General features: G+C 70.1%; 109 protein-coding genes and 1 tRNA gene (1 of these 110 only partly in view). 56 read left to right on the forward strand and 54 right to left on the reverse strand.

Going from position 1 to position 110,775, the window contains the following annotated elements; genetic code table 11:
* Positions 1-522: ISAs1 family transposase (locus tag MFF40_RS09590; RefSeq protein WP_238260247.1), on the forward strand; the 522-nt coding region annotated here is incomplete at its 5' end.
* 35 nt (positions 523-557) lie between these two features.
* Here MFF40_RS09590 and hemH read toward each other — a convergent pair.
* Positions 558-1,640, reverse strand: a complete 1,083-nt coding sequence (gene hemH / locus MFF40_RS09595) for a ferrochelatase (protein WP_147896306.1) — start codon at positions 1,638-1,640, stop codon at positions 558-560.
* A 224-nt stretch (positions 1,641-1,864) separates the two neighbouring features.
* Between hemH and MFF40_RS09600 the strand changes: the two genes are divergently transcribed.
* Positions 1,865-2,554: a uracil-DNA glycosylase gene (locus MFF40_RS09600; RefSeq protein WP_147896305.1), complete on the forward strand. Its 690-nt coding sequence runs from the start codon at positions 1,865-1,867 to the stop codon at positions 2,552-2,554.
* A 4-nt stretch (positions 2,555-2,558) separates the two neighbouring features.
* Here MFF40_RS09600 and MFF40_RS09605 read toward each other — a convergent pair whose 3' ends face one another.
* Positions 2,559-3,032: a hypothetical protein gene (locus MFF40_RS09605; protein WP_147896304.1), complete on the reverse strand. Its 474-nt coding sequence runs from the start codon at positions 3,030-3,032 to the stop codon at positions 2,559-2,561.
* Between the two features lie 272 nt (positions 3,033-3,304).
* Between MFF40_RS09605 and MFF40_RS09610 the strand changes: the two genes are divergently transcribed.
* On the forward strand, positions 3,305-3,787 hold the full coding sequence (locus MFF40_RS09610) for an AMP-dependent synthetase (RefSeq protein WP_147896303.1): 483 nt from the start codon (positions 3,305-3,307) through the stop codon (positions 3,785-3,787).
* Positions 3,788-3,877: 90 nt separating this feature from the next.
* Here the strand turns inward: MFF40_RS09610 and MFF40_RS09615 are convergent, their stop codons facing one another.
* Positions 3,878-4,453 carry a disulfide bond formation protein B gene (locus MFF40_RS09615; protein WP_238260249.1) on the reverse strand — a complete coding sequence of 192 codons (576 nt, stop codon included), beginning with the start codon at positions 4,451-4,453 and terminating at the stop codon, positions 3,878-3,880.
* 12 nt (positions 4,454-4,465) lie between these two features.
* Entirely contained in the window at positions 4,466-4,621 is a 156-nt protein-coding gene (locus MFF40_RS09620; protein ID WP_187278022.1) for a DUF5993 family protein, read from the reverse strand.
* A gap of 197 nt (positions 4,622-4,818) precedes the next feature.
* Here MFF40_RS09620 and MFF40_RS09625 point away from each other — a divergent pair, with 197 nt between their 5' ends.
* The 3 genes from MFF40_RS09625 (at position 4,819) to MFF40_RS09635 (ending at position 7,575) form a co-directional block, all read left to right on the forward strand.
* Complete coding sequence (locus MFF40_RS09625) at positions 4,819-5,637, forward strand: enoyl-CoA hydratase (protein ID WP_238260251.1); 819 nt, start codon at positions 4,819-4,821, stop codon at positions 5,635-5,637.
* A 120-nt stretch (positions 5,638-5,757) separates the two neighbouring features.
* The gene (locus MFF40_RS09630) at positions 5,758-6,072 is read left to right on the forward strand and encodes a hypothetical protein (protein WP_238260253.1); all 315 of its coding nucleotides are present in this window, start codon (positions 5,758-5,760) and stop codon (positions 6,070-6,072) included.
* Between the two features lie 66 nt (positions 6,073-6,138).
* On the forward strand, positions 6,139-7,575 hold the full coding sequence (locus MFF40_RS09635) for a phospholipase D-like domain-containing protein (RefSeq protein ID WP_238260255.1): 1,437 nt from the start codon (positions 6,139-6,141) through the stop codon (positions 7,573-7,575).
* Here the strand turns inward: MFF40_RS09635 and MFF40_RS09640 are convergent.
* A complete protein-coding gene (locus tag MFF40_RS09640; RefSeq protein ID WP_238260325.1) occupies positions 7,493-8,272 on the reverse strand; it encodes an endonuclease/exonuclease/phosphatase family protein in 780 nt (259 codons plus the stop codon). The two genes, MFF40_RS09635 and MFF40_RS09640, sit on opposite strands and share 83 nt — an antisense overlap.
* Before the next feature lie 436 nt (positions 8,273-8,708).
* Here MFF40_RS09640 and katG point away from each other — a divergent pair, with 436 nt between their 5' ends.
* From katG to MFF40_RS09660, 4 genes are all read left to right on the forward strand, one after another.
* Entirely contained in the window at positions 8,709-11,030 is a 2,322-nt protein-coding gene (katG, locus tag MFF40_RS09645; RefSeq protein WP_238260256.1) for a catalase/peroxidase HPI, read from the forward strand.
* Between the two features lie 633 nt (positions 11,031-11,663).
* Complete coding sequence (locus tag MFF40_RS09650; RefSeq protein ID WP_238260259.1) at positions 11,664-12,683, forward strand: helix-turn-helix domain-containing protein; 1,020 nt, start codon at positions 11,664-11,666, stop codon at positions 12,681-12,683.
* Positions 12,684-12,991: 308 nt separating this feature from the next.
* Positions 12,992-14,230, forward strand: coding sequence for a metallophosphoesterase family protein (locus tag MFF40_RS09655; protein ID WP_147896296.1), 1,239 nt, complete (start codon positions 12,992-12,994; stop codon positions 14,228-14,230).
* Between the two features lie 9 nt (positions 14,231-14,239).
* Positions 14,240-17,716 (forward strand): YhaN family protein, encoded by a 3,477-nt coding sequence (locus tag MFF40_RS09660; protein WP_147896295.1) that lies wholly within the window; start codon positions 14,240-14,242, stop codon positions 17,714-17,716.
* A gap of 341 nt (positions 17,717-18,057) precedes the next feature.
* Here MFF40_RS09660 and MFF40_RS09665 read toward each other — a convergent pair whose 3' ends face one another.
* From MFF40_RS09665 to MFF40_RS09685, 5 genes are all read right to left on the reverse strand, one after another.
* Positions 18,058-19,548: a carboxypeptidase M32 gene (locus tag MFF40_RS09665; RefSeq protein ID WP_238260261.1), complete on the reverse strand. Its 1,491-nt coding sequence runs from the start codon at positions 19,546-19,548 to the stop codon at positions 18,058-18,060.
* 103 nt (positions 19,549-19,651) lie between these two features.
* Positions 19,652-21,454, reverse strand: a complete 1,803-nt coding sequence (locus tag MFF40_RS09670; RefSeq protein WP_147896293.1) for an ATP-binding cassette domain-containing protein — start codon at positions 21,452-21,454, stop codon at positions 19,652-19,654.
* Between the two features lie 71 nt (positions 21,455-21,525).
* Positions 21,526-21,762 (reverse strand): hypothetical protein, encoded by a 237-nt coding sequence (locus MFF40_RS09675; protein ID WP_147854970.1) that lies wholly within the window; start codon positions 21,760-21,762, stop codon positions 21,526-21,528.
* Positions 21,763-21,842: 80 nt separating this feature from the next.
* The gene (locus MFF40_RS09680) at positions 21,843-22,157 is read right to left on the reverse strand and encodes a polyhydroxyalkanoic acid system family protein (RefSeq protein ID WP_147854969.1); all 315 of its coding nucleotides are present in this window, start codon (positions 22,155-22,157) and stop codon (positions 21,843-21,845) included.
* Between the two features lie 119 nt (positions 22,158-22,276).
* Entirely contained in the window at positions 22,277-22,627 is a 351-nt protein-coding gene (locus tag MFF40_RS09685; RefSeq protein WP_147896292.1) for a septal ring lytic transglycosylase RlpA family protein, read from the reverse strand.
* A 574-nt stretch (positions 22,628-23,201) separates the two neighbouring features.
* Here MFF40_RS09685 and MFF40_RS09690 point away from each other — a divergent pair.
* Positions 23,202-24,392 (forward strand): site-specific DNA-methyltransferase, encoded by a 1,191-nt coding sequence (locus MFF40_RS09690; RefSeq protein ID WP_283206097.1) that lies wholly within the window; start codon positions 23,202-23,204, stop codon positions 24,390-24,392.
* Positions 24,393-24,520: 128 nt separating this feature from the next.
* Here the strand turns inward: MFF40_RS09690 and mutY are convergent, their stop codons facing one another.
* Entirely contained in the window at positions 24,521-25,861 is a 1,341-nt protein-coding gene (mutY, locus tag MFF40_RS09695; protein ID WP_147896290.1) for an A/G-specific adenine glycosylase, read from the reverse strand.
* Between the two features lie 127 nt (positions 25,862-25,988).
* On the opposite strand from mutY, the gene MFF40_RS09700 reads away from it, so the two are divergent.
* From MFF40_RS09700 to MFF40_RS09730, 7 genes are all read left to right on the forward strand, one after another.
* A complete protein-coding gene (locus MFF40_RS09700) occupies positions 25,989-26,471 on the forward strand; it encodes a DUF721 domain-containing protein (RefSeq protein ID WP_147896289.1) in 483 nt (160 codons plus the stop codon).
* A gap of 116 nt (positions 26,472-26,587) precedes the next feature.
* Positions 26,588-27,232: a DsbA family protein gene (locus MFF40_RS09705; RefSeq protein ID WP_147852913.1), complete on the forward strand. Its 645-nt coding sequence runs from the start codon at positions 26,588-26,590 to the stop codon at positions 27,230-27,232.
* A gap of 188 nt (positions 27,233-27,420) precedes the next feature.
* Complete coding sequence (locus MFF40_RS09710; RefSeq protein ID WP_147852912.1) at positions 27,421-27,795, forward strand: AtpZ/AtpI family protein; 375 nt, start codon at positions 27,421-27,423, stop codon at positions 27,793-27,795.
* Positions 27,796-27,868: 73 nt separating this feature from the next.
* Entirely contained in the window at positions 27,869-28,624 is a 756-nt protein-coding gene (locus MFF40_RS09715; RefSeq protein WP_147852911.1) for a F0F1 ATP synthase subunit A, read from the forward strand.
* Between the two features lie 107 nt (positions 28,625-28,731).
* The gene (locus MFF40_RS09720) at positions 28,732-28,959 is read left to right on the forward strand and encodes a F0F1 ATP synthase subunit C (protein WP_007566773.1); all 228 of its coding nucleotides are present in this window, start codon (positions 28,732-28,734) and stop codon (positions 28,957-28,959) included.
* A 149-nt stretch (positions 28,960-29,108) separates the two neighbouring features.
* Positions 29,109-29,687, forward strand: coding sequence for a F0F1 ATP synthase subunit B family protein (locus MFF40_RS09725; protein ID WP_147852910.1), 579 nt, complete (start codon positions 29,109-29,111; stop codon positions 29,685-29,687).
* Between the two features lie 16 nt (positions 29,688-29,703).
* Positions 29,704-30,189, forward strand: a complete 486-nt coding sequence (locus tag MFF40_RS09730; protein ID WP_187277584.1) for a F0F1 ATP synthase subunit B family protein — start codon at positions 29,704-29,706, stop codon at positions 30,187-30,189.
* Positions 30,190-30,306: 117 nt separating this feature from the next.
* Here the strand turns inward: MFF40_RS09730 and MFF40_RS09735 are convergent, their stop codons facing one another.
* On the reverse strand, positions 30,307-30,630 hold the full coding sequence (locus MFF40_RS09735; protein ID WP_147852908.1) for a hypothetical protein: 324 nt from the start codon (positions 30,628-30,630) through the stop codon (positions 30,307-30,309).
* A 23-nt stretch (positions 30,631-30,653) separates the two neighbouring features.
* Positions 30,654-32,609, reverse strand: a complete 1,956-nt coding sequence (locus MFF40_RS09740) for a Hint domain-containing protein (RefSeq protein WP_238260263.1) — start codon at positions 32,607-32,609, stop codon at positions 30,654-30,656.
* Positions 32,610-32,975: 366 nt separating this feature from the next.
* On the opposite strand from MFF40_RS09740, the gene MFF40_RS09745 reads away from it, so the two are divergent.
* Positions 32,976-34,256, forward strand: a complete 1,281-nt coding sequence (locus MFF40_RS09745) for an NAD(P)/FAD-dependent oxidoreductase (protein WP_238260264.1) — start codon at positions 32,976-32,978, stop codon at positions 34,254-34,256.
* A 48-nt stretch (positions 34,257-34,304) separates the two neighbouring features.
* Here the strand turns inward: MFF40_RS09745 and MFF40_RS09750 are convergent, their stop codons facing one another.
* Together MFF40_RS09750 and MFF40_RS09755 are read right to left on the reverse strand one after the other, a co-directional pair.
* Positions 34,305-35,174 (reverse strand): formate/nitrite transporter family protein, encoded by an 870-nt coding sequence (locus tag MFF40_RS09750; protein WP_238260265.1) that lies wholly within the window; start codon positions 35,172-35,174, stop codon positions 34,305-34,307.
* A gap of 41 nt (positions 35,175-35,215) precedes the next feature.
* Positions 35,216-35,956: a competence/damage-inducible protein A gene (locus MFF40_RS09755; RefSeq protein ID WP_147896286.1), complete on the reverse strand. Its 741-nt coding sequence runs from the start codon at positions 35,954-35,956 to the stop codon at positions 35,216-35,218.
* 164 nt (positions 35,957-36,120) lie between these two features.
* On the opposite strand from MFF40_RS09755, the gene sfsA reads away from it, so the two are divergent.
* On the forward strand, positions 36,121-36,834 hold the full coding sequence (sfsA, locus tag MFF40_RS09760) for a DNA/RNA nuclease SfsA (protein ID WP_147896285.1): 714 nt from the start codon (positions 36,121-36,123) through the stop codon (positions 36,832-36,834).
* On the opposite strand, the gene MFF40_RS09765 is transcribed toward sfsA, so the two are convergent.
* A complete protein-coding gene (locus MFF40_RS09765) occupies positions 36,821-37,666 on the reverse strand; it encodes an FkbM family methyltransferase (RefSeq protein ID WP_147896284.1) in 846 nt (281 codons plus the stop codon). The two genes, sfsA and MFF40_RS09765, sit on opposite strands and share 14 nt — an antisense overlap.
* A 116-nt stretch (positions 37,667-37,782) precedes the next feature.
* Between MFF40_RS09765 and MFF40_RS09770 the strand changes: the two genes are divergently transcribed.
* Complete coding sequence (locus MFF40_RS09770) at positions 37,783-38,547, forward strand: alpha/beta fold hydrolase (RefSeq protein WP_238260266.1); 765 nt, start codon at positions 37,783-37,785, stop codon at positions 38,545-38,547.
* Positions 38,548-38,549: 2 nt separating this feature from the next.
* On the opposite strand, the gene MFF40_RS09775 is transcribed toward MFF40_RS09770, so the two are convergent.
* From MFF40_RS09775 to MFF40_RS09825, 11 genes are all read right to left on the reverse strand, one after another.
* The gene (locus tag MFF40_RS09775; RefSeq protein WP_147852915.1) at positions 38,550-39,311 is read right to left on the reverse strand and encodes an ABC transporter permease; all 762 of its coding nucleotides are present in this window, start codon (positions 39,309-39,311) and stop codon (positions 38,550-38,552) included.
* A gap of 14 nt (positions 39,312-39,325) precedes the next feature.
* Complete coding sequence (locus tag MFF40_RS09780; RefSeq protein ID WP_238260267.1) at positions 39,326-40,258, reverse strand: ABC transporter ATP-binding protein; 933 nt, start codon at positions 40,256-40,258, stop codon at positions 39,326-39,328.
* 197 nt (positions 40,259-40,455) lie between these two features.
* On the reverse strand, positions 40,456-40,710 hold the full coding sequence (locus MFF40_RS09785; RefSeq protein WP_147852899.1) for a hypothetical protein: 255 nt from the start codon (positions 40,708-40,710) through the stop codon (positions 40,456-40,458).
* 356 nt (positions 40,711-41,066) lie between these two features.
* Complete coding sequence (locus tag MFF40_RS09790; protein ID WP_147852898.1) at positions 41,067-41,378, reverse strand: hypothetical protein; 312 nt, start codon at positions 41,376-41,378, stop codon at positions 41,067-41,069.
* Positions 41,379-42,033: 655 nt separating this feature from the next.
* On the reverse strand, positions 42,034-42,213 hold the full coding sequence (locus tag MFF40_RS09795; RefSeq protein WP_147896281.1) for a hypothetical protein: 180 nt from the start codon (positions 42,211-42,213) through the stop codon (positions 42,034-42,036).
* Between the two features lie 209 nt (positions 42,214-42,422).
* Positions 42,423-42,806 (reverse strand): SUF system Fe-S cluster assembly protein, encoded by a 384-nt coding sequence (locus tag MFF40_RS09800; protein WP_147852895.1) that lies wholly within the window; start codon positions 42,804-42,806, stop codon positions 42,423-42,425.
* A 92-nt stretch (positions 42,807-42,898) separates the two neighbouring features.
* Positions 42,899-44,143 carry a cysteine desulfurase gene (locus MFF40_RS09805; RefSeq protein ID WP_238260268.1) on the reverse strand — a complete coding sequence of 415 codons (1,245 nt, stop codon included), beginning with the start codon at positions 44,141-44,143 and terminating at the stop codon, positions 42,899-42,901.
* Between the two features lie 179 nt (positions 44,144-44,322).
* The gene (locus MFF40_RS09810) at positions 44,323-45,645 is read right to left on the reverse strand and encodes a SufB/SufD family protein (RefSeq protein ID WP_147852893.1); all 1,323 of its coding nucleotides are present in this window, start codon (positions 45,643-45,645) and stop codon (positions 44,323-44,325) included.
* Positions 45,646-45,649: 4 nt separating this feature from the next.
* Positions 45,650-46,402, reverse strand: coding sequence for a Fe-S cluster assembly ATPase SufC (gene sufC / locus MFF40_RS09815; RefSeq protein ID WP_238260270.1), 753 nt, complete (start codon positions 46,400-46,402; stop codon positions 45,650-45,652).
* 194 nt (positions 46,403-46,596) lie between these two features.
* Positions 46,597-48,066 (reverse strand): Fe-S cluster assembly protein SufB, encoded by a 1,470-nt coding sequence (sufB, locus tag MFF40_RS09820; RefSeq protein ID WP_147852891.1) that lies wholly within the window; start codon positions 48,064-48,066, stop codon positions 46,597-46,599.
* Positions 48,067-48,136: 70 nt separating this feature from the next.
* Entirely contained in the window at positions 48,137-49,306 is a 1,170-nt protein-coding gene (locus tag MFF40_RS09825) for a cysteine desulfurase family protein (RefSeq protein WP_147896278.1), read from the reverse strand.
* 274 nt (positions 49,307-49,580) lie between these two features.
* Here MFF40_RS09825 and MFF40_RS09830 point away from each other — a divergent pair, with 274 nt between their 5' ends.
* From MFF40_RS09830 to MFF40_RS09840, 3 genes are all read left to right on the forward strand, one after another.
* Positions 49,581-50,237: an alpha/beta hydrolase gene (locus tag MFF40_RS09830; RefSeq protein ID WP_092045953.1), complete on the forward strand. Its 657-nt coding sequence runs from the start codon at positions 49,581-49,583 to the stop codon at positions 50,235-50,237.
* 86 nt (positions 50,238-50,323) lie between these two features.
* On the forward strand, positions 50,324-50,710 hold the full coding sequence (locus tag MFF40_RS09835; RefSeq protein WP_147852889.1) for a response regulator: 387 nt from the start codon (positions 50,324-50,326) through the stop codon (positions 50,708-50,710).
* A 58-nt stretch (positions 50,711-50,768) separates the two neighbouring features.
* Positions 50,769-52,061, forward strand: coding sequence for an O-acetylhomoserine aminocarboxypropyltransferase/cysteine synthase family protein (locus tag MFF40_RS09840; protein WP_147852888.1), 1,293 nt, complete (start codon positions 50,769-50,771; stop codon positions 52,059-52,061).
* A 282-nt stretch (positions 52,062-52,343) separates the two neighbouring features.
* Here MFF40_RS09840 and MFF40_RS09845 read toward each other — a convergent pair whose 3' ends face one another.
* The 6 genes from MFF40_RS09845 to MFF40_RS09870 form a co-directional block, all read right to left on the reverse strand.
* Positions 52,344-53,513, reverse strand: coding sequence for an acetyl-CoA acetyltransferase (locus MFF40_RS09845; RefSeq protein WP_238260272.1), 1,170 nt, complete (start codon positions 53,511-53,513; stop codon positions 52,344-52,346).
* A gap of 67 nt (positions 53,514-53,580) precedes the next feature.
* A complete protein-coding gene (locus MFF40_RS09850; protein ID WP_238260274.1) occupies positions 53,581-55,299 on the reverse strand; it encodes an IlvD/Edd family dehydratase in 1,719 nt (572 codons plus the stop codon).
* Between the two features lie 114 nt (positions 55,300-55,413).
* Positions 55,414-55,983, reverse strand: a complete 570-nt coding sequence (locus tag MFF40_RS09855; RefSeq protein ID WP_238260277.1) for an NUDIX domain-containing protein — start codon at positions 55,981-55,983, stop codon at positions 55,414-55,416.
* A 178-nt stretch (positions 55,984-56,161) separates the two neighbouring features.
* A tRNA-Thr gene (locus MFF40_RS09860) sits at positions 56,162-56,236 on the reverse strand.
* A 148-nt stretch (positions 56,237-56,384) separates the two neighbouring features.
* Positions 56,385-57,530 (reverse strand): 3-dehydroquinate synthase, encoded by a 1,146-nt coding sequence (gene aroB, locus MFF40_RS09865; protein WP_238260278.1) that lies wholly within the window; start codon positions 57,528-57,530, stop codon positions 56,385-56,387.
* Positions 57,531-57,549: 19 nt separating this feature from the next.
* Positions 57,550-58,149 carry a shikimate kinase gene (locus MFF40_RS09870; RefSeq protein WP_238260280.1) on the reverse strand — a complete coding sequence of 200 codons (600 nt, stop codon included), beginning with the start codon at positions 58,147-58,149 and terminating at the stop codon, positions 57,550-57,552.
* Between the two features lie 256 nt (positions 58,150-58,405).
* Here MFF40_RS09870 and MFF40_RS09875 point away from each other — a divergent pair, with 256 nt between their 5' ends.
* The 3 genes from MFF40_RS09875 to MFF40_RS09885 all read left to right on the forward strand — a co-directional run bounded on the left by MFF40_RS09875 (position 58,406) and on the right by MFF40_RS09885 (position 60,142).
* Positions 58,406-58,558: a histidine kinase gene (locus tag MFF40_RS09875; RefSeq protein ID WP_147896272.1), complete on the forward strand. Its 153-nt coding sequence runs from the start codon at positions 58,406-58,408 to the stop codon at positions 58,556-58,558.
* Positions 58,555-59,496, forward strand: a complete 942-nt coding sequence (locus tag MFF40_RS09880; protein ID WP_283206098.1) for a site-specific tyrosine recombinase XerD — start codon at positions 58,555-58,557, stop codon at positions 59,494-59,496. The genes MFF40_RS09875 and MFF40_RS09880 overlap by 4 nt, the downstream gene beginning before the upstream one ends.
* 124 nt (positions 59,497-59,620) lie before the next feature.
* Complete coding sequence (locus MFF40_RS09885) at positions 59,621-60,142, forward strand: MarR family winged helix-turn-helix transcriptional regulator (RefSeq protein ID WP_187277583.1); 522 nt, start codon at positions 59,621-59,623, stop codon at positions 60,140-60,142.
* Between the two features lie 109 nt (positions 60,143-60,251).
* Here MFF40_RS09885 and MFF40_RS09890 read toward each other — a convergent pair whose 3' ends face one another.
* Complete coding sequence (locus tag MFF40_RS09890; protein ID WP_147852879.1) at positions 60,252-60,617, reverse strand: c-type cytochrome; 366 nt, start codon at positions 60,615-60,617, stop codon at positions 60,252-60,254.
* 317 nt (positions 60,618-60,934) lie between these two features.
* On the opposite strand from MFF40_RS09890, the gene MFF40_RS09895 reads away from it, so the two are divergent.
* Positions 60,935-61,156 (forward strand): hypothetical protein, encoded by a 222-nt coding sequence (locus tag MFF40_RS09895; protein ID WP_187278021.1) that lies wholly within the window; start codon positions 60,935-60,937, stop codon positions 61,154-61,156.
* Between the two features lie 16 nt (positions 61,157-61,172).
* Here MFF40_RS09895 and MFF40_RS09900 read toward each other — a convergent pair whose 3' ends face one another.
* Positions 61,173-62,189, reverse strand: a complete 1,017-nt coding sequence (locus MFF40_RS09900; RefSeq protein WP_147896270.1) for an NAD-dependent epimerase — start codon at positions 62,187-62,189, stop codon at positions 61,173-61,175.
* Positions 62,190-62,724: 535 nt separating this feature from the next.
* Between MFF40_RS09900 and MFF40_RS09905 the strand changes: the two genes are divergently transcribed.
* The 6 genes from MFF40_RS09905 (at position 62,725) to xseA (ending at position 68,221) form a co-directional block, all read left to right on the forward strand.
* On the forward strand, positions 62,725-62,988 hold the full coding sequence (locus MFF40_RS09905; RefSeq protein WP_147896326.1) for a hypothetical protein: 264 nt from the start codon (positions 62,725-62,727) through the stop codon (positions 62,986-62,988).
* Positions 62,989-63,070: 82 nt separating this feature from the next.
* Entirely contained in the window at positions 63,071-63,328 is a 258-nt protein-coding gene (locus tag MFF40_RS09910) for a DUF6894 family protein (RefSeq protein WP_147852874.1), read from the forward strand.
* A 58-nt stretch (positions 63,329-63,386) separates the two neighbouring features.
* On the forward strand, positions 63,387-63,596 hold the full coding sequence (locus MFF40_RS09915; RefSeq protein WP_147852873.1) for an Rmf/CrpP family protein: 210 nt from the start codon (positions 63,387-63,389) through the stop codon (positions 63,594-63,596).
* Positions 63,596-64,915, forward strand: a complete 1,320-nt coding sequence (locus MFF40_RS09920; RefSeq protein WP_147852872.1) for an MFS transporter — start codon at positions 63,596-63,598, stop codon at positions 64,913-64,915. The genes MFF40_RS09915 and MFF40_RS09920 overlap by 1 nt, the downstream gene beginning before the upstream one ends.
* A 97-nt stretch (positions 64,916-65,012) precedes the next feature.
* Entirely contained in the window at positions 65,013-66,485 is a 1,473-nt protein-coding gene (locus tag MFF40_RS09925) for an MDR family MFS transporter (RefSeq protein WP_147896269.1), read from the forward strand.
* 50 nt (positions 66,486-66,535) lie between these two features.
* Complete coding sequence (xseA, locus tag MFF40_RS09930) at positions 66,536-68,221, forward strand: exodeoxyribonuclease VII large subunit (protein ID WP_147896268.1); 1,686 nt, start codon at positions 66,536-66,538, stop codon at positions 68,219-68,221.
* 7 nt (positions 68,222-68,228) lie between these two features.
* Here the strand turns inward: xseA and MFF40_RS09935 are convergent, their stop codons facing one another.
* The gene (locus tag MFF40_RS09935) at positions 68,229-68,981 is read right to left on the reverse strand and encodes a GNAT family N-acetyltransferase (protein ID WP_147896267.1); all 753 of its coding nucleotides are present in this window, start codon (positions 68,979-68,981) and stop codon (positions 68,229-68,231) included.
* A 120-nt stretch (positions 68,982-69,101) separates the two neighbouring features.
* Here MFF40_RS09935 and MFF40_RS09940 point away from each other — a divergent pair, with 120 nt between their 5' ends.
* Positions 69,102-70,526 carry an alpha/beta hydrolase gene (locus MFF40_RS09940; RefSeq protein ID WP_147896266.1) on the forward strand — a complete coding sequence of 475 codons (1,425 nt, stop codon included), beginning with the start codon at positions 69,102-69,104 and terminating at the stop codon, positions 70,524-70,526.
* The gene (locus MFF40_RS09945; protein ID WP_147896265.1) at positions 70,523-72,070 is read left to right on the forward strand and encodes a GMC family oxidoreductase; all 1,548 of its coding nucleotides are present in this window, start codon (positions 70,523-70,525) and stop codon (positions 72,068-72,070) included. The genes MFF40_RS09940 and MFF40_RS09945 overlap by 4 nt, the downstream gene beginning before the upstream one ends.
* 2 nt (positions 72,071-72,072) lie before the next feature.
* On the opposite strand, the gene MFF40_RS09950 is transcribed toward MFF40_RS09945, so the two are convergent.
* Together MFF40_RS09950 and MFF40_RS09955 are read right to left on the reverse strand one after the other, a co-directional pair.
* Entirely contained in the window at positions 72,073-72,789 is a 717-nt protein-coding gene (locus MFF40_RS09950) for a GNAT family N-acetyltransferase (protein WP_147896264.1), read from the reverse strand.
* The gene (locus MFF40_RS09955; protein WP_147896263.1) at positions 72,786-73,412 is read right to left on the reverse strand and encodes an FMN-binding negative transcriptional regulator; all 627 of its coding nucleotides are present in this window, start codon (positions 73,410-73,412) and stop codon (positions 72,786-72,788) included. The genes MFF40_RS09950 and MFF40_RS09955 overlap by 4 nt, the downstream gene beginning before the upstream one ends.
* A 93-nt stretch (positions 73,413-73,505) precedes the next feature.
* Here MFF40_RS09955 and pdxR point away from each other — a divergent pair, with 93 nt between their 5' ends.
* Positions 73,506-74,987: a MocR-like pyridoxine biosynthesis transcription factor PdxR gene (pdxR, locus tag MFF40_RS09960; protein WP_147896262.1), complete on the forward strand. Its 1,482-nt coding sequence runs from the start codon at positions 73,506-73,508 to the stop codon at positions 74,985-74,987.
* 235 nt (positions 74,988-75,222) lie between these two features.
* Here pdxR and MFF40_RS09965 read toward each other — a convergent pair whose 3' ends face one another.
* From MFF40_RS09965 to MFF40_RS10015, 11 genes are all read right to left on the reverse strand, one after another.
* Positions 75,223-75,852, reverse strand: coding sequence for a hypothetical protein (locus MFF40_RS09965; protein WP_147896261.1), 630 nt, complete (start codon positions 75,850-75,852; stop codon positions 75,223-75,225).
* 14 nt (positions 75,853-75,866) lie between these two features.
* A complete protein-coding gene (locus MFF40_RS09970) occupies positions 75,867-77,114 on the reverse strand; it encodes a hypothetical protein (RefSeq protein ID WP_147896260.1) in 1,248 nt (415 codons plus the stop codon).
* 96 nt (positions 77,115-77,210) lie between these two features.
* Positions 77,211-78,236 carry an ABC transporter ATP-binding protein gene (locus MFF40_RS09975; RefSeq protein ID WP_187278020.1) on the reverse strand — a complete coding sequence of 342 codons (1,026 nt, stop codon included), beginning with the start codon at positions 78,234-78,236 and terminating at the stop codon, positions 77,211-77,213.
* An 8-nt stretch (positions 78,237-78,244) separates the two neighbouring features.
* Positions 78,245-79,300 carry an ABC transporter ATP-binding protein gene (locus MFF40_RS09980; RefSeq protein WP_238260282.1) on the reverse strand — a complete coding sequence of 352 codons (1,056 nt, stop codon included), beginning with the start codon at positions 79,298-79,300 and terminating at the stop codon, positions 78,245-78,247.
* Positions 79,297-80,226, reverse strand: coding sequence for an ABC transporter permease (locus MFF40_RS09985; protein WP_147854883.1), 930 nt, complete (start codon positions 80,224-80,226; stop codon positions 79,297-79,299). Before MFF40_RS09985 ends, MFF40_RS09980 begins: the two co-directional genes overlap by 4 nt.
* Positions 80,227-80,240: 14 nt before the next feature.
* Complete coding sequence (locus MFF40_RS09990; RefSeq protein ID WP_147854882.1) at positions 80,241-81,194, reverse strand: ABC transporter permease; 954 nt, start codon at positions 81,192-81,194, stop codon at positions 80,241-80,243.
* Between the two features lie 200 nt (positions 81,195-81,394).
* Positions 81,395-83,017, reverse strand: coding sequence for an ABC transporter substrate-binding protein (locus MFF40_RS09995; RefSeq protein WP_147896257.1), 1,623 nt, complete (start codon positions 83,015-83,017; stop codon positions 81,395-81,397).
* A 107-nt stretch (positions 83,018-83,124) separates the two neighbouring features.
* The gene (gene hpxZ, locus MFF40_RS10000; protein ID WP_147854880.1) at positions 83,125-83,508 is read right to left on the reverse strand and encodes an oxalurate catabolism protein HpxZ; all 384 of its coding nucleotides are present in this window, start codon (positions 83,506-83,508) and stop codon (positions 83,125-83,127) included.
* On the reverse strand, positions 83,508-84,905 hold the full coding sequence (locus tag MFF40_RS10005) for an AtzE family amidohydrolase (RefSeq protein ID WP_147896256.1): 1,398 nt from the start codon (positions 84,903-84,905) through the stop codon (positions 83,508-83,510). Before MFF40_RS10005 ends, hpxZ begins: the two co-directional genes overlap by 1 nt.
* Positions 84,902-85,096 (reverse strand): DUF4089 domain-containing protein, encoded by a 195-nt coding sequence (locus tag MFF40_RS10010; protein WP_147855342.1) that lies wholly within the window; start codon positions 85,094-85,096, stop codon positions 84,902-84,904. The genes MFF40_RS10005 and MFF40_RS10010 overlap by 4 nt, the downstream gene beginning before the upstream one ends.
* Positions 85,097-85,268: 172 nt before the next feature.
* Positions 85,269-85,739, reverse strand: a complete 471-nt coding sequence (locus MFF40_RS10015; RefSeq protein ID WP_238260284.1) for an ureidoglycolate lyase — start codon at positions 85,737-85,739, stop codon at positions 85,269-85,271.
* 611 nt (positions 85,740-86,350) lie between these two features.
* Between MFF40_RS10015 and MFF40_RS10020 the strand changes: the two genes are divergently transcribed.
* The 3 genes from MFF40_RS10020 to MFF40_RS10030 all read left to right on the forward strand — a co-directional run bounded on the left by MFF40_RS10020 (position 86,351) and on the right by MFF40_RS10030 (position 87,744).
* Positions 86,351-86,725: a DUF6481 family protein gene (locus tag MFF40_RS10020; protein ID WP_147896254.1), complete on the forward strand. Its 375-nt coding sequence runs from the start codon at positions 86,351-86,353 to the stop codon at positions 86,723-86,725.
* Positions 86,726-87,026: 301 nt separating this feature from the next.
* On the forward strand, positions 87,027-87,308 hold the full coding sequence (locus tag MFF40_RS10025; protein WP_147855345.1) for a hypothetical protein: 282 nt from the start codon (positions 87,027-87,029) through the stop codon (positions 87,306-87,308).
* Positions 87,309-87,471: 163 nt separating this feature from the next.
* Complete coding sequence (locus MFF40_RS10030) at positions 87,472-87,744, forward strand: hypothetical protein (protein ID WP_238260286.1); 273 nt, start codon at positions 87,472-87,474, stop codon at positions 87,742-87,744.
* Between the two features lie 15 nt (positions 87,745-87,759).
* On the opposite strand, the gene MFF40_RS10035 is transcribed toward MFF40_RS10030, so the two are convergent.
* The 4 genes from MFF40_RS10035 to MFF40_RS10050 form a co-directional block, all read right to left on the reverse strand.
* A complete protein-coding gene (locus MFF40_RS10035) occupies positions 87,760-87,966 on the reverse strand; it encodes a hypothetical protein (RefSeq protein WP_147855347.1) in 207 nt (68 codons plus the stop codon).
* Positions 87,967-88,156: 190 nt separating this feature from the next.
* On the reverse strand, positions 88,157-88,822 hold the full coding sequence (locus MFF40_RS10040; RefSeq protein ID WP_147855348.1) for an HAD family hydrolase: 666 nt from the start codon (positions 88,820-88,822) through the stop codon (positions 88,157-88,159).
* A gap of 157 nt (positions 88,823-88,979) precedes the next feature.
* On the reverse strand, positions 88,980-89,381 hold the full coding sequence (locus tag MFF40_RS10045) for a DUF2934 domain-containing protein (protein ID WP_238260288.1): 402 nt from the start codon (positions 89,379-89,381) through the stop codon (positions 88,980-88,982).
* Positions 89,382-89,466: 85 nt separating this feature from the next.
* Complete coding sequence (locus MFF40_RS10050; protein WP_147896250.1) at positions 89,467-89,946, reverse strand: atp-dependent helicase; 480 nt, start codon at positions 89,944-89,946, stop codon at positions 89,467-89,469.
* 158 nt (positions 89,947-90,104) lie between these two features.
* Here MFF40_RS10050 and MFF40_RS10055 point away from each other — a divergent pair, with 158 nt between their 5' ends.
* The 13 genes from MFF40_RS10055 (at position 90,105) to MFF40_RS10115 (ending at position 104,995) form a co-directional block, all read left to right on the forward strand.
* Positions 90,105-90,671 carry a NifU family protein gene (locus MFF40_RS10055; protein ID WP_238260290.1) on the forward strand — a complete coding sequence of 189 codons (567 nt, stop codon included), beginning with the start codon at positions 90,105-90,107 and terminating at the stop codon, positions 90,669-90,671.
* A 425-nt stretch (positions 90,672-91,096) separates the two neighbouring features.
* On the forward strand, positions 91,097-92,788 hold the full coding sequence (locus MFF40_RS10060; protein WP_238260292.1) for a methyl-accepting chemotaxis protein: 1,692 nt from the start codon (positions 91,097-91,099) through the stop codon (positions 92,786-92,788).
* A 275-nt stretch (positions 92,789-93,063) separates the two neighbouring features.
* Positions 93,064-93,738, forward strand: coding sequence for a tRNA (adenosine(37)-N6)-threonylcarbamoyltransferase complex dimerization subunit type 1 TsaB (tsaB, locus tag MFF40_RS10065; protein WP_238260294.1), 675 nt, complete (start codon positions 93,064-93,066; stop codon positions 93,736-93,738).
* Positions 93,735-94,250: a GNAT family N-acetyltransferase gene (locus MFF40_RS10070; protein ID WP_238260295.1), complete on the forward strand. Its 516-nt coding sequence runs from the start codon at positions 93,735-93,737 to the stop codon at positions 94,248-94,250. Before tsaB ends, MFF40_RS10070 begins: the two co-directional genes overlap by 4 nt.
* 4 nt (positions 94,251-94,254) lie before the next feature.
* A complete protein-coding gene (locus tag MFF40_RS10075; protein ID WP_147898847.1) occupies positions 94,255-95,124 on the forward strand; it encodes a lysophospholipid acyltransferase family protein in 870 nt (289 codons plus the stop codon).
* A gap of 204 nt (positions 95,125-95,328) precedes the next feature.
* Positions 95,329-97,062: an L-lactate permease gene (locus MFF40_RS10080; RefSeq protein WP_147898848.1), complete on the forward strand. Its 1,734-nt coding sequence runs from the start codon at positions 95,329-95,331 to the stop codon at positions 97,060-97,062.
* A 208-nt stretch (positions 97,063-97,270) separates the two neighbouring features.
* A complete protein-coding gene (gene miaB / locus MFF40_RS10085) occupies positions 97,271-98,608 on the forward strand; it encodes a tRNA (N6-isopentenyl adenosine(37)-C2)-methylthiotransferase MiaB (protein WP_147898856.1) in 1,338 nt (445 codons plus the stop codon).
* A 37-nt stretch (positions 98,609-98,645) separates the two neighbouring features.
* Positions 98,646-99,752 carry a PhoH family protein gene (locus MFF40_RS10090; RefSeq protein ID WP_147898849.1) on the forward strand — a complete coding sequence of 369 codons (1,107 nt, stop codon included), beginning with the start codon at positions 98,646-98,648 and terminating at the stop codon, positions 99,750-99,752.
* Positions 99,749-100,234 (forward strand): rRNA maturation RNase YbeY, encoded by a 486-nt coding sequence (gene ybeY / locus MFF40_RS10095; RefSeq protein ID WP_147856007.1) that lies wholly within the window; start codon positions 99,749-99,751, stop codon positions 100,232-100,234. The genes MFF40_RS10090 and ybeY overlap by 4 nt, the downstream gene beginning before the upstream one ends.
* Positions 100,235-100,270: 36 nt before the next feature.
* Complete coding sequence (locus MFF40_RS10100) at positions 100,271-101,413, forward strand: hemolysin family protein (RefSeq protein WP_147898850.1); 1,143 nt, start codon at positions 100,271-100,273, stop codon at positions 101,411-101,413.
* 78 nt (positions 101,414-101,491) lie between these two features.
* Positions 101,492-103,108: an apolipoprotein N-acyltransferase gene (gene lnt, locus MFF40_RS10105; RefSeq protein ID WP_147898851.1), complete on the forward strand. Its 1,617-nt coding sequence runs from the start codon at positions 101,492-101,494 to the stop codon at positions 103,106-103,108.
* Entirely contained in the window at positions 103,105-104,349 is a 1,245-nt protein-coding gene (locus MFF40_RS10110; protein WP_238260296.1) for an MFS transporter, read from the forward strand. The genes lnt and MFF40_RS10110 overlap by 4 nt, the downstream gene beginning before the upstream one ends.
* 112 nt (positions 104,350-104,461) lie before the next feature.
* The gene (locus MFF40_RS10115; RefSeq protein ID WP_238260297.1) at positions 104,462-104,995 is read left to right on the forward strand and encodes a BA14K family protein; all 534 of its coding nucleotides are present in this window, start codon (positions 104,462-104,464) and stop codon (positions 104,993-104,995) included.
* A gap of 101 nt (positions 104,996-105,096) precedes the next feature.
* On the opposite strand, the gene MFF40_RS10120 is transcribed toward MFF40_RS10115, so the two are convergent.
* Positions 105,097-106,686 carry a catalase gene (locus MFF40_RS10120; RefSeq protein ID WP_147854334.1) on the reverse strand — a complete coding sequence of 530 codons (1,590 nt, stop codon included), beginning with the start codon at positions 106,684-106,686 and terminating at the stop codon, positions 105,097-105,099.
* 137 nt (positions 106,687-106,823) lie between these two features.
* Here MFF40_RS10120 and MFF40_RS10125 point away from each other — a divergent pair, with 137 nt between their 5' ends.
* The 3 genes from MFF40_RS10125 to MFF40_RS10135 all read left to right on the forward strand — a co-directional run.
* Positions 106,824-107,753 carry a LysR substrate-binding domain-containing protein gene (locus MFF40_RS10125; protein ID WP_238260298.1) on the forward strand — a complete coding sequence of 310 codons (930 nt, stop codon included), beginning with the start codon at positions 106,824-106,826 and terminating at the stop codon, positions 107,751-107,753.
* A 320-nt stretch (positions 107,754-108,073) separates the two neighbouring features.
* Complete coding sequence (locus tag MFF40_RS10130; RefSeq protein WP_147854336.1) at positions 108,074-109,564, forward strand: argininosuccinate lyase; 1,491 nt, start codon at positions 108,074-108,076, stop codon at positions 109,562-109,564.
* Positions 109,565-109,920: 356 nt separating this feature from the next.
* Positions 109,921-110,775, forward strand: partial view of an AbrB family transcriptional regulator gene (locus MFF40_RS10135; protein WP_147854337.1) — the 5' portion only. The gene runs 204 nt beyond the window's last position; only the first 855 of its 1,059 coding nucleotides appear in the window; its start codon is at positions 109,921-109,923; its stop codon lies off the right edge, out of view.

Raw genomic sequence — 110,775 nt, forward strand, 5'->3', positions numbered from 1 at the left:
CTCGCCGAGGACGTGCGCCTGTTCTTCGCAGACCCCGGGCAGGCCCGCCTCGACAGCCACGAGACCATCGATCTCGGCCACGGCCGCAGCGAGATCCGCCGCCATGTCGTCTGCCACGACGTCGCTTGGCTCACCGCGGATCGCCGCTATCCCGGCGCGCCGCGCTTCCCCGGCCTCGAGGCCATCGCCATGGTCGAGGCAACGGTCGGACGCGGCGACACGACTTCGGTCGAGCGGCGCTACTTCCTGTCCTCGCTCCCCCTCGACGCCAAGCTGTTCGCCCGTGCCGTGCGCGCTCACTGGGGCATCGAGAACCGGCTCCACTGGGTGCTCGATGTCGTCTTCCATGACGATCTCATGCGCCTGCGCACCGCCAACGGGCCTCACAACATGGCCACCATCAAGCACATGGCCATGAACCTCATCCGCACCGCATCCGACACGGACAGCCTCAAGACCCGCAGAAAAGCCGCCGCTTGGAACCACGACTACCTCAGAGCCATCGTCACTCAGACCGCCTGATCCCCTTCAAGCGATCGCCCTGGGCTGCTTTCGCGTCAGAGCCAGCCTTGAAGCTCGCGACGCACCACGTGCTCGATGACCTTCATGCCCAGATCCGAGTCGTTCAGGCATGGAATGTAGGCGAAGCGCTCACCGCCGTTGCCCTCGAAATAGTGGCGGTTCTCGCCGTCGAGCTCTTCCAGCGTCTCCAGGCAATCGGCCGTGAAGCCCGGGGCGACGATGGCCATCCGCTTCACGCCGGACTTCGCCAGCTCCGTCACGGTCTCGTCGGTGTAGGGCTTCAGCCACTCCTCGTTGCCGAAGCGCGACTGGAACGTCACCCGCATGCGCTCGGGCGACATCCCCAGGGCTTCCCGGATCAGGCGCCCGGTCTTGTGGCACTGGCAATGGTAGGGATCGCCTTTGAGCAGGTAGCTGCGCGGGACGCCGTGGAACGAGGTCAGGATCACCTCGGGCTCGAAGTCGAGCTTGGCCAGGCCCTCGCGGATCGAATCGGCCATCGCGGCGATGTAGACCGGATCGTCGTGATAGGGCGGCGACACCCGCACGGTCGGCTGCCAGCGCATGTCCATCAGGGCGCGGAACGCCTGGTCGCAGGCGGTGGCCGAGGTCGCGGCGGCGTATTGCGGGTAGAGCGGCACCAGCAGGATCCGGTCGCAGCCCTGGTCGAGCAGCGACTGGAGCCGGTCGGCCACCTCCGGCTTGCCGTAGCGCATCGCCCAGTCGACCACGACGGAATCCCCCATCGCGGCCTGCAGGCGCTCGCTCTGGCCGCGGGTGGTCGTCTTGAGCGGCCCCTCGTTGCGGGTGTTGTTCCAGACGCTGGCGTAGTCGCGGCCCTTCGGCCCCGGGCGCTTGGTCAGGATGATCAGGTTGAGCAGCGGCCACCAGATCAGCCGGGGCACCTCGATGACCCGCCGGTCCGACAGGAACTCCTTGAGGTAGCGCCGCATCGGCCAGTAGCTGGTGCCCTCGGGGGTGCCGAGGTTCATCAGCAGGACGCCGACGCGGCCCCATGCGACCTTCGGGTGGTCGGCCGGGAAGCCGCCCGCGGCGGGGACCGATGTGGCGAGGGGCCGGCCTTCCGCCAGCGCGGCGGGTTCGACGCGTTCGTTCATGGCAGCGTTCCGGCGCCGCGCGCCGAGTCCTTCTTCTGGCTTCAGATACCCGGCAGCCGGCGCACGCGCTTGGGCCGGAGGCTTCCCGGTGTCAGGTGCGATCCCATGTAGGGTGCCGCGCCGCCGAGCGAAGGCCGGCTGCGACATGCTGCACCGGACGTGCCATGCATGGTCGTCCGTTCCTCCCTAGCCACCGCCGTCCCGGCCCGCAACCGCGAGACCCGATGTCCGACACCCCCGTGGCCGCCGCGCTGGCTGCTTTCCGCGCCTCCGGGTCTCCGTGGCTGGCGCTGCCGTTCTTCGCCGGCGACGCGGCCGACTCCGTCGCGGCCCGGGTCGATGCCCGGATCGCCGCGGGCGCGCGGGTCCTGCCGGCCCCGGCCGACATCTTCCGGGCGCTCGCCGAGACGCCGCTGCCGGCGGTCCGCGCGGTCATCCTCGGGCAGGATCCCTACCCGACACCGGGCGATGCCAACGGCCTCGCCTTCTCGTACGTGGGCTCCGGCCGCCTGCCGGCCTCGCTGCGGGTGATCCTGGCCGAGGCCGGCTCCGAACGGTCCGCCGGCGGCGACCTGACGCCCTGGGCCCGGCAGGGCGTACTGCTCCTTAACAGCGCGCTCACCGTCGAGGCCGGCAAGGCCGGTGCGCATCTGCGTTATGGCTGGTCGGCGCTGACCGACGAGGCCGTCGCGGCGGTCTCGGCGCGTCCGGAGCCGGCGGTCTTTCTGCTCTGGGGCGCTCAGGCCCGCGCCCGGGTGCCGCTGATCGATGCGGCGCGCCACGGCGTGTTCGAGAGCGGGCACCCCTCGCCGCTCAACCGAGCCCGGGATTTCCCGGGCTCGGACCCGTTCGGCCGGGCCAACGGCTGGCTGGCCGAACGCGGGGTGACGCCGATCGACTGGCGCCTCGGCTGACCGGTCACTGCGCCGGCTTGACGGGCTCCACCGGCTTGGCGGGCTCTGCGGGCTTGACGGCCTCCGCCGGAGCCGGCGCGTCGGCGGCCTGACCGGCCGGCAACAGGACGTTCTTGGTGATGGAGCCCTCGGGCCCGTACTCGCCGGCCACCGCGATGCAGGCCTGATCGCGGTTCTGGGCCATCTGGTTCGACATCAGCGTGAACATGGTCTGGACGCGGTTGCCGAACGGGCCGCGCGGCTGGACGTCGTCCACCCGAACGTTCTGCTTCGCCAGCAGACCCTCAAAAGCCGCGTTGCCGATGCGGTAGCCGCAGACGTTCGAGGCGGCGAAGATGTAGGCGGCGAATTCGAGCGCGCGCGGCGACGGGGCGTTCCGGATCTGCGCCCGCGCCGGCAGGGCGGCGAACGTCGCGGCGGCGAGCGTCAGGGTGAGGGCTGTGGCGTAGGGGGCGACCCGGCGCGTGGGGCGGTTCATGGGACGTGTTCCTCGGTCCGGGGCGACCTCTTCCGGGCCGCCCGCGCGGAGCCGGACATAGGCCGGACCGAGCACATCGCCAATGCGACCGAATTCGCATTCAAATTGCGGTCGGCCGTTCATCATCGATTCGGCATAGGCGCAGTCGCAGGCGCCTGCGGCCCGGAAAACAGCCCAGTGTTCCGATGATCTGCGATCGTGAGACAGAGTGTTAACCGGCGCGCGTCACGCCAAGGTCCACCGTTTATCCAGATCCAGGCGGTTCGCAGCGTATGTTTGGCGTGAACTCCACTGTCGCAGATGTCCCGGTCCCGACGCCGGTCTCCAATCCGGCCACCCGTGATCCCGACCGGCGCCTCCGCTCCGGCGGCGCTTCCGGGGAGAGGCGTCCGCCCCATCTGCAGGCCGCCCCGGCGATCTGCCCCAACCGGGTCGCGCATTGGGCCTACGGCGAAGGCCTCCGGGCCGGCTCGACCGTCGCGCTCCTGGTCCGCGACCTCGGCCAGTCCGAGGCGATGCGGCTCGGCCTGGCCCGGCTCGGGATCCGGGTCGCCGCCATCGACGGCAGCCGGCGCGGCGAGGCCCTGGCCGACAGCCTGGCCCTCTCGGCCGCCACGCTGGTGATCGTCGATACCGTCCTGGCGGAGGCCTACGCCGGCGTGATGGGGCGGCTGCCCGCCTACCCCTCCGTGTGGTGGAACGGCCCCGGTGCGGACTTCGCCAGCCTGGATCTCGCCCTGGCCGAGCAGGATTGACGGGCGCTAACGGACCGAGGGGAATCAACCGCGCCGCGTGACCGCTGTTCCCCCCGGAAGGCCGTTCGGGCCACGGCCTCGGTCGCCTCCTCAACGCGACCTGAACCGCGCCAGCCAGTCGTCGAGCGCCTCGTATCGGGACGGATCGTCCGGACACAGGCCGGCACCGCATTCCGCCACCGTGGACACGGCGTTGGCGAGGATCACGCTAAGGAACAGCAGCAGGCAAGCCGTCCCGAAGGCGCCGACCTCTTCAACTCGGTCCTGCGAGACCCGGTCGGCGGCCCCATTGCCCAAAAGCAGCACGCCGACGCCGACGATCATGGCCGCGAAGGCAATGAGGGCGAGCGTGTAGAAATGCAGACCGAACAGCGTCGAACCATAACCGCCGGTCCCGGGGACGACGTGCAGGGCGACCTGCCGGGCGGAGATGCCGGCGCCGGTGACCGCGCTCAGGATCACCACGCCGTAATGGGATGTTCGCGGGCCGAAGCGGACGCTGAGCGCGAAGCCGATCCCTGCCGCCGCGAAGGCAGACCGTTGCAGCAGGCACAGCGGGCACGGCAACTCGCCGAGGCGGAACTGGTACCCGAACGCGACGATCAGGATGGCGCAGCAGCCGAGCAACCCGAGGGCGTTGAGGGTTCGGACCTGGTGGGCGGTCATGGCGAGGCCCGTTCAGAAGTCGAGTTGAAGCGTCGAGGTGGCATGGGCGCCGAACAGCGCGATGGTGCCGGCCAGCGACACCAGCCACAGGCCGAGGGCGATCCTGCGCCGCCCCGCCAGGATGGCGGCCGCGCTTCCCGCGAACCCAATGAACGGCAGCACCATCATGGGCATCGACTCCGCGCAAGGACGCCGCGCACCGTCGCGGCCTCGGCGTCACCATACGAGCCTGCCTGGGTAACGGTCGAACCTTTCGTGAAGCCGCCTTGCCGGCCGGGTGCCATCGCGAAACCGCGTGCGGCCTGCTACCCTCCGGCCAAGCGACCGGCCCAGAGCGCAAGGGCGGCCGGCACCGGGAGACGTCGATGACCGCAGCCGTGACCTTAGCACCGTCCGACGCGACAGTCCCGGACGCCCCCGTCCTGCTGCGCCACGATGCCGACGGCGTCGCGACCCTCACGCTGAACCGCCCCCAGGCGCGCAACGCCCTGTCGATGGCCCTGATGGGCGCCCTTCAGGAGCAACTCGACGCGATCCGGGAGGATGCCGGGGTGCGCGTGGTGATCCTGCGCGGCGCCGGCCCGGCCTTCTGCGCCGGCCACGACCTCAAGGAGATGCGCGCCGATCCTTCGCTGGCTGCGACCGAGGCGGTGTTCCGCACCTGCGCCCGCCTGATGCTGAGCCTCACGCGCCTGCCGCAACCGGTGATCGCCCAGGTCCACGGCATCGCCACCGCGGCCGGCTGCCAGCTCGTCGCCACCTGCGACCTCGCGATCTGCACCGAAGGGGCCCGGTTCGCCACGCCGGGGGTCCAGATCGGCCTATTCTGCTCGACCCCGATGGTCGCGCTCTCGCGGGCGGTGTCGCGCAAGGCCGCCCTGGAGATGCTGCTGGTAGGCGAGCCGATCGACGCGCAGGAGGCCTACAGGATCGGCCTCGTCAACCGCGCCGTGCCGGCCGCGGAACTGGACGGCGCGGTGGCCGCCATGGCCGAAAAAATCGCCGGGAAGGCCCGACGGGTGCTCGCGGTCGGCAAGGAGGCGTTCGGCCGCCAGATCGAGATGGGCCTGGAAGAGGCCTACGGCTACACCGCCGAGGTCATGACCCGGAACATGATGATGGCCGACGCCCAGGAGGGCATCGACGCGTTCCTGACCAAGCGGACGCCGCGCTGGGAGCCCTGAGCCCGGCGCGATACGACGCAGGCCCCGTGCCGCGCGACGCGTAGGCTCCGGCCGTGCCCTGCCCTAGGATGAGGGCACACCCTGTCCTGCCGGTCTCGGCACGTCCTCGCGGAACGGCTGATGAGCACCCTCGACCTGTTCGGACTGACGCTCGCCTTCGTCGGCGCCATGCCGCCGCCCCGGCCGCCGCGTCCGCGGCCGGATCGTGCGACCTGGGCCGCGGCCCTGCTGTTCGGCGGCGTCTGCCTGGGCACCGTCGGGCCGATGATCACGATCTGGAGCTTCCACCGGCCCTATGCCGAGGCCAAGGCGCGCTGCATCGCGGATGGCGGCCGGATCCTGTACGCGGCGCTGGACGGCAGCGGCCCCTACCGGTGTGCCCGGCCCCTCGGCACCGCCGATAACGGCGCGCTGCCGCCCCTGCGCGCCTATTAAATCCGCTCGCGCTCGTTTCCTTCGGCTATATCCGGCGGCGTCTGACACGAACCGGATGCCGAGACCTTGGAAGACGCGCTGTATCGATGGCTGCAATCCACCGCCCTGTTGCGGGCGGATGTCGCGGCGCTCATCGGCATTGCCCTGGCGCTCGGCGTCACCCTGCACGCCCTGCTGCGCAAGCGCCGGGTCAGCGTCGCGGTCGGGTGGATCGGGCTCGCCTGGCTCTCGCCGATCTTCGGCACCGCCCTCTACCTGACCTTCGGCATCAACCGCGTCTCCCGGCGGGCCCGGAAGCTGCGCACCAAGCCCTCCGACGCGACGAACCTCCCGGACACCGACGATGCCGTGGTGCCGGAGACGCTCTGGCCCCTCGACCGGGCGATCCGGCGCATCACCGGCCTGCCGGCCTTCTCGGGCAACCACGTCGAGATGTTCCGCAATGGCGACGCCGGATACCCGGCCATGCTGGCGGAGATCCGCGCGGCGAAGGCCAGCATCGGGTTGTCGAGCTACATCTTCCGCGACGATCCCGTCGGCCGGGAATTCTGCACGGCGCTGGCGGAGGCGCAGGCCCGCGGCGTCAAGGTCCGGGTGATCATCGACGGGATCGGCGGCGGCTACTTCCGGGCGCCGGTCTATCATCGCCTGACCAGCCTCGGGGTGCCGGCGGCCCTGTTCATGCACTCCGCCCTGCCCTGGCGGATGCCGTTCCTCAACCTGCGCTCGCACAAGAAGCTGCTGATCATCGACGGGCGCATCGCCTTCACGGGCGGGCTGAACATCTCACAGCCGAACCGCGTGGCGTTGAAGCCGGAGCACCCGATCCGCGACACGCATTACCGGCTCCGGGGGCCGGTGGTCGAGCAACTCGCCGTGGCGTTCGCGGCCGACTGGGCCTTCGTGGACGGCGAGATCCTCGATTCCGAGCCCTGGGTCGCCGACCTGGCGCCGGTCGGGACCAGCGTCGCCCGGGTCGTCACCTCGGGGCCGGATGCCGACGTCGAGAAGATCGAGCAAGTGATCCTCCAGGCGCTCGCCTGCGCCCGCCGGACCGTCCGGTTCGTCACCCCGTACTTCCTGCCCGACGAGCTGGTGACCGGCGCCCTCGCCCAGGCCGCGACCCGGGGCATCACCGTGGACCTGATCATCCCGCGGGTGAGCGACCATCCGTTCATCGACTGGGCGACCCGGGCGCATCTCGACCCCCTGCTCCGGGCTGGCGTGCGGGTCTGGCTCGACGAGCCGCCGTTCGATCACTCCAAGGCGATGGTCGTCGACGACGTCTGGTGCTTCATCGGCAGCGCCAACTGGGACATGCGCAGCTTCCGGCTCAACTTCGAGCTGAACGTCGAGATCATCGATGCCGACCTCGCGGCCCAGCTCGACACCTTCATGCGCGGCAAGATGGAGGCACGCCTCAGCCGTGAGGCTCTCGCCGCCCGCGCCCTGCCGACCCGTCTGCGCGACGCAGGCGTGCGACTGCTGCTGCCATACCTTTGAAGCGCGCGGGGGCGTGCGCCTCCGGCGCCGGCCCTAGATGGACCACGATCGGCTTGTGGTCCGAGGGCCCGCGCGGCAGCACCGCGTGCTCGTGGCAGATCAGGCCGCGGGCGAGGCAGCGGTCGAGCCGCAACGGCAGCACGTCGACCATCGCGTGGGTCGGCCTCCGCGGGCCGACGTCGCGAAAGCCCGGGATCAGCGCCGGCCCGACGATGTTGTAATCGCCCAGCACCGCGGCCCGCGGCGGCAATTCGCCGACGATCCGGCGCAGCTGGCGGCGGTTGAGCATCTGCCCATGCGACAGGTGGACGTTGGCGACGCCGAACTCGCCGAGATCGAGCACTTGGCAGACCCGGTGCACCAGGGCGCCGGCCGGGAGCTCGATCACCCGGGGCGGCGTCGCGAACGGCTTCGGGCTCCACATGGCGAGCCCATGGATCCGCCCCGGAAGCGGCGCCCAGGCGTAATGGCCGCCGATCCGGTCGCGCAGGAAGCCGATCGCCCGGGTCGCCTCCTGCATCAGCAGCAGGTCCGGCTGCTCCTGGGCGACCAGGGCGGCCACGTCGTCCACCGCCGCGCCGGTGCGCCGGAGCAGATTCCAGCTCACGATCTTGAACGGCCTGCGGCTGCGCTCGGCCGGCCGGATCGGGAGGGCCGAGGCGAGGCCGGAGCGGTCCGGATGGGCGAAGCTGTTCATCGGGCCGGACTCGTACCTCACCGGGGGGCTCCGTCGCCACCGCCGCGCTTCAACGCGCCGGAGGCTCGGGCGTTCGCTCGGGTCCGAGGCCAATCGGCTTTTGCCTCGGGCAGCTGCGCGGCGTCATGACCGTCGCCACGCCCGTCGTCCGGCCGGTCGGCAACGGCGATCGGCCGAATGGCGGCCGACGCTTCGATTGCGCGCCATCGACTCGCGCGATCGTGAGGCGCGTCTTCCTAGGCGTGCGGTCCGCCGGCGTGCCCGTATGGGTGACGCCGGCACCTTGATTTTCGGGGCGGGCGACTGATGTCGCCTGCAGTGCAGCATCGTTCCTGCGCGGCCGGTCGTGAGAGCGGCACGCCGATCGCTGCTGTCGGCGACAGCCCGGCGGACCGAGGGGTCCAGTGACGCCGGTCCTGCGCCAAGGGGGATCTTGATGAACACGACGACGATCGACAAAACCAATACCGAATCGTACCCGATGGCGGGTCAATGCCCGTTCGGCGGCGACCGCGTCGGCGGGGCCTTCGGCAGCCGTCCCGCCTTGGAGAACTGGTATCCGCACCGGCTCAGGGTCGAGCTCCTGCACCAGAACGGGCTCGCGGCCGATCCGCTGGGGCCGGATTTCGACTACGCCGACGCCTTCCGGACGATCGACCTGGATGCGCTCAAGAGCGACATCAAGCAGTTCCTGACGTCGTCGGTGGCATGGTGGCCGTCCGATTACGGCAATTACGGCCCGCAGATGATCCGCATGGCCTGGCACTCGGCCGGAACCTACCGCATCGCGGACGGGCGGGGCGGAGCCGGCACCGGGATGCAGCGGTTCGCGCCGATCTCGAGTTGGTGGGACAACGGCAACACCGACAAGTCGCGCCGCCTCCTGCAGCCGCTCAAGCACAAGTACGGCAACGCCCTGTCCTGGGCCGACCTGATGGTGCTCACCGGCAATTGCGCCCTGGAGATCATGGGCCTGCCGACCTACGGGTTCGCCGGCGGACGTCTCGACGCCTGGGAGGCGGACGACGCCACCTACTGGGGTCCCGAAGTCGTCGAGATGGGCGCGGTGTCGAGCTTCGACGAGATGGTCAACCGCGACCAGCGCTGGCGCGGCAAGAACGGAGACCCCGACTACGACCTGGAGAACCCGCTGGCCGCCTCTCACCAGGCGCTGATCTACGTCAACCCCGAGGGGCCCTACGCGAACGGGGATCCGCAGGGCTCGGCCAACGACATCCGGGTGACGTTCACCCGCATGGCCATGAACGACGAGGAGACGGTGGCGCTGATCGCCGGCGGCCACGCCTTCGGCAAGAGCCACGGCATGACCCCCGCCAAGGAGATCGGACCGCCGCCGGAGATGGCGCCGATGGAGGCGATGGGGCTCGGCTGGCACAACCCGAAGGGCACGGGTGCCGGCAAGGACACGATGACCAACGGCATCGAGGGCAGCTGGACCCCCGATCCCACCAAGTGGGACAACGCCTACCTGGAGAACCTCTTCAAGTTCGAGTGGGAGCAGACCAAGAGCCCGGCCGGCGCCCTGCAATGGACCCCGAAGGACCCGGATGCGCCCAAAACCCCCGACGCCCACGTCGCGGGTCAGATGCACCCGCTCATGATGATGACCTCCGACATCGCCCTCAAGGTCGACCCGGAGTACCGCAAGGTCTGCGAGAAGTTCCTCACCGACTTCGATGCCTTCACGCAGGCCTTCTCGAAGGCTTGGTACAAGCTCACCCACCGCGACATGGGCCCCAAGCACCGCTACCTCGGTCCGGAGGTGACGATCGAGGACGGCCTGCTGTGGCAGGACCCGATTCCCGATGCCGCCTACACCCCGGTGGGGGAGGCCGAGATCGCCGACCTGAAGCAAGCGATCCTGGCCACGGGCGTCTCGGTCTCTGACCTCGCCTTCACCGCCTTCTCGGCGGCGTCGACCTATCGCGACAGCGACAAGCGCGGCGGCGCCAACGGCGGCCGTCTGGCCCTCGCTCCGCAGAAGGACTGGGCCGTCAACCGCCGGGCCGCACCCGTGGTCGAGGCGCTGCGCGGCGTCATGGCCACGTTCAACGGCGGGCGCGGCGACGGCAAGCAGGTTTCGCTGGCCGACCTCATCGTGCTCGCCGGCTGTACCGCCGTCGAGAAGGCTGCCCGGGACGCGGGCGTCGAGACGCGCGTGCCGTTCACGCCCGGCCGGGTCGACACCACGCAGGACCTCACCGACATCGAGATGTTCGAGTGGCTGAGGCCCCTCGTCGACGGCTTCCGCAACTACGTCGACGGCGGGTTCAGGGACATGGCACCGCGCCTGTCGCCGGAGGAGATGTTCCTCGACAAGGCCAACCTGCTGACTCTGACCGCGCCGGAATGGGTGGTGCTGACGGGCGGCCTACGGGCCCTCAACGCCAACCACGACGGATCGAACCAGGGCATCTTCACCGACCGGGTGGGCGTGCTGACGACGGACTTCTTCCGGACCCTGACCGACACGAACCTGGTCTGGGAGAAGGTCGATTCGGACGGGACGTCTTTCGTCCTCAAGGACCGCGAGACCGGGCAGGCCCGGTTCGAGGCGACGCGCAACGACCTCGTCTTCGGGGCGAACGCGCAGCTGCGCAACATCGCCGACGCCTATGCCGGCCGCGACGGCCAGCAGCGGTTCGTGGCGGACTTCGTGCGGGTCTGGGACAAGGTGATGATGCTCGATCGCTACGACGTGAAGGGTCACCGCCGTTACGGGTCCATGGCGGCCTGATCGACGCGGCCCAGCATCGCGTGCCCCCGTCGCACCATTCGGTGGGACGGGGGCAACACCCCACGGGTGACGGCGAAGCCGGTGGGACGGCACCGTTGCCTCGTCCGTGCGAACGGACGGGACACGTCTGCATCATCGTTTCAGGCCAGGATCGGGCTAGTCGAAGGGGCGGATCCCGGGACGGCGCTTCCGTTTCCGGATCGGCAAACGACTGGCCATCGCTTGCCGGCTACGGGTCGCACAGGTTGGAAACTCGATCTCTTCTCAGGAGGGCGGCTCAGTCTTCTTCAATTGAACAACCGTCCCGTGCTGACACGCACGGTCATCCCGGGCTCGCCTGCGGCGCCCCGGGATGACGGCGCGGGTTGTCGCGAATCGGGGATGGACTCACGGGAAATGGATCTACCGACCTGTACGACCGGTCGCTGACCGGGGGAGATCCGCAGCGGGCGCACCGGACCCAACCCGATCCTGCCGTCGATGCAGACTTGGATGCCGCCGCTAGCGGTCATCCGCCCTGCTTGCGACACTTTCGACCTCCGCGGAGCACACACGCGCATTTAGGTTGCCCCACCAGGGGCCGAATGCTCAATCTCTCCCGTCGCACGGGTCGGATGGCGATGGATCTGTCCCTTGAGTGCAGACGACACGACGGCTGAGCCGGGTCTGCCGCACTTCCTCCTGACAACCACGGGCTTGCCACCCGGGGAAGCCTTCGAGCGATGGCGGACCCTCCTGGCGCCGATGTACGCGGTCAGTCCTGCCACGCCATCCGCTCCGCTGCCGTTCGGCAGCAACATCGCGTACCCGATCGACGACCTCGTGGCGCATCGCACGCGGCTCTCGACCCAGCGGCTCCAGCGGGACCGCCGACGCGTCGAGGCCGGTCCCGACCACTACATCGTCCAGCTCTACCGGTCCGGCCGCTTCCAGGGCACGGTCGGCGGCAAACCGGTCTCGGCCTCGGCCGGCACCGTGACCCTGATCGGCCGCCGTCATCTGCTCGACGGCATGCTCGACCGAGCCGACGCGATCGGCATCGCCGTACCCAGCACGCGACTCCACGGTCTGCCGCTCGAGGCGCACGGCCTGCTCTTCGATGCAGCCCGCAACCGGCTGCTGGCCGCCCGCATCTCGGACATCTACCGGCGGTTGCCGACCACGCGCGCCAACGAGGCCCCGGCGCTCGCCGACGAGTTCGTGGCCTTCCTGCACCGGCTCCTCGATCCCTCGCCGGCCGCGGACGTGCTGGACGGGCGCGAACTCAACGGCGCGCTCCTCGCCCTCGCCAGGACGATCGTGCAGGAAAACCTGTCGCGGCCGATGCTATCGCCCGAATTCATCGCCGGGCAGATGCAGGTCTCGCGGTCCACGCTCTACCGGCTGTTCGAGCCCGAGGGCGGCGTAATGCATTTCGTGCAGGGCGAGCGCTTGGCGGCGGTGCGTGATGCCCTGGCCGACCCGATGGAGCGGCGCACCATCAGCCGGCTGGCCGAGGTGTTCGCGTTCAACACCATCTCGCAGCTCAGCCGCAGCTTCCGCAACCGCTACGGCGCCCCACCGCAGGCCTGGCGTGGCGAGCGCCGGGTGGCCCAACGGATCGGCGGTCAGGGGACGGCACAACACGTCTGGAAGTGGCTGCGCGAAACGTGATGCCCGCACGGAGGCGGGCCGGATGGATCGACGCCGTGAGGCGGCGGCCGCCTCTCGCAGGTGCTGTTCCGGCCCCCCGCCCAGGGGCCGGCGGAGGCCCCGGACGATCTCCGAAGGCGTTTCTTGCCCAGCGGCGGACGGGCGGACATCCCCCGTCTCGGACATCAACAAGGTCAGAGGCTGATCGCGGTCAGCTCTTGAGACCGTCGCATGCGCCCCGTGCCTGTGCAGCAATCGGAGCACCGCGCTTGAGGCCGCACGCCCCGGCGGCCTAAGACCCCCGCTCACCGATTGCTCCACGGAGACCGATGTCGGGCTTCAGCTTCATCCACGCGGCGGACCTGCACCTCGGCAGCCCGCTCTCGGGCCTCGCGACCCGCGACGCGGAACTCGCCCGGCGCCTCGCCACGGCCGGGCGGCAGGCCTTCGAGGATCTGGTCACCCAGGCGATCGAGCGGCGGGTCGCCTTCGTGGTGGTGGCCGGGGACATCTACGACGGCGATTGGGCCGACAACACGATCGGGCTGTTCTTCGCCCGCCAAGTCGCCCGCCTCGACCGGGCCGGCATCCCGACCCTGCTGGTCCGCGGCAACCACGACGCCGAGAGCGTGATCACCCGCTCGATCACCCTGCCGCCCTCGGTCCACGTGTTCCCGGCGGCCCGGGCGGAGACGCTGCGCCTCGAGGCCGTGCGGGTCGCCGTGCATGGCCGCAGCTTCCAGGCCCGGGCCGTGGAGGAGAACCTGTCGCTGACCTACCCGGCCGCCCTGCCCGGCTGGTTCAACCTCGGGATCCTCCACACCTCCTGCACCGGCCACGCCGCCCACGAGACCTACGCGCCCTGCTCGATCGCCGACCTCACCGCCCGGGGCTACGAGTACTGGGCGCTCGGCCACATCCACGAGTACGCCGAGCTGTCCCGGGATCCCTGGATCGTGTTCCCCGGCAACATCCAGGGCCGCAGCGTGCGCGAATGCGGCGCGAAGGGTGCGGTCCTGGTCGAGGTCGCGGACGGGCGGGTCACCGGCCTCAGCCGCCTCCCCCTCGATCGGGCGCGGTTCGAGCAGGTCACCGTCGACCTGGGCGCGGCCGCCGACACGAGCACAGCCCTCGCGATCGTGGAATCCGCCCTGCGGCCGCTGGCGGAGGTGGCGGCCCGGCGCCTCGTGCTGGTGCGGGTCCACCTCGCCGGCACGACCCCGGCCCACAACGCGCTGTCGGCCGACCGCGAGGGCGTCACCGCCGAGATCCAGGCCGCCGCCCACCGGCTGCACGAGGACATCTGGCTGGAGCGCCTGAAGATCGAGACCCGCCGGCCCCGCGCGACCGTGGACGCCTCCGGGGCGGCGATCGACCCGGCGGCACTTCTGGCCGACCTCGACCGCGACCCGGATTTCCGCATCCGCGCCAAGGCGGCGCTTGCCGAGATCGGCGCCCGGATGCCCGCCACCGCGGCGGCCGAGGCCGACCTGGAGGCCGAGTTCGACGCGCTCTGCGCCGAGGCCGAGGCGCTGATCCTGGGCCGCCTCGGCGGCCGGCACTGCTGAGGGCGCATCATGCGGCTGATCCGCCTCGCCCTGGAGCGCTACGGCGCCTTCACCGACCGGACCGTGACCTTCCGGCCCGACGCCCGCCTGCACGTGGTGCTGGGCGCCAACGAGGCCGGCAAGAGCACGGCGCTGGCGGCGGTGACCGACCTCCTGTTCGGCTTCGAGAAGACCACCCGGTACGCCTTCCTGCACGACATGCCCCTGCTGCGGCTCGGCGCCAAGGTCGAGGCAGCGGACGGGCGCTGCCTGGCGTTCCGCCGCCGCAAGGGCAACACCCGGACCCTGATCGACGCCGACGAGGCGCCCCTGCCCGACGATTCCCTGGCGCCGTTCCTCGGCGGCATCTCCCGCACCGTGTTCTGCCGCGCGTTCGGGCTGGATGCCGGCAGCCTGCGGGCGGGCGGGCGCGAGATGGTCGATGTCGAGGGCGAGGTCGGCGCCAGCCTGTTCGCGGCCGGTTCCGGCCTGCGCGGCCTCACCGAGCTCCAATCCGCCCTGGACGCCGAGGCCGAGGGCATCTTCGCGCCCCGGCAGGCCAAGCACCGGACCTTCTACCAGGCCCTGGAGCGGCACGAGACCGCCCGCAAGGCGATCCGCGAGAAGGGCCTGCGGTCCGGGGACTGGCGCGCGCTCAACGACGAGATCGCCGCCGCCGCAGAGAAGCTCGACGCGCTCCGGGCCGGGACGCAGCGCATCGCCACCGAGCGCGCCCGGCTGGAGCGCCTGAAGCGCGCCCGGCCGATCGTCGCCGAGATCGACGTGTTGGACCACCGGATCGCCGCCGATTCCGACCTGGCCGAGGCGGATATCGCCTGGATCGAGCGCCTGGGCGCCGCCCTCGAAGGCTGCCGCACGGCCGAGGCCGAGGCGGCCCGGACCGACGCCGCCCTCACCCGGGCGCGCGGCGAGGCCGATTCCGTGCCCGTGGAGCCCGAGCTGATCCTGCACGCCGAAGACATCCTGGCGGCGTTCAGCGGCACCAAGGAGTTCGAGAAGGGCGGCACCGACCTGCCCCGGATCGAGGGCGACGCCCACAAGGTCGGGCTCGACCTGGAGCGCCTGCGCGCCCGGATCGGCGTCCCGGACCTCGCTGCCCTGGAGGCCGGACAGCCCACCGACGCCGCCCGCGCCCGGGTCGAGCGCCTGATCCGCGACGGCCGGACCCTGGCTGCCGCCGAGGAGCAGATCGCCCGCGACGGCGCCGCCGCCCGGGCCGAGCGCGACCGGCTGGCCGGGGAGGTCGAGGCGGCCGGTGCCACCCACGATCCGACGCCGCTGCGCGAGGACCTGAAGCCGCTCGCGAAGCTGCACGAGCGCATCGCCGCCCACGAGGCGCTGGACACCGCGATCCGTCGGGAGACGGCGCTCCTGCGCAACCAGGCCGGCCGGCTGTCGCCGCCGGTGGCCGACACCGCCGCCCTGGTCCGCCTGCCCCTGCCGGCCGCCGACACGGTGGCACGCTATCGCGCCCTGCTCGACGGCAAAAGGCGCGAGCACGAACGCGCCGCCGACCGCCGGGACGCGGCGCACAGCCAAGCTACCTCCACCCGTGACCGCCTGCGCGAGCGCGAGGCCGGCCGGCCGATCGCCACCCAAGAGCGGCTCGACGCCGCCCGGACGGCCCGCGATACCGGCTTCGCGCCCCTGCGCGACGCCCTCGCGGCCGGGCGCAGTGCCGAGCCCGGCGCGATCGCGACCTACGAGCGCGCCCTGTTCGAGGCGGACCGCCTGGCCGACGCGCGCGCCGCCGACGCCGCCCGGGTCGCGGCCCACGCCGCCGACCTCGACCGCCTCGCCGCCGAGGACGCCGCCTGCGCGGCGGCGGATCGGGTGCTCGCCGCGATCGCCCATGAGATCGCCGAGGGCGAGGCCGCCTGGCACGAAGCGTGGCGGCCCGCCGGTCTCGTCCCCGGCCCGCCGGCCGAGATGGCGGCCTGGCTCACCGAGACCGAAAACCTGATCGAGGCCGAGCAGCGCCTGGCCGAGCAGCGGATCGAGCGGGACCGGCTGTCGGCCCGGATCGAGGCCGCCCGGGCGCCGCTCGCCGCCCTGTTTACCCGGGCCGGCCTCGATCCCGCCCCCGATCTCGATGTCGGGCAGGCGCTGGAGCGGCTGGAGACGCGGGTTGCCACCCTGGCAAGCCGGTGGGAGGCCAACCTCCAGACCGGCGGCCTGCTCCGCGCGGCCGCGGCGGCCGCCGACAGGCTGGACGTGGCCCTTTCCGAGACCGAGGGCCGCCGGGCCGCCTGGCAGGCCGAATGGGCGGAGGCTCTGCGCCCCCTCGGCCTCGCTGCGAGCGCCCGTCCCGAGGAGGCCGAGAGCGCCTTGGAGGCGTGGCGCGCGGTGCCCGACCGCCTCACGGCCCGCGCCGACCTGCAGCGCCGGGCGGCGGGCCTGCGGCGCGACCGGGAGGCGTTCCGGGTCACGGCCGCGTCCCTGGTCGAAGCGTTGGCCCCCGACCTCGCCGGCACGCCGCCGACAGGGGCCGTCCGCACGCTGCATGACCGCTTGGTCGCTGCGCAGGCCCGGGCGGCCCGCCGCGCCGAACTGGACCGGCGCCTGGCGGATGCGGAGGGGGCGGCACGCGCCGCCGCCGGGCTGCACGCCGCCGCCCGGGCCGCGCTGACCCGGCAGATCGCGCAGACCATGCCGGACCTCGCCGAGGCGCCCATCGCGGGGATCGAGGCGGTGTTCGGGCGGCTGAACACCCGGGAGGCGCTCCGGGCCGAGCGCCTGCGCCTGCGTGGCAGCCTCGCGGGCGCCGCCGACGGCCTGCCGGAAGCCGAGATCCGCGCCGGCCTCGACGCCCTGCCCCCGGAAGCGGTCGAGGCGGAACTCGCCCGCCTCGCCATGGAGGCCGAAGAGCAGGCGGAGCGCGGCCAGGTCGTCTACGCCGACCGCGACCGCGCCGAGCGGCGCCGGGCGGAGCTGGAAGGCGGCAGCGGCGCCGAACTGGCCGCCGCCGAGCGCAAGGCCGCCGAGGCGGATCTGCAGGCGGCGTCCCGCTCCTGGGCGGTGCTGCGGCTCGCCGGCCTGATGCTCGGCCAGGCGGTGGCCCGGCACCGGGCCGGCCAGCAGGATCCGCTCGTCGCCCGGGCCGGAGCCCTGTTCCGCGCCCTCACCGGCGGCGGCTTCGCGGGGCTGGCCCAGACCTACGACGAGGCCGACACCCCGAAGCTCGCCGGACAGCGCGCGGGCGGCGGGTTGGTCGGGATCGAGGGCATGAGCGAGGGTACCCGCGACCAGCTCTACCTCGCCCTGCGCCTCGCCTACCTGGAGGATTACGCCGGGCGCGCCGAGCCGGCCCCCTTCATCGGCGACGATCTGTTCTCGACATTCGACGAGGCCCGGACCGGATACGGCCTCGACGCGCTGGCCGAGATCGGCGCCAGCGTCCAGCCGATCCTGTTCACCCACCACCGTCACGTCGCCGAGATCGCCCGGGACCGGCTGGGGGACGCGGTGGACGTTTTGGAGCTGTAGGGGGCGGTTTTGACCGAAGAGCGCGGCCGTCCGGCAACTCCCTTGGCGACGGCCGCCACAACGGCGGGGAGTAAATCTCTCCGTCATGCCGGGGCGCCGTAGGCGATCCCGAAATCCAGAGCCGCCGACCGCGCAAGTCCTTCAAGGGTCGGCGGTTATGGTTCCCGGGCTCCCCTGCGTGGCCCCGGGATGGCGAGGCGGGGGATCGTGCGGTTTTTGAACCCTCAATTGCTGCAGCAGGGGCGTTTCGTCCCTTGAATGCCCCGGTCCGCCTAAGGAAGGCGCGCTGTCCTCGCGGAGAAGGTGCTCGTTGGGTTCAGGCCCTTGCCGCGGTGGAGAGTTCAGCCCCGCAGATACCGTGCCTCCAGATGCGCCCGGAACGCCGCCGTCCCGAGCGGCGCCCCCGTCGCCCGCACCAGCAGATCATCCGTTCCGAGGAGGCTGCCCACTTCGTGCACGTTGGCCCGCAGCCAAGTGCGCAGCGGTGCGAAGTCGCCCTCGGCAAGGCAGCCCGGCAGGGCGGGCTCCGCCGTGCGGGCCGCCCGGAACAGCTGGGCCGCGGCGAGCGCGCCGAGCGTGTAGGTCGGGAAGTAGCCGAACGCCCCGCTCGGCCAGTGGATGTCCTGCAGGCAGCCGAGGCGGTCGTCGGGAACCGTGAGGCCGAGGAGGTCGCGCAGGCCGTCGTTGAAGGCGCCCGGCAAGTCGGCCACCGCGAGGTCGCCCGCGATCATCGCAGTCTCCAGCCGGTAGCGCAGCAGGATATGAGCCGGGTAGGTCGCCTCGTCGGCGTCGACCCGGATGAAGCCCGGCCGGACCCGGGTGTTCAGCGCGTGCAGGTTCTCCGGCGACCATTCCGGCCCGGAGCGGCCGAACGCCTCCCGCAGCAGCGGTGCCAGGTAGGTGAAGAACGCCCGGCTGCGGCAGGCCTGCATCTCGACGATGAGCGACTGGCTCTCGTGCAGGCTCATGCCCCGGGCAGCCCCCACCGGCTGGTGCCGCCACGCGGCGGGGCGGCCCTGCTCGTAGAGGGCGTGGCCGGTCTCGTGCAGCACGCCCATCAGGGCGCGGCCGAAATCGGCCTCGTCGTAGCGCGTGGTGATGCGCACGTCGTCGGTGGCCCCCCCGCAGAACGGGTGCAGGCTGATGTCGAGCCGGCCGCGGGTGAAGTCGAAGCCGAGCGCGCTCATCAGCTTGAGGCCGAGGGCGCGCTGCGTGCCCACGTCGAACGGGCCTTCCAGGGGCAGCGGCGCCCTGCGGGAATCCTGGATCTCCCGGGCGCGGGCGATCAGGTCCGGCAGCCAGCTCGTGAGATCGGAAAACAGCGGGTCGATCACCGCCCGGCGCATGCCGGGATCGTAGCTGTCGAGCAGCGCGTCGTAGGGATCGAGCCCGAGCGCCGCGCCCTTGGCCTGCCCGATCTCGCGCTGGAGCCGCAAGACCTCGGCGAGGTAGGGCGCCAGCCGGGCGAAGTCGGCGTCGCGCCGCGCCTCGCGCCAGACCATCTCCGACCGGGACACCGCCCGCGAGCTGGCCTCGACCAGATCCCGGGGCACGGCGGCGCCGTGAGCCTGGGTCCGCCGCATCTCCCGCAGGTTGGCGGCCGGCCACGGATCGAGCCCGCCCGCCGCCTCGGCCGCGTCGATCTCTCCCCGCGTCTCGGGCGCCGTCAGGATCTCGTGCGCCAGCCCGCGCAGGATGGCCAGCTGGTCTCCCCGCGCCTCGGCCGCCCCGTCGGGCATCAGCGTCTGCGCATCCCAACCGAGGATACCGGCCGCCCCTTCCAGGGCCGCCAGGCGGGAGAAACGCTGTTCGAGGATCTGGTAGGCGGTCATGCGATCATCCGTCCCGGTCGGTTCCTGATCGACGCGTGCCAGCATACGCTCTGCAGGCACCGATCATTAGGATATAATTCCTTGATGGTGTTAAGTGTGGGCCTCACCCCGCCTGCAGCATCTCCAGTTCCAGCCACCGGTCCTCCGCCTGCGACAGCTCGGTCTCGGCCTGGGCCAGCATGGCGGTGGCCTTGTCGAACCGGGCCGGGTCGCGGGCGTAGAGGTTGGCATCGTCCAGGACCGTCTTGAGCTGGCCGATCGCCGCTTCCAGCTTCGCGATGCGGGCCGGGAGCGTCTTCAACTCGTGCTGATCCTTGAAGCCGAGCTTCGGCTTGGCGGAGGCCTGCGGGGCCGGCGCGGTGGATTGGCGCTCGCGCGACCCCTTCTTGGCCGTGACCGTGCGGGCCTCGACCCCCTGCCCGCGCTGGACCAGCATGTCGCTGTAGCCGCCGGCATATTCCATCCAGCGGCCCGCCCCTTCCGAGACCAGCACGCTGCTGGCGACCCGGTCGAGGAAGTCGCGGTCGTGGCTGACCAGAATCAGCGTGCCCTGGTAGTCGCCGAGCATCTCCTGGAGCAGGTCCAGGGTTTCCAGATCGAGGTCGTTGGTCGGCTCGTCCAGCACCAGCAGGTTGGCCGGTTGCGCCAGCGCGCGGGCGATCAACAGCCGGTTGCGCTCGCCGCCGGACAGCACCGAGACCGGGGTCCGGGCCTGCTCGGGGGTGAACAGGAAGTCCTTGAGGTAGCCGATGACGTGGCGGCTCTGGCCGTTCACCGTGACGCTGTCGCCGCGGCCGCCGGTGAGCACCTCGGTGACGGTCATCCCGGGCTCCAGCGTCGCCCGCGCCTGATCGAGCACCACCGGCATCAGGTTGGTGCCCAGCACGATCTGCCCCGAATCGGGGGCGAGCCGGCCCATCAGAAGGTTGATCAGCGTCGACTTGCCGGCGCCGTTGGCCCCGACGATGCCGAGCCGGTCGCCCCGCATCACGCGCAGCGACAACCCGTCCACGATGGTCCGCTCGCCGTAGGCCTTGGCGATGTCCCGGGCTTCCACCACGAGGCTGCCGGAAGATTCGGCCTCCGAGGCCTGCATGCTGACGCTGCCCACCGGGCGGCGGACCTCGCGGCGATTCTGGCGAAGCTCGTGCAGGTTGCCGAGGCGGCGGACGTTTCGCTTGCGCCGCGCGGTGACGCCGTAGCGCAGCCAATGCTCCTCGGCGACGATCTTGCGGTCGAGCTTGTGCTGGTCGCGCTCCTCCTCTTCGAAGAACGCGTCGCGCCAGGCCTCGAAATTCGAGAATCCCTGCTCGATCCTCCGTGTTTCCCCGCGGTCCAGCCAGATCGTGGCGCGCGATAACGCGGAGAGAAACCGCCGGTCGTGGCTGATCAGGACCATGGCGGCGCGGGTTCCGCGCAGCTCCGCTTCGAGCCACTCGATCGCCGGAAGGTCGAGGTGGTTGGTCGGCTCGTCGAGCAGCAGCACGTCGGGCTCCGGCGCCAGCGCTTGGGCCAGCGCCGCGCGCCGTCCCTCGCCGCCCGAGAGCTTGCCCGGATCCTCCGCCCCGGTCATGCCGAGGCTTTCCAGCAAGTACTTGGCCCGATACGTGGATTCGTTCGGCGGCAATCCGGCCTCGACGAAATCGAGGGTGGTGGAGAACCCCGAGAAATCCGGCTCCTGCGCCAGGTAGCGGATCGTGGTCCCGGGCTGCAGGAACAACCGCCCCTTGTCCGGCTCGACCAGGCCGGCGGCGATCTTCATCAGCGTCGACTTGCCCGAGCCGTTCCGCCCGACCAGGCAGGTCCGCTCGCCGGGCGAGATGGTGAGGTCGGCGCGGTTGATCAGCGGAGTACCGCCGAAGGTCAGCGCGATATCTTGGAGGGTCAGAAGCGGGGGAGCGGCCATGCCGGGCTTATGGCAGCGCCGGGCTTCCGGTTCAAACGGTGCCGCCCCGCGGGGCGGGGCGGCACACGCGCTCAGGCGATCGGGTTGGCCGGCCCGGTGGGCGGGCTGATCTCCGGCGGGCCGGGATCGTTCACCGGGATCTCCGGCGGCTGAATGCCGGGCGCCTCGGCCGGGGTGTTCCCGGGGATCTCGGGACCGGGCGGCTGCGTCGGGGCCTGCGGCGGCTCGTAGGGAGCGTCCGGCACCGGCGTGGGCTGCGGCGGAACCTCGGGCACTTGGCCGGGATCGGCGAGGGTGAAGTCTGGCACGGCTGTCCTCCAGATGGCCCGCGGTGCTGGGCTGCACCGTTCGGGCGGCAACGAGGGCCTGCCGCTCCGGTTCCGGCGTGCTACTTCTTGGTGAGGAGGAGATTGCCCTCCTTGCTCGCCACCTTCTGAATCTTCTCGGCGAACAGGGCGAGCAGGAACGGCAGCTTCACCTCGAGGCGCACGCTCTCGGGGCCGACATCGATGGTGCCGCCGATCTTCTGGGTCATCGCCGAGACCCCGAAATCGAGGCGGTCGCCCGTCCAGGCGAGCTGGTCCACGCTGACGCCGCTCTTGGCCAGGAAGGCCCGCGCCTGGTCGGTGCCGTGCTCGAGGCGCCGCTTGGCCTCGTCGCGGCCGAGGTCGTGCGGGATGTCGACGATCAGGGGTTTGGGCATGGGGCGGCTGGGTCCGGACTGCTTTCGCAGCACATGGGGCCTCCCGATGCCGCAGACAACGTCGGGAGGCCGCAGGGCTTCAGGACAGGCTCGTCCTGCAAGCCGTCAACGCCAGGTCTTCAGTTCAGGACTTGAAGCGAGACGTAGCTCGTGCCGCCCATGCCGAGGGCACGCGCCGAGCCCCGCGAGAGATCGATGATCCGGCCGCGCACGAATGGGCCGCGGTCGTTGATGCGCACCACCACCGAGCGGCCGGTCCTGCGGTTCTCCACGCGGACCCGGGTTCCGAACGGCAGGCTGCGATGGGCAGCGGTCAGTCCGTTGGGGTTGAAACGCTCACCGTTCGCGGTGCGATGGCCGCTCCCGTACCAGGAGGCCCCGCCGCTCTGGGCGGCAGCCGGGAGGGTCGTTCCGACGATGGCAGACAGCATTCCAACGGTGGCCACGAACTTACCGAAACCAGATGTCATTCTTCCCGTATTCCCTTGTTGTTTCCGGGGCGGCGCAAGTCGTTTCAGAAATCGACCGGAATAAGGCGGCCTTTCGGGCATGCTGCGGGTCACATTTTAGCCAGTTTTGAGCTGGTCATGCAGATTACATCCCGTTTTGTATCTCAATATTTCCCGGATGTCTTCGATTTGCAGACACGACAGTCGTTCGCGGTCATCGGCAAGTGCTGGCAAGAGATGCCACATCGGTCCCACGATCAGCTATAATTCCTAAGCCCTGCGTGGGGTGTGACCCTGTATCCCGCTCAGCTGGACGCGGATGCCGTCCGGACCCGACAATTGTCGTTCGGAGCGCTGCCATAAGAATGGGCGGTTCGGTGCCGGCACTCCGTCAGCAAAGCCGAGCTACGGCAACTGACGTCGCGCCTCTAGGCGCGCGTCGAGGGGTGGCTTTTTCTGCGGAAAGACTGGCGGCCTGGGCGGTAGGCAAAAAGTGCAGCCCCAGAACGGGACGCGCGGCCGGCGAATTCGAAAACCCGGCCTTTACCGTGTCCGACGCATGGTCTGCCGGTCAGTCGCGTAACCGGTGTTTGCCATGGCTTCCCCGCGTACCGTGGCTGCCGATGCCGTCGCCCGGAAACAGGTCTCGCGTGCCGGGCGGCCCGCATCGGCGCCACGGATGGGTCTCGTACCCGCCCAGCGTTCCCTTCCCCTTGACCAAGTTCTGGTCGGGGATTGCATCTCGGCCATGAACGCGCTGCCGGCTTCGAGCGTCGACTGCGTGTTCGCCGACCCACCCTACAACCTGCAGCTCGGCGACGCCGGCCTGCTGCGTCCGGACCAGAGCTGTGTCGACGCGGTCGACGACGACTGGGACAAGTTCGCGACCTTCGAGGCCTACGACAGCTTCACCCGCGAATGGCTCGCCGCCTGTCGCCGGGTGATGAAGCCGAACGCGACCCTCTGGGTGATCGGGTCGTACCACAACATCTTCCGGGTCGGGAGCGCGTTGCAGGATCTCGGTTACTGGATCCTGAACGACATCGTGTGGCGCAAGGCCAACCCGATGCCGAACTTCCGCGGCAAGCGCTTCACCAATGCCCACGAGACCCTGATCTGGGCCTCGCGCTCTGCGGATTCGAAGGGCTACACCTTTCATTACGACGCGCTGAAGGGGGGCAACGAAGACCTCCAGATGCGCTCGGACTGGTTCATTCCGCTGTGCACAGGCGAGGAGCGGCTGAAGGATGCGGAGGGCCACAAGGTCCATCCGACCCAGAAGCCCGAGGCCCTGCTCGCCCGCACCCTGATGGCGGCGACCAATCCCGGCGACGTGGTGCTCGACCCGTTCTTCGGCACCGGCACCACCGGTGCTGTCGCCAAGCGCCTCGGCCGCCGCTTCATCGGCATCGAGCGCGAGGCCACCTACGCGAAGGCCGCGATGGAGCGGATCGCCGCCGTCCAGCCGCTGTCGAAGGCGGCCCTCATGGTGGCGCCGACCAAGCGCGCCGAGCCGCGGGTGCCGTTCCTCTCGGTGATCGAGGCCGGGCATATCCGCCCGGGCGAGATCGTCACCGACGAGCGGCGCCGCTTCCGCGCCACGGTGCGTCCGGACGGCCAGCTCGACAACGGCCTGGTCATCGGCTCGATCCACAAGATCGGCGCCCTGGTCCAGGGTCTTCCGGCCTGCAACGGCTGGACCTTCTGGCACGTCGAGCGTTCGGGCAAGCCGTTGGTGATCGACAGCTACCGGGCCGGCCTGCGGCAGGCGATGGCGAACGGCTGAGCCCTCCCCGTATCGGTCCTGGGATCCCAAAGGGCGGAGCCCTTTGGCGGGTGCAGGGCAGAGCCCTGCGAACACCTTGGGGCTTCGCCCCAAGCCCCACCAAAGGGCTGAGCCCTTTGGGAACCCGGTCAACGCCGCCGCGCCGCGCCCGGCCGACGCGTCGGTGGCCGGGCGCGCACCGGGACCGGCACTGCCTCAGGCTCGCCATCCAAAAAGTCGTCCATGTCCGGCGGCGGCTCCGGTGCCGGCTTTGGGCGCGGCTTGGGCACCGCGCGCACGCTCGGCCGCGGCTCCGGATCGGCCATCGAGATCGGCGCCTCCATGGCCGCGAGCAGCGGCATCGCCGGTGGCTCCTTCTTCGAGCGGCCGCGCGGCTTCTTCTCGGGCTCCGGCTTCGGGTCGAAGGCGTGGGCCAGCACCTTCCGCATCAGGCCGGGCAGCGGCTCGTCCTCCAGCGCGCTGCGCGGGGTGAAGCGCATGCCGGGCGGCGTCGGGGTCGAGAGCGCGACCCGCGCCGAGAACACCGTCAGCTCCAGCGGGAAATGCGTGAATCCGTGCCGCACCAGGCCCGGCAGGCGCTTCCAACGGGCGTCGATCGGCGCGTCCAGGAGGGCCGCGGCGACGTCGTAATCCGGCTCCCAGGCGCTGCCGGGCGGCTCGGCCATGGTGCCGAGCAGACCCTCCGGCGGACGCGTCCGCAGCAGCACCGCCTCGTCGCCGCTGCGGATCGCCACGAAGGCCGCGCCGCGGCGCAGCGCCCCCTTGGCGACCTTGATCTTGCGCGGGAACGTGTCCTGCGTGCCGCGTGCCCGGGCCTCGCAGGGCAGCATCCACGGGCAGAGCGCGCAGGCGGGGCGCTTGGGCGTGCAGATCGTCGCGCCGAGATCCATGAGCGCCTGCGCGAAGTCGCCCGGCCGGTCGTGCGGCACCAGGGCCTGGGTCAGCCGACGGATCTCCGGGCGGCTGCCGGGCAGCGGCGCCTCCACGGCGAACACGCGACTCAGCACCCGCTCGACATTGCCGTCGACCGCGGCTTCCGCCCGCTCGAACGCGATCGCGGCGATCGCTCCGGCCGTGTAGGCGCCGATGCCCGGGAGCTTGCGCAGGCCCTCGGCCGTGTCGGGGAAGCGGCCCGCCGCCGCGACGGCCTTGGCGCAGGCGTGGAGGTTGCGGGCCCGGGAATAATAGCCGAGCCCGGCCCAGGCCGACATCACCACCTCCTCGGGGGCTTCGGCCAGCGCGTCGATATCCGGAAAGCGCGTCAGGAAGCGCTCGAAATACGGCCGCACCGCCGCGATCGTGGTCTGCTGCAGCATCACCTCGGAGAGCCAGACCCGGTAGGGATCGGGCACCTCGCCGGCGAGCGCGCGCCACGGCAGGACCCGCCGGTGCCGGTCGTACCAGGCGAGCAGGTCGTCGGCGCGTGGTCCGGAAGCGGACCCGGAATCCGTGGCTGAACAGGTCGGCATGGGCCAGGCTGCATACCCGGAGGGGCCGGGCGATCATAGGCCCGCCCGACGCCGGGGCGGTGCTCCCTTCTTAAACGAAGCTGCGCTACCGTGATGCGATTCATCCGGGGGCGAGGCCCAGAGCACCATGGCGCGCGTCAAACCGCTGGCCGAGCTGATCGAGAGCTGCATCGGGCCCGCCTTCGCGGCGCAGGGCTTCGCGTCGACCGATATCCTGGCGGCCTGGCCGGAGATTGTGGGCGAGCGGCTGGCACGCTATTGCCGGCCCTCGAAGCTCGAATGGCCCAAGCGCCGCCGCAAGGAGGCCGACGCGCCGGAATCCGGCACGCTCGTGGTCCGGGTCGAGGGCGTCTTCGCGATCGAGCTCCAGCATCTCGCGCCCGTGGTGATCCAGCGCATCAACGCGCATTACGGCTGGGCCTGCGTCTCGCGCCTCGTGCTGCAGCAGGACCGGGTCGGCCGCGGCGGCCGGCCGGCGCCGCGCACCGGCATCGACCCGTCCCGGGCCGTGGAGGTGAAGCGCGCGGTGGCCGCGATCGAGGATGACGGGTTGCGCGCCGCCCTGGACCGCCTCGGGATCGCCGCGGTGGCCACGCGGCCCGAGCGCTGACCCGCCGGTTTCAGCGGCGATTGCGTCATCTTGCCAGGAAAGCCGCGCCCGAGTACCCGCATCGGGACGCCAAGATTAAAGACGCGAAGACCGACCAGATCCGGCGGAGCCTGCCCATGACCACGCGACGCGACGCTCTCAAGTTCACCGGCCTCGCGCTCGGCGCCGGCTTGGCCCTGCCTTATCTGGCCCGCTCGGCCTGGGCGCAGAACGCCGATCTGGCCGCCCTGATGCAGCCGGGCCCCCTCGGCGACGTCTGGCTCGGCCCGGCCGACGCCAAGTGCACGATCATCGAATACGCCTCGATGACCTGCTCGCACTGCGCCGCGTTCCATCGCACCACCTGGCCGGTGCTCAAGGAGCGCTACATCGATACCGGCAAGGTGCGCTTCACCCTGCGCGAATTCCCCCTCGACCCGCTGGCCACCGCCGCGTTCATGCTGGCGCGCTGCCAGGGCGAGGCCAAGTATTACCCGATCACTGACCTGCTGTTCGACCAGCAGCCGGCCTGGGCCTTCACCCAGAAGCCCGTCGACGCGCTGGAGCAGATGCTCCGTCAGGCCGGCTACACCAAGGATACCTTCGAGGCCTGCCTGAAGGACCAGAAGGTCTACGGCGCGGTCAACGCCGTGAAGCAGCGCGGGCTGGACGTCATGAAGGTCGACTCTACCCCGACCTTCTTCATCAACGGCGAGCGCTACACCGGCGAGATGACGATCGACGGCATGGAGAAGGTCATCAAGCCGATCATCGGTGCCTGATCGTCGCGGCGGTCGATGCGCGAAGCACCACCGCCCAGCCTGGGCAAAAGCCTGAAAACAGCATACGGTTCAAAGACTTACTATGTATCGACGTCGCCTTGACACCCAAGATAGGCGAAACTATGGTGCGCCCGCTTGATGGGGGCGTCCAGCCGGTTTCAGATCCTCCCGCCCTGTGAGTTTCAGCCGTGAGCGGCGACGATTCCAGGGATGGGAAAGAGGCCGCGGGAACGCCGACGGACAGCGAACTCTCCGCGAGGCTCAGACGTCTCGAGACGCAGATCGAACGGAAGCGTCCGCAGGCCGCTCCCGATCCTTCCTTGCGGCCTCGGGGTACCGGGCCCTCCTCGCTCGGTCAGGCCATGACGATCTCCACGGAGTTCGTCGCGGGGGTGATCGCGGGGGGCATACTCGGCTGGATCGTCGATCATGTCTTCGGGACGAAACCCTGGGGCCTGATCGTCCTCCTCATGCTGGGGTTCGTGGCGGGGATCTACAACGTGATGCGGGTGTCTGGTTTTGCCGGCGCGCGTCCCGGACGAGACGATCGGCAAGAGCCATAAGGCGCGCCGGTCGATAGGGGTTTGAGGCGATCGACGCTGTCGATGCGCCGGATCAAGAGGGGCGGAAGCGGGAATGGCGGTCACGATCGACCCGATCCATCAGTTCGAGCTGAAGCCGCTCGTATCGCTCGGCCATATCGGCCATCAGCAACTCGCGTTCACGCAATCCGCCCTGTACATGTTCGCCGCCGTCGGCGTGATCGCCCTGATCACGATCGTGGCGACGGCGTCGCGCTCGGTGGTGCCGGGGCGGATGCAGTCGCTGGCCGAGATCTTCTACGAGTTCATCGCCGACACGGTGCACCAGGCGACCGGCGACGGCGGCAAGCGGTTCATGCCGCTGGTCTTCTCCCTGTTCATGTTCGTGCTGATCCTGAACCTGTTCGGGATGATCCCGTACGCGTTCGCGGTGACCAGCCACCTGATCATCACCTTCGGCCTCGCCGCCCTGGTGATCTCGGTCGTGGTGATCTTCGGCGTCATGAAGCACGGCACCCACTTCTTCGGCCTGTTCGTGCCGTCGGGCGTGCCGAAGCCGCTGCTTGCGATCTTGGTGCCGATCGAGATCATCTCGTTCATCTCGCGGCCGATCAGCCTGTCGGTGCGTCTGTTCGCGAACGTGCTCGCCGGCCACATCGCGATGAAGATCTTCGCGTTCTTCGTGGTCCAGCTTCTTCTCGCGGGTGCCTGGAGCGTGCTATCGCCGCTTCCGCTGTTCCTGACGATCGCGCTGACCGCTCTCGAGTTCCTCGTTGCGGCGCTTCAGGCCTACGTCTTCGCGACGCTGACGGCGATCTACCTCAACGACGCTCTCCACCCCGGCCACTAGGCGCACGCCCCGGCCGCTCAGCTTCACCCCGGCCTCCGGACTTGGCCGGCTCCACCCGCCGCGAACGTCACCGCACGTTTCGATCTGAAGAGACCTCAGGAGTTATCATGGATCCCGTCGCTGCGAAGTACATCGGCGCCGGCCTCGCCTGCCTTGGCATGGCGGGTGCAGGCATCGGCCTCGGCAACCTGTTCGGTCAGTTCCTCGCCGGCGCCCTTCGCAACCCCTCCGCGGCCGACGGCCAGCGCGCCACGCTGCTCCTGGGCTTCGCCCTGACCGAGGCGCTGGGCATCTTCTCGCTGCTCATCGCGCTGCTGCTGCTCTTCGCCGTCTGATCGACGCGCTCGGAGGCCGCGGACGCCGCGGCCTCCACCGGGCTCTCACCGCCCGACCAACGGGTGGGCGCTTCGCGAACGAGGCGTCCGCCTTCTTCCGTCACCGCGTCGGCGGTGACCTGTGCGAACGGTGTCAGTGTAGCGGTCTCATGGCGCAGCCGAATCCCCTCACCACGCCGCCCCCGGGCGCCGACACGCAGCTCGTGCCCGGCCATGTCGAGCACACGGAAGCGCATAGCGGCGCCTTCCCGCCCTTCGAGACCTCCGGGTTCCTGTCGCAGCTGATCTGGCTCGCGCTGGCCTTCGGTCTCCTCTACTACCTGATGGACAAGGTCGCGCTGCCGCGGATCCAGGCGATCCTGCACGCCCGCGCAGAGCGCCTGCGGACCGATCTCGATCAGGCCCAGGCCATGAAGTCCGAGGCCGATGCCGCCGGACTGGCCTATGAGACCGCGCTCCGCGATGCGCAGGGCAAGGCCCGCGACATCGCCCAGACCACCCGGAACGAGCTGGCCGCCGAGGCCGATGCCAAGCGCAAGGCGCTCGAAGCCGACCTGAACACGAAGCTCTCGTCCGCCGAGGCGACGATCCGCACGCGGACCGAGGCTGCGATGGGCAACGTCCGCAGCATCGCCGGCGAGACCGCGGCAGCGATCGTGGAGCGCCTGACGGGCCAGGCGCCCGATCCGGCGACCCTCGACCGCGCCCTCGACGCCACCGCACACTGAACGGGAACCCACGATGCTGCTCGAAGCCGAATTCTGGGTCGCCGTCGCGTTCGTCATCTTCATGGGGATCGCCTGGAAGGCCGGTGCCTTCGCGACCATGACCAAGGGCCTCGACGGTCGCGCGACCCGCGTCCGTCACGAGCTCGACGAGGCCAAGCGCCTGCGCGAGGAGGCCGCGACCGTGCTGGCCGACTACAAGCGCCGCCGCGCCGAGGCCGAGAAGGAAGCCGAGTCGATCATCGCCGGCGCCCGCGAGGAGGCCAAGCGCGCCGCCGAGGAAGGCCATCGCAAGCTGGACGACTTCCTGGCCCGGCGCACCAAGGCCGCCGAGACCAAGATCGCACAGGCCGAGGTCCAGGCCGAGGCCCAGGTTCGGGCGGCCGCTGCCGATGCGGCCGTGAAGGTCTCCGAGACGATCCTGCGCGAGCGCATGCAGGGCGACGCGGCGCAGGGCCTGATCCGCTCCAGCCTCGGCGAGGTCCGGACCCGCCTGCGGTCCTGATCCCGGCGGACATCCCGCGCCGACGAGAAGCCGCCTCCGGGCGGCTTTTTTCGTTCGGATGCCCCGGGTGCCCTTTCGTGGCTGCCACCCGGCCCTGTCGTCGGGGTGGCGGGGTCGTCATGGCGTGCGGACGATCCGGAGCGTCGCCGGGAGCACGTAGGGCGAGCCCGGCAGGTGCGCGCCGTCACCCTCACGCCGCACGCTGATCGCGTGATCCTGGCGCGGAGAGAGCAGCCCGACCGGGAGGTCCAGCGCGAAACCGCATCGGCCCGTGCCGATGCCTTCGACGGCGAGGTCCTCGCGGAACAGGTCGGCCCGGCAGCGACCGAGGACGCGCCGCTCGACCGCCACCAGGATCGCAACCGGAACGTCCGGAGCATCCGTCTCCCACGCCCAGCCGACGATGCGGCGATGGCTGAGCACGTCGATACTACCGCGCATCGTCATGATGTCGCTTTCCGGCGTCAGGCGACCTGCGCCCGGCTCCATTCACCCGTTGCGTCGAGCCGCATGGCGCCGATCACGGCTCCGTCGGCCGAGCGGCGCACCGACACGGTATGGGAGACGCCGACCGCGAGCGGCACGTCCAGACCCAGGTCGAACCCGTGCCGCCCTCCGCCGATCCCGGCCGCGCCGAGATCGGGCCGGTCGATCTCCGCGAGCATCATGGCGACCACGACGCCGTCCACGAGGACGTCCAGGCAGACCGGTCCGCTCGGATGCGCGGTATCCTGGGCCCAGCCGGCGACGCGCAGGTCGCCGTTGCGGATCTCGCACACATCCAGGCTGCCGCGGATGTCGCCGAAGCCCGGCTCATCCATCGACAGGCCGGCCCGCTGGATCAGACGGCGGACGAGCGCCTTCAGGAACGGACCGTCCTCCACGCGCTCGGCATAGGCCGCGGGCGCCGGGCGCATTCCCGGCCGGCCCGTGCCGCCGTCGAAACGCGCGCGCAGGCCGGCTGCAGGGAAGAAAATCTCGGCCGGTGCGGCTTCGGCCAGCAGCATGTCGTGCGCGTCGAGTTCGATATGCCAGTAGGTCAGGTCGGCCACCGCCTCACCGCGCGTGATGGACCGGCCGTTGACGAGATGACCGGCGGCGACGAGCAGGCCGTGCAGATGGAGCGCATGGTCCGGCGAGACCCAGAGGTCCCGGATGGGTACGCCGTCTGCGAGGGCACCGGCCTTGATCCGGACAGGCCAGTCCGCTCGCGGCGCGGTGGCGCCGGAGTAGCGGCGCGTGCCGATCCATCGGATCGGTCGCAGCTGCCCCAAGGCGGTCACGACCTGCTGACCGACCCGTAGATCCTCGACTGCAACCTCGCCGTGTTCTGTGAGGATGCGGGTGCCGGTGCAGTAGCACGGCGCCGGAGTGTTTGATGGCGGCGATCCGGGCGTGGCCTCCGCGCCGGCCGGCGCCGCGGCCGCACCTGTCGCGGGCGATGATGTCGCCGCGCCGGATGTCGGCGGCGACGCTGGAAGACCCGAGACCGATGTCGGCGACGATGCTGCGGGACCCGAGAGGGATGACGACGCGGCTGCCCCTCCCCTGATGGGTGACGACCCGACCCCTGTCGTGGAGCCCGAACGGGCGGCGGTGGAGCCGTAGAGGCCAGGATCGTACCCATCCGGAGACGAAACCCGGCCCTGTGGGACCGCGACCGCGTTCGTGCTGTTGGAGTAGACCCGGATGTAGTCGATGGTCGATGTGATCGGGCTTCCCGTGGCGGTCCCTTCGCTCCGGACCGCTAGGTCGGCGATCAGGTACATCGGGCTGTGCAGGTCCGACGGCGTGATCTGCGATCCGGTCAGCTGGCCGTCGACATAGAAGCTGATCTTGTCCGCCTGCCAATTCATTCCGTAGGTGTGATAGCCGGACGGATTGTTCAGACCGGTGACGACTTGCCGATTGGTCTGCCAGGGTATGCCGTTCTGCGGATCGGTCGTGTGGATCGTGCTGTAGACGCTCCGGTCGTCGTTGCCGTAATGCTCGACGACGTCCAGTTCCTGGTGACCATTGGTGGCGCTCGATTGCGGGCTCTGCTGGTTCGGCAGCAGCCAGAACGCATCCCACGCGTTCGAATCGTTCGAGAAGTCGGCCCGGATCTCGAAGTAGCCGTAGGTCTGCGAGAAGTTGCTCTGCGTGGTGATCAGCCCCGATTCCCAGCTTCCGGGATAGCCGTACGGGGTCCGGTCCGGCACCGCCGTGATCGACAGCGTCCCGTTCTGGACGCTGAACGGATCGTAGCCCGAGGACGGATCGACGAAGGACGAACGCCCGAACCCGATATCGGACCTGTCATCGGTCGTCCGCCACTCGGCACGCGTGTCGGCGTAGGTCGTTCCGACACCGGTCCGGGAGATGCTGCGGTTATTGAACTCGTCGTCGAACGTCAGCCGATAGCCGGTGAGATCAACCATTCAGGCCGCCCCTTTTAGGCAGGTTGTCCGCTATTGAACGCTTTTTCTGGCGTTTAGCATTGGTCATTAACAATGATCAAATGGTAAACAAGGCGTTACACGGCGTCTCCCGGGCGGCGATGAGGGACGTCTGACGCCGGGCCGCATTTCGATCGGGGATCGGCGTCGGTGGGGCTATTCCGGATCGCCGCGCAACGGTCCCGATGCCAGGCGGCGACAGCGTGTTCGGTGGGTCTACGCCCGCATTCTCCCGTCGACCGATCCATTCCCGCGGAGGCGGCGGACGGCACGGTATGTCCGGACAGCGGGTCGCGAACATCGCTGCCGGCACTGCGTTCACCGGGAACGAGAATTCCGGGAGACGGCATGGCGGACAAGGCGCGGATCGTGATCGTCGGTGGTGGGGTTGCAGGGATCGAGGTGGCCACCAGCCTCGGCCGCGGTGGCAAAGCCGAAATCGTGCTGGCCGATCGCAGCCTGTCCCATGTCTGGAAGCCGATGCTGCATACCTTCGCCGCCGGCACCGCCCGGCCCGATCGGCAGAAGGTCGACTTCTTCGCGCAGGCGAGCCGGAACGGCTTCCGGTTCCAACCCGGGACCCTCATCGGGATCGACCGTTCGGCCCGCCGGGTGCGGCTCTCAGTCGAGGCGGCGCAGGGACGGCCGGAAGCCGACCTCGACTACGATCTCCTGATCCTCGCCATCGGCAGCAGGGCCAACGACTTCGGAACGCCGGGCGTCGCCGAGCACTGCTTGACCATCGATGACCTCACCGAGGCTGAATCGTTCCACCGGCACCTGCGGCGCCACCTGCTGGCCCGGCTCGACAGTCCCGATCGGCTCGAGATCGCCATCGTCGGCGGCGGCGCCACCGGCGTCGAACTGGCCGCTGAGCTGAAGCACGCCATCAACCTGGCCTCGGATTACGGCTCTCCCGACCTGCCGCGCCGACTGCGCCTGACCCTCATCGAGAGCGGTCCGCGCCTCCTGCCGGCTTTCCCGGAGCGGGTCTCCCGGGCGACCGCTCGCACCTTGTCCGACCTCGCCGTTGAGGTGCGGACCGGCGCCATGGTGACGGGCGCGGACGCGTCGGGCTTCACCCTGAAGGATGGCAGCCGCATCTCGGCCGGGTTGAAGGTCTGGGCCGCCGGCGTGAAGGCTCCGGACGTGCTCAGCACCGTCGAGGGGCTGGAGCGGTCGCGGACCGGCCAGCTCACGGTCGGTGACGACTTGCGCACGGCCCGGGACCCGGCGATCGTCGTGCTCGGGGACTGCGCCAGCCTCGTTGACAGCAAGACCGGCAAACCGGTCCCGGCCACGGCCCAGGCGGCGCGGCAGCAGGCTCAACACCTCGCGCTGCATCTCGGTCGGGCGCTGGCCCGGGGCGACACGGTCGCGGCGGACCTGCCGCCGTTCCAGTATGTCGAGAAGGGCGCCATCGTCTCGCTGGCCGATTTCAACGGGTGGGGCACCCTCGGGCGCTACACGTTCGGGGGCGGCCGCCTGAACGGCCTCTCGGCCCGGCTCACGCACGATCTGCTGTACCGGCAGCACCAGATCGGCCTGTACGGCCCGCTGCGCGGGACGATGACCTGGATCCTCGACGACCTCGATCACCTGATCAGCCCGCCGGTGAGCCTCGATTAGCCTCCGCGCGCAAGTGGATATCGGCTCGGCGTGAGTGCGCGCGTCCGGTCAGTCGGGGCGCTCGCCCTCGACCTCCTTGGTCTCCTCCACCTGCGGGGCGACCTGGCCGTAGTTCAGCACCGCCACCAGGGTGACGCCGCCGATGACGTTGCCGAGCAGCGTCGGCAGGAAGAACCGGTACCCGTAATCCTCGAGCGAGGCCGCGCCGGTGATCAGCAGGTAGAACGCCTCCACGGAGCCGGCGACGATGTGGGCGAGCCCGCACAGCGAGACCAGCCAGGTCATCAGCAGGATCACGAACGGCGCCGCGCTGCCCGTGGCGGGCAGGAACCAGACCATCAGGGCGATCATCCAGCCGGCGAACACCGCCTTCACGAAGGTGGACCAGAACCCGTGCGCGATGGCGTCGTGGCTGATCTCCGCGAAGGCCTTGAGCACCGGCGGCTCGAACGCGCCAGCGTTGGCGAGCACCGCGGCGATGGCCAGCGTCCCGAGGATATTGCCGCACAGGACGATCAGCCAGAGCCGCACCACCCGGAACGCCGTCTTCACCGTCCGGTCGTGCAGCAGCGGCAGGATCGGCGTGATGGTGTTCTCGGTGAACAGCTGCTGGCGCCCCAGCACGACGACCAGGAAGCCCACGGCGTAGCCCATCGTGGTGACGATCTTGGCCCAGTCGGCCTCGGGCAGGTGGCTCTTGAGTACGCCCGGCACGATCAGCGACAGCGCGATGCTGAGTCCCGCCGCGAAGGCGGAGAGGAACAGGGCGATGCCGTGGCGGCGCAACTCCTCGTCGCCCTCCAGCCGGATCACCTCGTGAAGCACGTAGGCATCCGGGCGGCCGATCTCGGAGACCTCCTTCAGCAGTTCGTCCCGCCGCGCCTCCTTGTCGGCCCGGTCCCTCCGATCCTGGATCATCCGTTCAGCTCCCTGACGCCACGCGACCGAACGTGAGAGAGTCAGGTCGTGAGCCGCGCCACGAGCGCTTCGACCACCGCCTTCGCCTCCGCCAGGGCCTGCGCATCCCGGCTGCGCACGACGATCCGGTTGCGGAACCCCTCCGGCGTCAGCGCCGGGTAGGAGCCGATCGACACGGCCGGCCGGGCCCTGGCGATCTCGCCGAGTTCGCCTGCGTATTGGCCTTCGGGGAGCCCGACGGCCTCGATGGTCTCGGAGATCATCGCGGCACCGCCCTTGAGGGTCGGCGCGACGGCATCGAGCATGGCCTGCATGATGCTCGGCACCCCGGCCATGACGTGGACGTTGCCGATGCGGAAGCCCGGGGCCTTCGACACCGCGTTGGGGATCAGGTCGGCGCCGAACGGGATCCGCGCCATGCGCAGGCGGGCCTCGTTCAGGTCCTCGGGCTTGTGACGCTCCAGCAGCATCGCCCGCGCCCGCTCGTCGATGTCGATGCCGACCCCGAACGCCTGGGCGACGCAATCGGCTGTGATGTCGTCGTGGGTCGGGCCGATCCCCCCGGTGGTGAACAGGTAAGTGTAGCGCGCCCGCAGGGCGTTCACCGCCTCCACGATCATCGCGGCCTCGTCGGGCACGATCCGCACCTCCCGCAGGTCGATCCCGGCGGCGGTGAGGAAATCGGCGATGGTGCCGATGTTCTTGTCCTTGGTACGCCCCGATAGGATCTCGTCGCCGATGACGAGGATCGCGGCCGTGATCGGATCGGAAGGCTGGTCCATGGAACTCTGTCGGCGAGGAGCAGGTCGAGGCCGGATCGCGGTCCGGCCGACGGTATCCCGCGCGCAACGGTCTCGCCGCCGCAGCGGTGACACCTTTGACGGTGGATGCTCTGCAGATAGCGCGGCCGCCGGCCCGGACCACACGAACCCGGAGATATCCCCCGATGCTGTTCGCCGCGCCGCTCGCGCCCGGTCTGCTGGTGCAGCGCTACAAGCGCTTCCTCGCCGACATCGAAACCGCGGACGGCCTCGTCACCGCGCACTGCCCCAATCCCGGTGCGATGCTCGGCCTCAACGAGCCGGGTCGGCCGGTCCTGCTCTCCCGCTCGAGCAATCCCGCGCGTAAGTTGCCGCTGACCTGGGAGTTGGTGGAGGCCGACCTGCCGGGCGGCCCGCAATGGGTCGGCATCAACACCCTGCGCCCGAACGCCCTGGTGGCCGAGGCGTTTCGCGCCGGCGGGATCGCGGCGCTCGCCGGGCACGATGTCTTCCGTCCGGAGGTCCGCTACGCGAAGGCCAGCCGCGTCGATTTCCTCGCGAGCGGCGCAGGCAGCGGGCCGTGCCACGTGGAGGTCAAGAACTGCCACCTGATGCGCCGGGCGGGCCTCGTGGAATTCCCGGATTGCGTCGCCGCCCGCAGCGCCCGGCACATGCGCGACCTGGCCCAGGTGGTCGTGGATGGCGGCCGGGCGATGGTGATCATCGTGGTGCAGATGCACGCGGAGGCGTTCGACGTCGCCCGGGACATCGACCCGGCCTTCGACCGGGCGTTCCGCGACGCCCGCGCGGCCGGCGTCGCAATGCATGCCTACCGCTGCGCGGTGAGCCCCGCGGGGGTCGCCCTGACCGACGAGATCCCGGTGATCACGCCGCCCTGACGGGCGCCTGTCGCTCGAACATCAGGTTCAATCGGGAGCGCGAGATCTCGCGATAGCCGAATCTCTCCAAGTGCGTGGGCAGGTCGATCTGCCACTGGCCGGTGCCGTTCTCGATCAGCAGGATGCGGGGGAGCAGCGCCTCCGGCGCCTCGCGCAGGAACGGCTCCAGGATCAGGTCTTCTGCGCCTTCCACGTCGAGCTTGATGGCGTCGACGCGGGTCAGGCCTTCGGCTCGCAGGAGGTCGAGGAGCGGCACCGCCGGCACGGTGATCCGGGCGCCCTCGTTGGTGCCGACGATCCGCAGGCTCGACTCGCCGCGGTTGCGCGGGTCGATGAACAGGGTCAGCTCGCCGGCCTTGTCGGCCACCGCGCAGGCGACCGCCTTGACGGTGTGGAACGGGTTCTGGGCGATGTTGTAGGTGAGACGCTCGAACACGTCGGGCTGCGGCTCGACCGCGACGATCCGGGCGGCCGGCCCCGAGAACGCCGCGACGCACAGGGCGTAGGCGCCGATATTGGCGCCGATATCCAGGAAGACGCAGTCCTTCGGCAGGCGCTCCTGCAGCAGCGCACGCTCCTGCGGATCGAAGAATTGCGGCGTGAACAGCACCTTCTTCTCGCAGTTGTTGTTGTAGGGGTGCAGCCGCATCCGGGCCCCGTAGCGGGTCACGTCGAGGGGCTTGCCGCCCAGCCGCGAGATCGCGATCCGGCGCAGGAACAGCGCCAGGCGCCGCCCATACCAGGACTCGGCCGGGATCCGGTTGGTCCGGCGGGTGATCGCCGCCACGAGGCCGGCCGGTTCGTAGGTGCCGTAGGGCTTGGGATCGGTCATAACCGGGGCGGTGTGCCAGCCGGCGCCCGCCCCCGCAAGCGGAGCGATCCGCGTTGCCCCCGCGCGGCCCTGTGGTCTAAGCGGAGGCCGAGCTTGGACGGCACGGGTTGCACGGCATGGATTCCTTCGATTCGGACGGCGTGCGGATCGCCTATATCGACGTCCCGCCGGCAGAGGGGGCCGGCACGCCGATCCTGCTGATCCACGGTTTCGCCTCCAACCACGCGGTCAATTGGGTCAACACCCAGTGGGTGCGCGCGCTGACGCAGGCCGGCTACCGCGCGATCGCCCTCGACAATCGCGGGCATGGCGAGAGCGAGAAGCTCTACGACCCGGCCGAATATAGCTCCGAGGCCATGGCGGGCGACGCGATACGGCTGCTCGACCATCTCGGCATCGAGCGCGCGCACGTGATGGGCTATTCGATGGGCGGACGGATCACCGCCCACATCGCCCTCGACCATGCCGACCGAGTCCGGTCCGCGCTGATCGGCGGGCTCGGCATGCACCTCGTCGAGGGCAAGGGCTTGCCGTCCGGGATCTCCGAGGCGCTGGAGGCGCCCCCCGGCACACCCGCTCCGAACCCGACCGCCGCGGCGTTCCGCACCTTCGCCGAACAGACCCGGAGCGACCTCCGCGCGCTCGCGGCCTGCATGCGCGGCTCGCGCCAGACGCTGAGCCGGGCAGAACTCTCCCAGATCGAGGTGCCGGTGCTGGTCTCGGTCGGCACCCTCGATACGGTGGCGGGCTCCGGCCCGGCCGTGGCCGCCCTGATCCCAGACGCACGCGCTCTGGAGATCGAGGGCAAGGACCACTCCACCGCCGTGGGCGCCAAGCCGCACCGGGACGGCGTGTTGGCGTTCCTCGCCGCGCAGCCCTGAAATCAACTCTTCAGGCGGTAGCCGGTGCGAAAGATGTAGGTGACGAGGCCGAGGCAGATCACCAGGAACAGCATCGTCATCCCGAGGCTGATCGCGATGCTGACATCGGCCTTGCCGAAGAACGCCCAGCGGAAGGCGCTGATCAGGTAGACCACCGGGTTGACGAGGCTCACGGCGTGCCAGAACGGCGGCAGCATGTCGATGGCGTAGAAGCTGCCGCCCAGGAACGTCAGGGGCGTCACGACGAGGAGCGGCACCAGCTGCAGCTTCTCGAAGCCGTCCGCCCAGAGCCCGATGACGAAGCCGAACAGGCTGAACGTCACCGCGGTGAGCAGCAGGAAGGCGATCATCCAGACCGGATGGTCGATCCGCAGCGGCACGAACAGCGCCGAGGTCGCCAGGATGATCAGACCGATCAGGATCGACTTGGACGCCGCCGCGCCGACGAAGCCCAGCACCACCTCCAGCGGCGAGATCGGGGCCGAGAGGATCTCGTAGATCGTGCCGGCGAAGCGCGGGAAGTAGATGCCGAACGAGGCGTTCGAGATGCTCTGCGTCAGCAGCGAGAGCATGATCAGCCCGGGCACGATGAACAGCCCGTAGGGCACGTCGTCCACCGCCGAGACCCGCGAACCGATCGCGGCCCCGAACACCACGAAATACAGGGTCGTCGAGATCACCGGGGCCAGGATGCTCTGCCCGGCGGTGCGCCAGAAGCGGCCCATCTCGAAGCGGTAGATGGCACGGACCGCCGGCCAGTTCATGCTCATGGTCGCGCTCATATCCGTGCCTCTCCCTCGCGCACCAAGCCGACGAAGATGTCCTCCAGGGAACTCTGCTCCGTATGGAGGTCGCTGAACCGGATGCCGGCAGCGGCGAGGCCGGTGAGCAGGCCGGTGATCCCGGTCCGCTCCGCGCGGGTGTCGTAGGTGTAGACCAGTTCACGGCCGTCGCCGGCGAGTGCCAGCTCGTACTCCGCCAACTCGGGCGGGACCGTGGCGATCGGTGTCTGGAGCTGGAGGGTCAGCTGCTTGCGCCCGAGCTTGTGCATCAGCGCGGCCTTCTCCTCGACCAGGATGATCTGGCCCCGTCGGATCACGCCGATCCGGTCGGCCATCTCCTCGGCCTCCTCGATGTAGTGGGTGGTCAGGATCACGGTGACGCCCTGCTCGCGCAGGTCGCGCACGAGCCGCCACATGTCCTGCCGCAGTTCCACGTCCACCCCGGCCGTCGGCTCGTCGAGGAACAGCACCCGGGGTTCGTGCGAGAGGGCCTTTGCGATCAGAACCCGGCGCTTCATCCCGCCCGACAAGGTCATCAGGCGGCTGTCGCGCTTGTCCCAGAGGGACAGGGCCCGCAGGATCCGCTCGATATGGCCGGGATCGGGCTGCAGCCCGAACAGGCCGCGGGAGAAGCTCACGGTGTTCAGCACCGTCTCGAAGGCGTCGGTGGTCAGTTCCTGCGGGACGAGCCCGATCGCCCGGCGCGCGGCGCGGTAATCCACGGCGATGTCGTGGCCGTCGACCACCACCGTTCCGGAACTCGCGGTGACGATGCCGCAGACGATATTGATCAGTGTCGACTTGCCGGCCCCGTTCGGGCCCAGCAGCGCGAAGATCTCGCCCCGCTCGATGGCGAGGTCGATACCGCTCAAGGCGGTGAAGCCGGACTGATAGGTTTTCGACAGCTTCGAGATAGAGATGATCGGCATCGGGGCCTGAAAGGAATGCGGGGCAGCGTGCGCCGGCGACCGCCGGCTCGGCTCGGGGCCCGTCTGCCGACGCCGTCGCGACGTTCCGCACGGCCTGCCGATCCGGTGGGCCTCTGGCGGAAGCGGCCGCCCCTATAGCACGGGGTCTGTACTGTTCTCACGCCGCCCAGGTGCGCAAGCGCACAGCGGGACCGGCCCTACTCCTGAGCGTCGGCGCAGCGGGAGACCAGCGCCAGGCATTGTCGCCGGGCCTCCGGATCGCGGATGCGCGAGAAGGTCGCCAGGATCGCCACGCACTCGGCCGCCGTCGGGCCCTCATCGCCTTGCGAAGTGCGGCGGCGAAAGAGCGATACCGGAAGGTCCAGGGTATCGGCGATGTATCGGAGGAGCTGAGCCCGCTCGTCGAGCCGCTCTGCGGCTTCGGAGGATTCGAAGGCTCCTGGCGTGGTCATCGTGCGGTCCAGCTTAAACGACAGCCGAGCAGGGGTCTGCGCACCTCGAAAGGCCGACGCCGCTCGGGACGGAATTCGACCCGACCATTCATGAGTTTTCGCGACGCCGCAATCAACCGTTACGCTTCTCGGTAGTCACATGGACCAGAGACGCAGGATTGGTTTTGAGCCGGCCGGTAACGACCGGCTGCGGAGATTGAATACCGCGGTCGATTGAATTGCGCGCCGTCGCCGCTCTTGCATGCCGAAACGCACCGCCGATCGCGAAGATCAGTAGAGGCGTGCTCCCGCTGAGGTCCGGCTGTCGATCCCGGGGCGCAGGTTCGCGTGCGGCTGCTGACGCGCCTACGACGAGCCTATCCACCGTGCCGGAGCAAGACGAGCGCGGCCAGTCCGACCAGCGTCGCGAGGCCGAGCATCCTGCGCCACGGGTTGACGCCGCGGACGAGCTCATCGACCGCCCACCAGCCCAAGGCGACATCGGCGCCGATGGCGAGCCAAGACCCCAGGGGCTCGGCGCCGCTTGCCAGCCATGCCGCCAGCGTCAGCGCGAGGAACAGCCAGAGCGGCAGGTTCGGCCATTGCGCAATCGTGATGGCGCCGGTCTGCCGGTCCCGGAAAAGCCAGTCGCGCACCCGCAGGAGGGGACTGGTCGATGGCTGCATCATGGTCCGGCGCCCTTCCTGTTGCCGCGCTATCGTGCGGCGGCGCACCGCCGGCCGGCCGAAGCCCCGTTAAGACGAACTCACCAGGCCGGATCGATATTAACCGATTATCAACCTTACTAAATGGAAAGCGCAGACCAATCCCTAACAGTTCCTGAAACGACTCGCGAAACAGTCGTTAATCAGACGATAATGCATCATCGGAACGGCGACGAACCGCATCAAGAGGACGGATCCACCATGAGCACTCGCTTCGAAGACCTGAAGTTCATGCTCCTCCTCAGCGCCGTCACGCTGCTCGGCAGCGGCCTGGACGTCATCCTGCGCTGATCGAGGCCGCCACCATCCCGCCCATCTCCGTCGAACCGTGTCGCGCGAAGGCACGGCCCAGGGCGGACCGGGCCGCGGATTCCCGAGGTCGCCCGTCATCGCGTCCCTGGGCGACCGGGACATTCACGACCCGGGGACCAGGGGAAAACCACAGCCTCTGCGAGACCGGAATGGGGCCTGTCACCGGGATCTGGCCGGAGAGTAGGAAGCTGCGCAATTCGGCGACCCGCGCCCTGCGCTCCGTGCGTATGACAAAGGCGGCCACCACGATCCCGCTTAGCCCGGCCACTTCGAGAAGCACCGCGGCCACGTAACCCGGACCCATCCATCACCACCCTGTGCGATTAGCGAAGCCGCCTGAACGGGCGGCCACCCATCCCAAGTGGGCAATCGTGGTTACCGAAATCTTAAAATCACCATCGATTGATAGACCGTTCGGGCATTTCTGCATGCGTTCGACAGTAGCGACCGAATTGTAGCTCGCCGACCAGTCGAGCGCTTCTTCCATCACAAGCGTCGGCGTGCAGGCCTATAGCGCTATCGACGCGTTCTTCGTCCCATCGGGCGCCGTCAACAATAGCAATATTCGTCGAGGTCGCTCATTTCGTGGCCGAGTCGCGCGATAGAAAGGCTTCGGCGCACAGGGGGACGGCGCATGTGGAGCATGCGCCGTCCCGATAGACTGCATCCGGGGGGCATGGGCCGTTCCGGGCGGCGCTACCACATGTCCAGGGCGACGCGGGCCTCGTCCGACATCCGGCTCTGATCCCACGGCGGATCGAACACCATCGTGACGGCGCACGATTGAATGCCCGGCACCGCGCTGACGGCGTTCTCGACCCAGCCCGGCATCTCGCCGGCTACGGGACAGCCGGGAGCGGTCAGAGTCATGTCGATCGCGACCTTCCGGTCGTCGCCGATATCGACCTTGTAGATCAGGCCGAGCTCGTAGATGTCCGCCGGGATCTCCGGATCGTAGACGGATTTCAGCGCGGCGACGATGTCGTCGGTCAGCCGGTCCAGCTCGGCCGGCGGAATCGCCGATGCGGCTTCGACCGCGGGGGCGTTCGCGCCGCCGGTGATTGTGGCGTCGGTGCTCATCGTTTCATTCTCCCCCGGGCCCGTCCAGACGGACCCGGTTTCCTCGCGGCACGCGCATCGTCCTCACGATATTGTTCGGGACGCTGCGCCGATCAGGCGAACATCATCTCGGCTTTGCCGAGCGCCTCGGCAAGGGCATCGATCTCGGCCGGCGTGGTGTAAAGCCCGAACGAGGCCCGGCAGGTCGAGGTGACGCCGAAGCGCGTGAGCAGCGGCATGGCGCAATGCGTGCCGGCGCGCACCGCGACGCCCTGTCGATCGATCACTGTCGCGATGTCGTGCGCGTGGGCGCCCTTCATTTCGAAGCTGACCACGCCGCCCTTGCCCTTGGCGGTGCCGATGATCCGCAGGGCGTTCATGGCGCCGAGCCGCTCGTGGGCGTAGCGCGTCAGCATCGCCTCGTGCGCCGCGATGTTCTCCCGGCCCAGGCCCAGCATGTATTCCAGCGCCGCCCCGAGCCCGACCGCCTCGACGATAGCCGGGGTTCCGGCCTCGAAGCGATGCGGCGGGTCGTTGTACGTGACCGTATCCTGGCTGACGGTCCGGATCATCTCGCCGCCGCCCTGGTACGGGGGCAGGCGCTCCAGCCATTCCTTCTTGCCGTAGAGCACGCCGATGCCGGTCGGACCGTAGACCTTGTGGCCGGTGAAGATGAAGAAGTCGCAGTCGAGCGCTTGCACGTCGATCGGCTGGTGGACGGCGCTCTGCGCCCCGTCGAGCAGCACCGGAACGCCGTGCGCATGCGCGATGCGGACGATTTCCTCCGCGGGTGTCACTGTGCCCAGCACGTTCGACATCTGGGTGATCGCCACCATCTTGGTGCGCGGCGTGAACAGTTTTTCGTACTCATCGACCAGGAAGTTTCCGTCCTCGTCCACCGGCGCCCACTTGATCACGGCCCCTCGCCGCTCGCGCAGGAAGTGCCAGGGCACGATGTTGGAGTGGTGCTCCATGATCGACAGGATGATCTCGTCACCCTCGCCGATCAGCCCGGCCCAGCCCATGCTCGACGCCACGAGGTTGTAGGCCTCGGTGGCGTTGCGAGTGAAGATGATCTCGTCGGTGGAGGCGGCGTTGAGGAACTGGCGCGTGGTCTCCCGGGCGCCCTCGAACCCCTCCGTGGCGGCGTTCGCCATGAAGTGCAGGCCGCGGTGGACGTTGGCGTAGCCGGTCTCCATGCAGGAGACCATCGCGTCGATCACCTGCCGGGGCTTCTGCGCCGAGGCCGCGTTGTCGAGATAGACCAGCGGCTTGCCGTAGACTGTCTGCGATAGGATCGGGAAGTCCTTGCGGACAGCCTCGACGTCGTAGCCGGTGGTGCGGACGGGTGCGTTCATGGTCGCGACCTTCTGGGACCTCAAGTCCGTCCCATGGGCCACCTCGATCCGAGGTGCCGAAGCGAAGCGAAGGTCTCGAAGGAGGCCTCCGAAAAGAGCGTCGCGACCCCGATGACCCCGCGAACGGGGCTCTGGATTCGCGAAGGCCGGCCGATCCTGCAGGAGGATCGGCCGAACGATCAAGCGCGTGCCGCGAGCCAGGCCTCGATCTCGCCGATCAACGCCGCGCGGGCGCCCTCATGCGTGACCGATTCGATCGCCTCGCCGACGAAGGCCTGGACCAGCAGGCTCTCGGCCACCGCGCGCGGCAGCCCACGGGCCATCAGGTAGAACAGCAGGTCTTCGTCCGGAGCGCCGCAGGTGGCACCATGGCCGCAGGCGACGTCGTCGGCGAAGATCTCCAGCTCCGGCTTGTTCATCATCTGCCCCTCGTCGTTGAGGAGCAGACAATCCGACTTCATCTTGCCGTCGGTCTGCTGTGCGGCCTGCCGGACGATGATCTTGCCCTGGAACACCCCGGTGGCGTTCCCGTCGATCACCGTCTTAAACATCTCGCGGCCGATGCCGCCCACGGCCGCATGGTCGGCCAGCAGGGTCGAGTCCGCCAGCTGCCCGTCGCCCAGCATCGCCGCGCCGTTGACCACGGCGTTCACGTTCTCACCGGCGACGTGCATGTAGATCTGGTGACGCGACAGGACGGCGCCGGTCACCAGGTTGACCGTCTCCAGCCGGGACTCGTCGTCCAGGCGCACGCTGATCGTCGAGAGCGCGATGGCGGCGTTGCCCTCCCGGTTGAGCCGGGCATGACGGAAGACGGCCTGCTTCCCGACCCGCACGTCGAGTGCATCGTTCGGCTGGTAGGTCAGGCCGTCCGGACCCTCGTGGCTCTCCAGCACGGTGATCTCCGCGCCGTCGCCGACCTCGACCAGGACCCGCGTCGCCGTGGAGAAACCCTCGGACCCGCTGCCGATGAAGCGCAGGTGCAGGGCGCGTTCGATCTTGGTGCCGGGAGCGACCGAGATCAGCGCGCCGTCGGCCAGGAAGGCGGTGTTGAGCTGGTAGATCGGGTTCTCGCGTGCCTGCTCCACCGGCGCGAGCAGCCGGAGGCGGGTGTCGCTCTTGCCCATCGCATCGTTGAGCGGCGTCACTGTGAGGCCGGACGGCAGCCCGTCGAGGTCCGACAGCGAACGGACGAGATGGCCGTTGACGAAGGTCAAATGCGCCGCGTCGATGCCGGCGAAGCCCTTCGCGGATGCGGCTGCCGCCTGGGCGGCCTCCGCAGACGGGGCCTCGGCCGGCGGCACGGCCTCCTTCATGGCGGCGCGCAGGTCGGTGTACTTGAACGCCTCGACCCGCCGGCTGGGCAGTCCGGCGGCCTCGAAGAAGCGGAACGCCTCCTCGCGGGCGATCGCCTCTTCCGAGGCGAAGCCCTTGCGTGCGGCCTCGAACAGGCTCGACAGCCCGGTCTCGGCGCTGGTGCGCAGGTTCTGGATCTCGGCCATGGACTTACGCGGCCTCGTTCGTGCGGTACTCGGCGTAGCCCGCCGCCTCGAGCTCGAGGGCCAGCTCCTTGCCGCCGGTCTTCACGATCAGGCCCTTCGACATGACGTGCACGGTGTCGGGCACGATGTGGTTGAGCAGGCGCTGGTAGTGGGTGATCACCAGGAACGAGCGGCCCTGGGCCCGAAGCGCGTTGACGCCCTCGGAGACGATGCGCAGGGCGTCGATGTCGAGGCCCGAATCGGTCTCGTCGAGGACGCAGAACTTCGGCTCCAGCAGCGCCATCTGAAGGATCTCCATGCGCTTCTTCTCGCCGCCGGAGAAACCGACGTTGAGGGCACGCTTGAGCATCTCCTTGTTGATCTCGAGCTTATCGGCGGCGGCGTTGACCTTGCGGATGAAGTCCGGCGTCGAGATCTCACCCTCACCGCGGGCGCGGCGCTGGGCGTTGAGGCAAGCCTTGAGGAAGGTCATGGTGCCGACGCCGGGGATCTCCAGCGGGTACTGGAAGGCCAGGAAGACGCCGGCCGCGGCACGCTCGTCGGCGGCCATCTCCAGCACGTTCTGGCCGTCGAGCAGGATCTCGCCGTCGAGAACCTCGTAGTCTTCCTTGCCGGCGATGACGTAGGACAGGGTCGACTTGCCCGAACCGTTCGGACCCATGATCGCCGCGACCTCGCCGTCGTTCACGGTCAGGTTGAGGCCGTTCAAGATGCGGTTATCCTCGATCTGCACGACGAGGTTCTTGATTTCCAACATGTTAGTTCAAGTCCTATCGAACGGCGAGCCGGGTTCATGCACCGACCGCGTGCCGTCAGTTCCTTATCGCCGTCACCGAGACGGCCATTTCGAAGGCCTTCAGGTCCGGATGCCGCGCATGAAAGCCTTCACGCAATCCGGTCGGCGACCGCGGGGATGCCGCGATCGCCATGGGTATCGACGCCGGTCGGGACTTAGCCCACGGAGCCTTCGAGGCTGATCGAGATCAGCTTTTGGGCCTCGACGGCGAACTCCATCGGCAACTGCTGCAGCACGTCCCGGACGAAGCCGTTGACGATGAGCGCGGTCGCCTCCTCCTCGGAGAGCCCGCGCTGCAGGCAGTAGAACTTCTGGTCCTCGGAGATCTTCGAGGTGGTCGCCTCGTGCTCGAATACCGCGGACGCGTTCTTCGACTCGATGTAGGGCACGGTGTGTGCCCCGCACTGGTCGCCGATCAGCAGCGAGTCGCAATTGGTGAAGTTGCGAGCGTTCTTGGCCTTCTTGTGGGCCGAGACCAGACCCCGGTAGGTGTTCTGCGAACGCCCGGCGGAGATGCCCTTCGAGATGATCCGGCTGGTGGTGTTCTTGCCGAGGTGGATCATCTTGGTGCCGGAATCGACCTGCTGCATGCCGTTCGACACCGCGATCGAGTAGAACTCGCCGCGGGATTCGTCGCCGCGCAGGATGCAGGACGGGTACTTCCAGGTGATCGCCGAGCCGGTCTCGACCTGGGTCCAGGAGATCTTGGAGCGGTCGCCGCGGCAATCGCCGCGCTTGGTGACGAAGTTGTAGATGCCGCCCTTGCCGTCGTTGTCGCCCGGGTACCAGTTCTGGACCGTCGAATACTTGATCTCGGCGTCGTCCAGGGCGACCAGTTCGACCACCGCGGCGTGGAGCTGGTTGTCGTCGCGCTTCGGGGCGGTGCAGCCCTCGAGATACGAGACGTACGAGCCCTTGTCGGCGATGATCAGCGTACGCTCGAACTGGCCGGTGTCACGCTCATTGATGCGGAAGTAGGTCGACAGCTCCATCGGGCAGCGGACGCCCGGCGGGATGTAGACGAACGAGCCGTCGGAGAAGACCGCCGAATTCAGCGTCGCGAAGAAGTTGTCGGTCGAGGGCACCACCGTGCCCAGGTACTTCTTCACCAGCTCCGGATATTCCTGCACGGCCTCGGAGATCGGCATGAAGATCACGCCGGCCTTCGAGAGTTCCTTCTTGAAGGTCGTGGCCACCGAGACCGAATCGAACACGGCGTCGACCGCGACGCGGCGCTCCGGCGCGATGCCTTCCAGCACCTCGACCTCACGCAGCGGGATGCCGAGCTTTTCGTAGGTCTTCAGGATCTCGGGATCGATCTCGTCGAGCGACATCGCCGCCGGGCGCTTCGGCGCGGCGTAATAATAGATGTCGTTATAATCGACCTTGTCGTACGCGACCCGCGCCCACTCCGGCTCCTTCATGGTGAGCCAGCGGCGATAGGCGTCGAGGCGCCATTCCAGCAGCCACGCCGGCTCGTTCTTCTTGGCCGAGATGAAGCGCACGACGTCCTCGGAGATGCCCTTGGCGGACTTCTCCATCTCGATGGTGGTCTCGAACCCGTACTTGTACTGGTCGAGGTCGATCGAGCGGACCCGGTCGATTGTTTCCTGCACGGCAGGCATTAGCATCTCCTGGCAAGCCCGGTTTCAAGGACCGGGAAGCGTCTTTCGGAAAGCGTGGGACGCGGCTGTTTCAGGCCGCGTACCCTCGCCGCTTATATAGGGGCTGCAAGACCCGTTCGAAGGCGTCGAGAAAGCATGACGCATCCTCGTCCACCGTATTCCAGCCGAGGCTGACGCGCAGTGCGCCCCCGGCAAGCTCGGGCGCCACGCCCATCGCCGACAGCGTCGCCGAACGGGCGACTTTGCCCGACGAGCAGGCCGAGCCTGACGACACCGCCACGCCGGCGAGGTCGAAGGCGATCAGGGCGGCGGGCGCGTCGAGGCCCGGAATCGCGAAGCTCAGGGTGTTGGGCAGGCGCGGCGCACCGGCCGCGAACACTACGGCCTCGGGGGCTCGGACGCGCATGCCAGCCTCGAGCCGATCGCGCAGGCCCGCGAGGCGAACGCCCTCTGCCACGAGGGCTTCGGTCGCGATCCGGGCCGCCTCGCCCATACCAACGATCGCCGGCAGGCACTCGGTTCCGCAGCGCTGGCGCCGCTCCTGCCCGCCGCCACGCAGGAACGCGGCGTCCAAGGCGACATCGTCGGCCAGGATCATCGCGCCGACCCCCTTGGGGGCCGCGAATTTGTGGCCCGACAGCGTGAGCGCGTCGATCCCCAGGGCTGCCATGTCGAGGGCGACCTTGCCGACCGCCTGCACGGCATCCGTGTGGACCAGAGCCCGGCCATGGGCGCGGGCCAGGGCGACGACATCGGACAGGGGCTGGATCGCGCCGGTCTCGTTGTTGGCCGCATGGATCGAGATCAGCACGCTCTCGTCCGCAAGCGCGCCGAGGCGTCTTTCGAGGGCTCGGATATCGATCACGCCGTCCGGTGTGACCGGTAGTTCCTCGACCGCGTCCGCGGGGAAGCGATGGCCTGCGGCGACGCAGGGGTGCTCGGTGGCGGAATGGAGTAGCCGCGTCGGCTTTGGCTGGCCACGCCGGCCGAGCGCGCCGGACAGGACCGCATTCGCGGCCTCCGTCCCGCCGCTGGTGAACACCACCTGCGCCGGGCGGGCGCCCACGAGGGCCGCCACCTGGCCGCGCGCGGCTTCCAGCGCGGCGCGGGCAGCCCGGCCCTCCTGATGGATCGAGGACGGGTTGCCGGGCAGCATCAGCGCGCGCGCCACCGCATCCGCCACGGCGGGGCGGACGGGGGCGGTCGCGTTGTAATCGAGATAGGCGCGGGCCCGGGTCATGCTGATTCCGTCTGGTCCCCTGCATGCGGCGCGTGACAATTCCTTGCCCGCGGACCGGCTCGCCGTGCTAAGGCGCGCCGACAAATGAGATGTCGCCAACCGAATGGCTGGTGCAGAGAACTGGCACCGCGTGCCCGCTCACCTACATTAGAATAGTTCTAATCGCCTAGAACTGTTCTAAGAGCGTTTGTATGGTGTGCGTGCGGCGAGTCAAGGCTGCCTCTTCACTGCCCAAGATCGCGCGGCCGGCGACCGCTGAAACGAGAGTTGAACGATGCCTGAAGTCATCTTCACCGGCCCGGCCGGACGTCTGGAAGGCCGCTATCAGGCCCCCAAGAAGCGCGGCGCGCCGATTGCGATCGTCCTGCACCCGCACCCCCAGTTCGGGGGTACGATGAACAATCAAATTGTGTACAATCTTTTCTACACCTTCGCCAATCGCGGCTTCGCAGCCCTGCGTTTCAATTTTCGCGGGGTCGGCCGCAGCCAGGGCGCGTTCGACCACGGCTCGGGCGAGCTCTCCGACGCGGCCGCGGCCCTCGACTGGGTGCAGTCGGTCAACCCGGAGGCGAAGTCGTGCTGGATCGCCGGCGTGTCGTTCGGCGCCTGGATCGGCATGCAGCTGCTGATGCGGCGTCCCGAGATCGAGGGCTTCATCTCGATCGCCGCGATGGCCAACCGCTTCGACTTCACCTTCCTGGCCCCCTGCCCCTCCTCCGGCCTGTTCGTGCACGGCTCCGAGGATCGCGTCGCACCGGCCCGGGACGTCATGCCGGTGATCGAAAAGGTGAAGGTGCAGAAGGGCGTCATCATCGAGCACCAGATGGTTGAGGGCGCCAACCACTTCTTCGACGGCAAGGTCGACGAGCTGACCCAGACGGTGGACACCTATCTCGACAAGCGCCTGGGCAAGCGCGAGGAGGCCGCCTGACGCCGCAGGTCCCGCGCCTTGACGGGGGCAGGTCCGGGGAATACGGCGCGGGCTTCGAACGTCGCGACTGAACCTTTGCAGGTCTGATGACTGAAAGCTTGTCCGACCAACCCGTGGTGCTGCTGGTGGAAGATGACGGCCTCCTGCTCATGGAGGCGTCCGACACCCTGGCGGATGCCGGCTTCACCGTGCTGGAGGCCAGCCACGCCGACAAGGCGCTGAAGGTCCTGGAAAACCGCGACGATGTCGGCGTCCTGATGACGGATGTCGACATGCCGCAGGGCTCGATGGACGGGTTCGCCCTGGCCCGCCTCGTGGCGCATCGCTGGCCGACCATCCCCGTCCTCGTCGTATCCGGCATGGGCACCCCCGGCCCCAACGACATGCCGGAGGGCGCCCGCTTCATCCCGAAGCCCTACGAGCCCACGACCCTGGTCCGAACCCTGCAGGCCTTCATCCGTCGCGCGGCGTGAAGCCTCCTCCGGCTCGGGCGCGTCGACGATCCGGGCGCCGTACAGCCGACCGAGAGCCATGACGGATACCAGCCGACAGCACCGCTTCGCGACCCGGGCCATCCATGCCGGCGCGGCGCCCGACCCCGCCACCGGCGCGCGGGTCCAGCCGATCTACTTCACCAACGGCTTCGTGTTCGATTCCACCGAGCAGGCGGCGGACATCTTCGCGGGCCGCCGGTCCGGGTTCTCGTATTCGCGGGGGTCGAACCCGACGGTGGCCGCCCTGGAGCGCCGGGTCGCCGACCTGGAGGGTGCCAAGGCCGGCGTCGCGGTCTCCTCCGGGCAGTCGGCGATGATGCTGGTGCTGATGACCCTGATGAAGAGCGGCGACGCCTACGTGGCTTCGCCGCGCCTGTTCGGCGGCTCCCTCGGTCTGATGCGGCGCCTCGACGGCCGCTACGACCTGAAGCCGCGCTTCGCCCGCGGCATGCGGCCGGAGGACTTCGAGGCGGCGATCACGCCGGAATGCCGGGCCATCTTCTGCGAGTCGATCGTGAACCCGTGCGCCTCGGTGGTGGACCTCGACGGGATCGCCGCGGTGGCCCGTCGCCACGGCCTGCCCCTCGTGGTCGACAACACCCTGGCCTCGCCGGCGCTGATCCGGCCGATCGAGCACGGTGCGGATATCGTCTGGCACTCGACCTCGAAGTTTCTGAGCGGTTCGGGCCAGACCATCGGCGGCATGATCTGCGATGCCGGCACCTTCGACTGGACCCGGACCAGCGGCTACAACCTGATCACCGAGCCCTGGCCGGACTACGACGGCCTCGTCCTGACCAAGAGCTTCCCGGAGACGCCGTTCGCGGCGGCCTGCCGGTTCTTCGGCCTGCGTGATCTCGGCCCCGGCCTGTCGCCGATGAACGCGTTCCTGACCCTGATGGGCATCGAGACCCTGCCGCTGCGCATGGAGCGGCACTGCGCCAACGCGCGGGCGGTCGCGGCCTTCCTGAAGGACCACCCGGCGGTGGCCTGGGTGAGCTATCCCGGACTGCCGGGCCAGACCGGAGAGGACCTCGCCCGGCGCTACACCCCGCAGGGACCGGGCTCGATCTTCACCTTTGCGCTGAAGGGCGGCGAGCCGGCGGCCCTGGCGTTCATCGCCGGGCTCGAACTGATCTCGCACCTCGTCAACATCGGCGAGATCAAATCGCTGGCGATCCACCCGTCCTCGACCACGCACCGGCAATTGCCGGAGGGCGAGAAGGCCGCCGCGCAGGTCGGACCCGAGACCGTGCGTCTGTCGATCGGCCTCGAGAACGAGGCCGACCTGATCGCCGACCTGAAGCAGGCGCTCGACAAGCTCGATTGAGGGGATTGATTCTTCTGAACCGACGAGAATGCAGGCCCCTGCCCCGTCAGGGCCACGGTGTTCACACGTCAGCTTGTACAGGCCGCGACCGGCCCCCTCTCCCGTGCGGGAGAGGGCTGGGGTGAGGGATGCGCCCTCTCCGGAAAGACCTGATCCCTCACCCTATCCCTCTCCCGCACGGGAGAGGGGACCTGCGCTCCATCCGGCAATGTGTGAAACCGCGGCCCGCACGGGAGCGGGCGCGAGTGGCGTCCGGTCCTCAACGGCATCTCGGACCTCGGCTCAGCGCCGCCGCTCCAGGATCGATACGTAGTTGGCGACCGCCGCACCGCCCATGTTGAAGATCCCGGCCAGGTTCGCCCCGGGGACCTGCATCTCGCCGGCCTCGCCCATGAGCTGGAGGCAGGCCATCACGTGCATCGAGACGCCCGTGGCGCCGACCGGATGGCCCTTGGACTTCAGCCCGCCGGACGGGTTGATCGGCAGCCGGCCGCCCTTCTCGGTCCACCCTTCGCGGACGACGCGGTAACCCTGGCCGGGCTCGGCCAGCCCCATCGCCTCGTACTCGATGAGTTCTGCGATGGTGAAGCAATCGTGCGTCTCCACGAACGACAGGTCGTCGTTGCCGATTCCGGCCTGCGCGCGCGCCTTCTCCCAGGCAAGCCGGGCGCCCTTGAACGCGGTCGGATCCCGGCGCGACAGGGGGAGGATGTCGTTGACGTGCGCACGGGCGCGGAAGCCGATGGCGCGAGCCAGACCCTCGGCGGTCTCGGCATCCGCCACGACGAGGGCGGCGGCGCCATCGGAGATCAGCGAGCAGTCGGTGCGCCGGAGCGGTGCCGCGACGTAGGGATTTTTGTCCGAAACTTTGTTGCAGAACTCGAAGCCCAGGTCTTTCCTGAGCTGCGCGTAGGGGTTGCCCACACCGTTGCGGTGGTTCTTGGCGGCGATCCGGGCCAGTTCCTCACTGCGGTCGCCGTAGCGCTGGAAGTAGCCGGCCGCGATCCGGCCGAACACCCCCGCGAAGCCGCCCTCGATGTCGGCCTCCTCTTTCCGGTAGGAGGCGCCGAGCAGGATGTCGCCGGTCTCGGCCACGGATTTCGCCGTCATCTTCTCGGCGCCGACCACCAGGGCGATCCGCCCGCGGCCGCTATCGACGAAATCCAGGGCCGCGTAGAGCGCCGCCGAGCCGGTGGCGCAGGCATTCTCCAGATGCGTCGCCGGTGCGTGGGCGAGGCCCGGTCGATTGAGCGCGACCTGCGATCCCTCGAAACCCTGCTTCGAGAAGCCGGTGTTCATGACACCGACATAGATCCCATCGACCTGGGAATCGTCGATTCCGGCATGGGCCAGCGCCTCGCCGGACACCCGCGCGATCAGGCCCTCGACATCCGGCTCCTCGAGCTTGCCGAACGGTGTGTGGGCCCAGCCCACGATGCAGGCGCGCGTCATGCTCTTCGACTCCTCCCGATTCTTCACCGGACGATGGCCCTGGGGCGCCCGAGGATCAAGCCGCGTGTCAGCCGGGCTCGCCGTCGCCGATCAGGAAGTCGAAGTCGCACCCCTCCGGCGCCTGGGTGACGGTGCGCCGGTAGAGCGCCTTGTAGCCGCGCTTGGGTGCCGGCGGCGGTCGATGGTCCGCGAGGCGGCGGGCGATCTCGGTCTCGTCCACCAGTAGGTCGATCCGCTTGTCGCGGATCGACAGGCGGATCCGGTCGCCGTCGCGCACGGCTCCGAGCGGGCCGCCGATGGCCGCCTCCGGGGCGATGTGCAGCACGATCGACCCGAAGGCGGTGCCGGACATTCGCGCGTCCGAGATCCGCACCATGTCCTTCACCCCCGCCCGGGCGAGCTTTTTCGGGATCGGCAGGTAGCCGGCCTCGGGCATGCCGGCGGCGTGCGGCCCGGCATTCTGAAGCACAAGCACGTCGCCCGGCGCCACGTCGAGATCCGGGTCGTCGATGCGGCGGCTCAGGTCTTCGAGGCCGGTGAACACCACCGCCCGCCCCTCGGATTCGAACAGCTCGGGCGTCGCGGCGGCGCGCTTGAAGATCGCTCCGTCCGGGGCGAGGTTGCCGCTCAGCGCCACCAGGCCGCCCACCGGCGAGACCGGATCGTCGAAGGCTCGGATCACCGCCCGGTCGACCCAGCCGGCCGGCTCGTCCAGTCGCTCGGCCAGGGTGCGGCCCTCCACGTCCACGGTGTCGAGGTGCAGGAGCGGGCGCAGTTCCCGCAGCAGCGCGCCCATGCCGCCGGCGGCGTGGAAATCCTCCATGTAGCCTTCGCCCACGGGCTTCAGGTCGACCAGCACCGGGGTCTCGTCCGAGATGGCGTTGAAGCGCCCGGACGGGATGCGGATGCCGAGGCGCCCGGCGATGGCCGTGAGGTGCACGATGGCGTTGGTGGAGCCCGACACCGCCATCAGGACCCGGATCGCGTTCTCGACAGATTTCTCCGTGATGACCTGCGCCGGGGTGATCTTGGTCTGAATCAGCCGCACCGCGGCGCGTCCGGTCTCCTCGGCGGCCACCAGGCGGTCCGAATGCACGGCTGGGATCGCAGCGGTCCCGGGCAGCGACATGCCGAGCGCCTCGGCAATGCAGGCCATGGTCGACGCCGTGCCCATCACCGCGCAGGTGCCGGCCGTGACCGAGAGCCTTCCCTCGACCTCGGCGATCTCCTCCGCATCCACCGTGCCGGCCCGGTACTTGGCCCAGAAGCCCCGGCAATCCGTGCAGGCTCCGAGCCGCTGGCCGCGATGGCGGCCGGTGGACATCGGGCCGGTCACGACTTGGATCGCCGGCAGGCCGGCCGAGGCCGCCCCCATGAGCTGGGCCGGCACGGTCTTGTCGCAACCGCCGATCAGGACCACCGCATCCATCGGCTGGGCCTGGATCATCTCCTCCGTGTCCATGGCCATGAGGTTGCGGTACATCATGCTGGTCGGATTGAGGAAAACCTCTCCGAGCGACACGGTCGGGAACGGCATCGGCAAGGCCCCGGCAGCCAGCACCCCGCGGGAGACCGCCTCCACGAGTTCCGGCATGCCGCGATGGCAATTGTTGAATCCGGACGGCGTCATGGCGATGCCGACCACCGGCTTGTCGAGGAGCGTGCGCGAGATGCCCATGGACCGGGCGAAGGAGCGGCGCAGGTAGCGGGCGAAATCGCGGTCGCCGTAATTGGTCAGACCCCGGTCGAGGCCGTGGGGTTCGGCGGTGACGGCGTCTTCGCTCATCGCTTCGATTCCTGAGACGGGTTTCTGCTCAGCGCAGGTGAAACGCGATCCAGGCGACCGCGCCGAATACCGCGGCGGTGATCAACCATTGCGCGAATACGCGATAGCGGATTCTCACGCCGCGAAAAGCTCCGGATGGCGGGCACGCAGCGCCAGGACCAGCGTCAGCGTCTTGAGGTCGGTGAGTTCGGCCCGGTCCGCCATCCCGGCGAGGTCCGCGAGCGGCATTTCCACGATCCGGATGTTCTCGTGCTCGCCTTCGGCGCCGCCACCGTCCTCGGCGCGGTCGGCCTTGCCGTAGGGGGCGAGGTAGAGATGCAGCTTTTCCGTGGTCAAGCTGGCGCAGGAATAGGTCGCGCCGACGAATTCGAGCGCGTGCAGGCGCAAACCGACCTCCTCCAAAACCTCCCGGCGGCCGTTCTCCTCCGGGCTGCCGTCGTCGATGAGGCCGGCCGGGGCTTCCATTTGCATCTGCTCGCCGGCCGCGAACAGGGGCGGCACCCGCAGCTCCCGCACCAGCGTGGCGACCCGCCGCTCCGGATCGTAGGGCAGGACGCCCACCGAGTTGCCGTGATCCTCGATCTCGCGCTCGACCACGGCGCCGTCGGCGAGACGCACCTTCGCGACCCCGAATCGGCTCCAGCCCTCGTGGATGAACCGGACGTCCAGGATTTCGGCTTTCATGACGTATCCCCGCCCGCTGGGCCGCCACGCGGCACAGAAGGCCCTACACCAGGATGGGCAATCCGGTTCCGACGGAGGTCCTGCGCACGCGACGTTCTAGCATGGCGGCTTTCGGCCGACACGCGCTCCAGCCGCTCGCGGCTCGACCTGGTGCGCTAGCGCTGTCTGCGGAAGAAAATGGTGCCGGAGGAGGGATTTGAACCCCCGACCTTCGCTTTACGAAAGCGCTGCTCTACCACTGAGCTACACCGGCAACCGGCGAGATCGGCGCACCGATCCCGAACCTCTGTCCCAAGCGCCCCAAGGGCGGTTCGAGCTAGGCTCCCGTGACGGTTTGCGCCGTCCCGGACGTGGCAGGCTCATAGCGGTCCGACCGGCGCAAGGCAAGGCCGATGGCGCCGTCAGAGACGCGGGTCGGCGGCGAGTTCGTCCAGCAGGAACGCCCGCACCTCCCCCCGGTCGATCCCGGGGGCGATGTAGCTCTGGCCGATGCCGCGGGCGAGGATGAAGGTCAGGGCGCCGTCGCGGACCTTCTTGTCCTGGGCCATCGCGTCGAGGATGGCGTCGGCGTCGCCGCATCCGCCCGGGACCGCCTGGAGGCGTGTCGGCAGGCCGGCGAGCGCCAGGTGGTTGGCGACGCGGCCGGCATCCTGGCCCGCGCACAGCCCGAGCCGGGCCGAGAACCGATATGCCAGGGCGAGACCGATCGCGACGCCCTCCCCGTGGACGAGCCGGGCCGACTCGTAGCCGGTGAGCCGCTCCAGGGCGTGCCCGAACGTGTGCCCGAGGTTGAGCAGCGCGCGCTCGCCGTCCTCCCGCTCGTCCCGGGTCACCACGCCGGCCTTGGCCCGACAGCACGCGGCGACGGCCTCGTCACGCTCGGGACCGCCCGAGAAGATCCCGCGCCAGTTGGCCTCGCACCAGTCGAAGAAGCCGGCATCGGCGATCAGCCCGTATTTGGCGACCTCGGCGTAGCCGGCGCGCATCTCGCGCTCGGACAGGGTGTCGAGCGCCGCCGTGTCGGCCAGAACCAGGCGCGGCTGATGGAAGGCGCCGATCAGGTTCTTGCCGAGCGGCGCGTTGATCCCGGTCTTTCCGCCCACCGAGGAATCGACCTGGGCGAGCAGGCTGGTCGGGACCTGCACGAAGCGTACGCCCCGGCGCAGGGTGGCAGCCGCGAAACCGGCGAGATCCCCGACCACGCCGCCCCCGAGGGCGACCACGAGATCGCCGCGTTCGACCTTCAGCGCCAGCAGGCCGTCGCAGACTTGCGCGTAGCCCGCGTAGGATTTCGAGCTTTCGCCGGGCGCCACCGTGACGAAACCGGCGTTCAGGCCCGCCCGCTCCAGGCTCTTGCGCAGCCGTTCGCCATAAAGCGCCCCGACATTCTCGTCGGTGACGATCGCCGCCCGCCGGCCCCCGAGGGCGGCCACCTGCGCGCCGGCCGTCTCGATCAGGCCACGCCCGATCAGGATGTCGTAGTCGCGCCCGGCATCGAGGGGCACGTGGACCGTCAGGGGAACCGGTTGGGTCGATGGCTCGGTCACGGACAGGCTCACTTGGCGGTCATTGGGCGGCGATGGGGCGCGGGGCGGCGGCGTTCATGTGGGCGTCCAGCGCCTCCAGCACGTCCTGGACGACCCGGTCGTGCGAGACCTCCCGGGAGATCACCACCACGTCGGCGGCCGCGTAGACCGGGTGGCGGACTGCCATCAGGTCGCGCATCGTCGCCTCGGGATCGTCGGTGTGGAGCAGGGGCCTGTTGCCGCGCTTGCGCACCCGCCGCATCAGCACGTCGAGATCGGCCTTCAACCAGACCGAGATGGCGGATTCCCGGATGCGCACCCGCGTCGCCTCGCGCAGGTAGGCGCCGCCGCCGGTGGCCAGCACGAGGGGGCCGGCGCGCAGCAGACGCGAGATCACCCGCTCCTCGCCGTCGCGGAAGCTCGGCTCGCCGTAGATCGCGAAGATATCGGGGATGGTCAGGCCGGCCGCAGCCTCGATCTCGCTGTCGGCATCCTTGAAGATCAGCCCGAGCCGGCTGGCGAGGCGCCGGCCGACCGTGCTCTTGCCCGCCCCCATCAAGCCGACGAGCACGATCGAGCGCAGGCCCAGCGCCCGGCGCAGGCGCGCCTCGATCGGTTCACCGACGTCTTCTTCGCTCATCGACGGCAGCATCGCATGGTCGTGGCGTCTCCGGCTCCCTGACGCCGCCCCGTGCGCGCCTCGCTGGGGGGCTTCCAATCCTGTGCCAGGCTCTTAGCGCGATTCAAGCGGCCTGCGAAACGCATCGCTGTGTCCTTACAGGCCTTGTCAGCGCCGTGATCGCATGATGGAAACCGAGCCTTCGCGACATTTCGGGGGAGATTTCCGCGCGCTCCCTCCCCGCCGACTGCGCTCGTCTGCCCGAGGTTCGACCGACGTGCCGACCCTGTTCCGTTTCTTCGCTACCCTCGCGATCCTGGCCGGCCTCGTCTTCGCGGCGATGTTCGCGCTGGCGAACTTCGTGGTGCCGACCCCCCGGGAGATGACCGTGACCATCCCGGCCTCGAAGCTCCAACCGGGCAGCCGTTGAGCGCGGCGGTCGCCGGCGGCGCGGCTCCGCCTCCGTCCCCGGAGGTCGCCGCCTATCTCGACATGCTGGCCGCCGAGCGCGGTGCCGGCGCCAACACGCTGGCCGCCTACCGGCGCGACCTCGACGACTACCTCGCCTATCTCAAGCGCGCGGGCATCCCGCTCGAAGAGGCCGACACCCAAAGCCTCCGGGCCTTCGTCGCCGACCTGGAGACACGGGGGTTGATGGCGTCGTCGGCGGCGCGGCGCCTGTCGTGCGTGCGCGGCTTCCACAAGTTTCTCTACGCTGAGGGATACGCCGAAGCCGATCCGAGCGTCGCGGTTTCGGGACCGCGCCGGGGCCGCACGCTGCCGAAGGTGCTGTCGATCGCCGAGGTGGACGGCCTGCTGGCCACCGCCCATGCGGCGGCCTCCGCCGACGAGCAGCCCGGTCCGGCGCGCCGGGCCCGCCGGATGGTTTGCCTGCTCGAGCTTCTCTATGCGACGGGCCTGCGCGTCTCGGAACTCGTCGCCCTCCCGCGCACCGCGGGCGCCACCCGTGAGCGCTACCTGTTCATCAAGGGCAAGGGCGGCCGAGAGCGGCTCGTCCCGCTGACCGAGGCGTCCAGGGCCGCGATGACCGCCCACCTCGCCGCGGTGCCGGAGGAGTCCCCGTGGCTGTTTCCCGCCGACAGCGACAGCGGCCACCTCACCCGGCAGGCCTTCGCCCGGGACCTCAAGGCCGTGGCGCTGGCGGCGGGCTTGCGCCCAGACCGCGTCAGCCCGCACGTCCTGCGCCACGCCTTCGCCAGTCATCTGCTGCAGAACGGGGCCGATCTGCGCATCGTCCAGGAGTTGCTCGGTCACGCCGATATCTCGACGACGCAGATCTACACGCATGTCCTCGATGAACGCCTGAAAGCGATGGTACGAGATCTGCACCCATTGATGGATGGCTGAACGTCGCAGAGGATCTGTGGCACGTCCGCGGTCCACGAGAATTGTACAGGTTTGACGAACTGACTAAGAGTGCCCTTCGGCATACCGGTACGATAGGCCGCCTTTACCAGAGAGAGTCCATCCCATGTCAGGCCCGACTGCTCCGCAGAGCGGCGCTGCGCCAACCACCAAGGCGGGTCAGGCGCCCGCCGATCAGCTATCGCAGCGGGACCGGCAGCGCCTCGACAACCAATTGTGCTTCGCGGTCTACGCCGCCGCGCACGCCTTCGGCCGTGCCTATCGCAACCTCCTCGGCCAGCACGAGCTGACCTACCCGCAATATCTCGTCCTGCTGGTCCTGTGGGAAGAGGACGGCCTTTCGGTCAAGGAGATCGGAAACCGCCTGTTCCTCGATTCCGGGACCCTGACGCCCCTGCTCAAGCGCCTGGAAGCCTCCGGGCGGGTGCGGCGCGCCCGCGACCGGGCCGACGAGCGGCAGGTCAGCATCTTCCTCACGCCCGCCGGAGCCAAGCTGCGCGACGTGCTCGCCTGCCTCCCCGACGAGGCCGGCGACAGGACCGGCCTGAACGTGCAGGGCCGGAAGGATCTGCTGAACGATCTGGTGACCCTGCGGCTCGGGCTTCAAGCCGGGCTGATCCCGGAATAGCACGCCGTCTCGAGCCTCGATCCGCTCATCGGGCGGTCCTGAACGACGGAAGGCACCCGCGCGGCTGCGCGGATGCCTTCGTTTGGAGGTCAGACCTTGGAGCGAGGGCTCAGGACTGCGTCTTGAGGTAGGCGATCACGTCGTTGATCTTCTTGTCGTCGGGGTAGCCCTGGAAGATCATCTTGGTGCCGGGCACCTTGGTCTTCGGGTTCTTCAGCCACTCGTGAAGGTTGGCCTCGTCCCAGGTGATGCCGGAATTCTTCAGCGCGGCGGAGTAGTTGTAGCCCTCGTAGGTGCCGGCCTTGCGCCCGACGACGCCCTTCAGGTCCGGACCGACGCCGTTCTTCTGAAAGTTGTGGCAGGCCTTGCACGGGGCGAACGCCTTCTCGCCGGCAGCCGCATCACCGGCCTCCTGGGCCTGTGCGGAAAGCGGGATCAAGGCAGCGAGAACGGCGCCGAGAATGAGTGAACGCATGGATTTCCTCCTTTTGGCCGCTGTCGCGGCAGCGTTTGAAGCAGAGCTTTCCTGCCTGGAACAGCTCTAAATGATTACACGCAGATGGTGCAACGGCCTAGCCTTGCGAGGCCGCCGTCCCGCCGCATTCGCTGGCGACCAGACCCTCAACGGCGGGGCCCGTCCTCTGCGGCCTGCGGCCGATGGAAGCTGCATCGGGATGGGCCGACGGCGCCCGGTGTCGGCTGCGCGCTTGCAGTCCGCTCGGGCGAAGACCTAGACAGGATCTGCCGGTCGCCCGCCGGCTCGCGCCCTTCGCGGCGCCGGGAGTGCCCACGATGACCTTCCGCGTCCTGGCGATCTTCGTGACGCTCTGCGGACTTGTCGGAATCGTGATCGCGCTTGTGGACGAGCCGGACCGCCTGTCGGCCGCGTTCGGCAAGCTCGGCGAGGGCGGCATGTGGACGGCGCTGGCCGCCTTCGTCGGGATCGCAGCCTTGCTCGGCTACCGGCGGCGCGACACCGGACGCCCGCATCGACCTTCAGCACGTCGTCGATGAGGTGCAGCCTCGTGGCTCAAAGGCCGTAGAAGCCGCGATACCAGTCGGCGAAGCGCGCGATGCCGAGCGTCAGCGGTGTCGCCGGCCGGAAGCCGGTGTCGCGGGCGAGGTCGTCGATATCCGCGAAGGTGGCCGGCACGTCGCCGGGCTGCATCGGCAGCAGGATCGTTTCGGCCTTGCGCCCGAGCGCCTCTTCGAGAAGCGCGATCATCTGCATCAACTCCACCGGCTCGTTGTTGCCGATGTTGTAGATGCGATACGGCGCCGCGCTGGTGCCCGGATCCGGATCGGCTCCGCTCCAGTCCGGGTTGGGCGCAGCCGGCCTTTCGGCCAGGGCGACGATCCCCTCGACGATGTCGTCGATATAGGTGAAGTCGCGCCGCATCCGGCCCTCGTTGAACACCCGGATCGGCTCTCCGGCCAGGATCGCGCGGGCGAACAGGGACATCGCCATGTCCGGCCGGCCCCAGGGTCCGTACACGGTGAAGAAGCGCAGGCCGGTGGTCGGCAGCCGGTAGAGGTGGCTGTAGCTGTGGGCCATCAGCTCGTTGGCCTTCTTGGTGGCCGCGTAGAGGCTCACCGGATGGTCGACGTTCTGGTGGATCGAGAACGGCATGGCCGTGACCGCGCCGTAGACCGAACTCGAAGACGCGTAGAGCAGGTGCTCGACGCCGCCGTGGCGGCAGGATTCGAGGATATTGAGGAAGCCGACGAGGTTGCTCGCCGCGTAGGCCTGTGGGTTCGTGAGCGAGTAGCGCACGCCGGCCTGTGCCGCGAGGTGGACGACGGTTCGAAAGCCGTGCCGGCCGAACAGCGCATCGAGGCCTGCCGTGTCGGTCAGGTCGAGGCGCGCGAAGCTATAGCCCTGGAACGGATCGAGGCGCCGGAGCCGCGCCTCCTTCAGGCCGACGTCATAATAAGCGTTGACGTTGTCGAGGCCCACGACCTCCCGGCCTGCCTCGAGAAACCGCAGCGCGAGTGCGTTGCCGATGAAGCCGGCGACGCCCGTGATCAGGACAGGTGGCAGGGACATGATCGGACGCCGAGGGCGGGCCGTCCCGCCGAGGTCGGCGTTCTCTATCACGGGCAGACCGCCGATTCACCCGCAGCAGTTTCCTGAAGACAGGTGCCTTGTCGGGCGGGATCGGCGGCGCCTATTCTTCCGATCCGTGAAGACCCACCACAGACCGCTGCCGGACAGCCTGACCCGCATGCTCGCCGCCCCTCCCGGCGGTGGGCGCGGCGCGGCCCGGTCATCCGGGGAGCCTCGCGCTGACGCGCCCGGACAGGTCTCGGCGCACCATGCCCTGGAATCCGCGCTCCTGCGTGGCTTCGTCTACGTCACCTCGGGGCTTGTCTGGCTCCTCGTCCTCGGCCTGGTCGCGCGTCACGTCATGCGCTTAGCGCCGGTGTGCCCGATGGTGGCCTGTGGATATCGGTCGATACCCGATCGGTCTGTTATGAAGATTGGTATCTACGCGACCAAGTCGGGTATCGGACTGCTCGAGAGCGGGGCGCCGCGATCCCGGCCCATCGTTCCGGGCGGGACAGTTGACGAGGATCGGACGATGTCTCTGACCGGGCGGTTCTGGTTCCGCAAATCCTGGACGGGCCGGCTCGTCCTGCTGGTCGAGGAGGTGCGACCGCGCTGGTTCGGTCGTGGAGCCGGAAAGCCGCGCTGGCGCAACGCCCGGCTGATGGACTTCGCGGAGCCGGAATTGCGACCGCTGATGGCCATGGAGAAGCTCCACCGCACGGGGGGCGCCTCCGCCACCGTGCACACCCTCCGGCCGGTCCCCGATGCTTCGGCACGGAGCGCCGCAAACGGCTAGGACGGCTGCTGATTGCGACCGCTCCGATCCCCATCTGGAGCCTGCCGCTCTGCCGGAGCGGTCGACACCGGGGTTGAAGGTCATGCCGCGCTACTTCTTCCACACGCAGATCGGCGACGACGTGATCACCGATGCGACCGGCGTCGCTCTGCGCGATCCGGATCAGGCCTGGGAGAAGGCCCAGGACACGATCCGTGCGGCCCTGGCCGAGGCCCGGGATCAGGCCAGGCTCCTGACCGCCTGCCTGGTGGTCACCGACGAAGCCGGCGACGTCGTTCTGGAATTCCCGTTCAGCGAGGTCGTATCGCTGCCGCCGGACGCGGATCCGACCCTGCATTGAGCGCCCCGCCCCGCGCGCCCTACATCGCGGCGGCCGCCACACGAGGAGCGCCGCCCGAATGGATTCGCCACCGAACGACCTCGACACGCATGCGCTCGGCAAGGCCGCGCCCGGAAAGGGTCTGGCCCGCGAGGCCTGCCCCTATGCCGAAGGCACCGAAGCCCGAGACCGCTGGCTTGCGGGCTACGACGAAGCCGTCTCCGATGGCGCCGAGCCGGTGACGGGGGGAATCGCCAAGCATCCGCCGGCCGGGGAGCCGACTCGCTGATGGATGCCACGACGCAGGTACACGCCGCCGCGCCAGCCCACCCCGCCCTCGACCGCAAGGCGGTCGGGGCCGTGGTGCTCGGCAACGCCCTCGAATTCTACGATTTCACGGTCTACGCGTTCTTCGCGAAGCCGATCGGCGAAGCGTTCTTTCCGGCCACCGACCCGACGCACAGCCTGCTGGCGTCGCTCGCCCTGTTCGGCATCGGTTACGTGATGCGGCCGATCGGCGGCGTGCTGATCGGCGCCTTCGCGGATCGGGCCGGGCGCAAGCCGGCGATGCTGATCACCATCGCGCTGATGGCGCTCGGCATGCTGATGCTGGCCGCATGCCCGTCCTACGCGGCGATCGGCGGCTGGGCACAGGTGATCGTCATCGCGGGCCGTCTCATTCAGGGTCTCGCGCTCGGCGGCGAGGTCGGCCCGTCCACCGCCTACCTGCTCGAGGCGGCACCGCCGGCCAAGCGAGGTTTCGTGACCAGCTGGCAGATCGCCAGCCAGGGCTGCGCGGCCCTGTTCGCCGGCATCATCGCGACCATCCTGGCCCTCGTGGTCGGCGATCAGGCGATGTCGGCCTGGGGCTGGCGGCTGATGTTCGCGCTCGGCCTCTGCGTCGTTCCGGTCGGCTTGGTGATCCGCAGCCACCTGCCCGAGACCGCCGGCGCCGAGGAGGATCCCCACGCTGCCCCCTCGACCCTCGCGGTGGTCGGGCGTCTCCTGCGCGAGCACGGCCGCCTGCTGGGCCTGACCTTCCTGGTCATCGCCGCCTCCACGGTCTCGAACGCCGTCGGCACCAACATGCCGGTCTATGCCGGCGCGACCCTGGGCCTGAGCGAGACCGCCGCGACCGCGGTGCCGATCGCGCTGGGCCTGGCCTCGGTGATCTTCCCGCTGCTGGGGGGCTGGCTGGCGGACCGGGTCGGAAGGCGCCCGGTGATGATCTGGCCGCGGACGCTCATCCTGATCCTGGCGGTCCCGGCCTTCGCCTGGGTGGTGCGATCCCCGAGCGCCATGAGCGTCTACGCCGTGACCTTCCTGCTCTCGGCGCTCTCCTCCATCAACGCCGCGGCGGTGATCGTCGGGATTCCGGAGGCGCTGCCGCGGGCGGTGCGCAGCGCCGGGCTGTCGATCGTCTACGCGCTCTCGGTCTCGGTCTTCGGCGGCAGCACCAACTACGTGATCAACTGGCTGATCGCCGCCACCGGCGACCGGCTCGCCCCGGCCTATTACCTGGCGGCCTTCAGCTTGGTCGGGACGATCGCGGCCTTCCTGCTGCCCGAGACCCGCGGCCGAGACCTGGACGCCGACGTGGAAGCGTAGCCGCGGATGTGCGCTCCCGCACGGCCCGGAAGCGGGGCCGCGCGGGAGCCCGCCTTCGGCGCTAGGTCTCGGCCGGAGCCGGGCCTAGACCGCGCCCATGCCCAGTCCTTCCGAGACGCGCCGCCCGCTGGTCCTCGCCGCGGTGATGGCGGCGATGTTCATGATCGCCATCGAGGCGACCATCGTCTCGACCGCGATGCCGCAGATCGCCGGCCAGCTCGGCGACCTCCACCTGTATGCCTGGGTGTTCGGCTCGTTCCTGCTGACTCAGACCGCCACCACGGTGGTGTTCGGCAAGCTGTCCGACCTCTACGGGCGCCGTCCGGTGCTGCTGTTCGGCATCGCCGTGTTCCTGGCCGGCTCGCTGCTGTGCGGGCTGGCCTGGTCGATGCGTTCCCTGATCCTGTTCCGCCTGGTGCAGGGCGTCGGCGCGGGAGCGATCCAGCCGGTGAGCCTGACGGTGATCGGCGATCTCTACCCGGCCCGGGAGCGCGGCAAGGTCCAGGGTTATCTCGCCAGCGTGTGGGGCATCTCGTCGGTGGCGGGACCCCTGGTCGGGGGCCTGATCATCGGCCATCTCAGCTGGCCGTGGATCTTCTGGATCAATCTGCCCGTGGGTCTCGTCGCGGCGGGCCTGTTCCTGGCCTACCTGCGGGAGAGCGTCGAGCGTCGCAGCCGGCCGATCGACGCACTCGGTGCCGCCCTGTTCACCGCGGCCATCGCCGCGCTGATGATGGCGCTGACGGAGGCCGGCACGTCGGCTTCGGCGGCCCTGTGGCCGGCACTCGGCTTCGTGGTGGCGGCCATCCTGTTCGTGCTCCAGGAGCGCCGGGCCGCCGACCCGATGCTCGACGTCCGCCTGTGGATGCAGCGCCCCATCGCGACCACCAACGCCGCGACGCTGCTCTCCGGCATGACCGTGATCGGGCTCACCGCGTTCCTGCCGATGTACGTCCAGGGCGTCCTACGGCAGTCGCCCCTGATCGCCGGATTGACCCTCACGCTGATGGTGCTCGGCTGGCCGATCGGGGCCACCACGGCGGCCCGCAACTTCGTGCGCTTCGGCCTGCGCCCGACGCTGCTGGTCGGCGCGACGCTGTTGCCGCTGGGCGCCACCGCGTTCGTCGCCCTGGGTTCGGAGACCTCGCCGATCGTGGCCGCCTGCGGCTCGATCGTGATGGGGCTCGGTATGGGTTTCCTGTCCACCGCCGCCATCGTGATCATCCAGGACAGCGTCGCCTGGGCGCAGCGCGGCGCCGCCACCGCCTCGAACATCTTCGCGCGCAACCTCGGCTCGACCCTGGGTGCCACGGCGCTCGGCGCGGTGCTGAACTACCGGCTGGCCCATCCGGCAGACGGCTCACCGGTCGATTCCGGCCAGCTCCGGAGTCTCCTGGAGGATCCCGGCAGCCTCGGCGCCGGCGGCGACGCCATCCGGGACGGGCTGCAGCATGCCCTCCACGGCACGTTCTGGACGGTCTTCGCGGTGGCTCTGCTGACCCTGGTGCTGTCGCTGTTCGTGCCGCGGATCACGATCTCGGACGCCCCGCGCGAATTGGCCGTGGAGTAGGGATCCCTCAAACCTTTGACCTTGCGGCGCAGGCCGCCTAGCGTCCGTCCATGCCCCTCGTGCCGCCTCCGCGCCCCGCAGCCTCGCCCGCGGCGGATATTCCGCCGACCAGCGTGCTCACCGCCAACCAGCCTGAATGGTCGGTCGGCGAGCTGGCGGGCGCGCTCAAGCGGACCCTGGAGGACGCGTTCGGTCATGTGCGCCTGCGCGGCGAGATCTCCGGCTATCGCGGCCAGCACGGCTCCGGCCACGCCTACTTCTCCCTGAAGGACGGCCAGGCGCGGATCGATGCCGTTGTCTGGAAGGGCGTGTTCGGGCGCCTGCGCCAGAAGCCCCAGGAGGGGCTGGAGGTGGTCGCCACCGGCCGCATCACCACTTTCGCGGGGAAATCCTCGTACCAGATCGTGGTCGAAAGCCTCGAGCCGGCGGGCCTCGGCGCCTGGATGGCCCTGCTGGAGGAGCGCAAGAAGCTGCTTACCGCCGAGGGCCTGTTCGCTCCGGAGCACAAGCGGGCCATCCCCTACCTGCCGCGCGTGGTCGGCGTCGTCACCTCGCCCACCGGAGCCGTGATCCGCGATATCCTGCACCGGCTGGAGGACCGCTTCCCGCGCCCCGTGCTGGTCTGGCCGGTACGGGTCCAGGGTGACGGCGCGGCCGAGGAGGTTGCGGCCGCGATCCGCGGTTTCAATGCCCTGGCCCCGGACGGCCCCCTGCCCCGGCCGGACGTGCTGATCGTCGCCCGCGGCGGCGGCTCCATCGAGGATCTGTGGGCGTTCAACGAGGAATGCGTGGTCCGCGCCGCATTCGAGAGCGCGATCCCGCTGATCTCGGCGGTCGGGCACGAGACCGACACCACGCTGATCGACTACGTCTCCGACCGCCGGGCGCCGACCCCGACGGGCGCCGCCGAGATGGCCGTCCCCGTCCGCGCCGACTTGATCGCCACGGTGGCCGACCTGTCCGCTCGGGCGGTCGGGGCGGTCGGCCGGCGGGTCGAGCGCGACCGGTGCGATCTGCGCGCCCTCGCGCGCGCGCTGCCGAGCGCCGATGCCCTGCTGGCGGCCAAGCGCCAGCGCCTCGACCTCGCCGAGGCGCGCCTCGCTCCGGCCTTGGCGGCCGGGGCCAGCCGCCATCGCGCGCGCCTCCAGCTCCTCCTCGACCGGATGGCCCGGCGCTCGCCCGACGTGGCGCTGGCCAACGCCCGGGCGCGCCTGGCGCGGATCGACCATCGGCCGCTCACCGCCCTGCGCAACGACGTCCAGCGCAAGGGCGAGGCCCTGGCCCAACTCGGTCGGCGGCTGGTCGTCGCCCGGGATGCCAGCCTCGAGCGGGCGCGGGCGCTTCAGGCACGCCGCGCCGATCGCCTGGTCGCCCTGTCCGACCGCCTGAATCAGGCAGGCCTGCGGGGCGTCGAGCGCCGCCGCGACCGGCTCGAGGGCCTGGCCCACCTCCTCGGATCGCTCAGCTACCGGGCCGTGCTGGAGCGGGGCTACGTCCTCGTCCGCGACGCCGCGGGCCTGCCGGTCCGCCACGCGGCCGAGGCCGCCGCCGCCAGCCGCCTCAGCCTGCAATTCGCCGACGGGACGGTGAACGCGGTGCCGGACGGGACGTCCGACCCGTCCGTGTCCGCCAAGCCTGCGCGGCGGTCCGCACGGACGGAGCCGTCCGCCGCGGGCAAGCGCACGCAAGCGGGCGCCGCCGCGGCGACCCGGCAGGGTTCGCTGTTCGACGCCTGAGGACGTCTCAGGACGGCTCCGGCCCGACCCGGTAGTGATACCGGTACAGCTCCCGCTCGAAACCCAGCCCGCGGTACAGTGATCGGGCCGGCGTGTTCGCCGCTACCACCTGCAGACAGGCCGCGCGGGCGCCCTGCAAGCGGGCCCAGCGCAGCAGCGCGCCGACGGCCCGCCGGGCGTGGCCCCGTCCCCGCAGCCTCTCGGGTGTCGCCACGGATTCGATCACCAGCAGGTCGCCGTCGCACACGCCGAAGGCCAAGGCACCGATCTCGCCATCGCTCGCCAGAGTCGCGAACGCCCGCGGCAGGATGAGGGCATCGACGGTGGTGCGAAAGGCCTGCGCGGCGGCGGGATCCGCCCGGTTCATGGCGTCCCGCAGGGCCAGCCAGGCGGCATCGGGACTCGGCGCGAGGGTGACCGCCGGGTCCGGCTCGTCGGACAGGCCGTCGAGGTCCCGGAACAGCGTGCAGGTCTCGTCCGCGACGGAGTAAGCGCCGCCTGCCAGCAGCGGCTCCAGCTGCGGTGCGATCCCCGGGACCCGGAAGATCGCCCGGCGTCCCAGCGCGGCGTAGACGGCCTCTCCGGCCCGGATCGCCGGTTCGGGCTGGCCGCTGCCGCGCATCGGATTCAGGGAATTCTGCCGCTTCGAGGTGCCGCCTGCGGCGCGCAGCAGGTAACCGTGGACCAGGAGCTGGCGCTGGCTCGGCCAGGCGTTGAGGCAGGCCTCCTCGACGCGCCAGGCCAGATCGATATCCGACATCCTATGAGTCTCCGCGCGCTTGATCTCATAGCGGTCGGGACGGCGCCACCCCCGGGGCAACCGGAGCCGTGCGGCGTCGCGTACGCTTGAAGCATTCCAGGCTCGCGCAATCTCCTCGTCATGCCCGAACCCGAAATCCTCGTCTGCCTCCATTTCCTGGGCGGCAGCGCCAGAACCTGGGAGCCCGTCTCGCGCGCGCTCGGGGGAACGCCGGTCTGCGTGCCCGTGGATCTGCCGGGCTTCGGCGACGCTGCCGCGGAGACGGGCTTTTCCGTCGATGCGATGGCGGACCATGTGGCGGCAGCGATCCGCGCCCATGCGCCGAGGCGTTTCGCGATCGCGGGTCACAGCATGGGCGCGAAGGTCGCACTCGCCCTCGCGCGCCGGTCCGAGGACGGGGAGCCGGGCCTGGACGGGCTCACCGACTTGATCCTGGTCTCGGGCTCGCCGCCGAGCCCGGAACCGATCCCCGGCGATCGCCGGGCCAGGATGATCGCCTGGATCGATGCCGATCCGGAGACGCGGCTGCGCGAGGCACAGGCTTTCGTATCCGAGAATGTCGGCGGTCCCCTCGACCCGGAGACCGAGGCGCGTGCGGTCGCCGACGTGTTGCAGGCGGCCCCCGCGGCCTGGAAGGCCTGGCTCGAATCGGGTTCCCGCGAGGATCTGTGCCGCCGGATCGGGCTTCTGCGCACCCCGGCGCTGATCCTGGCGGGATCCGAGGATGCCGATCTCGGCGCGGATGCGCAGCGGGCGTTGATGGCGCCGCATCTCGCCCACCATTGCGTCGTCACCGTGGACGGCGTCGGCCATCTCCTGCCACTGGAGCGTCCGGAGGTGATGGCGGATCGCCTGCGCGATCACTGGCGCGACCGCCCGCGTGACGAGGCCGCGCGGGCCGCTCCGGTGCCGCCGGCCTACGCGGCGCTGATCGCGTCCGAGCGGGTCAACAGCCGGCTGCGCGGCGCCCTGGAGACGCGTGGGGAGCCAGACGACCCCGCCTATGCCCCCCAGGCCCTCGACCCGGTGGAACTCGCGATCCTGCGCGCTGCCTGCGGTCGCGTGTTGCCGGAGATCGCCGTCGACCTCGCCGCCCGGCTCGATGCGCGTCTGGCGTCTGGGGCCGGCGACGGCTGGCGGTTCGTGGCCCTGCCACCCGATCCGGAGGCGTATCGCGCCGGCCTGCGCACCCTCGACGCCGCGTCGCGCGCCGCCCACGACCGTCCGTTCGTCGCCCTGGAGGCGCAGGACCAGGATGCGCTGCTGACGCTGGCCGAGCGCGGCGACCTGGCGGTGCCGGACTCCCTCGGCGGACGCCTGGACGGCGACCGGATGCGGTTCTGGTTCGAGGATCTGCGCGCCGACGCGGTGCGCCTGTGGCTCGCCCATCCGGCCGCCCTGGCACGGGTCGGCTTTTCGGGCATCGGCGCCGGCGGCGACCGGCCGGGCCCGATCGCGGACGGGTTGCCCGGCTTCCACGACGTCGGGCTCGATCGGGCGGAATCCTGGGAACCCCAGCCCACACAGGGGGAGACGGTCCGATGAACCTCGACGGGATGCGGACCTACCGCACGGATGAGACCGTCGATGCGGTCATCGTCGGGACCGGGGCCGGCGGCGCGCCGCTCCTCGCCCGACTGGCTGCGGCTGGCCTCAAGGTCGTGGCCCTGGAGGCCGGACCCAACTTCACCCCCGAGCGCTTCGCCTTCGACGAGACGCTGGCGGACCAGATCTACTGGACCGAGGAGCGCCTCAGCGGCGGTTCCACGCCGGAGGCGTTCGGGGCCAACAACAGCGGCACCGGCGTGGGCGGCTCGACGCTGCATTGGGGCGCCTTCGTGCCCCGGGCCGACGCCCGCGACCTCCGGCTTCACACCGAGAGCGGCGAGGGCGTCGACTGGCCGCTCGACTACGACGAGTTGGCGCCGTTCTACGAACGGGTCGAGCGTTTCATCGGCGTCTCGGGGCCGCAATCGTATCCCTGGGATCCCGAGCGCCGCTATCCCCTGCCACCGGTGCCGCGCAACGGCCCGGCGCAGATCATGGCCGGAGCCTGCGATACGCTGGGGATCCGCTGGGCCGACGCGCCCGCGGCGGTGGTCTCGCGCGACTTCGAATCCGAGGGCGGACCCCGGCGCAACGCCTGCATCAATTGCGGCTTCTGCCACCAGGGCTGCCGCAACGGCGCCAAGACCAGCATGGACGTCACCTACCTGCCCCTGGCCGTCACGCACGGGGCGGAGATCCGGGCGGGCGCCTTCGTGCACGGACTCGAGCGCGGCACCGACGGCCGGGTCACCGCAGTGGTCTACACACAGGACGGTCAGGAACGGCGCCAACGCTGCGGGGCGGTATTCCTCTGTGCCGGCGCCGTCGAGACGCCGCGGCTCCTGCTGAATCTGGACCTGGCCAACTCCAGCGATCAGGTCGGCCGCAACTACATGGGCCACGTCGCCACCCAGGTCTGGGGCACCTTCGCCAACGAGGTGCGGATGAACCGCGGCTACCCCTCGTCGCTGATCACGGAGGACTTCATCCGGGCCGGTGCCGACTTCGCCGGCGGCTACCTGATCCAGAGTCTCGGTGTGGTGCCGCTGACCTTCGGCAACGCGGTGGCGCGCGGCCGCGGATTGTGGGGCAAGCCGCTGCTCGATTACCTCGACCGCTACAACCACCTCGCCGGCATCGGCATCAACGGCGAGACGCTGCCCTGCGACGCGAACGTGCTGACCCTGTCCGATGAGACCGACGCGCGCGGGATGCGCAAGGCGCAGATCAGCTTCGGCTACAGTCGCAACGAGGAACGCCTCAACGCGCACGCCACCAAGGTGATGCGCGACCTCTGGGAGGCGGCTGGGGCCGAGGACATCTGGGTGATGGAGCGCGTCGCCCACACGATCGGCACCTGCCGGATGGGGCGCGACGGGTCGAGCGCCGTGGTCGATCCGGTCGGTCGCAGCTTCGACATAGACAACCTGTGGATCTGCGACGGCTCGACCTTCCCGAGTTCCCTCGCCGCGAACCCGGCCCTGACCATCATGGCGCTGTCCCTGCGCACCGCGGAGGCGTTCCTGGCCGCCGGACGCTGAGATCAACCGGCCTCGCCGCGCAGCTCCGCCAGCCCGCGGCGCTGCCGGCCGTCGGCATCGAAGTTCGCCGGGTCGAGCCAGGCCGCGAAGCCGGCGTGGATACGCGGCCACTCGGCGTCGGTGATCGAGAACCACGCCGTGTCGCGGGAGCGGCCCTTCACCACGACGGCGTTGCGGAAGATCCCCTCGAAGGTGAAGCCGAGGCGCAGCGCCGCCGCCCGGGACGGGGCGTTGAGGCTGTCGCATTTCCACTCGTAGCGGCGGTAGCCGAGTTCGTCGAAGGCCCGAGCCATCATGAGTGCCATCGCCTCGGTGGAGGCGGGCGAGCGCTGAAGGCTCGGGCCGAAATGCAGGTGGCCGACCTCGATGACGCCGTTGCCGGGGTCGATCCTCAGGTAGGAGGCGATCCCCAGCGGCGCCCCGGTCGCCCGGTCGAGGACGGCGTGGAACAGCGGGTCCTGGCTCTGCGCCTGGGCGTCGAGGCGGACGCGGTAGGCTGCCTCGCTGTCGGGCATCTCGTCGCCGAGATAGGTCCAGCCGCGCCGGTCCGGCGCCGCATCGTAGGCGGCAAACAGCCCCGCGGCATGCGCTTCGGCATCGAGCGGCACGACCCTGCAGGTGCGGCCCTCCATGGGCGTCCGCGGCGGGCGCGGACGCGGGGTCCAGTCCGGCAGGGCCGGGCCGATCGGCTGGCCGAAGGCGTTGAGGCGGGCGCTCACGATCCGCTCCGCTCGGCGACCATGTCGGCCAGGACGGTTTCGCCATCCGCGCGCATCCCGGCGATCACCCCGGCCCGATCGGCCTCCGGTCTGTTCTGGCTCATCTTCCACTTCCCCTCGATGCGGGCGATCGGGATCTCGATGCCGACGATGGCCCTCATCTGGGCCGCCACGAAGGACGCGGGCGCGTCGTCCACCGCCCAGGACGCGGCGCGCGGCGCCTCGCGCAGGGCGGTGAGGTCGGCGATCTGGCGCCGGAGCCAGTCCGCGTCCTCGATCACCCGTGGCCGGCCCCAGACGTGGACCGTGGCGTAGTTCCAGGTCAGCACCACCCGCCCGTGCTCCTGCTTGCTCGCGTACCAGCCCGGGGTGACGTAGCCCTGTGGTCCCTGGAACACGACGAGGCAGTCCTCGGTCTCGGCGAGCGCCTGCGCTTGCGGGTTGGCGCGGGCGAGATGGGCGCGCAGGGTGCCGTGCGTGCCCGCTTCGTCCAGCAGGAACGGGATCGGGTTGGCGATCAGGCCGCCCGCGCCGCCGGCGACCAGCAGGCCGAGCGGATAGGTCCGGATCAGCCCGTGCTGCGCCGCGTGCGTGTCATCGCGGAAGTGTGGCGGCTGGTACATCGAGCCAAGTCCTTGTTGCGGGATCCTGCTTGACCGTACGGCGGACCAGGCGAAAGGTCCGGTTTTCGAAATCCGACTGGACCACTTGCCGCCATGGCCCGAGGCCCGCTGCCGCTGCCCGTCAGCCTCGATCCGGTGTCGCCGACGCCCTTGCACGTCCAACTCCGCGAAGGCTTGCGCGGGGCGATCCTCGACCGCCGCCTCCCGCGTGGAACGCGGCTGCCGGCGTCCCGCATGCTGGCGGCCGATCTCGGCTGCGCCCGCGGCACCGTGGTCCTCGCCCTGGAGCAGCTGATCGCCGAGGGTTACCTCACGGCGCGGACCGGATCGGCCACCCGGGTCGCCGCGACCCTGCCGGACGACACCCTTCCCCGGCCGGATGGGGCGGCACGGCCGGCGCTTGCGGCGGCTCCGAACCTGTCGCGCCGGGGTGCCCGCCTGATCGCGGCGCCGGCCCGGCGGTTCATGGCCGGCCCCGGCGTGCCCGACGCCTTCGCGCTGGGCCGGCCCGCGCTGGACGCGTTCCCGTACGCGGTCTGGGCGCGGTTGCTCCAGGCCGAGTGGCGTCACGGACCGGCCGAGCGGACCGATCCCCGCGGCTCGCCGGCACTCCGGGCTTCCATCGCGGCCTATTTGGCGCAGGCGCGGGGCGTGGCCTGCGAGGCCGACGACGTGATCGTCACGGCGGGCATCCGCCAGAGCCTGCGCCTGCTGGCCGATTTGCTGCTCGATCCCGGGGAGCGGGCCCTGGTGGAAGAGCCGGGCTTCCCCGGTATCGCCCTGGCCCTCGCGAGCGGTGGCCTGATCCCGGTGCCGGTCTCGGTCGGACCGGGCGGGCTATCGGTGAGCGCCGCCGGGCCGCGCCTGCAGGGTGCGCGCCTCGCCGTGGTGACGCCGGCGCAGCATTATCCGCTGGGCCACGCCATGAGCCTGGAGAACCGCCTCGACCTCCTGGCCTGGGCGGAATCCGTATCGGGCTGGATCGTCGAGGACGATTACGACGGGGCCTACCGGTATGCGGGGCGGCCGCTGGCCCCGCTGCGGGCGCTCGATCGCGGCGGACGGGTGATCTACGTCGGCAGCTTCTCCAAGCTGCTGCTCCCCGCGCTTGGCCTCAGTTACCTGGTCCTGCCGCGGGGCCTCGTGGCGCCGGTGCATCAGGCCCTCGCCGAGACCGGCCCGGCACCCCCGGGCATCGGCCAATGGGCGCTGGCCCGCTTCATCGAGGAGGGGCATCTCGCCGGCCACCTGCGGCGGACCCGGCGGCTCTACGCCCTGCGCCAGGAAGCCCTGGTCGAGGCGGCCCACCGCCATGCCGCCGATGTGGTCGCGGTCGCCGCCATGGAGGGCGGGATGCACCTCATCGCGCGCTCCGGTCCGGCCTGGCCGGCCGCGCTCGGCGATGCCGAGGCCGTCGCGCGGCTCGACCGAGCCGGGATCTCCGCGGTCGCGCTCTCGGCCTACCATGTCGGTCCCCCGGAGCCGGGGCTGTTGCTCGGCTACGCGGCCGTGCCCGAGCGGGTGATCGAGCCGGCGGTTCGGCGCATGGCCGAGACCCTGCGGGCGGCCGGGTGAGAGCCGTTCGGTCGTATACCCACAGTCGAACGGGGGTTCCGAACGCCGAAAATCCCAATCTGTCCCTCGTCCTGAGGCGTGAGCGACGCGTGCCTCGAAGGAGGCCTCCAGGAATCGCGCGGCTGGCTGGAGGGCTCCTTCGAGGCCTCCGCTGCGCTCCGTCGCCTCGGAATGAGGGCGAGGATGGGATGGACCGATCGAGCGGCGGGGGCGGGCCTTACAGAAGTCCTGGTGGTCATTCACCGCGCGGCGTCAGCGTCACGGTAACGGGGCCGCGGCCCGCGCGCAGTTCCAGGTTCCGGAGGGTCTTGGGCCGCACGGTCGCGCCGCTCGACGGGCTGACGCGCTGCACCCGCTCGCCGTCGATGCGCAGGCTGACCACGCCCTCCGCGGTGATCCGCAGCGACGCGACGTTCCGGAAGGATTTCAGCGGCACCGGAGTCCAGGCCGCCCCGACCTCGATCCGTATTGGTGCCGGGACGACGTCGCGGCGCGCCAAGGCGAGGGCCGCGAGACCGATGATCGCCGCGAGCGCCAGGACGGCCTGACGGACGCGGGCGAGTCTCCCGGGCCGACGCGGGGCCCGGCGTACCGTCCAGACCGGTTTCGGGGGCGCCGGGGCCGGCTTGGCCGGCGGTTGAGGCGGTCCCTCCTGCGGCGGCGCAGGTTCCGGGGCGATGTCGGCCGGCGGCGCCTTAAGCGCCTCTGGTGGCGGTGGCGGTGGCGGTGGCGACGGGGGAATCGGCGATTGGGCCTTCGGGCGTCGCTGCTCGGCGCCGCAGAACGGGCAGAACCGCACCGGAACGTGGAGGCCGCGGTCGCAAGCGGAGCAGCGCGAGGGCGCGGTCGGAATGTCGGCGGTCACGGCGGAGCCGCGGGTCAGTGCGCGAGCGCGCCGGTTTCCATGAACCGGGCCAGGCGCTCCACCAGCGGCGCCACCATCACCCGGTCGATCTGCGGCAGGAGTCCGTGGCGCGCGAGCGCGACATTCGCCTCGGCCTGCGCGCGCGCCCGGCGATGCCAGGCGGCGCGGTCGCGCCTGCACGCGTCCCAGGCCGTCGTGATTGACCGGAAGACCTGCGGCAGACGCTCGATCGGGTCGGCGATCACATCGTAATGGTGGTCGATCAGGCCGCCGAAGCTGTGGAAGCCGAGCTCCGACAGGAGGGCGACGGCCCGCGGCGCGCCCACCGTCACGAACGGCACGCCCATGGCGGCGGCCTTCAACGATTTCTCCGTGATGCGCTCGACGCCCAATTCGAAGAAATCCGTCTCGGAGATGATTGTGAGGTCGCTGGCGGCGTAGGCCCGGGTATCCAGGGTGAGGACCATGTCGCCACCGGGGGCCGGAGTATCGATCCGCCTGGCCTGCCGGGGAATCCAGCTGCCGACATCGGCCAGCAGCGGTCCGAAGGCCACCGCGATCTCCGGCGGCGCGTGAAAGACGTCGATGCCGCCCGCCTTCGGGTTGTCGGCGCCGATCCCGTGGAACGAGATCAGGCCGTCGCGGTCCAGGCCGTTGAGCTGGAACCAGCGGTAGAGCAGCACCCGGTGCCAGCGCAGGGCCGCGTTCTGGCAGAGGAACCGGGCGGCGCCGGTGTCCCGGGCGAGCGGCGCGTAGCCGACCCGGTCGAGGGGGTGTTGCGGGAAGAGGCGCGGGCCGGCCTCGGCATCGAGCCAGAGCGCGACCTGGAGCGGGAAGAACTCGAAGGTCCAGAACCGCAGGCCCTCGCCGTAGAGCCGCTCGTAATCCAACCGCAGCAGCCGGTTCTGGGTCACCAGGACGACCCGCTCCCGGGGAATTCCGAGGCCTTCGAGGTTGCGGTGGAGCGCCTCGAAGGTGGGAGCGTGCAGGCCCGGCCCCTCGTTCGACAGGTCGAGGAGCAGGGCCGCTCGGCCCGACCGCAGGTTCTCGGCGTCGCCGGGCTCCAGCAGATCGAGCCGCCCGTTCAGGTCCGGGAAGCCGAGGCGGACGAAGTCGAGCACCGGCAGGCAGAGCACGTGGTTGGCCGCGCCCGGATGGGCGGTGACGCTGATCCGCTTCCCCAGCCAGCCCAAAGCCGCCGGCAGGAAATGGCCGGCCTCCCCGCGGGGGACCAGGACGATCTCGGAGGCGGATGGGCTCATCGCGATTCTCGGGCGGCCGGTCGCACGGTGATCCGCCGCCTGAAAGCCGCGCGATGCCGGATAAAGGCTTCGCGCGGATGCGTCGATCCCCGGGACTCAGGCCGGGACCAGCTCGGCCGCGCGCACGGGCGTCGGTCCCGCCCGGTAGGCCGCCGAGGCCTCCTCAGTCCGCCAGCAGGCGACCTTGTGACCGGGGGCGATCTCGGTCACCGGCGGCATCTCCCGGCGGCACTGCTCCTCGGCGAGGAAGCAGCGTGGCGCGAACGGGCAGCCCGGCGGCCGGTTGGCGAGGTCCGGCGGGCTCCCCGGGATGGTCTGGAGCCGGGAGCCCTTCGCCAGAGCCCCCTCCGCCCGGCTGCGCAGCAGGCCGATCGTGTAGGGGTGGTGCGGATCGAGCACGACCTGATGCGCGGTCCCGGTCTCGACGATCTTGCCCGCGTACATCACGGCGATCCGGTCGGCGACCTCGACGGCCGCGCCGAGATCGTGGGTCACGATGATGATCGACAGGCCGAGGTCGCGCTGCAATTCGCGCAGGAGCAGCAGGACCTGGATCTGCACGGTGGCGTCGAGGGCGGTGGTCGGCTCGTCGGCCAGCAGCACCTGCGGCCGGCAGGCGAGCGCGAGCGCGATCATGGCGCGCTGGCGCATGCCGCCCGACATCTCGTGCGGGTAGTTGTCCAGCCGCCGCTCCGGACTCGGGATCCGCACGCGCTCGAACAGGGCGAGCGCGCGCTTGCGGGCGTCCTCCTTCGAGATCGTCTCGTGCCGCCGGATCGCCTCGGTGATCTGCCGGCCGACCGTGTAGACCGGGTCGAAGGCGAGCAGCGGCTCCTGGAAGATCATCGAGACGTCGCCGCCGCGGAAGTCGGCGAGCTGGCGCTTGCTCAGCGCCTGCACGTCCCGGCCGGCCGCCAGGATCCTGCCCTCGATCCGGCTGCGCCCCTCGTGAAACAGGCGCAGGATCGCCCGCAGGGTGACGCTCTTGCCCGAGCCCGACTCGCCGATCAGGGCCATCGCCTGACCGCGCTCCACGGTGAGGTCGACGCCGTCCACGACCTGCACCTTGCCGAAGGCAACGCGCAGGTTCTCGAGGGTGACGGCGGGTTCGGGGTTCGACATCGGGGCGCTCATGCCGCGAGCGCCCGGGCCGGGGCGGCGGAATGGCCGGAGCCGGGCTGGCGGGCGAGGCACGAGACCCGGTGCAGCGGACCGACCGGGTCGAGGGGCGGTTCTTTTTCGCTGCAGATCGGCTCGGCGAGGCTGCAGCGGGGGTGGAACCGGCAGCCGGGCGGCGGATCGATCGGGTTCGGCGGATCGCCCTGCAGGAGCGCCGTCTGCGTGCGGTTGTCCGGGTCCAGCGACGGCATCGAAGCCAGCAGCGCCTCGGTGTAGGGGTGGGCCGGGGCGTCCAGCACCGTGTCGGACGGGCCGATCTCGGAGACCCGGCCGAGATACATCACCATCACCCGGTCGGAGATGAAGCGCACGACGTTGAGGTCGTGGCTGATGAAGATGTAGGTCAGGCCGAACTCGGACTTCAGGTCGAGGAGGAGGTTCAGCACCTGCGCCTCCACGGACTTGTCCAGCGCCGAGACCGCCTCGTCGAGCAGCACCAGCCGCGGCTCCAGGGCGAGCGAGCGGGCGATGTTGACCCGCTGCCGCTGGCCGCCGGAGATCTCGTGCGGGTACCGGCCGGCGAAGCGCTTGGGCTCCAGGCCGACCCGGCCCAGCAGGGCCCGGGCGCGCTCCACCGCCTCGCGGCCGGGAACGCCGTTGACCTTCGGGCCGAAGGCGATCGACTGCTCGACCGTCATGCGCGGGTTGAGCGAGGCGTAGCTGTCCTGGAACACCATCTGGACCTGGCGGCGGTAGGACCGCCACGGCATCACCCGCTCACCCACGGCTTGCCCGTCGTAAAGCAGGGAGCCGGAATCGCGCTCGATCAAGCCCATTAGCAGCTTGGCGGTGGTGGACTTGCCGCAGCCGGACTCGCCGACGATGCCCAGGGTCTCGCCCTTCAGCACGTCGAAATCGACGCCATCGACGGCGCGCACCACCTGCTTCTTGCCCCCGGCCTTGCGGACCGGGAAGTGCTTGTACAGGCCCGAAACCGACAGGAGCGGCTGGGCGGGTCCGCCGCGGTCGCGGGCGAACGGATCGGGGGCGTCCGGGATGACGCTCACTGGCGAATCTCCATGGCCGCGCGCAGGCCGTCCGAGAACAGGTTGAAGGCGATCGAGACGACGAAGATGCACACGCCCGGCAGGGCCGCGACGACCGGGTTGGCGTAGATCGCGGTGCGCAGGGTGTTGAGCATCAGGCCCCATTCCGGCTCCGGCGGGCGCACGCCGAGACCCAGGAACGACAGGCCCGAGGCCAGGATCATCGAGACCGAGATCAGGCTGGTGGCGTAGACGAAGATCGGCCCGACCACGTTGCCGAGCACCTGCACCCGCATGATCGTCAGCGGCGAAGCGCCCGAGAGCTTCGCCGCGTCGATGTAGTCGCGCTTGCGGATGCCCGTCGTGACGCTCTCGGCGACCCGGGCGATCTGGGGCACGAACACGCAGGTCAGCGACACGATCGAGTTGAAGATGCCGGCCCCGAGCGCACCGGACAGGGCGATCGCCAGCAGGACCGACGGGAACGCGAAGAACACGTCGATCGTGCGCATCAGGATCGTGTTCAGCCAGCCGCCGACATAGCCGGCCAGGATGCCGATGCTCGAGCCGATCACGAAGGCGATCAGCACCGGGGTGACCCCGATGAACAGCGACAGCCGCGCGCCCAGCATCAGCCGGCTGATCATGTCGCGCCCGAGCTCGTCCGAGCCGAGCCAGTAGGTGGCGTCGCCGACATGCTTCAGGCGGCGCAGCATGGAGCCCTTGTACGGGTCCATCGGGGTGATCCAGGGCGCCAGGATGGCGATGGCCACCACGAGCAGGATCAGGGCGCCCGCCCCCATGGCCACGGGATCGCGCACCAGCCGGTGGCCGACATGGCCCCAGAAGCCGCGGGACGGAACGAACGCGGCCTCCGGGGCGGCGTCTTTGGCGGAGAGCACGCCGCCGTCGAGGGCCATCGAGGCGGCGGTGATCGGTGCGGTCATGATCGGCCTCCGGGTCAGGCGCGTTCGATGCGCGGGTCGAGGGCGGTCTGCATCACGTCGACCAGCAGGTTGAGGACGACGAAGAACATCGCCAGCACCAGGATCGAGCCCTGGAGCAGGGGCAGGTCGCGCTGGAAGATCGCGGCGTTGAGGAGGAAGCCGGTGCCGGGCCACGCGAATACGGTCTCGACCAGGATCGAGCCGCCGAGCAGGTAGCCGAGCTGCAGGCCCATGATCGCCAGCGCGGTCGGGGCGGCGTTGCGCACGACGTGCTTGAACACGCCGAACTCATCCATGCCCTTGGCGCGCAGGGCTTCCACGAAGTCCTGGGACAGGATGTCGGCCACCAGGGCACGCACCGTGCGGGCGATGATGCCGGTGGGGATCACCGACATCGTCACCGCCGGGAGGATCAGGTAGCGCAGGTGGTCGAAATCCGGCCGCCAGTTGCCCGAGCCGTCCGGCCCGGCGCCGGTGGGCGGCAGCCAGCCCAGCGTCGCCGAGAACACGATCACCAGGACCATGCCGAGCCAGTAATGCGGCACGCTCACGCCGAAGACCGAGAGCGCGGACGCCGCCCGGTCGGCCAGCGAGTTGCGGTGGTAGCCGGCGACGAAGCCGAACAGCGTGCCGAACGTGAAGCCCAACAGGGTCGCCACGGAGGCGAGGATCAGCGAGTTGATCACCGCCCGGGTGACCTCGCCCAGCACCGGCCGGCCGGTGGCGATGGACGTGCCGAGATCGCCGTGGAGCACGTGCCACAACCAGATCAGGTACTGCATCGGCAGCGGCTTATCGAACCCGTAGGCGGCCCGCATGCTGTCGATGGTCTCCTGGGTGGCGTCCGCCGGCAGGACCGCGCTCAGGGCGTCGCCGGGCGCCAGATGGACCAGCAGGAAGCAGACCAGGCTGACCCCGAACGCCACCGGCGTCACGTAGACCAGACGTTTGAGGATGTAGATCAGCATCGGGTGCCTTACCGTGGCCGCTGAAAGTCCCTCCCCCCTTTGCGGGGGAGGGTGGCCCCTGCGTCAGCAGGGGTCGGGAGAGGGGAGCGACGCATCCGGAGAGGGCGTGCCGGGAGCCGAAACCCGCATCGTCGCGCTGCCCCTCTCCCCCCTGCTGCGCAGGTACCCTCCCCCGCAGAGGGGGAAGGGAAATCCCGCGGTTACCGCCCCGCCGTCGCGATGGTGATCTTCGAAAAGTCCTGGAACCAGTTCTGGGCCTGGACGAAGCCCTTCACCTTCGGGCTCATCGCCCGCGGGTTCACGTCGTGCGTGATCATGACGAACAGCGCGTCGTCCACGTACTTCTCGTGGACCTTCTCGAGGACCTGGGTCTGCGCGGCCTTGTCGAAGGTGGTACGCACCTGGTCGAACAGCTTGTCCATCGCCGAATCGCTGTAATAGCCCCAGTTCGTGCCGTTCGGCGGGGCGAAGTTGCTCTGGAGGTGGCGGATGAACCCGGTGAACGGGTCCTGGATGAAGTACGAGTAGTTGATAGCCGACACGCCGCGGGAGATGTCGGCCTTCGCGCCGGCCCGCCAGATGTTGATCAGCGTGTTCCACTCGACCACCTCGTAGTCGACCTGGATGCCGACCTCCGAGAGGTTCTGCTGGACGAACTCGTTCATCGGCAGCGGCTGCATCTGGCCCGAGCCCGAGGCCGAGATCGCGACCTTGAGCTTCAGGGGCTTGGCCGGGCTGTAGCCGGCCTCGGCCATCAGCTTCTTGGCCGCCTCCGGATCGTACTTCACGTCGAAGGTCGGGTGGCCGAACCACTGGTGGCCGGGCGGCATGAAGCCCTTGGCGGGAATCGCAAGGCCGCCGAGCAACTCCTTCAGGCCGTCGCGGTCGATGGCGAGGTTGGCCGCCTTGCGGACCCGGATGTCGTTCCAGGGCGAGCCCTCGACCCGGGACAGGTGCCAGGTCCAGTTGTGCGGATAGGCGTTGGTCACGATGGTGAAGCCGGCGCCCTTGAGCGAGGCCACCGCGTCCGGCGCGGGCGCCTCGATCCAGTCGACCTGGCCGGAGCGGAGCGCCGCGACGCGGGCGTTGGCCTCCGGCAACGGCACAAGGACGAGCTTGTCGAGCTTCGGGACCCGGTTCGTGTCCCAGTATTCCTTGAACGGCACCATCTCGGCGCGCTCGCGCGGCGCGAACAGCGTCAGCTTCCACGGGCCAGTGCCGGAGGGCTGCTTGGCGAAGGCGTCCCAGGACTTGCCGACCTTCTCCCACTGCGCGGGCGAGGACATCATGATCCAGGCGATCTGGTAGGGCAGCGTCGCGTCCGGGGCCTTGGTGACGATCTCGACCGTCATCGGGTCCACCACCTTGTAGGAGGCGACCGCCGGGACGCGGGTCTTGCCCTGCGCGGACTGGCGGGGATCGTATTGGGGCGCGTCGGCCTTCAGCAGCTTGTCGAGGTTCCACACCACGGCGTCGGCGTTGAAGTCGGAGCCGTCGTGGAATTTCACCCCCGGCCGCAGCTTGAAGGTCCACTTGGTCTTGTCGGCGGCGTCGACCGCCCAGCTGGTCGCGAGGCCGGGCACGAGGTCGGAGGCGAGTTCGGCGCTCGACAGGTCCCAGTTAATCAGGCCGTCATAGACCGTGTAGCCCAGGAACCGCATGCCCTCGCCGCCATTGTCGGTCTGGCCGGTGGTCAGCGGGATGTCCGACGCGGTCATCCCGATCCGCAGCGTTCCCTGTGCGCGGGCGGCGGTGCTGGCGGAGAGCGCCAGGGCGCCGGCGAGCGCCGCACGGGCGCCGAGAGTTTTCAGACGAGACAGCATGTCGGATCGGATACTCGCGTTGGTCCGGGAGGGCGGGCCCGGAATACGCTCGACTGTATGCAAGCCCGCGGCCACTCGGTCCCGGGCCATGCACGGACCCGTCGATCCTAGGCGGTTTCGATGAGACTCACGTGGGCGGCGACCACCCGCCACCCCTCCGGAAACCGCACCCAGGTCTGGCTCTGGCGCCCGGTCCTGCCGGGGGCGTTGTCCCGGGTGAACAGGGTCATCGCCGTGGCGAAGTCGCGCCCGTAGGTCGTGATCACCGTCTCGGCGAGCACCCGCTCCAGGCCCACGGGCGAGCGCGCCCGCCGGAACGCCCGAATCGCGTCCATCCCGTAGAGGTTCTCCCCGGCCCCGTACCGGATCGTGCGAGGATCGTCCCGGAAGAGCGCTTCCAGGGTGGCGACGTCGTTGGTGGTCAGCGCCGTCTCGTAGGTCGCGAACGCGGCCTCGACCTCGGCCTTCACGGCGGGATCGTCGATGACCATCAGGCGACCTCCGCCACGGGGGCCGTGCAGATCCCGTCCCGTTCCAGCTGGCGCGCGACCCGCAGGGCCAGGTCCTCCCGCCAGGGCGCGGCGATCACCTGGACCCCGAGCGGCAGCCCGGCATCGATCCTGACCGGCACGGCCACCACGGGCAGGCCGATGAACGAGATCGGCTGCGTGAACACGCCGATATTGGCCCGGATCGGCAGGGTCACGCCGTCGAGCACGAAGTGGGTCAGGCCGCCTTTCGGTGCCCGGCACGGCGTGGCCGGAGCCAGGATCACGTCGACGCCGCCGAACAAGTCCATGACCGCGTCGCGGTACCAGCGGCGGAAGCGCTGCGCCCGCTCGACGAAGGGGGCCGGGATCATCGCCCCGGCGATCAGGCGGTCGCGCACGGCCGGGTCGAAATCCTGCGGCCGGGTGCGCAGGCGGTCGAGGTGGAGGGTGGCGCCCTCGGCCGCCGTGATCAGGTAGGCCGCCGCCCGGGCGCGCTGGGCCTCCGGGAGCTCGACCGTGCGGCTCGCCCCGAGGGCGTCCGCGACGCGGGCGACGGCCGCGAACGCCTCCGGATGCCCGTTGCGGGCGAAGTAGCCGCCGGCCACCGCGATGCGCAGGCCGCCGATGCCGTCCTCCAGGTCGGGATACGCAGGCTCGGGCGCCCGGGTCGTGGCCACCGGATCGTCCGGGTCGGGTCCCTGCATCGCGTCGTAGGCCAGGGCGAGGTCGGCGACGCTCCGGGCCATCGGCCCGAGATGGTCCAGGCTGCCCACGAACGGGAAGCTGCCGGCCCGGCTGATCCGCCCGTAGGTCGGCTTCATCCCGAAGCAGCCGCAGAACGCGGCCGGCACCCGGATCGAGCCGTTGGTGTCGGAGCCCAGCGTCAGCGGCACCAACCCCGCCGCCACGGCCGCGCCCGACCCCCCGGAGGAGCCGCCGGTCATGTGGTCGAGGGCGTGGGGATTGTGGGCGTCGCCGTCGTGGACGTTCTCGCCGGTGAAGTCGTAGGCATACTCGCCCATGTTGAGCGCGCCGACCAGGATCGCCCCGGCCGCCTCCAGGCGCCGCACCACCGCGCCGTCGCGCGCGGCCGGTGGGCGATCCCGGTTGATCTTCGAGCCGGCGCGGGTCGGCAGACCGGCGACGTCGATCAGGTTCTTCACCGCGAAGGGTACGCCGGCGAGCGGGCCGGCGGGCTCGCCGCGCGCGCGGGCGGCATCGAGTGCGTCGGCCCGGGCCAGCGCCCGCTCGGGCAGCACGTCCGTGAAGGCGCCCACGCGCCCGTCGATCCCTGCGATCCGCTCCAGGGTGGCCGCCACGGTGGCGCGGGCGGTCGTACGCCCCTGCGCGAACGCGGCGGCGATCGTCGCGGCATCGGATGGCGTCGGCGCGCTCATGCCTCGAACCGCGGCGCAGCCTCGACCTCGTCGGGGAGCGGAAAGCCCGCTACCAGGTCCGCGGCGGAGGCCAGGACGCGCAGGTTCAACGTGATCGGCAGCACCCAGGCCGGATCGATCGCCAGGCCGAGCAGCGGCGCGGCCACTGCCGCGTAGGCGTCCGGGTCGAACGGAGGGGGTGTCTCAGGCATCGCGTTCCTCACACCGGTATTCAGGATGGGCCGGCTTCCGGGCGGTGCAGGCATCGTGCCGGGTCGTTGGCCGATGCCGGATCTCTACGTGATGCACAAACACTAGGCACTTGTCGCGATTACCTGAGAGCGATTCCAGGCCATGACGAGCGATGCCTATTTGATGAGCAGTTCATCCCAGCGCGATCATAAGAGGGGCGATCGGTGCGAAGCTGCAATCCGCGTCGGTGCCGTCCTCGTGGACCAGCATGGCGAAGCGGCCCGGCTCTTCGAGCGTCATCATGTGCGCGTGCCAGGTCCCCGCGCGGTAATTGATTCCGACATGGCCCGGCACGCGGAAACCGTGGATCCGGGATTCGTCGGGGCGGCCGTCGCGATCGGGGGCCACGATGACGGCGTAGGCATCCGCCGAAAGCGGGAGGAAGGCCTGGTTGGAATGCAGGTGACGCTCAAGGCGACGCACCGGCATCAGGCCGGCCATCGGCTCACTCCGCACCAGCGCGAGGTTGGCGCGCGCCGCCCGCCGCGTGTTCTGCATCCGCCCGGCCTGGTCCTGACGGGGTGGGGTGGCGGGATCATCCAAGACCTCGCCGTAGGGGGCGAACGCCTCGGCGGTGATATCGGACAGGATCAGGGTGCGCATCACAGCTCCTCGCGTCCACGCGTCCGCCCCGGGGCACGACGCGGCCGGACGCCACCATCCACGCGGGCCGAAACGGAAGATGCGCCACCGGGAAGCCCATGGCGAGTCGCGGAAGACTCCGCCTGCGGGGGAGCGGGAGGCCCTGCCCCGCCGGTCGGCGGCAATCGTGGCGATCACCCGGTCTTGTCGGTTCAGCGGGCGCGACCTACCTGTCTTGCATTAGATCGAGCCTGCGGCTCGTCCCACCCGGCAACCGACGAAACTCCGTTCGAGATCGTTGTGTCCCATCGTCGGTTTGAGGCTTTTGGGCATCGCCCGGACAAACTTTTACAGAGTTCACCTCGATTGTCGTTTTACCGGCGCCCTCGGTACGCCGACGCGATTGCGTCCTCAGGGGAGCAGGGTTTAAGGGCTGTCCCGTTTTTTCAGACATGGCCCGACCCGAGCGCTCCCGTGTGAGCCGAGCGCTCGGGTCGGGCCATCGGCAGCGCCGATGGATCGGTGCGGTTCCGGGGCCCGGGGACGGTTCCGGAACCCGTAGTCTCAGTACGTGGCCGGTTCAGCCGGTCGTCCCCGCGACACGCGTGACGTACCCAACCGAGAAAGGTCAGATGAGCGCATTCGACTACCGGAATTTCGACGACCGCCGCCAGCATTCGCAGAGCGCCAAGGCTGCCCTGCTGGCCAAGTTCAAGGCACGCCCGCCGGCCGACGATCCTGAAGTGATCGCCAAGGCGAAGGCCCGGGCCGAGATCGCCCAGGCCCGTGAGGAGCGCGCCCGCGAGCGCGAGGCCGCCCGGATCGCCGCCGAGCGGAAGGCTGCCGAGGAGAAGCGTCTGCGCGAGGAGGCCGAACTCGCTGCGCGGCTCGCCCGCGAGGCCGCCGAACTCGCTGCCGCGCAAGAGCGCAAGTCTGCCGAACTCGAATTGAAGAAGGCCCAGCGCGACGCCCGCTACGCCGCCCGTAAGGCCAAAGCCAAGCGCTGACCCGCGTCGCCCGCGGGCCGCACCCGTAGAGCGCGCGCGAACGCCGTCCGCCCCCCAGGCGGGCGGCGTTGCCGTGTCCGGGGAAGCGCTCTGCCGGACCGCTCGCCCCCCGGGGGGCGACGCTGAGCCCGACAGCGCGCTGGTTCAACCTTCGGCCCGGTGGCGCGATCGCTCGTCCGAGCCGCGTCGGTCGAATGCCGGGCAACCTTCACGCGTCGATCCGTGTTGGAAGTCGCCGTCGTCAAGCGCATGCGCGGGATGACCGGATGCCTTTGAGCATGATGCGGATGGCGAGGAAGCGATGCGGTCTCGAACCCTGTTGGCGGCGCTGCCGCTCGTCCTCCTGGGATCGGGCCATGCCTCGGCACAGGATCCATCCACCGTCACCGCTTGCGACACGCTGATCGCCACCCGCCGGATCGATGCCGCGACCGGGCCGGCCCGCGAGGCGCCGGAGCCGGGTTGCCGCCGGATCCCACGGGCCGATATCGGCCCTGTAGAGCAACGGGCGCTGATCGGTGGCGCGCCCTACGAGTGCATGACGATCACGGGGTCCGGCCGCTGCCTGTGGGTCGTGCCCTGACGCATGGCACGCAGACCGCGCCCGGATCGCAAGCAGTGCTGTCTTACGGCGTCGCCGCCGGAACCAGCAGTCTGACGAAGCTTCACGGAAAGACGATCCGCACTATCTCGGCGGTTCTCTCCAACGAGGAACACGCTCCGGTATGTTGAGTATCCAAGCCAGGATGCGGGTCCCCGCCTGGGTTTCGGCTGCGGTTCTGACGACGATCCTCGGTGGTGCGGCGGCCAGGGCCGAGCCGCCGATTAAAAGCCCGGAAGACGCGGCCTGCCGCAACGAGGCGCGCGCGAAGGTGTTCTCGGCACCCAATCCCCAGGGCCTGGAACTGGAGGATATCGGCCGGCAGATCTACTTCGCCTGCATGGCCCGAACGACCCAGGCGGCCGTCCAACCGCCGAAGCGCACCGGCAAACGCAAGCATCGTCACAGGCGGCGCTGACGCGCCGCCGCGGGTTCAGGCGTCGAGCGGCGCGCCGATCCGCGCACGGAGTTCATGACGCAGGGCTTCGTTGCCGCCCTCCGCGTTCAGCGCCGACATCAGACGCAGCAGATGGCTGAGCGGGGTCGACCGGCAGGCGATCGCCTCGGCGATCTGCTCCGGCAGGGGCTTGGCGGCCGGCACGAAACGCGGTGCGGGGCTGGACTGGTGAGTCTGGGGCATGCGCGGGGCTCGTGCTTGGAGACGTTCCAGATGGCGGCCGGGTGGCTACGCCTTCCCGCCCCACCGCGCCAGCCCCATTCGCACTTTTACGTAGCCGGCATCACGCTCCGTCACCGCACTGCAACACAGGAAGCGGGAAACCGTGGAGAGCTGGCGCGGCCCCGACGATTTCGCTTGCTTCCGTCGCGGCTCAACCCTTCGCGAGCGGCGACGACTCGAATCCGTCGAGGAGATCCTGCGGGTCGCGATAGATCGCGATGCAGCCCGCGGCCGACAGGTCGGCCTCCGGAAAGCCTCCGCACAGCAGGCCGACGGTGCGCAGGCCGGCCTTCGAAGCCGCCTCGGCATCGTAGGGCGTGTCGCCGACCACGATCATGTCGTCCTTGCCGAGACCTTCGAGCTTCTTCACCGCGGCTTCGAAGATGTCGGGATGCGGCTTCGAGCGATCCGCGTCGTCGGAACTGGTGGCGACGTCGACGAGGTCGGCGATGCCGAGGATCTCTTGGTAGCGCTCGACTTCGGGGCCTTTGCCCGACGAGGCCAGCGCGATCTTCAGGCCGGCCTCATGCAGCCGCTCGAACAACGGCCGGACCGCCGGGAACGGCCGGACCTCCGGGAGATACTTTTTCTTGAAGAGATCCGACCGGAACCCCTCGATTTCCTTGCCCTCGCGTTCGATGCGCTCGGCCGGAAGGAATTCCGGCATCAGCTCGTCGCCACCTTTGCCGATCTGGCTGCGGACCTTGGCCTCGTCGGTCTCGACGCCGAAATGGGCGAACGCCTCGACCCAGGCGCGGGCATGCAGGTCGACGCTGTCGAGCAGGGTCCCGTCGATGTCGAAGATCACGGCGCGCATCGCGGCCTCCCGTTGCGGCGCACGGCGTACGCGTCAGGCCGGACAACGGTGCCGGGGCCGGCCTGTTCCGGAGGGCAGAAACGGCAGGAGCCCGCCCCTCGGTGAAGGGGCGGGCTCCTGAATCTGTGGTTTGAGGGCGGCGAAAGGCGCCGTCAGCTCAGTGCATCGAGGCCGGAGCGCGGGCCGGCTTGGCCTTGGCAGCGAGGCCGGCGGTCACGGCAGCCTTCGAAGCCTTGGCGGTCTTCGAGGCGACCGGCTTGGCCAGGGCGACCTTGGGCGTCACGGCCTTGGCGGCGGCCTTCGCCGGAGCCTTCGGAGCGGTGGCCTTGGCCGTGGTGGCAGTTTTAGCGGACGCGGCCTTCGGCGCGGCAACCTTGGCGGCCTGCGCCTTCACGGCGACCGGCTCGGCCGCGGGGGCCTTGCCGTCCGCCAGCATCACGCTGGCGCGCAGCTCGGCTTCGGCGCGCATCCAGTGGGCGACGGCGTGGCCGTGAACCCGGCCTTCCTTCTCCCAGATGTAATAGGCGCATTCGCGCACGTGCTGCTCGCTGATCTGCATGCGTTCGATCTCCTGTCCGTCCCGGGACCGACGATGCGAGCGTGTGGTTAAAGCGCGGTTAACCCGATTCCGGTTCTCGGCCGCCCTAGCCGGGGATGCCCAGGACCCGCCGCGCCTCGGTCAGCAGCACGGCGTGGCGGGCCGCTCCGGGGCCGTCGGTCGGCGCCTCGCGCCCGGCCCGCGCGATGATCTCCTGGAAGCGGCGCCGGTCGAGGGCGCGGCTGCCGATGCTGTCGAGGACGGCGCCCAGCACGATCCGGACGGCCTCGGTGCGCTCGTCCGCCTCGGCCACGGCGTGGGCGGAGGCTGCGTCGGCCTGGCCTTCGGCGCGCTCGGCCTCGAGGGCGCTCGATCGGGTGCGGGCGTTCTCAAGCTCGGCCGCGAGGCGCTGCGCCTCCTGCCAGGCCAGGTCGTGCTGGTGCGTGCGAAGCGCGAGCAGAACCTTGAGCGAGGCTGCATCCTCGCGCGCGGCCTCCAGCTTGGCCTGGGCCGCGCGCAGGTCGTTCAGCAACTCCTGCGCGAGCATCGCATCCCCGGTTACATCCACCGCCGGCTCCGTCAGCATCCCGTTCGCGCTTGTCCTGAAGGCGCGTCGCGCGAATGTCCACTCTTGAGGCGCCCGGGCCCGGTTGAGAAAATCCACCCGCCGGTCCACATGGGAGACGGTGCCTCACGGTGCCTGTCCCGGCCGGCCTTGAACCGGCGCAGCGGAGTTCGCCGACAATGTTCATCCAGACCGAAGCCACGCCGAACCCGGCGACCCTCAAGTTCCTCCCCGGCCGCGTCGTCCTGCCCGAATCCACCTTCGAGGCCCGGGACGCCGAGACCGCGGGCCGCTCGCCCCTCGCCTCCGCGCTGTTCGACGTTCCCGGGGTCGCGGGCGTCTATTTCGGCCACGACTTCGTCTCCGTCACCAAGGCGGAGGACGGTTTGGAATGGGCCCAGGTCAAGCCTGCCGTGCTCGGCGCGATCATGGAGCACTTCCAGTCCGGCGTCCCCGTGATGGCCGAAGGCGGCCTCGACGACCAGGACGGCGAGGAGGAGTTCTACGACGCCGCCGACCACGATACAGTGGTGACGATCAAGGACCTCCTCGAGACGCGCGTCCGCCCGGCGGTGGCCGGCGACGGCGGCGACATCACCTTCCGCGGCTACAAGGAAGGCGTCGTCTACCTGGAGATGAAGGGCGCCTGCTCGGGCTGCCCCTCCTCCACCGCCACCTTGCGCCACGGCGTGCAGAACCTGTTCCGGCACTTCCTGCCGGAGATCCGCGAGGTTCAGGCGATCTGACCTGACGCCGCCGTTCACGGCACGATCAGTGCCGGCGGCCGCGAGCCGCCGGCGTTTTTTATGGCATCCCTGGATCCGGCCGAACGCCGGGTGCCCGCTTCGAGGCTATGTCCGCAACCTCGAAGCATGGACCGCTCCGGATCCGGAGCCCCCGGCCCGTCTTGGCGCCTCGTACGCCCATCGGCAGATTGTAACGTGCTCCTTGCCGGCACGGTAAATCGTTCGATGGTAATATCGACTGCATATTTCTGAGCCGATATCCCGCATAAATTCAGTATTTATATTCCATTTTTCGCTAGATGACGTAATACTTAATCGAATACGATTTATTGAAGTGCTATAGGCGCCATGCCAGATCTCTATCGGAGATCTTGACGTAAGGTTTCGTCATGCCTCTCGTATCCCGCGGTTTTCCGGGGATTCGCATGAACCTTCTCAGCCGCACGAACATCGTCACCAAGCTGCTCGCGATCACTCTGATCATCGCGGCGATCGTCGGCGGCTGCATCTGGTTCGCGCAGTCGCGGATGACGATGATCGACGAGATCTACACGAGCCTGATCGCCCGGGAGGCGAAGGCGGTGTCCAACGTGCGGCGGACCAATCGTCTGCACAACACCATGAACTATCTCCTGTATCGGACGATCGCCGAGACCGATCCCGAGCAGATCCGCCAGGCGGGCAAGCAGTTCGAGGTCATCATCGGGCAGGCCGACAAGACGTTGTCCGATCTCGCCCAGCAGGTCCCGGCCTTCAACGACCTGATCCAGGCGCAGCGCGATCGCACCGCGCGGTTCGTGGCCGAGGCGTCGGAGGCGCGGCGCCTCGCCATCTCCGGCGAGGTCAGCGCCGCGCTGAAGCATGCCCACGACAAGAGCGAGCCGATCTTCGTGACCCTCGGGATCGAGGGGACCAAGCTCGGCGATGCGATCGAAGACTACATGCGCAAGCGCTCCCGCGACCTCACCGCCGAGACCAACGCCACACGCTGGAACCTGATCGGCTTCGGCGCCCTGGGCATGCTGGTCGGCATCCTCTGCTCCCTGCTGGTCTCGACGATCGGCATCACGCGGCCCCTCAATCGCCTGGTCGCGGTGCTGCAGCGCATGGCGAAGGGGGAGATCGAGGCGGAGATCGTGGAAGCCCGCCGGGGGGACGAGATCGGGACGGTGGGACGGGCCGTGGAGGGTATCAAGGCCATGGTCGTGCAGAAGGCCGCCGCGGAGGCGGAACTCAAGCGAAAGGCGGACGACGCCGCGGCCGCGGAGCGGCGGCGCACGATGGTCGACCTGGCCGATCACTTCGAGGAAGCGGTCGGCGGGATCGTCGGACAGGTCTCGTCCTCGGCCACGGAGCTTCAGGCCACCGCGCAGACCATGACCGCCACCGCGACCCGGACCGCCGGCCAGACCACCCATGTGGCGTCCGCGGCCGAAGAGGCCGCCGCCAACGTCAACACCGTGGCGGCGGCGGCCGAGGAACTCGGCGTCTCGATTTCCGAGATCGGCCGGCAGGTCGAAGGGTCGGCCGATCTGGCCCAGCGCGCGGTGGGCGAGGCCGACCAGACCGGTGCGCTGATGCAGGACCTGAGCGGTGCCGTCGCGCGGATCGGCGACGTGGTCGGGCTGATCGCATCGATCGCCAGCCAGACCAACCTGCTGGCGCTCAACGCCACGATCGAGGCGGCCCGGGCCGGCGAAGCGGGACGCGGCTTCGCGGTGGTCGCCGCCGAGGTGAAGGAACTGGCCGAGCAGACCGCCAAGGCCACCGACGAGATCGCGGCGCAGATCGGCCGGGTCCAGGGAGCCACCGGCCAGGCGGCCTCGGCGATCGGCTCGATCACGGGTCTGATCCGGGAGATCAGCGGCGTCGCGACGAGCATCGCAGCCGCGGTCGAGGAGCAGGGCGCGGCGACCCAGGAGATCGTCCGCAACGTCGCCCAGGCCGCCACCGGCACCGGCGCGGTCACGCACAACATCGTCGAGGTGGCGAAGGCCTCGGAGGCGACCGGCTCGGCGGCCAACCTCGTGCTGGCCTCCGCCTCGGTGCTGTCCGGGCAATCCGAGCAGTTGAACGTCGAGGTGCGGGGCTTCCTCACCGCGGTTCGCGCGGGTTGAGACCCACGCCGCGTGGCAGACCGGCGCAAGCCGGCAACACTCCCCCGTCAACGCGGTTCTCGTCGGCGACCTGCGCTGACGAGGCGGTGGTTTTGTTCTAACGCTGAAGCTTCATCCCGAAAGGTGGTCGCCGGCTTTCGGGAAACGACGATGCACACCAGAATGCTAGGACCGTAACCAGGATATCGGTATCCTGGACGTGGCCCTGGGGTGTTCGCGGCCTTCGGGGCTGAATGGGGGCGGTCGTCGGTCCGGTCCGGCATTCGGGAGTGGGCGTGCGTATCCTAGCCATCGACACAGCGCTGGACCTGTGCGCCGCCTGCGTCGCCTCGGACGATGCCGACGCGCCGCTCTCGGCCGAGTCGCTCCCGATGCTGCGCGGCCACGCGGAAGCCCTGCTGCCGCTGATCGAGCGGGTGATCGCCCGGATCGAGGGCGGATTCGAGGCGATCGACAGGATCGCCGTCACGGTCGGACCCGGCAGCTACACCGGTTTGCGGGTCGGCCTCTCGGCGGCGCGGGCGATCGGGCTCGCCACCGGCAAGCCCGTGGTCGGCGTCGGCACCCTCTCGGCCCTGCTGGCACCGCTGCTGGCGGAGTCTGTCGAGGGCATGATCGCCGCCACGGTCGACGCCCGGCACGGTGCCGTCTACGTCCAGGCCCTCGGTCCGAACGACGGGCTCGCTCCGGTCCATCTGCCCGTGGAGGTCGCCGCGGAACGGCTGGGCGCCGGCCCCGTGGTGCTCACCGGCTCCGGGGCGCCCCTGGTGGCGGCCGCCCTGGCCGCCCGCGGCGTGAGCGCGCGGGTCGCCGGGCTCGGCGCGCCCGACATCACCGCCGTGGCGTCGCTCGGTCTCGTGGCCGACCCGGCCCAGGCCCTGCCGCGGCCGCTCTACCTCCGCGGGGCCGATGCACGGCCTCAGGATCACGCGAGGATCGCGCGGCAATGACGCGTCCCATCCCGTTCTGGCCGCTCGACTGGTGGGCTGCGTGGTGGGACGCCCTCACGCCGGTGCCCTACGTCGCCCCGCTCACCGACGCCGCGCAGGCTCCGGCCCTGGCCCGGCTCCACGCCACGGCGTTCGCCCGGCCCTGGGAGGCCCACGAATTCGAGCGCATGCTGTGCGAGCGCTCGACGCAGGCGCACGCCCTGTGGCGGACCGGGACGCTTCAGGGGTTCGTCCTGTCGCGCCGCGCGGCCGACGAGGCCGAGATCCTCACCGTCGTGCTGTCGCCGACGCTGCGCGGCGGCGGCCATAGCCGCCGGCTCCTGCGCGATCACCTGTCGAGCCTGGCGCATTCCGGGGTCGCCCGGGTGCATCTGGAGGTCGACGAGGGCAACGTGCCGGCGCTCAAGCTCTATGCCCGCCACGGCTTCCGGAAGGTCGGCGAGCGCACGGGCTATTACCTCAAGGCCGACGGCAGCCGGGCGACCGCGCTGACCATGAGCGCCGACCTGTGACGGCGTGAGCCGCGTCGGCCTCACCGTGCGAGTCGCGGCCCTCGCCCTCGCCTTCCTGGCGCTGGGCCCGCCGCACTGGGTCGCGATGCGGCTGCTCGGCCGGCGCTCGACCGCGGCGCCGCTGCTGTTCCACCGCACCTTCCTGTGGCTGTTCTCCGTCCGGGTGACGCAGTCGGGGACGCCGCCGGAACCCGGCGAGGCGGCCCTGGTCCTGGCCAACCACGTGTCGTGGCTCGACATCGTGGTGATCGGGTCGCTGCGCCCGCTCTCGTTCGTGGCGAAGTCGGAGATCGCCGGCTGGCCGGTGATCAGCCTGCTCGCGGCCTTGCAGCGCACGATCTACATCGACCGGCAGCGCCGGGGCGCGACCGCCACCGTGAGCGCCACGATGGGCCACCGCCTGGCCGAGGGCGAGCTGGTCGTGCTGTTCGCCGAGGGCACCACCGGCGACGGCAACCGGCTCCTGCCGTTCCGCTCCGCGCTGGTCGGGGCGGCGCGGGCGGCGCTGCAGGCCGAGGCCGGCCGGGGACGCGTGCGCCTCCAGCCGCTGGCCATCGCCTATCCCCGACGCAACGGCTTGCCGGTGGTGCGCTCCGAACGTTCCGAGATCGCGTGGTACGGCGACATGGAGCTGGCGCCGCATCTGGCTGCCTTTGTCAACGGCGGGCCGATCGACGTCCATGTGGCCTGGGGCCAGCCGATCGTCTTCGAGGCGACGACCGATCGCAAGGCCGCGACCGCGGCCGCGGAGGCCGAGGTGCGGGCCGCGCTTCAGGGGATCGCCACCGGCCGGGGCGAGACCAGGCCCACGCTCGGGCCTCGGCCGGCCGCCCCGGGGCTCGACCTCGGCGGCCCCGAGATCGCGGCGGTGTGAGGTTTTTGGGGGCCTTACGAGACGGGTGCGATGCGGTTTCCCGTCATCGCACGCGTGGCGAAGCGGCCTGGATGGATCCGACCCGTGACCGCCATATCCCGGTAGAACCACCCTATGAATACATGATGCATATCTGTTGAGGGTCTGGTGAGCCTCTGATAGGTCGGCCGAAACCCCTGACATCGGGGTATCGGAGGACGCCCCTTGCAACCCTGGAACCAAGTCTACGATCCGTTCGGGAGCCCCTGGCTCTCGACGCTGGCCGCCTCCGTGCCGGTCATCGCCCTCCTCGCCATGATCGCCAGCGGGCGCGTGAAAGCCCACATCGCGGCGGTCATCGCCCTGGTCCTCGCCCTCTTGGTCGCCATCGTGGGCTTCGGCATGCCGGCCGGGCTCGCGTCCCGGGCCGCGATCCTCGGCATGGTCACGGGCTTCTTCCCGATCGGCTGGATCATCCTCAACGTCATCTTCCTTTACCGGCTGACGGTGGAGAAGGGCTGGTTCTCGGTGCTGCAGCAGTCGGTTGCCGGCATCACCGCCGACCGGCGGTTGCAGCTCCTCCTGGTGGCCTTCGCGTTCGGCGCCTTCTTCGAGGGCGCGGGCGGCTTCGGCACGCCGGTGGCGGTCACCGGGGCGATCCTGATCGGTTTGGGCTTCTCGCCGCTGGCGGCCTCGGGCCTGTCGCTGATCGCCAACACGGCTCCCGTCGCCTTCGGGGCGCTCGGCGCGCCGATCCAGGGCCTGGCCTCGGTCACGGGCTACCCGCCCGAGATCCTGGGCGCCATGATCGGCCGGCAACTGCCGCTGTTCTCGCTGATCGTGCCGTTCTGGCTGATCTGGGTGTTCGCGGGCTTCCGCGGCATGGTCCGGGTCTGGCCGCCGATCCTGGTCTGCGCCGGATCCTTCGCGGCCGCGCAGTTCCTGATCTCGAACTACGTCAATCCGTGGATCGTCGACATCGGCGCCTCGATCGCCTCGATGCTCGCCCTCGTGCTGTTCCTGAAGGTCTGGCAGCCGCGGGAGATCTGGACCTCCCCGGCGCTGCGCGGTCACGATCCGTCCCTGGCGCTGGCCACTCCGCGCCCGTCGCCGCTTGGCGCCGGGGTTCCCGGTACGCCCCCGGTCCACACCGGCACGCGCACGGCCTCGCAGCGCGAGATCCTGCTGGCCTGGCTGCCGTGGATCATCCTCTCGGTGGTGGTGGCGATCTGGGGCACCGGCTGGTTCAAGGGCATCGTGAACCCGCTCTTCACCTGGAAATACGAGGTGCCCGGCCTGCACAACGCGATCATGAAGGTGCCGCCGGTGGTGGCCAAGCCGGTGCCTGAGGGCGCGGTCTTCCTGTTCACCTACATGTCCTACACCGGGACCGGGGTGCTGATCGCCGCGCTCATCTCCGGCCTGATCATGCGGTTCTCGCCGGTCCGCCTCGTCACGGCCTATGTCGAGACCATCTGGGCGCTGCGGTTCTCGCTGATCACCATCGCGGCGATGCTGGCGCTGGGCGTGCTCACCCGCTACGCCGGCGTCGACGCCACGCTGGGCCTCGCCTTCGCGGGCACCGGCATCCTGTACCCGTTCTTCGGCACCCTGCTCGGCTGGCTGGGCGTCGCGCTGACCGGGTCGGACACGGCCTCGAACGTCCTGTTCGGCGGGCTGCAGCGGATCACCGCCGAGCAACTCGGCCTCTCGGGCGTGCTGATGGCGGCAGCGAACTCGTCGGGCGGCGTGATGGGCAAGATGATCGACGCCCAGTCGATCGTCGTCGCCTCCACGGCCACCGGCTATTTCGGGCAGGAAGGCAAGATCCTGCGCTTCGTGTTCTGGCACTCGATCGCGCTCGCCTGCCTGGTCGGCCTGTTCGTGATGCTCCAAGCCTACGTGCCGTTCTTCCAGCAGATGGTCATCGACGTCCCAGCCGCGGCCGCGGCCCACTGACGACGGGGCGGCGGGCAAGCCCCGCCGCCTCCCAAGGTTATCGGGGCTCCGCCCCAAACCCGCCAAAGGGCTGAGCCCTTTGGAAACCGCGCCTTGCCGTGGGGTGTCGCGACGGCCCGCGCGATCCGTGCTACAGGCTCCCGCCCGCCGGTCCGCGCAGGATCGGGGCGGGTCGATGGGCGAGCGGACGGTTTTAGGGCGGCACGCGTTGAAGAAGGCCTTCGTCAAATCCTACGGTTGCCAGATGAACGCCTACGACGCGGCCCGCATGGCCGACGTGCTGGGCGTTGAGGGATATACGCCGACCGATTCGGTGGAGGAGGCCGACGTCGTCGTCCTCAACACCTGCCACATCCGCGAGAAGGCCGCCGAGAAGGTCTATTCCGAACTCGGCCGCCTGCGCGTCCTGAAGGGCGAGCGGCAGGCCCGCGGCCTCGACACCCGCATCGTCGTCGCCGGCTGCGTCGCCCAGGCCGAGGGCGCCGAGATCCAGGCGCGCCAGCCCGCGGTGGACGTGGTGGTCGGCCCACAGAGCTACCATCGCCTGCCGGACCTCCTGGCCCGTTCCCGCGAGCGCCGGGTGGTCGACACCGAATTCCCGGTCGAGGACAAGTTCGCGCACCTGCCCCGGCGCCGCACCTCCGGGCCGACGGCCTTCCTCACCGTGCAGGAAGGCTGCGACAAGTTCTGCGCCTTCTGCGTGGTGCCCTATACCCGCGGCGCCGAGGTCTCCCGCCCCGTGGCGGCGGTGCTGGCCGAGGCCCAGAGGCTTGCCGAGGGCGGCGCCCGCGAGGTCACGCTGATCGGCCAGAACGTCAACGGCTATCACGGCCTTGGCCCGGACGGTGCCCCGGTCGGGCTCGCCGACCTTATCCGGGCCGTCGCAAAGATCCCCGGCCTCGCCCGGGTCCGCTACACCACCAGCCACCCGAACGATTTCGACGATGCGCTCGTGCGGGCCCATGCCGAGGTGCCGGCGCTGATGCCGTACCTGCACCTGCCGGTTCAGTCGGGCTCGGACCGGATCCTCGCGGCCATGAACCGCAAGCACACCGGCGACCAGTACCGGCGCCTGATCGACCGGGTGCGCGCCGCCCGGCCGGACGTCGCCTTGTCCTCGGACTTCATCGTCGGCTTCCCGGGCGAGACCGACGCCGACTTCGCCGACACCCTTCGGTTGGTGCGCGCGATCGGTTTCGAGAGCGCGTTCTCGTTCAAGTACAGCCCCCGCCCCGGCACGCCGGCCGCCGAGCGCGACGACGGCGTGCCCGAACCCGTGATGGCGGCGCGGCTCGCCGAGCTTCAGGCGCTCCTCGACGAGCAGCGCTACGCCTACCAGCGGGCGGCGGTCGGGCAGGTGTTCGACGTCCTGGTCGAGAAGGCCGGCCGGCTTCCGGGGCAGCTCGCGGGCAAGACGCCGCACCTGCTGGCTGTGCAGTTCGACGCCCCGCTCCACCATATCGGGTCGATCGTCCCGGTCCGGATCGTCCGTGCCGGGACGAACAGCCTGTTCGGGCAGCTGGCTTCCGAGGCTGTGGCGGCGTGAGGATTTAAGCGATGGGGATGGCGGTGAGGACCACAGGTTGAGCGCGTCGGACGGGTCTGGCGTGCGCGGCCCCCTGCGGGGTCGCGGGCCGGCGGCGCGGCCGGCCGAGTCGGAGGAAGCCGTGGAGGTGCCGCTGACTTTCGACGACAACCGCCTCGCGAGCCTCGTCTTCGGTCAATACGACCAGAACGTCGCCCATATCGAGCGCCGGCTCGACGTCACCGCAACGGCGCTCGGCAACCACCTCGTCATCAAGGGCTCGCCCGATGCCGCCGAGAAGGCCCGGCGGGTGTTCCTCAAGCTCTACGCCCGGGTGCGGACCGGAGGCAGCACCCTGACGCTGGGCGATGTCGACGGCGCGATCCGCGAAGCCACCGCGCAGGCGACCCTGTTCCCCGCCGAGGCGATCGCGGCCGAGGCCGACACGCCGCATTTCGAGCAGATCGCCACCCGCCGCCGCGGGGCCGTGCGGGCGCGCAACCAGGCGCAGGACCAGTACATCAAGCTCCTGCGCTCCAACGAGTTGGTCTTCGCGGAAGGCCCGGCCGGCACCGGCAAGACCTGGCTGGCGGTGGGCCACGCCGTGTCGCTGCTCGAGCAGGGCCATGCCGAGCGACTGATCCTGTCACGCCCGGCGGTGGAGGCCGGCGAGCGCCTGGGCTTCCTGCCCGGCGACATGCGCGACAAGGTCGATCCGTACCTGCGCCCGATCTACGACGCCCTCTACGACTTCATGGAGGCGCGCCACGTGGATCGCGGCCTGCAGACCGGCATCATCGAGATCGCGCCGCTGGCCTTCATGCGCGGGCGGACGCTCACCAACGCCGTGGTGCTCCTCGACGAGGCGCAGAACACCACTTCCATGCAGATGAAGATGTTCCTGACCCGCCTCGGGGAGGGCTCGCGCATGATCATCACCGGCGACCCCAGTCAGGTCGACCTGCCGCCGGGCCAGAAATCCGGCCTCGTGGAGGCGGTGAACGTGCTCGACGGCGTCGAGGGCATCGGCCGGGTGACCTTCAAGGACGTGGACGTGGTCCGCCACGACCTCGTGCGCCGGATCGTCACCGCCTACGAGCGCGCCACCCACGGCGACGGCGATGCCGACCGCAATCCCAACCCCCGGCGTCGGCCCCTGGCGTGAGCACGCCGCACGACATCGACATCGCCGTCGAGGACGACCGCTGGGAAACCGCGATTCCCGACCTCGAATCGCTCGTGATCCGCGCCGTCGAGGCGGGGCTGTCGGCCGCTCCCGAGCCGCCGGACGGGCCCGTGGAAGTCAGCGTCATGCTGACCGACGACGTCACCGTCCAGGATCTCAACCGCACATGGCGCGGCAAGGACAAGCCCACGAACGTGCTGTCCTTCCCGGCGGCCCCGCAGCCCCGGCATGCGGGCGCCGCGCTGCCGCTCGGCGACGTGGTCCTTGCCTACGAGACCCTTGTGCGCGAGAGTGCCGAGCAGTCGAAGCCGCTCCAGAATCACCTCGCGCACCTCCTCGTCCATGGCACCCTGCATTGTCTCGGTCAGGACCACGAGAACGGCGAGGCCGAGGCTGAGGCCATGGAGGCGCTCGAAGTCGCGGCCCTCGCGACCTTGGGCATTCCGGACCCCTATGCCTGAGCGGCCGATTCCCCACCGCCCCCAGATCCGAGAGACATGAGCAACGATCGAAGTCGCGGCGCGGCCCTGGCCGCGCCCAGTTCCACCGAGGGCGAATCCCAGACCCGGGAGCCCTGGTACGACCGCCTGCTCCAGGCGCTCCACCTCAAGCCGCGCGATTCGCTGCGCGAGGGCCTTGAGGAGGCGCTCGCCGAGCCCGATGCCGGCGAGAGCGGTCTCACCCCCCTCGAGCGGGTGATGCTCAAGAACGTGCTCGGCTTGCACAAGGTGCGGGTCGACGACGTGATGGTCCCCCGGGCCGACATCGTCGCGGTCTCGAACGACACCAATCTCGGCGATCTGCTCAAGCTGTTCCGCAACGCCGGCCATTCCCGCCTGCCGGTCTACGGCGAGACGCTGGACGACCCCCGCGGCATGGTTCACATCCGCGACCTCGTCGATCACATCGCCGCCAAGGCAGAGCCGACCCGCCGCAGCCCGGCTGCGGCCGCGGCGCGGCCCACCGTGCCCGCCGAGGGCGAGGTCGTGGCCGATGCGACCGTGGTCCCGCGCCCGGCCCGTCGCCCGCCGGTGCGGCTGCCCCGGGCGCTGGATCTCGGCAAGGTCGATCTCAGCACGACGCTGGCCGCCGCCCGCATTCAGCGGCCCGTTCTGTTCGTGCCGCCCTCCATGCCGGCCATCGACCTGCTGGTGCGGATGCAGGCGACGCGCACCCACATGGCCCTGGTCATCGACGAGTATGGCGGGACCGACGGGCTGATCTCCATCGAGGATCTGATCGAGGTCGTGGTCGGCGACATCGAGGACGAGCACGACGTTGCCGAGGCCAAGCAAGTCCAGCGGGTCGATGGCGAGGACGACGTGTTCGTGGCCGATGCCCGCACGCCCCTGGCCGAGGTCTCGGAGGCCACCGGGGTCGACCTCGTGGCGGCGGTCGGCGACATGGCCGAGGAGATCGACACCCTTGGCGGCATGATCGTCACCCTGGCCGGCCGGGTCCCGTCCCGCGGCGAGCTGATCGTGGGGCCGGGCGACCTCGAATTCGAGGTGCTCGACGCCGACCCCCGGCGCCTGAAGCGCCTGCGCTTCCACAAGGGTCCGGCGCGGATCAGCACCGTGGTGCCGCTCGCCCTGCCGCCACCGACCCCGACGCCGGCTCCCGAGACGCCGCATCCATGAGGGGCTTCGCGTGACGGGTGCTGCGTGGCGGTCCTGACCGCGGGGCATGCCCGGGACTCGGCCGCACCGAGCGGTCCCATGGGCCGCCCGTCCCCGGGCTTCGTGCTGGCGATCACCCGGTCGACCGGTTGGCGGCGGCTCGGGCTGGCTTGGCTTGCCGGTGCGGTGGGCGCCCTGGCGATGCCGCCCTACGGGTTCCTGCCCGCCCTGGCCGTGTCCCTGTCGGTGGCGGTCTGGCTCATCGACGGTGCGGGCGCGGAGCGGACCGCGCTGCGGCGCGTCTGGCCCTGCGTCCTGATCGGCTGGGCCTGGGGCTTCGGCTACCTCACCGCCGGACTGTGGTGGCTCGGCCAGGCCTTCCTGGTGGAGGCCGACGAGTTCCTGTGGGCGATGCCGCTCGGCGTCATCGGCCTGCCCTTCGCACTCGGCCTGTTCTACGGCGCGGGGTTCGGCGCCGCCGGACTGCTCTGGGCGCGCGGCCCGGCCCGCATCGCCGCCCTCGCGTTCGGGATCGGCGCGGCCGAGTGGCTGCGCGGACACCTTTTCACGGGTTTCCCCTGGAACACCCTCGGGATGGCGCTCGCCCAGAACCTCTGGACGCTGCAATGGGGCGCCGCGATCGGCCTCTACGGCCTGACCATCCTGGCGGTCCTGATCTGCGCCGCGCCCGCGACCCTGGCCACGGGCTCGCACCCGCGCAGCCGGTTCGGCCCGAGCGCGGCCGCCGCGATCGCCCTCGTCGGGATGGCGCTCTACGGGGCCTTGCAACTCGGCCCGCCCGACCCGGTGGTGACCGGCGTCCGCCTGCGCCTCGTCCAGCCGAACCTGCCGCAGGACGCCAAGTTCAGGCCCGAGAACCGTGCCGACATCGTCGACCGCTACATCGAGCTGAGCCAGCGCCCGACCGAGGGGGGCGAGCCCGAGCCGACCCATATCGTCTGGCCGGAATCGGCCTTCCCGTTCCTGATCCAGCGCGATCCCGACGCCCTGGCGAAGGTCGCGGCCGGCCTCAAGCCCGGGCAGCACTTGATCACCGGGGCGGCCCGGGCGGAGGAACCCCTGCCCGGCGAACGCCTGCGCTACTTCAACGCCGTGATGGTGATCGGGGCGGACGGCAGGATCTCGGACAGCTACGACAAGGTCCATCTCGTCCCGTTCGGCGAGTACCTGCCGGCGCCCCTCGACGCGGCGCTCCGGGCGTCGGGCCTGCGCCAGTTCGTGGCGATCCCCGGAGGCTTCTCGGCCGGTACGCTCGCGGCCCAGCGGATCCTGACCGTGCCGGGCCTTCCCCCGGTGGCGGCGACGATCTGCTACGAGGCGATTTTCCCGCACGCGATCCTGCCGGCGACGGCCGCTTCGGTGCCGCGCCCGCCCGGGCTGATCCTGAATGTCACCAACGATGCCTGGTTCGGCGACACGCCCGGGCCCCGCCAGCACCTGGCCCAGGCTCGGCTGCGCGCGGTCGAGGAAGGGCTACCTCTGGTGCGCGACGCCAACACCGGAATCTCCGCGGTGATCGATCCGCACGGCCGCATCGTCGCGCAGACCGCCCTCGACACGGAAACCTGGCTCGATGCCGACCTGCCCACCCGCATCGTGGGCGGCACCCTGTATGGTCAGTTCGGGGACGCCGCCTTCGCGTTGATGCTCGCCGCCTGCCTGGGCGGCGCCCTCACCGCCCGGTTGCGGGCATGAGCCCCGAGCGCACGGCCCCGGGCCGGATCCTGCTCGGCCTCGCGCTGATGCTGGTGGCGTTCAACCTGCGCCCGGCGCTCAGCACGATCGGGCCGCTGCTGGCGACCATCCGCGAGAGCACCGGGCTCAGCGCCGGCGGCGCGGCAATCCTCACCACCTTGCCGGTCCTGTGCCTGGGTATCGCGTGCGCCCTGGCGGCGCCGCTGATCCGCCGGATCGGGCCCGACCTCGCCGTGCTGGTCGGAGCCACGATCCTGGCCGCGGGCCTGACGCTCCGGGGACTCGGCGGCCTCGTGCCCCTGTTCGCCGGGACGGCGCTCGCCGCAATCGGGATCGGCCTCGACAACGTGCTGCTGCCGGCACTGGTGAAGCGCGACTTTTCCGGCAGCGGCGGGCTGATGACCGGCCTCTACACCATGACCCTCTGCCTCGGCGCTGCGGCGGGCGCGGGCGCCGCAGTGCCGGTGGAGCACGCGCTGGGCGGCGGCTGGCCCTCGGCGCTCGCGGTCTGGGCGCTGCCGGCCCTCATGGCGGCCTTCCTGTGGATTCCGTTCGCCCGCTGCACGGCCTCGACCCGGGCGCCCTCCGCAGGGCGGCTGCTGCGCGATCCGCTGGCCTGGTGGGTCACGGGCTTCATGGGCCTGCAATCCTCCCTGGCCTACACGCTGTTCGGCTGGCTGCCGCTGCTGCTCCAGGCGCGCGGCCTCTCGGCCCTGGATGCTGGCCTCTACGCCTCGCTGATGACCTTGGTCCAGGCGCCCGGCGCGCTGATCACCGCCATGCTGGCAGCCCGCGCGCGGGATCAGCGCGCCTGGATCGTGGCGATCCCGGGGCTCACCGCGGCGGCGTTTCTCGTGCTGGCCTTCGGACCCGAGACCCTACGGATCCCCGCGGCCTGCGCCCTCGGCTTCGGCATCGGCGGCTGCTTCGGCCTGGGGCTGACCCTGATCGTCCTGCGCGCCGCCGATGCCGCCAGCGCCGCCGGCCTCTCGGCCATGGCGCAGGGCATCGGCTATACCGGCGCCTGCCTCGGGCCCCTCGCCTTCGGGCTCGCCCACGAGGCGACCGGCGGCTGGGGTCTCGCCGGTGGGCTGTTCGTCACGATCGCGCTCGCCGCGATCCTGGTCGGCCAGGCCGCCGGCCGCGATCGCAAGGTCAGCGCCGCGGCGCCGGAGGCCGGGAGCGGTCACCTCCAGCCGGTGACGACGCTCCGCAGCTCGGATCCTGCGCGCAGCGCTTGAGCGCAGCCGCCGGAACGTCCTTGACGGACCGGTCCGCCGCCGCTCGATTACGCAGAGTATTGCGACTCGGGCGCCGCCTCTTTCGGCCGGCGTCCCGCGCTGGGTGGACGGCATGACACGTATCGAACGGTCCGGGATTCGGCTGGCCGCCGCCGCCATGATGGCGCTCGCCGTGATGGGCACGGCTGCGGAGGCGCGCGGGTTCGGGGGCGGCTACTCGGGTGGCGCGATCGGGCCACGGATCGGAGCCTGGGGGCGACCGCTCGGCCCGATGCGGCCGGGCCCGGGACTCGGCTGGCGCGGGCCCGGCCACGCCTTCCGGCATCCCGGCTATCACCGGCACTGGCGTGGCGGCTACGGCGGTGTTTACGGCTACGGGCTCGGCGGCCTGGGCCTCGGGTTCGGCCTGGGCGGCCTGTGGGGCGGCTTCGGTGACCCGTTCTTCGACGACGGCTACGTCTATGTGCCCCCGGTCTACGCACCCCCGGCCTACGTGGCACCCGCCGATGTCCCGCCCGTCGTCGAGGCGGAGGACCCGGCCGATCTGTCCGCTTCCGTCGCGGCCTGCGCCCGCCGCTTCAGAACCTACGATCCGGCCACGCAGACCTACATCGGCAAGGGCTACGTCCGGCGGCACTGCCCTTGAGCGCGGATCACGCTCTCGGTTGAGCCCAACGGAAAGGCCCCGCGGGTTCTCGCCCGCGGGGCCTTGCGTCATTCAGGATCGGTGCGACGCAGGGTAAAAAGCTACTCGGCGGCGACCCGGTGGGCCTGCGAGCCGTCCGTGTAGGTCTCGGACTGCAGACGCTTGTGCGGGGCGGCGCGGCCCGGCAGCGGCGGCAGGGCCTTGGCCTTCTCCAGATCGATGCCCGCACCCTCGGCGACGCGGCGGCCGTAATCCTCGTCGGCGTGCCAGAAGTGCCAGACCATCCGCAGCTGGATGGCTTCCGGGCACTGCTTCATGTCGCCGACGAGGTTGGCGATCAGGTCCTCACGCTCCCAATCCTGGAACGAGCGGTACCGGACGCCGGCCTGGGTGTAGTCGTCCTCGGTGCGCGAGGTCTGGTAGCGGCCGAGCTGGCCCTGTACCGGCTGGTGGTAGTCCTTGGCCGGCTTCGGGGCCTCGCGCAGGCCCTCGGCGAGCGTCGAGGGCTCGTAGTTGATGTGCTTGTTCGGACCGGTGCCGTCGACCGAATAGGTCATCTGGCCGTCCCGCTGGTTCGAGTAGACCTTCACGCCGGGCTGCGGCGCGTTGATCGGCAACTGCAGGTAGTTGGCGCCGACGCGGTAGCGCTGCGTGTCCGAGTACGACAGCGTCCGGCCCTGCAGCATCTTGTCGTCCGAGAAGTCGATGCCGTCCACCAGGACGCCGGTACCGAACGCCGACTGCTCGACCTCGGCGAAGAAGTTGTCCGGCACCCGGTCCAGAACCATGCGGCCCACCGGCAGGAGCGGGAACTGGTCCACCGGCCACAGCTTCGTGTCATCCAGCGGATCGAACGACAGGTGGTCGTTCGGGCCGTCCGGCATGATCTGCACGCAGAACTCCCACTCGGGGAAATTACCGGCCTTGATGTTGTCGTAGAGGTCGCGCGTCGCGTGGCCGACGTCCTTGCCCTGGATCTCCGCGGCCTGCGCGGAGGTCAGGTTGCGCACGCCCTGCTTCGGCTCCCAGTGGAACTTGCAGAGCACCGCCTCGCCCTGGTCGTTGACCAGCTTGTAGGTGTTGACGCCCGAGCCTTCCATTTCGCGATAGTTGGCCGGGATGCCCCAGGGCGACTTGAGGTGCGTCACCATGTGGATCGCTTCGGGGTGCTGGGCCACGAAGTCGAAGAAGCGCCACGCCTCCTGGCGGTTGGTCACCGGGTCGGGCTTGAACGCATGGATCATGTCGGGGAACTTGATCGCGTCCCGGATGAAGAACACCTTCAAGTTGTTGCCGACCAGGTCCCAGTTACCATCAACGGTCTTGAACTTCACCGCGAAGCCGCGCGGGTCACGCTCGGTCTCCGGGCTCTCCTTGGCACCGGCCACGGTGGAGAAGCGCACGAACATCGGCGTCTTCACGCCGGTCTCGTTCAGCACGCGGGCGCGGGTGTACTTGGAAGCCGGTTCGTTGCCGATCTTGCCGTAGGCCTCGAAGTAGCCGTGGGCGCCGGCGCCGCGGGCGTGGACCACGCGCTCCGGGATCCGCTCGCGGTCGAAATGCGTGATCTTCTCGATGAACTGGTAGTTCTCGAGCGTCGCCGGGCCGCGCTCGCCGACCGTCCGGGTGCTCTGGTTGTCGCGGACCGGATGGCCCTGGCGTGTGGTCAGGATCGGGCGTTGATCGCTCATGCGTCTCATCTCTCCGTGATGCCTGTGATCAGCATATGGGGCCGACTCAGCAGACTGGAACCGTTCCGACTAGGTTATGGACCTCCGCGGGGGCGTTGGCTAATGCATCGTCGCAAACGCCGTGATAGACGTAGCCTATGAACCTGTCGGGCCTGTCGCTGCGCGACCTCGAGTATGTGGTCGCCATCGCCGACGAGGGCCATTTCGGCCGGGCGGCCGAGCGCTGCAACGTCAGCCAGCCGACCCTGAGCGTCCAAGTCCGCAAGCTCGAAGCGTCCCTCGGCCTGACTTTGTTCGAGCGCTCGAACCGCCGGGTACTGCTCACGGAAGCCGGCCAGGGGATCGTGCGGCAGTCGCGGATCGTCCTGGCCGAGGCCCAGCGATTGCTGGCGCTCGCCACCGAGGGCCGCGGCTTGCCGCTCACCGGCCGGCTCGTGCTGGCCGCGATCCAGACGCTGGGCCCCTACTTCTTCCCACTCGTCCTGCGGCCGCTGCGCCAGCAATACCCGCTGCTGACCCTGTCGCTGTCCGAATCCCGCACCGCCGAGATCGTCGAGGGCCTGCGCGACGGGCGCATCGACGCCGCCCTGGTCTCCCTGCCCCTGCCCCCGGTCGGGCTGGCGGTGGCGCCGCTGTTCGTCGAGCCGTTCTGGTTGGCCTGCCCGGCCGAGCATGCGCTCGCCCGCGGCGGCGCCCTGTCGGCCACGGAGATCGCCGGGCCGGACCTGCTGCTGCTCGACGAGGGCAACTGCCTGCGCGACCAGGCGATCGCGGCCTGCGGCGCCGGTTCCTCCGTGGGGCGCCACGCCACCAGCTTGGAGACTCTGCGCTCGATGGTGGCGGCGGGGACCGGATACACCCTGCTGCCGGCGCTCGCCGTGCCCGCCGGCCCCGACCCGACCGGCTTGACCGTCACCCGGGCCTTCGACGTCGACGGCCCCGGCCGCACCATCGCGCTGGCCTGGCGGGCGAGCGATCCCCGCGCGCCTGGGCTGGCAAACCTGGCGGCGTTCTTCCGGGCTCATGCGCCGGCCGGCACGGCCGCCTGCCGGGATGGGGCGGCATAGGTTTCGAGGATCTGGGTTCTGAGGCACGGCCGTTCGTTGACCTGCCCCGTCATCCCGGGGCGCCGTAGGCGAGCCCGGGATCCAGATCCGCCGACGGCGCATGGTCTTGTCGCAACTCAGTCTTTCGATGCCACACTTCCGGAATGCCGGGGTGATTCATATCGCAGAGGGCTGCTCCGCCGAACCGTATCGCCAGCGCGCGGAGGAACGTCCAATCCGCACCGGCTCCACACACGATCCGCAATGTGATGTGTGATCACCCGCCGGATCCGACAGAATGCCCCGGCCGGCGCGAGACGGCGACCCATAGGAGCACGTGCATGCGGCGCAGACTGATCGCGACCCTGGTCGCCCTCCTCGCCCCCGCGGCGGCCCGGGCCGAGCCGCATGACAGCTTCGCCCGCATCGACGCCATCGACCGCGCCTCCCTGGTGATGACCGTGGAGGCCGGCATCGTGCCGCGCGATCTCGGCGCGCGGATCGCCCGCGCGCTCGATCAGGTCGCCGCGGATGCCGCCCGCCCGGGGGCCGAGCGGCCCGACGACTACCTGCGGATCGAGCCGCTGATCACCGCCATCGCCGGACCGGACGCCACCCGGATGCATTCCGGCCGCAGCCGTCAGGACATCATCCCGACCGTGCTGAAGCTCGACCAGCGCGACCGGCTGCTCGACCTCGCCGAGGCCCTGGACAAGACCCGCGCCGCCCTCCTGGACGTCGCGGAGCGGGAGGCCGATACGATCGTCCCGGCCTATACCAACGGCGTGCAGGCCCAGCCGACGACGCTGGGCCATTACCTGCTCGGCTATGCCGGGGCGCTGGCCCGCGATGCGGATCGCCTGCGCGAGACCTGGGCGCGCGTGAACCTGTCGCCCTTGGGGGCCGCGGCGCTCGGCACGTCGAGCTTCCCGGTCGATCGCGTCCGCCTCGCGGGGCTGCTGGGCTTCGACGCACCGGTGGAGAACAGCTACGATGCCGGCCAGCTGGCACCGATGGATCTCGGCCTGGAACTGACCGGCCTGTCCGCCAACCTCGCCACCACGGCCGGCAGCTTCGCACAGGACCTCTACGCGCAGTACCACCAGACCCGGCCGTGGATCCTGCTGCGCGAGGGCGCGCTGACCGGGCCGAGCAGCATCATGCCGCAGAAGCGCAACCCAGTGGCGCTGTACAGCCTGCGCATGAAGGCGAGCGACGTGGTCGGCGCCGCGCAGGCCTTCGTCATCATGGCCCACAACGTCGATTCCGGCATGCCGGACTACAAGCGCAACCAGGCCGAGCCCCCCGGCCGGACCGTCTCCGAGGCCGCCGAGACCTGCCGGCGCTGGACGCGGGTCCTCGACGGGCTGGTGATCGACCGGGACCGGGCCGCCGACGAGGTCGCGGCCGATTATGCCACCACCACGGAACTCGCCGACACGCTCCAGCGCGTGGCCGACGTGCCGTTCCGGCTGGGCCACCATTTCGCCTCCGAGCTTGTGAGCTACGGCCGCAGCCACGACCTGCGCCCGGCCGACCTGCCGTTCACCGAGGTGAAGCGGATCTACGCGGAGGCTGCGGCCGGCTCGGGCCTGAAGCCCGACCTGCCCCTCGACGAGGCCCGGTTCCGGGCCGCCCTGTCGGCCCGCGGCATGATCGACGCCGCGAAGGGGCTCGGCGGACCGCAAGCCCCGGAGGTCCGGCGCATGCTGGCGGCCGCCCGGACGCGGCTCGATTCAGACCGGACCTGGCTGGCCGAACGCCGCACTGCGCTCGCGGCGGCACGTGGGCGGCTGGATGCGGCATTCGCGGATCTTAGAAAGGGTCCGTAGGATAATTCCCGTTAAAACGACCCTCCCGCCCACCTCCCCATCCCGAGGTGCCCGCATCGCCGGGCCTCGAAGGAGCCGTCCGCCGGCCACGCGATCCCCGGAGGGCTCCTTCGAGGCCTCGGGTTCGCTGCGGCACCTCGGGATGGGGGAGTGGGTGGGATTGGCCGGCGGAGAGCCCTACGCGCTCGACATAGCTTCGCCTTGAGAGAAACGTATTCGTGCAACCCTGCATGAACACCGAACGTCGCCAGCCCCGACATCGACATTCCAGAAAATCTTTGCCGTGACAGGGCCTAGATTGCAGTGTAGCGCGCCTCCGCCCGGCAATCCGTGCGGGTGAATCCCCACCGGTCGCCTTGCCCTCCTCCCGCACCCTCGGCCTCTGGGCCGCCCTCTCCGTCGCGTCGGCGGCCGTCTCGATCGTTCTGCTGCATGCGGGGTTCCCCGCCGCGCTCCTGCTCGGGCCGATGATCGCGGCGATCGCCTTCGGGGTCGGTGGCTCCCGCCTGCATGTGCCGCGCTTCGCCTTCAACGCCGCACAGGCGATGATCGGCTGCCTCGTGGCCCATGCGGTCACCGGGCAGATCGCCCAGACCCTGTTCGAGGATGGGCCGCTGATCGTCGCCGTGGTGCTGGTCACCGTGGCGGCGAGCGGATTCGTGGGCTGGATCCTGACACGGCTGCGGGTCCTGCCCGGGACCACGGCGGCCTGGGGCTCCTCCCCCGGCGGCGCCTCCGCCATGGTGGCGATGGCCGAGGATTTCGGGGCCGATCCGCGGCTCGTGGCCTTCATGCAGTATGTGCGGGTCGCCGCCGTGGTGTTCTCGGCCTCGCTGGCCGCCCGGTTCCTGATGGAGGCGCCGGTCCCGGGCGCCGCCGCCGGGGCGGCCGAGGTGACCGGATTACTCTCGCTGCTGGCGACGCTGGCGGTCGCATTGGTCGGGGCCGGCGTTGCCCTGTCCCTGCGGGTCCCGGCCGGAGCGCAGATCGGCCCGATGGTGCTCGGCAGCCTGCTCCATGCCAGCGGCCTTGTGCGGATGTCCCTGCCGGCACCGATCCTCGAACTCGCCTATGCCTGCATCGGCATCTATGTCGGCCTGCGCTTCACCCGCGAGACCCTGCGGCTGACCTTTTCCGCCCTGCCCGGCATCCTAGCGGCGACCTTCTCGGTGATCGCCCTGTGCGCCGCCTGGGGCTGGGGCCTGACCTTC

This window comes from Methylobacterium mesophilicum, from assembly GCF_022179445.1.
In the GTDB taxonomy this organism is placed as follows: domain Bacteria; phylum Pseudomonadota; class Alphaproteobacteria; order Rhizobiales; family Beijerinckiaceae; genus Methylobacterium; species Methylobacterium mesophilicum.

What these genes read in the sequence shown, in the direction of transcription:
- MFF40_RS10130 (WP_147854336.1), top strand. Translation starts at nt 108,074, where the DNA reads ATGCGGCGCAGACTGATCGCGACCCTGGTCGCCCTCCTCGCCCCCGCG.
- xseA (WP_147896268.1), top strand. Translation starts at nt 66,536, where the DNA reads ATGCCCCTCGTGCCGCCTCCGCGCCCCGCAGCCTCGCCCGCGGCGGAT.
- MFF40_RS10015 (WP_238260284.1), bottom strand. Translation starts at nt 85,739, where the DNA reads ATGCGCACCCTGATCCTGTCCGATATCACCGCCGAGGCGTTCGCCCCC.
- MFF40_RS09840 (WP_147852888.1), top strand. Translation starts at nt 50,769, where the DNA reads ATGACGGATACCAGCCGACAGCACCGCTTCGCGACCCGGGCCATCCAT.
- MFF40_RS10020 (WP_147896254.1), top strand. Translation starts at nt 86,351, where the DNA reads ATGAGCGCATTCGACTACCGGAATTTCGACGACCGCCGCCAGCATTCG.
- pdxR (WP_147896262.1), top strand. Translation starts at nt 73,506, where the DNA reads ATGGCCCGAGGCCCGCTGCCGCTGCCCGTCAGCCTCGATCCGGTGTCG.
- MFF40_RS10070 (WP_238260295.1), top strand. Translation starts at nt 93,735, where the DNA reads ATGACGCGTCCCATCCCGTTCTGGCCGCTCGACTGGTGGGCTGCGTGG.
- MFF40_RS09755 (WP_147896286.1), bottom strand. Translation starts at nt 35,956, where the DNA reads ATGGACCAGCCTTCCGATCCGATCACGGCCGCGATCCTCGTCATCGGC.
- MFF40_RS09935 (WP_147896267.1), bottom strand. Translation starts at nt 68,981, where the DNA reads ATGTCGGATATCGATCTGGCCTGGCGCGTCGAGGAGGCCTGCCTCAAC.
- mutY (WP_147896290.1), bottom strand. Translation starts at nt 25,861, where the DNA reads ATGCCGACCTGTTCAGCCACGGATTCCGGGTCCGCTTCCGGACCACGC.
- MFF40_RS10025 (WP_147855345.1), top strand. Translation starts at nt 87,027, where the DNA reads ATGCGGTCTCGAACCCTGTTGGCGGCGCTGCCGCTCGTCCTCCTGGGA.
- hemH (WP_147896306.1), bottom strand. Translation starts at nt 1,640, where the DNA reads ATGAACGAACGCGTCGAACCCGCCGCGCTGGCGGAAGGCCGGCCCCTC.
- MFF40_RS09910 (WP_147852874.1), top strand. Translation starts at nt 63,071, where the DNA reads ATGCCGCGCTACTTCTTCCACACGCAGATCGGCGACGACGTGATCACC.
- MFF40_RS09605 (WP_147896304.1), bottom strand. Translation starts at nt 3,032, where the DNA reads ATGAACCGCCCCACGCGCCGGGTCGCCCCCTACGCCACAGCCCTCACC.
- MFF40_RS10110 (WP_238260296.1), top strand. Translation starts at nt 103,105, where the DNA reads ATGAGCCCCGAGCGCACGGCCCCGGGCCGGATCCTGCTCGGCCTCGCG.
- MFF40_RS09690 (WP_283206097.1), top strand. Translation starts at nt 23,202, where the DNA reads ATGGCTTCCCCGCGTACCGTGGCTGCCGATGCCGTCGCCCGGAAACAG.
- MFF40_RS09735 (WP_147852908.1), bottom strand. Translation starts at nt 30,630, where the DNA reads ATGCGCGGTAGTATCGACGTGCTCAGCCATCGCCGCATCGTCGGCTGG.
- MFF40_RS09990 (WP_147854882.1), bottom strand. Translation starts at nt 81,194, where the DNA reads ATGCTGATCTACATCCTCAAACGTCTGGTCTACGTGACGCCGGTGGCG.
- MFF40_RS10005 (WP_147896256.1), bottom strand. Translation starts at nt 84,905, where the DNA reads ATGAGCGCGCCGACGCCATCCGATGCCGCGACGATCGCCGCCGCGTTC.
- MFF40_RS10120 (WP_147854334.1), bottom strand. Translation starts at nt 106,686, where the DNA reads ATGAGCGATCAACGCCCGATCCTGACCACACGCCAGGGCCATCCGGTC.
- MFF40_RS09630 (WP_238260253.1), top strand. Translation starts at nt 5,758, where the DNA reads ATGAGCACCCTCGACCTGTTCGGACTGACGCTCGCCTTCGTCGGCGCC.
- sufB (WP_147852891.1), bottom strand. Translation starts at nt 48,066, where the DNA reads ATGCCTGCCGTGCAGGAAACAATCGACCGGGTCCGCTCGATCGACCTC.
- MFF40_RS09705 (WP_147852913.1), top strand. Translation starts at nt 26,588, where the DNA reads ATGACCACGCGACGCGACGCTCTCAAGTTCACCGGCCTCGCGCTCGGC.
- MFF40_RS09790 (WP_147852898.1), bottom strand. Translation starts at nt 41,378, where the DNA reads ATGATGCAGCCATCGACCAGTCCCCTCCTGCGGGTGCGCGACTGGCTT.
- MFF40_RS09835 (WP_147852889.1), top strand. Translation starts at nt 50,324, where the DNA reads ATGACTGAAAGCTTGTCCGACCAACCCGTGGTGCTGCTGGTGGAAGAT.
- MFF40_RS09970 (WP_147896260.1), bottom strand. Translation starts at nt 77,114, where the DNA reads ATGAGCCCATCCGCCTCCGAGATCGTCCTGGTCCCCCGCGGGGAGGCC.
- MFF40_RS10100 (WP_147898850.1), top strand. Translation starts at nt 100,271, where the DNA reads ATGAGCAACGATCGAAGTCGCGGCGCGGCCCTGGCCGCGCCCAGTTCC.
- MFF40_RS09770 (WP_238260266.1), top strand. Translation starts at nt 37,783, where the DNA reads ATGGATTCCTTCGATTCGGACGGCGTGCGGATCGCCTATATCGACGTC.
- MFF40_RS09805 (WP_238260268.1), bottom strand. Translation starts at nt 44,143, where the DNA reads ATGAACGCACCCGTCCGCACCACCGGCTACGACGTCGAGGCTGTCCGC.
- MFF40_RS09870 (WP_238260280.1), bottom strand. Translation starts at nt 58,149, where the DNA reads ATGAGCGAAGAAGACGTCGGTGAACCGATCGAGGCGCGCCTGCGCCGG.
- MFF40_RS09640 (WP_238260325.1), bottom strand. Translation starts at nt 8,272, where the DNA reads ATGAACAGCTTCGCCCATCCGGACCGCTCCGGCCTCGCCTCGGCCCTC.
- MFF40_RS09665 (WP_238260261.1), bottom strand. Translation starts at nt 19,548, where the DNA reads ATGACCGCCTACCAGATCCTCGAACAGCGTTTCTCCCGCCTGGCGGCC.
- MFF40_RS09625 (WP_238260251.1), top strand. Translation starts at nt 4,819, where the DNA reads ATGACCGCAGCCGTGACCTTAGCACCGTCCGACGCGACAGTCCCGGAC.
- katG (WP_238260256.1), top strand. Translation starts at nt 8,709, where the DNA reads ATGAACACGACGACGATCGACAAAACCAATACCGAATCGTACCCGATG.
- MFF40_RS09800 (WP_147852895.1), bottom strand. Translation starts at nt 42,806, where the DNA reads ATGAGCACCGACGCCACAATCACCGGCGGCGCGAACGCCCCCGCGGTC.
- MFF40_RS09720 (WP_007566773.1), top strand. Translation starts at nt 28,732, where the DNA reads ATGGATCCCGTCGCTGCGAAGTACATCGGCGCCGGCCTCGCCTGCCTT.
- MFF40_RS09810 (WP_147852893.1), bottom strand. Translation starts at nt 45,645, where the DNA reads ATGGCCGAGATCCAGAACCTGCGCACCAGCGCCGAGACCGGGCTGTCG.
- MFF40_RS09940 (WP_147896266.1), top strand. Translation starts at nt 69,102, where the DNA reads ATGCCCGAACCCGAAATCCTCGTCTGCCTCCATTTCCTGGGCGGCAGC.
- hpxZ (WP_147854880.1), bottom strand. Translation starts at nt 83,508, where the DNA reads ATGGTCATCGACGATCCCGCCGTGAAGGCCGAGGTCGAGGCCGCGTTC.
- MFF40_RS09885 (WP_187277583.1), top strand. Translation starts at nt 59,621, where the DNA reads ATGTCAGGCCCGACTGCTCCGCAGAGCGGCGCTGCGCCAACCACCAAG.
- MFF40_RS09680 (WP_147854969.1), bottom strand. Translation starts at nt 22,157, where the DNA reads ATGCCCAAACCCCTGATCGTCGACATCCCGCACGACCTCGGCCGCGAC.
- MFF40_RS09685 (WP_147896292.1), bottom strand. Translation starts at nt 22,627, where the DNA reads ATGACATCTGGTTTCGGTAAGTTCGTGGCCACCGTTGGAATGCTGTCT.
- MFF40_RS10030 (WP_238260286.1), top strand. Translation starts at nt 87,472, where the DNA reads ATGCGGGTCCCCGCCTGGGTTTCGGCTGCGGTTCTGACGACGATCCTC.
- MFF40_RS09785 (WP_147852899.1), bottom strand. Translation starts at nt 40,710, where the DNA reads ATGACCACGCCAGGAGCCTTCGAATCCTCCGAAGCCGCAGAGCGGCTC.
- MFF40_RS09945 (WP_147896265.1), top strand. Translation starts at nt 70,523, where the DNA reads ATGAACCTCGACGGGATGCGGACCTACCGCACGGATGAGACCGTCGAT.
- MFF40_RS10055 (WP_238260290.1), top strand. Translation starts at nt 90,105, where the DNA reads ATGTTCATCCAGACCGAAGCCACGCCGAACCCGGCGACCCTCAAGTTC.
- MFF40_RS10045 (WP_238260288.1), bottom strand. Translation starts at nt 89,381, where the DNA reads ATGCAGATCAGCGAGCAGCACGTGCGCGAATGCGCCTATTACATCTGG.
- MFF40_RS09855 (WP_238260277.1), bottom strand. Translation starts at nt 55,983, where the DNA reads ATGAAAGCCGAAATCCTGGACGTCCGGTTCATCCACGAGGGCTGGAGC.
- MFF40_RS09615 (WP_238260249.1), bottom strand. Translation starts at nt 4,453, where the DNA reads ATGACCGCCCACCAGGTCCGAACCCTCAACGCCCTCGGGTTGCTCGGC.
- MFF40_RS09725 (WP_147852910.1), top strand. Translation starts at nt 29,109, where the DNA reads ATGGCGCAGCCGAATCCCCTCACCACGCCGCCCCCGGGCGCCGACACG.
- MFF40_RS09740 (WP_238260263.1), bottom strand. Translation starts at nt 32,609, where the DNA reads ATGGTTGATCTCACCGGCTATCGGCTGACGTTCGACGACGAGTTCAAT.
- MFF40_RS09765 (WP_147896284.1), bottom strand. Translation starts at nt 37,666, where the DNA reads ATGACCGATCCCAAGCCCTACGGCACCTACGAACCGGCCGGCCTCGTG.
- sufC (WP_238260270.1), bottom strand. Translation starts at nt 46,402, where the DNA reads ATGTTGGAAATCAAGAACCTCGTCGTGCAGATCGAGGATAACCGCATC.
- MFF40_RS09915 (WP_147852873.1), top strand. Translation starts at nt 63,387, where the DNA reads ATGGATTCGCCACCGAACGACCTCGACACGCATGCGCTCGGCAAGGCC.
- MFF40_RS10125 (WP_238260298.1), top strand. Translation starts at nt 106,824, where the DNA reads ATGAACCTGTCGGGCCTGTCGCTGCGCGACCTCGAGTATGTGGTCGCC.
- MFF40_RS09660 (WP_147896295.1), top strand. Translation starts at nt 14,240, where the DNA reads ATGCGGCTGATCCGCCTCGCCCTGGAGCGCTACGGCGCCTTCACCGAC.
- MFF40_RS09700 (WP_147896289.1), top strand. Translation starts at nt 25,989, where the DNA reads ATGGCGCGCGTCAAACCGCTGGCCGAGCTGATCGAGAGCTGCATCGGG.
- MFF40_RS10040 (WP_147855348.1), bottom strand. Translation starts at nt 88,822, where the DNA reads ATGCGCGCCGTGATCTTCGACATCGACGGGACCCTGCTCGACAGCGTC.
- MFF40_RS09775 (WP_147852915.1), bottom strand. Translation starts at nt 39,311, where the DNA reads ATGAACTGGCCGGCGGTCCGTGCCATCTACCGCTTCGAGATGGGCCGC.
- MFF40_RS09795 (WP_147896281.1), bottom strand. Translation starts at nt 42,213, where the DNA reads ATGGAAGAAGCGCTCGACTGGTCGGCGAGCTACAATTCGGTCGCTACT.
- MFF40_RS10035 (WP_147855347.1), bottom strand. Translation starts at nt 87,966, where the DNA reads ATGCCCCAGACTCACCAGTCCAGCCCCGCACCGCGTTTCGTGCCGGCC.
- MFF40_RS10010 (WP_147855342.1), bottom strand. Translation starts at nt 85,096, where the DNA reads ATGCCTGAGACACCCCCTCCGTTCGACCCGGACGCCTACGCGGCAGTG.
- MFF40_RS09750 (WP_238260265.1), bottom strand. Translation starts at nt 35,174, where the DNA reads ATGATCCAGGATCGGAGGGACCGGGCCGACAAGGAGGCGCGGCGGGAC.
- MFF40_RS10115 (WP_238260297.1), top strand. Translation starts at nt 104,462, where the DNA reads ATGACACGTATCGAACGGTCCGGGATTCGGCTGGCCGCCGCCGCCATG.
- MFF40_RS09745 (WP_238260264.1), top strand. Translation starts at nt 32,976, where the DNA reads ATGGCGGACAAGGCGCGGATCGTGATCGTCGGTGGTGGGGTTGCAGGG.
- MFF40_RS09780 (WP_238260267.1), bottom strand. Translation starts at nt 40,258, where the DNA reads ATGCCGATCATCTCTATCTCGAAGCTGTCGAAAACCTATCAGTCCGGC.
- MFF40_RS09830 (WP_092045953.1), top strand. Translation starts at nt 49,581, where the DNA reads ATGCCTGAAGTCATCTTCACCGGCCCGGCCGGACGTCTGGAAGGCCGC.
- MFF40_RS09670 (WP_147896293.1), bottom strand. Translation starts at nt 21,454, where the DNA reads ATGGCCGCTCCCCCGCTTCTGACCCTCCAAGATATCGCGCTGACCTTC.
- MFF40_RS10050 (WP_147896250.1), bottom strand. Translation starts at nt 89,946, where the DNA reads ATGCTGACGGAGCCGGCGGTGGATGTAACCGGGGATGCGATGCTCGCG.
- MFF40_RS09985 (WP_147854883.1), bottom strand. Translation starts at nt 80,226, where the DNA reads ATGACCGCACCGATCACCGCCGCCTCGATGGCCCTCGACGGCGGCGTG.
- MFF40_RS10060 (WP_238260292.1), top strand. Translation starts at nt 91,097, where the DNA reads ATGAACCTTCTCAGCCGCACGAACATCGTCACCAAGCTGCTCGCGATC.
- MFF40_RS09600 (WP_147896305.1), top strand. Translation starts at nt 1,865, where the DNA reads ATGTCCGACACCCCCGTGGCCGCCGCGCTGGCTGCTTTCCGCGCCTCC.
- MFF40_RS09905 (WP_147896326.1), top strand. Translation starts at nt 62,725, where the DNA reads ATGTCTCTGACCGGGCGGTTCTGGTTCCGCAAATCCTGGACGGGCCGG.
- MFF40_RS09850 (WP_238260274.1), bottom strand. Translation starts at nt 55,299, where the DNA reads ATGAGCGAAGACGCCGTCACCGCCGAACCCCACGGCCTCGACCGGGGT.
- MFF40_RS09925 (WP_147896269.1), top strand. Translation starts at nt 65,013, where the DNA reads ATGCCCAGTCCTTCCGAGACGCGCCGCCCGCTGGTCCTCGCCGCGGTG.
- MFF40_RS09955 (WP_147896263.1), bottom strand. Translation starts at nt 73,412, where the DNA reads ATGTACCAGCCGCCACACTTCCGCGATGACACGCACGCGGCGCAGCAC.
- sfsA (WP_147896285.1), top strand. Translation starts at nt 36,121, where the DNA reads ATGCTGTTCGCCGCGCCGCTCGCGCCCGGTCTGCTGGTGCAGCGCTAC.
- MFF40_RS09975 (WP_187278020.1), bottom strand. Translation starts at nt 78,236, where the DNA reads ATGTCGAACCCCGAACCCGCCGTCACCCTCGAGAACCTGCGCGTTGCC.
- MFF40_RS09890 (WP_147852879.1), bottom strand. Translation starts at nt 60,617, where the DNA reads ATGCGTTCACTCATTCTCGGCGCCGTTCTCGCTGCCTTGATCCCGCTT.
- MFF40_RS09900 (WP_147896270.1), bottom strand. Translation starts at nt 62,189, where the DNA reads ATGTCCCTGCCACCTGTCCTGATCACGGGCGTCGCCGGCTTCATCGGC.
- MFF40_RS09920 (WP_147852872.1), top strand. Translation starts at nt 63,596, where the DNA reads ATGGATGCCACGACGCAGGTACACGCCGCCGCGCCAGCCCACCCCGCC.
- MFF40_RS09895 (WP_187278021.1), top strand. Translation starts at nt 60,935, where the DNA reads ATGACCTTCCGCGTCCTGGCGATCTTCGTGACGCTCTGCGGACTTGTC.
- MFF40_RS09620 (WP_187278022.1), bottom strand. Translation starts at nt 4,621, where the DNA reads ATGATGGTGCTGCCGTTCATTGGGTTCGCGGGAAGCGCGGCCGCCATC.
- MFF40_RS09845 (WP_238260272.1), bottom strand. Translation starts at nt 53,513, where the DNA reads ATGACGCGCGCCTGCATCGTGGGCTGGGCCCACACACCGTTCGGCAAG.
- MFF40_RS09610 (WP_147896303.1), top strand. Translation starts at nt 3,305, where the DNA reads ATGTTTGGCGTGAACTCCACTGTCGCAGATGTCCCGGTCCCGACGCCG.
- MFF40_RS09715 (WP_147852911.1), top strand. Translation starts at nt 27,869, where the DNA reads ATGGCGGTCACGATCGACCCGATCCATCAGTTCGAGCTGAAGCCGCTC.
- MFF40_RS09995 (WP_147896257.1), bottom strand. Translation starts at nt 83,017, where the DNA reads ATGCTGTCTCGTCTGAAAACTCTCGGCGCCCGTGCGGCGCTCGCCGGC.
- MFF40_RS09655 (WP_147896296.1), top strand. Translation starts at nt 12,992, where the DNA reads ATGTCGGGCTTCAGCTTCATCCACGCGGCGGACCTGCACCTCGGCAGC.
- lnt (WP_147898851.1), top strand. Translation starts at nt 101,492, where the DNA reads ATGGGCCGCCCGTCCCCGGGCTTCGTGCTGGCGATCACCCGGTCGACC.
- MFF40_RS09825 (WP_147896278.1), bottom strand. Translation starts at nt 49,306, where the DNA reads ATGACCCGGGCCCGCGCCTATCTCGATTACAACGCGACCGCCCCCGTC.